We start from the raw sequence: 112673 nt of genomic DNA, 5'->3' as shown, positions 1-112673 counted from the left end.
AGGGGCGCACGCTGCGCGAGCACCTCGGCCTCTCGACACCGGCGAACCTGCACGACTCCGCCGCCGGCGGCGCTGCCGGGCGGCGGAGGGCCTGACGTCAGGGCGTCCTGTGGTTCGCGCGCTGCGCGATGCCGAACGCCAGCGTTCCGATGAACAGGATCGCCGCGATGATGCCGAGCCAGAGGAGTCCGTCGAAGGCGAACCCGACGACGCCGAGGGCCGCCCACACGACCAGGAGGATGATGATGACCGCCATGATGTACCGCCTCAGCTCTCGTCGGCCGCGCTCGGCGGCAGGATCGCCGGCACGATGGCCGGAAAGTCGGGCGAGCGGGCGCCGGTGCGGATGATCGCGCCGGGAGTGGCTCGCAGCTCGAGCAGGGGGCAGTCGAACGGGTCCTTCTCGCCGAGCCCGACCCGGTTGATGTAGTGGGTCACGATCACATACGACGCGATCAGGGTCGTCTCCGTGTAGTGCACGCCGTGCTCGTCGCAGAACGCCCGGATGGCGGGCGCCGCGCGCCGCAGGTGCGGGCGCGGCATCGACGGGAAGAGGTGGTGCTCGATCTGGTAGTTGAGGCCGCCCATCATGAAGTCGAGCATCCTGCTGCCCCGGATGTTGCGGCTCATCAGCACCTGGCGGTTGAGGAAATCGAGCTTGGCATCGTGCGGAACCAGCGGCATCCCCTTGTGGTTCGGGGCGAAGGAGATGCCCATGTAGAACCCGAACAGGCCGAGCTGGACCGCGAGGAAGACGGCCGCCTTGTCCGGTGACAGCACCAGGAACACCAGGGCCAGATAGCCGAAGATCCGCACGGCGAGAAAAGCGATCTCCACCGGCCGGCGCTGCAGCGGTTCCCTGAGGAACATGCGCCGCACGCTCGACGCGTGCAGCGAGAGTCCCTCCAGCAGCAGGATCGGGAAGAAGAACCAGCCCTGGTGGCCGATGACCCATTGGAAGAGGGGAGGGCGCCTCGAGAGTGCCTGTGCGGGGGTGAAGGCCACCACAGGCAGATCGATATCGGGGTCGACGCCCTCCCTGTTCGGATTGGCGTGGTGGCGCGTGTGCTTGTGCTGCCACCAGCCGTAGCTCATGCCGACGAAGAGGTCGCCGACCACGAGACTCGTCCAGTCGTTCCAACGGCCGGAGCGGAAGATCTGACGGTGCGCAGCGTCGTGTCCGAGGAACGCGATCTGCGTGAAGACGAAGGCGAACAGCGCCGCGGTGAACAGCTGCCACCAGCTGTCGCCGATGAGGACGAAGAGGCCGATGGCCGCGAGGGTGACCACGGGGACGAGGATGAGCTTCGTCCAGTAGTAGCCGTACCGTCGTCGCATCAGACCGGAGGTGCGGATCATGGCGGCGAGCGCGGAGTAGGAATCGGGGGACGCGCCCCCGTTGCCGATCGTGACCGATCGTGTCGTTTCCTGTGGCATCCGGACTCCCTCAGCGCGTCTGGCACCGGGGTCCGGGGTACGGACTCCAGTTTACGCTCGGTCGGCGGATGGCGCCGAAGCTCCCGGCCAACGCGCAGCCTGCCGCCCGCGACCGGCGGCGCGTATGGTGGCCGCATGGCGAATCGGCTCGCGGACGCGATCAGCCCGTATCTGCGCTCGCACGCGGACAACCCCGTCGACTGGTTCCCCTGGGGGGCCGAGGCCTTCGCCGAGGCGGAGCGACGGGATGTCCCCGTGCTGATCTCCGTCGGCTACGCGACCTGCCACTGGTGCCACGTGATGGCCCGCGAGAGCTTCAGCGACCCGGTGCTGGCCGCCGAGCTGAACGCGCGGTTCGTCGCCGTGAAGGTCGACAGGGAAGAGCATCCGGATGTCGACGCGGGCTATCTGTCGGCTGCGAGCGCGTTCACAGGAAATCTCGGCTGGCCGCTCACTGTGTTCACGACGCCGCGCGGACGTGCCTTCTACGCGGGTACCTACTTCCCTCCGCTTCCGATCGCCGGACGGGCCTCGTTCCGGCAGGTGCTCGACGCGGTCTGGGACGCCTGGGAGAACCGTCGCGCCGAGGTGGACGCCAACGCGGCCGCCGTCGTCGGCGCCCTCGCTGCGGCCTCGGAGGCCGCCACCGCCGCCGCCGATCTGCCGGCCGAGCGCGAGCTGGACGATGCCGTCGCGGTGCTCGCCGCCGCCGAGGACGCCGAGTACGGCGGGTTCGGCACCGCACCGAAGTTCCCTGTCGCCCCGGTGCTCGGCTTTCTGCTCTCCCGCCCGGCGGGCACCGGCGTCGCACTCCGCGCGCTCGAGCGGATGGCGTCGTCACCGCTGCACGACGGCCTGGACGGCGGATTCTTCCGGTACTCCACTCGCCGAGACTGGGGCGACCCGCACTACGAGCGGATGCTCTACGACAACGCCCTGCTGCTGCGCGACTACGCGACGGCCTGGCAGTTGACGGCGGACGAGTGGGCCGAGCGCACGGCGGACGGCGTGGCGGGCTTCCTCCTCGACGTGCTGCGGCGTCCGACGGGCGGCTTCGCCTCGGCGCAGGACTCCGAGAGCACGATCGACGGCGCCAGGGTCGAGGGGACGTACTACCGGTCGACGGCGCAGGAGCGCGCGAACCTCGAGGCGCCGCCGATCGACGGAAAGGTGCTGACCGGCTGGAACGGCCTGGCGATCGGAGCACTGGCGCGCGCCGGCTTCGCGCTGGACCGACCGGCCTGGATCGCGGCGGCCGTGCAGGCGGCCGAGCTGTTGCTCGAGCGTCACGTCCGCGACGACGGTACGCTCGTACGCACCTCCCTCGGCGACCGGGCCTCCGACGCCTCGGCGACCCTCGAGGACTACGGCGCTTTCGCCGGCGGCCTGCTCGAACTCGCACTCGTGACCGGTGACGTGGGCTTCGCCTCCGCCGCCCGCGATCTGATCGATCTGTGCCTCGACGCCGCCGGTGAGACGGTCTGCCCGTTCGAGGTGCCGGGCGGCGGCGATCCGGTGCTGCAGAGCAACGGGATGGCCATCCGGGTCGATCCGTCGGAGGGGGCGTACCCGTCTGGTCTGTCGTCGGCGGCCGCGGCGGCGCACACGCTCTACCTGCTGACGGGCGAGCGCCGCTACGAGCGGGCGTCCCGCGAGGCCATGCGGCTCGTGGCGGCGCCGGCCGGAGCGACGCCGAGCGCGTTCGGCGCCGCGCTCGAGCTCATGTCGGCGCTCGCCGCGGAGCCGGAGCAGCTGGTGGTCGTGCTGCCGGGCGGCGGGGGAGACGCCTCCGGAATGGTCGACGCCGTTCGCGGCCGGCCGAGCGGCCTGGTCGCCGTCGTCGACGAGTCGCAGGCCGAGGCGTTCGCTGCAGCCGGGTTCGAGCTGTTCGCGGCGCGGACGACGCGCGACGGCCTGGCGACGGCGTACCTGTGCCACGACTTCGTCTGCCGTCTGCCCGTGACGCTGCCCGCCGCCCTGGGCTGACGCCCGCCCGGTCGCCAGCTCTGCCGTTCGCTAGCTCGGCAGAGTGAGGATCTCGGCGCCGCCGGCGGTGATGGCGATCGTGTGCTCGCTGTGGGCCGTGCGGCAGCCGGTCGCGCTTCGCAGCGTCCACCCGTCCGCGTCGGTGACGAGCTCGTCGGTGTCGGCCATGACCCACGGCTCCAAGGCGAGGAGGAGGCCCGGGCGGAGCCGGTAGCCTCGGCCCGGCCGTCCGCTGTTCGAGACGTGCGGGTCCTGATGCATCGTCGATCCGATCCCGTGTCCGCCGAACTCGAGGTTGATCGGGTACCCCGCCGCGCTCAGGACGGAGCCGATGGCGGAGGAGATGTCGCCGATGCGCGCTCCGGGGGCCGCCGCGGCGATGCCGGCGCTCAGCGCCCGTTCGGTCGCGCCGATCAGCGCGACACTCTCCGGGGGCTGCGATGCGCCCACGACGAAGCTGATGGCGGAGTCCGCTGCGACTCCGTGCAGCGAGACGGCGAGGTCGAGGGTCAGCAGATCGCCGTCGGCGAGCGCGTAGTCGTGCGGGAGCCCGTGGAGCACCGCATCGTTGACGGCCGTGCAGATGTGGTGGCCGAACGGACCGCGCCCGAACGACGGCGCGTAGTCGACGTAACAGGACTGCGCTCCGGCGCCGACGATCATCGTCTCGGCCCAGTCGTCGATGTCGAGGAGGTTCGTGCCGACCGTGACGCGGCTCTTCAGCGAGCGCAGAATGCCGCCGACCAGGGCCCCGGTCTCGCGGGCTCGCGCCAGTTCGTCGGGGTTCAGGATCTCGATCATGTGGTGCCTCTCTGATGGATCTCACGCCTGCCGGATCTCACGGTACCGATAACTATACCGGTCAGACTATCCCAGCACTTCTATCCCGGTACTACAATCGGAACCATGGTCAGGTTGCCCCTCACGCCCGCGGACGTCGAACGCGGAGAACGGCTCGGCGCCCTGCTGCGGCAGGCCAGGGGCGAGCGCTCGATGCTCCACACCGCGCTCGATGCCGGCATCTCGCCCGAGACGCTCCGCAAGATCGAGACGGGCAGGGTGGCGACCCCCGCCTTCCCGACCATCGCCGCGATCGCCGCCGTCCTCGGGCTCTCCCTCGACGCGCTGTGGGCCCAGGTCGAGCAGCCGGAACGCGACGCCGTGCCGGCCGCGGCCGCCGACGCTCGCGGGCGAACGGCCTCGTAGCCCCGCCTTCTGCACTGATCCGTTCGTCACCCTCGATCTGCGATGTGCTATCGTCTCTGTAAACGTTCTTGTAAACGTTTACGAACCTTCGATGATGCAGGGAGCACCAGTGGTCGAGACCAGGAAGTCGACGCTCGTCCTCGTGGCCGAGCGCGCCGGAGTATCGATCGCATCGGTCTCCCGCGTGCTGAACGGGCTGCCGGCCTCGCCGCAGCTCACCGAGAAGGTGCGCGAAGCGGCGGAAGCCCTGGGCTACGTGCCCGACGCCACCGCACGCTCGCTCAAAGTCGGGCGGACCGACCAGATCGCCTTCGCCGTCGCCGACGTCGGAAACCCCGTCTACGTCGCCATGATGCACGAGGTGTCGCGCGTCGTCTCCAAGGCCGGGTTCCGCCTCGTGCTCTCGTCGACCGGTAACGATCCGCAGGACCAGATCGAACTGCTCTCGAGCCTCAACCGAGGCTTCGCCGACGGGCTCCTGCTCAGCCCGCTGCGCGTCACCGAGCCGCTGGTCGCTGCACTGCGGTCGAGCCGGCTCCCGATCGTGATCATCGGTTCGCTGCCGGCCGGCGTCGAACTCGACAACGTACGGGCCGACTCGGTCGCCGGCATCGGGCTCGCCGTCGAGCACCTGGTCGAGCAGGGCCGCAAGCACATCGCGTTCGTCAACGGCCCCGTCGACACCGTCCCCGGTGCGGCTCGACTCAGCGGATATCTGACCTCCATCGAGCGATTCGGCCTCACGACCACCGCCGACCTGCAGGTCACGGCCTCGGACTTCACCTACAAGGCAGGGCGCAAGGCGGCCGCGCGTCTGCTCGCGCAGTCGTCGCCGGACGCGATCGTCTGCGCGAACGACCTGCTGGCCGTCGCAACCCTCAAAGAGCTCACGAGCCGGGGGATCCGCGTCCCCGACGACGTGGCCGTCGTCGGCATGGACGACACGGATGCCGCCGAGCTCGCCAATCCCTCGATCACCAGCGTCGACCTCGGTTCGGCAAAGCGTGCGAAGGCAGCCGCGAAGCTGCTCATCCGGCGCCTCGCAGATCCCGGTGCGCCCGTGAAGCAGGTGGTGATCGAACCGACCCTGTCGGTCCGGGAGTCCTCGGTGCTGGCGGAGGTGACCGTATGACGACGGCCGCACCCGTGGTGATCGCTCCGGGCGATGCTGCCAAGACGCCCAAGCGCCGTAAGCGCAACCGGGGAGGACCCGCGGGCGGCGGTGGGAAGGACGCGTGGCTGCTCGTCCTCCCGGCGTTGATCCCGGTCGTGCTGTTCAGCGTCTACCCGCTGGTCCAGGGCATCCTGCTCGGCTTCACGGATGCCCGTGCCGGGCTCAACCTGCCGGTGAACTTCAACGGCGTCGACAACTACGTGAAGCTCAGCGGCAACCAGCTGTTCTGGAGCTCGTTCGGCATCGGCCTCGTCTGGGCCTTCAGCGTGACGATCCTGCAGTTCCTCGCCTCGCTCGGCCTCGCGCTCCTCCTCAATCTGAACCTTCGGCTGCGCTGGCTCGCCCGCACCCTCGCCCTCGTGCCGTGGGCGATGCCGCCCGTGATCATCGCCATCATGTGGCGCCTGATGCTCAACCCGAGTTACGGGCCGATCAACCAGTCGCTGCACGCCGTGGGTCTGCCGAGCGACATCAACTGGCTCGGCAACGCCTCCATCGCTCTGCCCGTCGTGATCATCGTGGGTGTCTGGGCGGGGATGCCGCAGACCACGATCACGCTGCTCGCCGGCCTGCAGAACGTGCCGGCCGAACTGCACGAGGCCGCCTCGATCGACGGCGCCGGCGCCTGGAAGCGGTTCTGGCACGTCACGCTTCCCGCCCTGCGGCCCATCATCGTCGCCATCACGACGCTCGACCTGATCTGGAACTTCAACTCGTTCGCACTGGTCTACGTGCTCACCGCTGGCGGCCCGGGAGGGACAACGATGCTGCCGATGCTCTTCGCCTACAACGAGGCGTTCCGCTACGGCAACTTCGGCTACGCCGCGGCGATGGGCAACGTCATGGTCATCGTGATCGCGATCTTCCTGTTCGTCTACCTGCGCGGCCAGATGAGGAGCCGTAACTCATGACCACCCTCGAGAACCGCCCGACATCGTCGTCCGCGCCCTCCGGTTCGCCGGAGAAGTCGCACAGCGCCTCCATCCGGCGGGGTCGCCTGATCGGCCGGCCGCTGCAGTACGTCGCGCTGTTCGCCTACATGATCTTCCTCGCGTTCCCGCTGCTGTTCCTGCTCACGACGGCGTTCAAGACGCCGCAGGAACTGCAGTCGCCGAACCCCGGGTTCCTGCCGACGAGCCTGAACTGGGACAACTTCGTGCAGGCGATCGAGAAGGCGAACCTGTTCACGGCCGCAGGCAACAGCCTGATCGTCGCCGTCTCCACCACGGTCCTGGTGACGGCCATCTCGCTTCCGGCGGCCTACGCGCTGGCCCGCTTCCGCACCAAGCTGCGGGGGATCGCCACCGGCTGGATCCTGCTGAGCCAGGTGTTCCCGTTCATCCTGATCATCATCCCGCTGTTCCTGGTGCTCAAGAACATCGGCCTGATCAACAACCTCTTCGGGCTGGTGCTCGTCTACACGGTGTGGTCGCTGCCGTTCGCCTTGTGGATGCTGCAGGGCTACGTCGCCGGCATCCCGGTCGAGCTCGAAGAGGCGGGCGCGATGGATGGCGCGAGTCGTTTCCGCACGCTGCGCACCATCGTGCTGCCCTTGCTCGCGCCCGGCCTGGTCGCCACCAGCCTGTTCACCTTCATCTCCGCGTGGAACGAGTTCTTCTTCGCCCTCGTGCTGATCCAGGACCCCAACCTGCAGACCCTGCCCCTCGCCCTCGCCCGCTTCGTCGGCGCCGAAGGACAGGTGCAGCTGGGGCAGCTCGCCGCGGCTTCGCTGCTGGCGACCATCCCGAGCCTGGTCTTCTTCCTGCTCATCCAGAAACGCCTGACCTCCGGGCTGCTCAGCGGCGCCGTCAAAGGCTAGGCGCACCGCACCACCACCGCATCACCGCACCTCTGCATCACCTCCGCACTCCATCCGAAAGAGAGAAAGCAATGCGCAACAAGATCCTCGCCCGCACGGGCATCGCGCTCGCCGGCATCGTGGCCGCGTCGCTCGCGCTCGCCGGCTGCTCGTCGTCGGGTTCCGACTCGTCGAGCGGCGGCAAAGTCACGCTGACCTTCCAGTCGCTGGCCTACCAGGACACCACCGTCGCCGCGACGAAGAGCATCGTCGACTCCTGGAACAAGGCGAACCCGAACATCCAGGTGAAGCTCCAGCAGGGCAGCTGGGACAACGTGCACGACCAGCTGGTCACGCAGTTCCAGGGCGGCACCGCTCCCGACATCATCCACGACGAGTCGGCCGACATCATGGGGTTCGCCGGCCAGGGCTACCTCGCCGACCTCAGCAAGTATCTGAGCGACGACGTCAAGAAGGAGGTCTCGAAAGACGTCTGGAGCTCGGTGACCACCGGCGACGGCAAGATCGTCGCCGCCCCGACGCTGCTGCAGTCGTACGTCGTGTTCGCGAACACCGACGCGCTGAAGAAGGCCGGCGCGACCGCTCCCACCGGGTCGTCGATGAGCTGGGATGACTTCCAGAGCCTGTCGAAGAAGCTCACCTCGGGCGGGAACTTCGGCACCGGCTGGGGCATGAAGCAGCCGACGGCGACAGTGATGAACCTCGCGCTCGGCTTCGGCGGCACGTTCTTCGACAACAAGGACGGCAAATCGACCATCCACGTCGGCGACGACGAGCTGCAGGTCCCGAACCGCATCCACGACATGGCCTACACCGACAAGTCGCTCGACCCGGTCTCCCTGACCCAGAGCGGCACGGATGTGCTCCCCGGCTTCTTCGGCGGGAAGTACGGCATGTACGTCGGCGGCAACTACGTGGCCCAGCAGATCACCGAGTCCGCTCCGTCCGGCTTCAACTGGACCGTGCTCCCGCCGCTGGCGGGGTCGGACGGCGCCGCCCAGGCGGCCAACCCGCAGACCATGTCGGTCTCGGCCCAGAGCAAGCACGTCGAACAGGCTGCGAAGTTCATCGACTACTTCATGGGCGCGGAGAACCAGGCCAAGCTCGCAGAGGGCGACTGGCTGATCCCGGCGTCGGCTGCGGCGCGCACGCAGGTCGCGAAGGACACCGCAGGCAAGAACGGCTGGGACACCATCCTGAAGTCGGGCGACGAGCTGAAGGCGGCACCGTTCCAGGCGGCCACCGGCTACCCGCAGTGGAAGGACCAGTACGCGACGCCGGCCCTGCAGAAATACCTGGCGAACGCGATCAGCCTCGACGAGCTCAAGAAGCAGCTCACCGACGGCTGGAAGGCGCTCGGCTGACCCCGTCTTCGAGTTTCGGACCTGTTGCGTCGGGATCGGCTGATCGGGCGCAACAGTTCGGACCCGACGGGAGCCGTACGGGCGTCGAGCGATAAGACAGTAGAAACACAAAGGAGAAGGTTATGGACGCGCTGGTCACGAAGGCGACGGGGGCGCTCGCGGGCGCGGCAGTGGGCGACGCGCTCGGTGGAGCGGCGGAGGGCAACACGCCCGACGCCATCCAGGAACGCTACGACGGCTTCATCACCGGCATCGTCCCGCCGTTCCTCGAAGACTGGCGCAACGCCCGCCCGATCGCGCCGTACCACAAGGGCGACGGGCACGTCACCGACGACACCCTGATGACCACGGCACTCGTCGACGTCTACGACACGGTGCGCGATCACCTCGACGCCTACGCGATCGCCGACCACCTGGTGCCGCTGCTGATCGGCGACAAGCGCTGGATCCCCGAGTTCGAGTCGGAGGGCCTGCTTCTGCACCGCATCTTCCTCGCGGAGAAGTGGCTGGTCGCGCGCCTGCACTACGGTCACATCGACCCCCGCGAGGCCGGTGTCGGCAACATCGTCAACTGCGGCGCGACCATGTACGTCGCGCCGATCGGGATCGTCAACGCCGGCGCACCGGAGGCGGCGTACGCCGAGGCGATCGACGTCGCCGGCGCCCACCAGTCCAGCTACGGCCGGGAGGCGGCCGGTGTCTACGCCGCGGCCGTCGCCGAGGCGATGCGCCCGGGCGCCAGCGTCGCCGATGTCGTGGACACGGCGCTCCGGCTGGCCAAGGACGGCACGCGTGACGCGATCGACGCTGTCGTCGAGGCGGCCTCGGGCATCTCCGACTGGCGCGGCGGGCTCGGCGTGCTCCGCGCGGCGGTGACGCCGTTCGACACCGTGGGGCCGAACTACCGCCAGCCCGCTCGGGATGCCCGCATCCCCAGCCGCACCAAGTCGATCGAGGAGCTGCCGATCGCTCTGGGCATGCTCGTCGCCGCACAGGGGGATTACCGCGAGGCGGTTCTCGGGTCCATCAACTACGGCCGCGACTCCGACTCGATCGCCGTGATGGCGGGATCGCTGGCCGGTGCGCTCGACGGCATCGACGCCGTGCCGGCCGAGTGGGTCGACGGCGTGAGCGAGGGCAGCCGCATGGACATCACCGCCACCGGCTCCGTGATCGCCTCGGTCGCGCGGGACGTCTGGGCGGCCGACGCCGACCGGGCGAGCCGCACCGCCGCGTCGCGCTCGGCGTTCGCCGCCGATCTCGAGGTCGCCTAGATGCTCCGGCTGAGCTGGACGCAGCCGGAGGACCTCCTTCCGCACGCTCTCGTCGCCGCCGAGTTCGACGGCCGTGACGTCGCCGACCTGCGCTCGCGATGGGTCGCCGCGGGCGGAACGCCCGATGCAGCGGTGAGCGGCGCGACGCCCGAACCGGCGCCCGACCCGCTGCGCGCGCTGGCTCGCGAGCTCCTCGCAGAGATCGACCAGCGGCCGGCTCCGGCTGCGCTGGTGGCCGCAGAACCCGATGACCTCGACGCGATCCTGGCGGCAGCGCCGGCGGTGTGGGCGGCGCCTGCACCGGAAATGCAGCCCGCCGACCTCGACGATCGCGTGCTCGGCGCCTGGCTGGGCCGCGCATCCGGCTGTCTGCTCGGCAAGCCGGTGGAGAAGATCTCGCTGGAGGGCATCCGGGCCATCGGACGCTCCACCGGCAACTGGCCGATCGCCTCGTACTTCACCGAGGTCGGACTCGATCCGGACATCGCGGCCCGCTATCCGTGGAACCGCAGAAGCCGCCCGACGAGCCTCGTCGAGAACATCGACGGGATGCCGGAGGACGACGACCTCAACTTCCCGCTCATCGCGCTCGGGCTGCTCGAGCGGATCGGCACCGGCTTCACGACCGACGACGTCGCTCAGGCCTGGCTGGACGACCTGCCGGGTGGCCGGGTCTTCACGGCCGAGCGCATCACCTACCGCAACCTGCTCGACGGCTACGAGCCCGACGTGGCCGGAGCCGTGCAGAACCCGTTCAGGGACTGGATCGGCGCGCAGATCCGCACCGACGTCTACGGCTGGGTGAACCCGGGCGACCCGGTCGCGGCCGCACGGCTCGCGTGGACCGACGGTCGGCTGAGTCACGGGCGCAGCGGCCTGTACGGCGCGATGTTCGCGGCGGCCGCCTGCTCCGCCGCGGTGGTCGCGACGTCGGTCTCGGAGGTCGTGGCCGCCGGATGCTCCGTGGTCCCCGCCGGAAGTCGCTACGCGGCCGCGATCGCGCGTGGTGTCGAACTGGGCGCCGGAGACCTCGACGACGAGGCCGCCGTCGACGCGCTGCACGCCGAGTTCGGAAAGCTGCACTGGGTGCACGCGCTCAGCAACTCCGCGCTGCTGGCCTTCGCCCTGACCCGCGGCGACGGCGACTTCGAACGCTCGATCACCCTCGCGGTGAGCGGAGGGTGGGACACCGACTCGGTCGGGGCGACCGTCGGCTCGATCACGGGCGCCCTGACCGGCGCGCGCGGCCTCCCCGGCAGGTGGACCCGTCCTCTGCACGACACCCTCGCCACGAGCGTGCCCGGCTTCGCGGGAGCGCGCTTCACCGACCTCGCGGCGCGCACCGTCGCGCTGGCTCCGGCACCGGCGGCCACGCGATGAGCGTCGTCGTCGTCGGAAGCGCCAATCTCGACCTGGTGTATCGGGTCGAGCGCATCCCCGCGCCCGGTGAGACCGTCCTGGCGACGGGCGCGGACTCCGCTCCCGGAGGCAAGGGCAACAATCAGGTCACCGCCGTGGCCCGCGCCGGAGGCGAGGCGACGTTCATCGCCGCCATCGGCGACGACGCAGCGGGAGACCGGCTCGAGGCCGGACTCATCGAGGCCGGCGTCGACCTGCGCGTGCGGCGCAGCGATCGGCCCACCGGAACCGCGGTGATCACCGTCGACGACGGCGCCGAGAACGCGATCGTCGTCGACTCCGGCGCCAACCGGACGCTCGTCGACCTCACCGACGTCGAGCGCGACCTCATCGCCGGCGCGGATGTGCTGCTGCTCCAGCTGGAGACGCCGCTCGAGACCGTCGAACGGGCCGCCCGCGTCGGGCACGCCGCCGGAGCGACGGTCGTGCTGAACGCCGCGCCCATCCGGCCGCTCCCGGCGGAGCTGCTCAGCACGGTCGACCTGCTCATCGTCAACGAGCACGAGGCGGCGCAGCTGGCCGCCGACACGCACGGTGCGTTCCGCGGACGCGCCGATGAGGAGGAGCTCGCCCAGGTGCTGAGCTCCCTCGGGCTCGCCGTGATCATCACCCTCGGCTCCCGCGGCGCACTCGTCTGCGTTCCCGGGGAGCCTCCGGCGCACGTCGCCGGCCACCCGGTCGACGCCGTCGACACCACCGGCGCCGGCGACACCTTCTGCGGGGCACTGGTCGCCGAGCTCGACCGCAGCGGCGGCGGGCGACCCGATCTCGGCCGGCTCGTCGACGCCGCCGCGTTCGCCACTGTCGCGGCCGCGCTCTCCGTGCAGCGGCCGGGCGCCGTCCCCTCCATTCCCACACTCGAGGAGATTCACGATTTCCGCGCGACCAGCTGACCCGGCCTTCCGGCCCGACCCGGCCCTTCGGCCGGACCCGGCCCTTCCGTTCGATCCGGACGAGGAGAACACCAACGACTTCGATCCGCTGGTGCCGCGCGCGATCGACCTGCCCACCGTGCTCCCCGTCGGAGGCGCGATCGACCCGGCGGTCGGAGACATCGCGAAGATCTTCGCGGCCCCCGACGATCCAGCCGACTGGCCGGCCTGGCGCGCCGATCTCGCGACGTGGCGCACCGAGGCCAGGGAACGCCTCGCGTACAGCGGCGACGCCTACGAGCGCGACGAGACCGGCTGGGCGCGACGGGCGTACAGCGTCGCGCAGATCTGGCTGTGGGACGAGCGGCTCTTCGACCATGAACGCCAGCGGTTCACGGTCGACGCGTTCCTCGACAGCGTCTCCGATCACGGCGGTCTCGACGGCGTCGTGCTCTGGCACGCGTACCCGCTGATCGGCATCGACGACCGCAACCAGTTCGACTTCTATCGGGACGTCCCGGGCCTGGATGCCGTGGTCGCCCGCCTGCACGCGCGCGGCGTCCGCGTGTTCGTCGACTACAACCCGTGGGACACCGGCACACGGCGCGCCGCCGGTGATGACGCGGCCGAACTCGCGGCCCTGGTCGAGGACCTGGGTGTCGACGGCGTCTTCCTCGACACCATGAAGGAGGGCGACTCGCGCCTGATCGACGCGCTGAGGAACGCACACCCGCCGCAGGTGCTCGAGGGCGAGTCCCGTGTGCCGAACGCCAGGGTCGAGGATCACCAGCTGAGCTGGGCGCAGTGGTTCGCCGACTCCGACGCGCCCGGCGTCATGCGCGCCCACTGGTACGAACGACGCCACATGATGCACTCGACCAGGCGCTGGAACCGCGACCACAGCGATGAACTGCAGTCCGCGTGGATGAACGGCACCGGGATGCTCGTCTGGGACACCGTCTTCGGGGTCTGGGTCGGCTGGAACGAACGCGACAAGTCGACCCTTCGTCGCATGCTGCGCGTTCAGCGCGCGCTCACCGACCTCTTGGTCGAGGGGCAGTGGTCACCGCTCGAGGGAGCGTCGGAGTCGGCCCTCCGAGCCGGTGTATACGTCTCGCGGTATGCGAGGGACGGCGTCACGCTCTGGACGATCGTGAACCGGGGGACCGCCCCGTGGAGAGGAGACCCTGTCGCGGTCGATCCGCTGCCGGGATCCCGCCGATTCGACGTGACCGCAGGGCTCTCCGACGTCCGCACGGTGACGGTCCCGGCCCGCGGTGTCACCGGCATCCTCGAGCTGGCACCCGGTGCGACGATTCCGTCGCAGCTGAGCGCGCTGCTCGCCGAGGGTGCGGCCGACGCTCCGTCGACGGACGCGACGTTCCCGGCGAAGACGGCTGTGCGTGTCGTCCCTCGGCGCTCGGCGACCGCGTCGGCACCGGCGGATGCGCTCATCGTCGAGCCGGGCGAGCGCGAGGTGACGGTCACGTTCCGGCGACGCGAGACGGGCTTCTACGAGGGCGCCCCGTACGTCGAGGAGTGGAAACCGCTGCCCCCGCGATTGCACGACGACCGCGCGGAGACCGTCGCCGTCGCGATCCAGGGACGGGTGGCCGTCGCGGCCCGCGAGGTGTCCGCCGGCGAGTTCGCTGCGTTCCTCAGCTCGACCGGATATCGCCCGACGGTCGAAGCGCGCTTCCTGGTCGGGGCACTCGACGGGCAGCTCGACGCTCCGGTCACAGGCATCTCGCTCGGCGACGCGCGCGCCTATGCCGGATGGGCGGGCGCGCGGCTCCCGACGGAGTTCGAATGGCAGCTCGCCGCCGAGCAGGCCGGGTTCGAACGGCGGGCGCCCGCCGTCTGGAACTGGACGGAGAGCGAGCACAGCGACGGCATCACCCGGTTCGTCATGCTCAAGGGTGGCAGCGAGCACGTCTCGAGCGGGTCGGACTGGTACACCGACGGCGATCTGCGCGAGCCGTCGTTCAGCCTGAAACTGGTGCTCGCAGGGCTCGGGGTCGAACGGTCGTCGAGCATCGGGTTCCGGCTCGCCTGGGACGGCGCGGACGACACCGCAGACGGAGACGCGGAGGAGAAGCGATGAGTGCACCCCTGGAGGGCATCCGGGTTCTCGACGTGTCGACGCTGTTCGCCGGTCCGCTGGCGGCGACGTTCCTCGGGGACTTCGGCGCCGACGTGATCAAGGTCGAGCATCCGTCGCGCCCCGACGCCGCGCGCGGCCACGGTCCGGCCAAAGACGGCGTGAACCTCTGGTGGAAGACGCTCGGCCGCAACAAGCGCACCGTGACGATCGACCTCGGCTCGCCCGACGGCGCCGATCTGCTGCTGCGTCTCGTGGCCGATGCCGACGTGCTGATCGAGAACTTCCGCCCCGGCACGCTCGAGCGCTGGGGGCTGGGACCGGATGCCCTGCACGCGGTCAACCCGCGGCTGGTGGTCGCGCGCGTCACTGCGTTCGGGCAGTTCGGGCCATACTCGGGCCGGCCCGGCTTCGGGAGCCTGGCCGAGGCGATGAGCGGCTTCGCGGCCCTGACCGGCGAGCCGGACGGCCCGCCGACGCTGCCGCCGTTCGGTCTCGCCGACGGAATCGCCGCCCTCTCGACGGCCTACGCGGTCATGGTGGCGCTGCGCGGCGCCGAACGCGACGGTCACGGCCAGGTGATCGACCTGGCGATCATCGAGCCGATCCTGATGCTGCTCGGCGGGCAGATCACGGCGTACGACCAGCTCGGAACGGTGCAGCCGCGCACCGGGAACCGCTCGGTGAACAACGCCCCGCGCAACGTCTACCGCACGGCCGACGGCGACTGGGTGGCCGTCTCGACGAGTTCGCAGTCGATCGCCGAACGGGTGCTGACGCTCGTCGGGCGCTCAGAGCTCATCGCCGAGCCGTGGTTCGCGTCCGGTCACACCCGCGCCGAACACGCCGATGAGCTCGACGCCGCCGTCTCGGCATGGATCGCCGCCCGCCCGACCGAGATCGTCGTCGACGAGTTCGAGCGTGCCCAGGCCGCGATCGCGCAGGTGTACGACGTGCGCGGCATCCTGGCCGATCCGCAATACCAGGCGATCGGCACCGTGCAGACGGTCGACGACGACGAGCTCGGGCCGGTCAGGATGCAGAACGTGCTGTTCCGCCTCTCCGAGACGCCCGGGGCGATCCGCTGGGCCGGGCGGCCGCACGGGCGCGACACCGACGAGGTGCTGGCCGAGGTGGGCGTGACCCGCGACCAACTCGACGCTCTGCGGGCGAAGGGGGTCGTGTGAGCGCCCGGGTCGTCACCGGGCTCTACGTGCCCGGCGACCGGCCGGACCGGTTCGATAAGGCGGTCGCGACCGGGGCCGACCTCGTGATCCTGGACCTCGAAGACGCCGTCGCTCCGGGCGCGAAGGGCGTCGCCCTCGACGCCGTCGTGTCCTGGCTCCGCGCGCGCGTCGCACCAGCGGGCGCGCACGATGGGCCCCGGCCCCTCGTGCAGGTGCGGGTCAACCCGGGCGCCGACGACGAGCTCGCCGCACTCCGCGCCACCGGCGCCGCCATCGAGCTGCGGGTGCCGAAGGTCGACGGCGTCGCCGAGCTCGATCGCATCGCCGCGCTGACCGGCGGGCGTCCGATCACGGCACTGATCGAATCGGCGCGCGGTGTCGAGAACGCAGCGGCGATCGCGGCGCATCCGGCTGTCACGCGTCTCGCTCTCGGCGAGTCCGATCTCGCCAGCGAGCTGGGAAGCCGTGATGACGCGGTGATCGACTACGCCCGCGTGCGGCTGCTGTTCGCGGCCCGCGCGGCCGGGCTCCCCGCACCGATGCTGTCCGCCTACCCGGACATCCGCGATCTGGACGGTCTGCGCGCGGACACCGAGCGCGGGCGACGGCTGGGGTGGGTGGGACGCACCGCCGTGCATCCGAGCCAGCTCGCCGTGATCGAGGCGGTCTTCGCACCGACAGCGGACGAGCTCGCCTGGGCCGCCGCCGTGGTCGAGGCGGTCGAGCGCGGCGGCGTCGCGACGCTGGACTCCGGCGAGATGGTGGACCCGGCGATGCTCGGCCGGGCGCGGTCCATCCTCGGGCGCCCGTGATCGCGAACCGGTCGTTCGCGAGCGACGCCCTCGGCGAGCGACTGCGGTACCGCGTGGTGCGAGGGCAAGGCGAGGGACCGCTGCCCGTCGCCTATCTGCTCCACGGCCGCGGTGACACGGCCGCCTCGTGGGAGCCCGTGCTCGACGACCTGGCCCGCCTGCCGCTGATCGCGATCATGCCGGACGCCCCCTGGAGCGCACGCGCGAGCTATTACGTCGACTCGCAGCACACCGCCGGCCGCTCCGTCGAGAGCGCCATCGCCTTCGACCTCGTGGCCGAGGTCGACCGGACCTTCCCGACGATCGCCGATCGAGCGCACCGTATCGTCGCCGGCTACTCGATGGGCGGATACGGTGCCGTGCGCCTCGGTCTCGCGCATCCGGACGTCTTCTCAGGCGTAGCGGCACTCAGTCCCGCCGTGTACGTGCCCGAGCCGCCGGCCGGATCGTCCGCACGGGAGGCCGGAGCGTTCGGGAGCGGGCAGGTGGTGTTCGACCCCGCGCGCTATCGCGAGCTCGCGTATCCCGCCCTGCTCGCCGCGTATCCCGCCGACCTCGACCTGCGGGTGGCGGTCGCGGCGGGAGGGACCGAACCACCGCATCCCGGCGCACCGGCGGCCCTCGCGATCGCGACCCAGGCGCGGGCCTTCGCCGAGGCCGCCGACCGCACGCCGGGGATCCACGCCACCTATCGGGAGTACCCCGGCGGCCACGATTTCGGGGTGTGGCGTCCGGCGCTGCTCGACGCGCTCAGGCAACTGCTGCCGCCCCGCTGACGGCGGGCTGCCGCGGCTCCCTCAGCGGCGCTCGACCTTGTCGAGCATGCCCCACACCGCCTCGCTGAGTTCCGGATGCTCGAGCGCGATGCGGCGCAGCACCTCGTACTCGAAACGCACGAACAGGGCACGACCGGCGGCGGGATGGTGGGCCCGCGCCTGCTCGTCGGCGAGGTCGAACATGTCGATCGCGACCGAGCGGAGGGCGATCACCACCTGCTCGTCGACGCTCGGGAGTTCTGGGATGAACTGCCACGGGTCCTCGCCGGCGCGGCAGCGGTGCTCGATGATGGCGGACAGCTCGTCGCGGGCCTGCTGGCGCAGGACTTCGACACTCGTGGGCACCTGATCCGCCACGGCCGTCCTCCTCCTGCACATCTCGGGTCGTCGTCCCGACCGCCGCTCCCCACGGCGTGCGAACAGCCTACGACGGCTTTCCTGAGGAGACGATTCCCCGGGCAGGTGACGGGCGAGCGTGTCGGCGCGACGGACTCAGCTCGTGCGGGCGAGCAGGAACGCGTTCAGCGCTGCGGTGCGCTCGGCGTCCACGGTGAACGGCGTTCCGTCGAGGTCGGTGACCGGAGCGGCCTGGCGCACGCTCGAGACGAGCCACAGCTCGTCGGCCGTCGCCAGCTCTGCGGCCGGGATGCGCTCGTAGACCGTGTCGAAGCCCTGCTCCTCGAAGAACGCGAACACGCTGGCCTGGGTGGTCCCCGCCAGGATGCCCTGGTCGGTCTGCGGCGTGCGAACCGTGTTCCCGTTGCGCACGATCACGTTCGAGGTCGGGCCCTCCAGAGCGAAACCGTCGGTGCTGACGAAGATCACATCGTCGGCGCCGCGGCGGGCGGCCTCGCGCAAGCCAGCGCGGTTGGCCGCGTAGGAGAGCGTCTTCGCGCCCTGCAGCAGCCACGGCGAGGTCTCGGCGACGTCGTGCCGGTAGCCGCGGTCGAGGGTGACGACCCGGATGCCCTGCCGCGCGGCCGTGAAGTCCTCGGCCGTGTCCACGAACACCCAGCCGCTCGGGCGGCCCGTGCCCTCGACGCCGCGCGTGAGGATGAGCTTGGCGTACAGCTCGCGCGCGTCGCCGCCGTTGCTGCGGTGGGTCTCGATGCCGGCCAGCACGGCGCGGCGCCAGACGTCGAGGTCGGGCTCGGCGAGGTCGAGCAGCATCGCGGAGTGGGCGAGACGCTGCAGGTGAGGGTCGAGCGCCTGCGGGTGGCCGTCGACGACGCTGATCGTCTCGAAGACGCCGTCTCCACGGGTCAGGCCGAGGTCCATCAGCCGCACCTGCGGGGCATCCGCGTCGACCGCCTCGAAACCGGATCCGGTGTCGCCCTCGGCGGCGGAGCCGGGAGCGGAGGTCGGACGGGTGATGGTCAGCAGCGTCGCACGAGTCATACCCCTATTGTGACTCCCGGATGCGGAACGCGTCGTCGCCGTCGGGTGGGAGTTCCGCGACGGTGACTCCCGTCACCTCGGAACCGGGAGGTCCCTGCCGGAGCCAGGCGAGCATCCGATCGACCGGTTCCTGTTCGCCCTCGATCTCCACCTCCACCGAGCCGTCCGCGCGGTTGCGAGCGAAACCCGTGACGCCGAGCCGGTGCGCCTCCTCCCGCGCGCTCCAGCGGAAGCCGACGCCCTGCACCATCCCCGTGACGATCGCGTGCCTTCTGATCATGGCTCCATTGTGCTCTTCACGACCGGCCGGGTTGGGCGCCGATGCGGGCGGTGCGTTTGAATGGGGCAGTGACCTCGCCCCTCGTGAACGCCCTCCGCTCCGACCTGCAGGCCGCCGGCTTCACCGTGAGCGCGCTCGACGCGCTGTGGGGGAGCGCCGGTGCCGAAGCCCTGCACCGCGCCCACCGCATCCCCGCGCTCCGTGCGCTCGCCGCCCATCGCGCGCGGAGCGGGACGTCGGCATTGGCCACGCTCGCCGAGCTCTTCGTGCTCGGGCGCGCCGTCCCCGCCGACGCGCTGGCCGAGGCGCTGCCCTCGCTGACGGCACGCGGCGCCGAGCAGCTCGAGCTGGTGCGCCTGACCGCTGGGAACGCCGAGCCCGCCGTCGACCTGCGCCCGTACAGCTTCGTCGATGAGCGCGGCGCCGCCGAATGGTGGATCGTCTCCGACCTCGGCGAGCTCGCGCTCGGCCACGCCCTGCCGGTCGACCATGTGCTCGGCGTCGGGGGCGCCTCGCTCACCCTGAGCGGGCTGATGCTGCAGCGCCCGGTCGAGCGTGCCCTCGACCTCGGCACCGGATGCGGGATCCAGGCCATGCACGCGTCGCGCCATGCCCGCCGGGTGGTCGCCACCGACATCTCGCAGCGCGCGCTCGACCTGGCGGCGCTCAACGCCGAGCTGAACGGGATCGACTCGATCGAGTTCCGGCTCGGCAGCCTGTTCGAACCCGTCGCGGGCGAGACGTTCGGCCACATCGTGTCCAACCCGCCGTTCGTGATCACGCCGCGCGGCGACGGCGTTCCGGAGTACGAGTACCGGGACGGCGGGCTGGTGGGCGACGCGTTGGTCGAGACCGTCATCCGCACGGCGGCCGAGCACCTCGAGCCGGGTGGGGTGGCGCAACTGCTGGCGAACTGGGAGTACCGGGGCGCAGGGGACGGCCTCGACCGCGTGTCCGGCTGGCTGGACGCCTCCGCGGTCGGCGTCGATGCCTGGGTGATCGAGCGTGACGTCGAGGATGCCGCGCAGTACGCGGAGACCTGGATCCGCGACGGCGGCACCCGGCCGGGAACCGGCGAGTTCGATCGTCTCTACGATGCGTGGCTCGACGATTTCAGCGCTCGTGACGTGGAGGCGGTCGGGTTCGGCTACGTGCTGCTGCGACGGCCGCTCTCCGGCGCGCCGACGCTGCGCCGTCTCGAGCGGCTGCACGGCTCGCTCGGCGCCAACGAGGCCGGGCTGGGGGTCGCGCTCGGCGCTGCCCTCGGCGCCCACGACCTGCAGGCGGCGCTCGACGACCGCGCGCTCTCGGCCGCCCGTCTCGTGGTGGCGGGCGACGTCACCGAGGAGCGGCACTCCTGGCCCGGCGACGAGGCGCCGACGGCGATGCTGCTGCGGCAGGGCGGCGGGTTCGGGCGCGCAGTACAGGGCGACACCGCTCTGATCGCACTGGTCGGCGCGAGCGATGGCGAGCTGACGGTCGGCGCGATCATCGGCGCCATCGCCCAGCTGCTGGAGGTCGACGAAGCCGCGCTCTCCGCCGAACTGCTGCCGGTCGTGCGGGCCCTGATGGTCGACGGCTTCCTCAGCCTCGCTGAGGACGAGGAGCGTCCCGCCGCACCGTGACGAGCTCGACGTCGCCGAGCGCGCCGTCGGCGATCACCGCCGTCAGGTAGGTGCACTCCAGCTGCCTCCTGCGGTCGGTGGGGGAGCGGGGGTTGAGCAGCCGGAGTCCGTTCGCGGCCGTCGTGTCCCAGGGGATGTGGCTGTGACCGAACACGAGAACGTCGGCGTCGGGGAACTTCAGCGCGCACCGCTGCTCGCGGCCGGCGGCCGGTCCGGTCTCGTGGACGACGGCCAGCCGCACCCCGCCGAGTTCGACGTCGGCGACCTCGGGCAGGCGTGCGCGCAGGTCGCTCCCGTCGTTGTTCCCGTAGACGCCGACCACGCGCTTCGCGCGGGCCTCCAGCAGGTCGAGCGTCGCCAGATCCACCCAATCGCCCGCGTGCACCACGACATCGGCCGCAGCCACCGCGCGCCAGACCTGGGCCGGGAGCTCCCTCGCGCGCTTCGGCACGTGCGTGTCGGACACGATGAGGAGGCGGATCGTTCCGGTGTCGCTCATCCCACCAGCGTACGAGTCGCGGTGACCGCAGCGATGATGGCAAACGGTTCGCAAATGCGCCGGCGAGGATTAGCGTCGAAGTATGGAACTGCGAACCCTCGGAAACAGCGGGACGATCGTCTCGGAATACGCACTCGGCACCATGACCTTCGGCGCGGAAGCCGACGAGAAGACCTCCCACACCATCATCGACACCTATCTCGACGCGGGCGGCACGTTCATCGACACCGCCGACGTGTACAGCAGCGGAGGATCCGAGACGATCATCGGCCGCTGGCTCGCCGACAACCCCGGCCGCCGCGACGACGTCGTCATCGCCACCAAGGGGCGCTTCCCGATGGGGGACGGCCCCAACGATCTCGGCCTCTCGCGCACCCATCTGCGCCGCGCCCTCGATGCGTCGCTCTCCCGGCTCGGTGTCGAGCACATCGACCTGTACCAGATGCACGCCTGGGATGCCCTCACCCCGATCGAGGAGACCCTGCGCTTCCTCGACGACGCCGTGACCAGCGGCAAGATCTCGTACTACGGCTTCTCGAACTACCTCGGCTGGCAGCTCACCAAGGCGGTGCAGGTGGCCGTGGCGCACGGCTGGGCGCCGCCGGTCACGCTCCAGCCGCAGTACAACCTCCTCGTGCGCGGGATCGAGCACGAGGTCGTGCCAGCAGCGCTCGACGCCCGCATCGGCCTGCTGCCCTGGTCTCCGCTCGCCGGCGGCTGGCTGAGCGGCAAGTACACCCGCGACCAGGCGCCGACCGGCGCAACCCGCCTCGGGGAGAATCCGAAGCGCGGCATGGAGGCCTGGGAGAAGCGCAACGCCGACCCGCGCGTCTGGGAGATCATCGACGCCGTCGGCGAGATCGCGACCGAGATCGGAGCATCGCCGTCGCAGGTGGCGCTCGCCTGGCTCGCCGACAGGCCGGCGGTGACGTCGGTCATCTTGGGCGCCCGCACCATCGACCAGCTCACCGACAACCTCGGAGCAGCGGACGTCTCCCTCAGCGATGAGCAGGTCGACCGGCTCACCGAGGCGAGCCGGCCGGACGCCGACGACTACCCCTACGGGGAGCCCGGCGTTCAGCAGCGGCACCGCAAGGCCGAGGGCGGCCGGTGAGCGAACAGCCCCTCCGGCCGGTGACGGGCGGGTGACCGGCCGCCGACAGCTGGCCCTGACGCTCCTGGTCGCCGGCACGTTCTTCATGGAGAACCTCGACGGCACCATCCTCGCGACGGCGGCGCCGACGATCGGCCGTGCCTACGGCATCGACTCCGCCGCCGTCGGCCTGGCGATCACCGCCTACCTGGTCACGCTCGCGGTGCTCATCCCGATCTCCGGATGGCTGACCCAGCGGCTCGGGGCGCGCACGGTCTTCGCGGGCGCGATCGCCGTGTTCACGATCGCCTCCGTGCTGTGCGCCGCCAGCAGCGACCTGGCCCAATTGACGGCGATGCGCATCCTGCAGGGCGCAGGCGGAGCGATGATGGTGCCGGTCGGACGGCTCGCCGTGCTGCGGGTCACCGAGAAGAAGGATCTGGTGCGCGCGATCGCGTGGCTCACCTGGCCGGCGCTCGCCGCACCCGTCGTCGCCCCGCTGGTCGGCGGTCTGCTCGTCACGTACGCGAGCTGGCAGTGGATCTTCCTGCTCAACATCCCGCTGGGCGTCGTCGCGTTCGTCGCCGCCCTCCGGCTGACCCCGGTCGAGCCGGAGACCTCGCGCGCGCCACTGGACGTGCTCGGCTTCGTGCTCACGTTCACCGGTGTCGGCGGCATCGTCGTGTTCGGCGCGCTGCTCGCCGACCCGTCGGCACCCATCGCGGCGACGATCGTCTCGGGTGCAGCGGGTGCGCTGCTCACGGCCGCGGCGCTCTGGCACCTGGGCCGGGCCGCGCATCCGCTGCTCGACCTCCGGGCGTTCCGGATCGAGACGTTCCGCGTGACCCACGCGGGCGGGTCCCTGTTCCGTCTCACGATCTCCGCCGTGCCGTTCCTGCTGCCGTTGTTCTTCCAGGACGCGCTGGGCTGGTCGCCCGTGCAGGCGGGCGCCGTCGTGCTCACCCTGTTCGTCGGCAACCTGATGATCAAGCCGGCGACGACGCCGATGCTGCGACGCTGGGGCTTCCGAACGGTACTGATCGTCTCCACCGCGGGAGCGGTCCTCAGCATGATCGCCGCGGCGTTCATCGCGCCGCTGACCCCGATCGCGGCGATCGTGGTGCTGCTCGTCCTCAGTGGAATGACCCGTTCGACCGGCTTCACCGCGTACAACACGATCGCCTTCGCCGACGTCCCCCGCGACGAGATGACCGGTGCGAACACGCTGGCGTCGACCGTTCAGCAGATCGCCGCCGGTCTCGGCGTCGCTGTCGGCGCCGTCGCCCTGCGCTTCGGCGGTCCGCTGGCGCAGCTCCTCGGGCTCGGCGGCCCGGCGGGAGCGTACCGGGTGGCCTTCGTGCTGATCGGGCTCATCACGGTCGGCTCGGTGGTCGAGGCCGTCCGCCTGTCGCCCGGTGCCGGCGAGAACATCCGCCCGGTGCCCGTCGCCCGACGCGTCTGAGGTGCTGTCCGAGCGCAAATAGGGCATCTTCCCGATGTCCCCGCCCCTCCTTAGAGAACAGGCTGAGGGTACCGAAAAGGGCAGGGCAGGGGAGAGAACGATGCTGTTGGCAGGGGAATTCATCACACACCGGATCGACACGCGCGAGACCGCGGAGCGGGAACGGGAGCGCGAGCTGCTGCGGACGATCCGCTCGGAGCGCGACGCTCGGCGGAACGCGCGGAACGCAGCTCGGCGGGCCGAACGGCGCACCCCGGCGGTCGCTCCGGCGGTCGCGGCGGCAGCGCCCGCGACCGCCCGGCCGGCGGCACCGGCGAGCTCCGCGAACGCGGTGCGGGAGCTGGAGCCGGCCGGTCGGTGAGCGCCGTTTCGCCCGTGGCGAAGCCGGTCGTCGTCGAGGGTCATGATGTCGGTGGTCCGTGGCACGATGATGCCATGCGATCACCGGCGTCGAGCGCTTCGATGATCGGACGGGAGTCCGATCTCGCTGCGCTGCGCGACGAGCTGCAGGTCGTGACCGATGGGGAGCCGCGTGCCGTCGTCATCGGCGGCGAGGCCGGCATCGGCAAAACGCGGCTGCTCGACGAGTTCCGAGCAGAAGCCGCCGATTCCGCGCTCGTCCTGACGGGCAAGAGCGTCGACCTGGGCACCGACGGGGCGCCGTACGCACCGTTCACCGGCATCCTCCGCCAGCTGGTCGACGCCATCGGGATCGACGCCGTGCTCGAGGCCGCCGGGCCCGGTTCCGGGGTGCTGTCCGTGCTCCTCCCCGAGCTGAGCGCGGTCGAGGGCGTCCCGCCGCGCACCGGCGTCGAGCGGCTCTACGAGCTGATCACGGTGCTGTTCGAGAACGTGTCGTCCGCTCGGCCGGTCGTCGTGATCGTCGAAGACATCCACTGGGCCGACACCGCGACGCTCGAACTCGTGCGCTTCGTGATCCGGATGATCGCCAGCGGGCAGCTCCTGCTGCTGCTCAGCTACCGCAGCGACGAGGTGCTCCGCGGGCATCCCCTGCGTTCGTATCTGCCGGAGCTCGATCGCACCCGGCGCGTCACCCGGTGGGAGCTGCGCCGGCTCGACCGCGCCCAGGTCGCCGAGCAGGCCGAGTTCATCCTCGGGTGCGTGCCCGACTCCGAGACCGTCGACCGGGTGTACCAGTTGAGCGAGGGCGTCCCGTTCTTCGTCGAGGAGCTCGTCGGGATCGACCACCTCGGCACGGGTGAAGACCTGCCGGAGACCCTGCGCGAGCTGCTGCTCGCGCGCTACGAACGGCTGAGCGAGCCGACCCAGCGCGTGCTGCGGCTCATCTCCGCCGGAGGCATCTGTGTCGACCACGAGCTGCTCGAGGCGGTCTTCGAGGGATCGCCCGACGATCTCGACGCCGCCGCCCGCGAAGCCGTCGTCGCCAACGTGCTGAGCACCGACACGACCGAGTACACCTTCCGGCACGCGCTGGTGCGCGAGGCGATCCACGCCGATCTGCTGCCGGGAGAGCGCACGCGCTTCCACACCCGCTACGCGCAGGCGCTCGAACACGGCAACGGGCGCGACCGCTCCGCCAGTCAGGTGAGCTACCACTGGATGGCCGCCCACGATCTGCGGCGTGCGTTCATCGCCACGCTCGAGGCCATGGAGGAGGCACGACTGTCGTACGCCTACCGCACCGCCGCGGCGATGGGCGACCGCGTGCTCGAGCTCTGGGATCAGGTCGACGACGCGGAGCAGCTCGCCGGGCGTCCGCGCGTCGAGGTGCTGTCGCGCACGGCCTCCGCGCTCCGGAACGCCGGGGACAGCGAGCGGGCGCTCGCGCTGGTGAACGCGGCCCTCGCCGACCCGGATGCGCTTGCGCCCGGCACCAGGGCGCGGCTGCTGCGCGACAAGGCCCAGTACCTCGCCAACATCAGCCGGCCGGGTTCCGTCGAGGCGCTGCGCGAGGCGCTCGACATCGCGCCGGTCGACCCGGACGACCGGCTGCGGCCGCAGCTGCTCGCGGAGACCGCCGGCCGGCTCATGATCGAGGCGCGGTTCTTCGAGGCGGCCGCGATGGCCACCTCCGCGATCGACGAGGCCGGGGACGATGCCGGCGCGCGCAAGTCGATCGCGCACACGATCCGCGGCATCGCGCTCATCGACGGCGGAGAGATCGAACAGGGCCTCGCCGATCTGGAGTCCGCCCGTCGGCTCGCCGGATCCGACACCGGGCCGCTCCTGCGGTACTCGGTGAACGCCTCCGACGCCATGTATCTGCTGGGCCGGTACGACGACGCCGTCGAGATCGCCACGGCCGGCGCACGCCTCGCGCGCGACCGCGGGGTCGAGCGGACGTCGGGTGTGATGCTCTCGTCGAACACCGTCGAGCCGTTGCTCGCCCTCGGCGAGCTCGACCGCGCCGAGTCGGTGCTCGAGCCCGCGCTCGCCCTCGACCCTCCGCCCGGATTCCGAGTGCATCTGCAGCGCATGAAGCTCTGGCTCACCCTGTGGCGCGGGGATGCGTCGCGCGCGGATGAACTCGTGCGTCGCTGGCGCCCCGGGATGCTCGTGCAGAGCGAGATCGAGATGCAGTCGCGCCTGGGCTTCGCCCGGCTGACCGCCGAGGTCGCCGTCGCGCGCGGGGACTCCCGTCGCGCGTGGGCCGACGCACGCATCATCACGACCGACGCGTGGCGCTCCGTTCCGTCGTACGATCTGCCGCTGCTCGCCGTGGGCGCCCGTGCGCTCGCCGGTATCGCCGCCGAGCAGGGGATGCGCGGCCCTGCCGACGCCGAGGAGCCGACGATCGACGTCGCCGCCGAGGCCGAGGCGCTGGAGCAGATCCTCGGCACCCTCGGTGGCTGGCCGACGGCCGTCGCCTGGGGGCCGGTCGTCCGTGCCGAGCTGGCCGAGGTTCAGGCGGCGCTCCCGACCGATCCGGCGCATCCGGTGCCGTCGACCGTCGGTGCCTGGGAGGAGGCGGTCGAGGCCGTGTCGACGTCCATCGCCCCCGTGCATCTGCTCCCGTACGCGCGACTGCGGCTCGCCGAGTCGTACGCCGCGCACGGCGATCGCGTCGCCGCCGTCGATGCGGCCTCGGCGGCGCGCGACCGGGCGGACGAGCTCGGCCTCGGACTGATCGTGCGCGCCGTCGACGACCTGCGCGAGCGCGCCGTCCTGACACGTCACAGCGGCGCGCGCACCGCGGACACGGCGCTCACCGAGCGCGAGGCGCAGGTGCTCGCGCTCATCGAACAAGGGCTGAGCAACAAGCAGATCGGCGAGCGGCTCTACATCAGCGCGAAGACCGCCAGCGTGCACGTCTCGAGCATCCTCAAGAAGGTGGGCGCCACCTCGCGCACCGAGGCGGTGTACCGGGCGGCTCGCGTCGCGCGCTGATCTGTGGGTGGATGCCCGCTCAGCCGTCGACGGTCATGGCGCAGGCGATGCACAGCTCGGCGGTGGGCCGCGCGCGCAGGCGTTCGACGCCGATCATGCGATCGCAGCGCATGCAGCGGCCGTAGGTCCCCTCCTCGATCCGCGCGAGCGCCGCATCCACCGCCACGATGTCGTCAGCGGTCTCACCGCGCAGCGCCTGCAGCCTGCTCCACTCGTACGACAGCGTCGGACCCTCCGGATCGTGCTCGTCGTCCGCCGATTCCCCTCGGGCGGACAGCACGACCCCCAGCGATTCGGCCAGGTGCTCCGCCTCGCCGAGGTCCTTCGCCCGGCGATCCTGCAGCAGCGCGGCCAGTTCGTCCAGCTCGGCCGTCGCGAGTCCCTCGTCGTCCACCATGTCTTCCCTCAGCATCATCGCCCCCTGCTGCCGGCTCCGCGGCCGGCCCCGATGCCGGCCGGTGCGCCCGACGTCACCGTGGTGACGAGGGTACGCCCCGCCGGCACGAAATCCTGCACCCACGCCTCGCGTAGGCTCGAACGGTGCCATCGTTCCGAGTGACCGTCGCCATCGGAGCGCTGCGACCCGGCGTGCGTCCGGACGCCGTGCTCCCGGCCGCCGCCGACGCCGCGGCCGACCTGACCGTCGTCGAGGCGTCCAGCGTCGACGTCGTGCGCAGGGAGGCGCGGCTCACCGTCCGCTACACCGCCGACACCGTCGACGAGGCGATCGCTGTCGCCGAGCACACAGTGGAGCGTGTCGGCTCGCTCGCTCAGACCGGCGCCTGGGCCGTCACCGAACGCGTGGGCGGCCGCTGGTTCCGGCGCGCCTGAGACTGCGGCCCGCCTGAGCATCCGGCCTGCCGTGTCAGTGGACCGGCAGGGACGCCTCGATCAGGCCGACGATCTCCGGCGCGTCCGGCTCGACCGTCGGACGGAAGCGGTGGACGACGCCATCGGGCGTGATCACGAACTTCTCGAAGTTCCACTTGACCTTGCCGGCCTTGCCCGCGGCATCCGGGGTCTTCGTGAGCTCGGTGTAGAGCGGATGGGCCGACTTGCCGTTGACCTTCACCTTGTCCATCATCGGGAACGTGACGCCCCACGTGGTGGAGCAGTATTCCTTGATCGCGTCGGTCGAGCCGAGCTCCTGCAGGAACTGGTTGCTCGGGAAGCCGATCACGGTGAAACCGCGGTCGCCGTACGTCTCCTGCAGCTTCTCGAGCTTCTCGTACTGGGGAGCGAGACCGCACCGCGAGGCGACATTGACGATCAGGATGACCTTGCCGTCGTAGGCGGCCAGTGAGGTGGGGGCGCCGTCGATCGTCGTGAGGGGGATGTCCGTGAGGTTCATAGTGCGAGCATAAGCACGCTCAGCGCGACGGTCACCAATTAATTGCATTCATGCAGGGTTGTTTCAGACAGCAGCGCGGCGTCAGGCAGGGAGGGTCGCCAGCGGTGCGTGAGGATCGGCCGCCCACTCATTCAGCGAGCCGTCGTAGACCGCCACATCGGTGCGTCCGAGCAGCGCGAGCGCGAGCGCGTCGGAGGCCGCCGCGATGCCGCCGGCACAGTACGCGACGATGCGATCGTCGGAGGCCAGAACCTCTGCGAACGTCGTGCGCAGTACCGACGGGGGAAGGAACGCGTTCGTCTCGCGGTCGACCAGCCGGATGGCGGGTGCGCTGACGCTCCCCGGGATGTGACCGAGGCGGGGGCGCTGCCCGGCTTCTCCGGTGAACTCCGCCGGCGGGACGGCGCAGAGCAGCGTCGCGCGTTCCGAGCCGTCGACGATCGCGGCCACGACGTCCTTCTCCACCCACGACTCCGGGCGCTCGGACGCGACGAACGTCGCGCCGGCCCTGGGCTCGACGTGGCCGCGCTCCGTCGGGCGCTCCTCGGCGTGCCACTTCGTGAAGCCGCCGTCGAGCACCGCGACGCGGTCGAACCCGAACGCCCGGAACAGCCACCACACGCGGGCCGCCCAGGTGCCGACCGCCGCGTCGTAGACGACCACGGTCGTGTCGTTGTCGATTCCGGCCGCCGCTGCGGCAGCCTCGAAGGCCGCCGCATCCGGGCGGGTGAAGGGATACGCTCCCGACGGATCGCTGAACACGTCCAGCAGGTCGGCGAACACCGCGCCCGGGATGTGCCCCTGCACGAGGAACCGGTCGAGGCCGCTGAGGTAGCCGGTGCGGCCGTCGGCACGCGTGGTCGGCACGACCGTCGCGTCGAGCACCACGAGACCGTCGGAGCCGAGGTGGTCGGCGAGCCACTGCGTCGAGACGAGGGGCCGGTCGATGTCCGGGCCGACGACCGGCGTCTCGGGGCCGGTGACGGTCAGGGTGTCGGATGCGCTGCTCACGCGACCACGCTAACCAGCGGTCGTGTGCGCGCCTACGAGTGCCGCAACAGGGCGTAACCGCGCGCGACACACGCCGTAATGCCGGTCAGCACTCGATGACGTTGACCGCGAGACCGCCCTCGCTCGTCTCCTTGTACTTCGTCGACATGTCGAGGCCGGTCTGGCGCATCGTCTCGATCACCGTGTCGAGCGACACGAGGTGCGAGCCGTCGCCGTGGAGCGCGAGCCTGGCAGCCGACACCGCGGTCGACGACGCGATCGCGTTGCGCTCGATGCACGGGATCTGCACGAGGCCGCCCACCGGATCGCAGGTCAGCCCGAGGTGGTGCTCCATCGCGATCTCCGCGGCGTTCTCGACCTGCTGCGGCGTTCCGCCGAGCACCGCGCAGAGCGCGCCGGCCGCCATGGCGCACGCCGAGCCGACCTCCGCCTGGCAGCCGCCCTCCGCACCCGAGATCGACGCGTTCGCCTTGAACAGCGAGCCGATCGCCGTCGCGGTCAGCAGATACTGCCGGATGCCCTCGATCGACGCCCCGGGCACGAACCGCAGGAAGTAATGGGCCACCGCCGGCACGATGCCGGCCGCCCCGTTGGTCGGCGCCGTCACGACGCGTCCGCCCGAAGCGTTCTCCTCGTTGACGGCCAGCGCGAAGGCGTGCAGCCACTCGATGGACGTATCGCGCCCCGGCTGCTGCTCGGCCGCCTCGAGGTGTTCGCGCATCGCCGCGGCACGGCGCTTCACCCCGAGCCCGCCCGGCAGCGTCCCGTCGCCGGCCAGGCCGTTCGCGACGCATTCGGCCATCGCCGACCAGATCAGGTCGAGGCGCTCACGCGTCGCCTCCGCGCCGTGGATCGCGGCCTCGTTGCGCCGGGCGACCTCGCAGATCGGGATGTCGAGCTCGGCGCACAGCCGCAGCAGTTGCTCCGACGAGTCGTAGGGGAGAGGATGCTCGGCTCGGGCCGCGAGATCCGCCTCTTCGCCGTCGCGCCGGATGAAGCCGCCGCCGATCGAATAGTAGGTCTCCTCGCGGAGGGGGAGCACCGCCGTTGAGCCGTCCGGCGCTGTGCCCCACGCGCTGAGAGTGAGTGCGTTCGGATGCCCGGGCAGGCGGGTGCGCGGCTCGAACGCGATGTCGTCCCTGGCGATCGGTACCGGATGCCGGCCGGCGAGCATCAGCGTCGCGTCGTCGCCGAGCGCCGACCATGCTCCCCGGACGTCGTCGGGGCGGCAGGTCTCCGCCGCGAGTCCCGAGAGCCCCGCGATGATCGCGTCGGGCGTTCCGTGGCCGATCCCCGTCGATCCGAGGGAGCCGTAGAGCGTGCAGGTGACGTGGGTGACGCGGTCGAGCATCCCGTCGTCTGCGAGGCGGTCGGCGAACGCCTTGGCCGCCCGCAAGGGTCCGACGGTGTGCGAACTCGACGGGCCGATGCCGATCGAAAAGAGGTCGAAGGCCGAGACGTACGCTGTCACGTCCTCCAGCTTACGTCGCCCGTCGTGCACGATTCCTGCGTCTGGCTGCGCATTCGCGCACGGATCCGGTGCAGAGACCTCTCCGCACGGCAGCGCGCGGAAACTGTGAGTTAAGCAACTTCGGTTGACAAATGGAAATAAGCAACTTAGGTTGCCTACATGGTTCCCACATCACCGCCGCCGCTCGGCGGGGCCGCAGACGGCCTCGCGTCCGTCGTCGCCCTGCGCGAGCTCGCCGACCGTCTCGAAGACGCCGAGGTCGAGCGCGCACTGCGCGACGGCTGGTCCTGGCCGCAGATCGCCGAGGCTCTCGGCGTCACGCGGCAGGCCGTCCACAAGAAGCACCTCCGGCGCGTCGCAGGCGCCGGCATCGAACTGAGGAGACGCAATGGCTGAGAACACCCGCACCGGCGGCATCGAGGGCCGCGACGACCCCCGGCTGTCCCGCGCCCTGCGCGGCGTCGTCATCGAGGCGGTCGCCGAGGCTCAGCGCCGCGGCGCACCGACCGTCGAAGCCGAGCACCTGCTGCTCGCGCTGTCCCTCGAGGTCGCCGGCCCGGCCGCTCACGCGCTGGCCGCAGCCGGCCTCGACCACACCGGCATCGAGCGCGCGCTCCGTGCCGAACGGGAGGCCGGACTCGCGGCCGCCGGCGTCGCACCGATCCCGGATGAGCGCCTGCGCGCCGCTCCCCGCCTCCAACGTCCGCGCTGGGGCGCCTCCGCACGAGAGGCCCTGGTGAGCGCCCACCGGCTGTCCGCGCGCACGCGCCGGCCGGGTCCGGGCGGCCGCGCAGGCCATGGCGCCGGTCTCGGTTCCGGCACGGCCGACGTCGATCTGCTCAAGGCATTGCTGGCGATCGAGCTCGGCACCGTGCCGCGTGCCCTCGCCCTCGCCGGCATCGACCGCCAGGCCATCCTCTCCGCCGCGGCCTGATCCCGCGCATCCTGCCCGACTGCTCGTCGGCGCGTTTGCGCCGCTCGCCGCTCGTAAGCACACGTAAGCCGGGTGTAAGCGCCGTGTAAGCGCCGTGCAAGCACCGTGCAAGCACGGTGTAAGCGGCGCCCTGCACCATGAATCCCATCATCACTTCATCAGGAAGGACCACCATGACCTCCAGCTCAGAATGGGCGGTCGAAGCCCACGGGCTCGTCAAGGTCTTCGGCGACAACCGCGCGGTCGACGGCGTCGACCTCAGCGTCCGCGCCGGAACCGTCTACGGCGTGCTCGGCCCCAACGGCGCCGGCAAGACCACCACCATCTCCATGCTCGCCACCCTGCTGCGCCCGGACGGCGGCACGGCCACCATCTTCGGCCACGACATCCGTAAAGAGCAGCAGGTCGTGCGACAGCTCATCGGCGTCACCGCGCAGTTCGCATCGGTCGACGAGCGCCTCTCGGCCACCGAGAACCTCGTGATCTTCTCCCGGCTGCTCGGCCTCGGCCGTGCGGAGGCCAAGCGCAAGTCGGCCGAGCTGCTCGAGGAGTTCGGCCTGACCGAGGCGGCGAGCCGCCCGATCGCGAAGTTCTCCGGCGGCATGCGCCGCCGTCTCGACCTCGCTGCGAGCCTCATCGCGCAGCCGCCCCTCATCTTCCTCGACGAGCCGACCACGGGCCTCGACCCGCGCACGCGCGCCCAGATGTGGGACACCATCCGTCGGCTGGTCTCCACCGGTTCGACGGTGCTGCTCACGACGCAGTATCTCGACGAGGCCGACCAGCTCGCCGACCGCATCGCCGTCATCGACAGCGGGCGCGTCGTCGCCGAGGGCACCGCCGACGAGCTCAAGGCCTCCGTCGGCGACTCCTCGCTGCAGCTGCGGCTGGCCGACCCCTCCGACATGGAGGACGCCCGCCGGGCCGTCGCCGCCGTGCTCGGGGTCGAGGCCATCGTGTCGCCCGAGGGCTCGCGGATCACCGCGCCCATGCGCAACCCGGATGCCGTCACCGACCTGTTCGTGACCTTCCGCGAGGCCGGCATCCACCTCACCGAGATGTCGGTGCAGAAGCCCACCCTCGACGAGGTCTTCCTCACTCTCACCGGCCACGGCGTCGAAGACGAGAAGTCCGGCGCCGAGACGGCCGACGACGCAGACGCCGACAACGCAGAAAGGATCGACGCATGACCGCCCTCAGCGTGATCACCCCGCCCTCCGAGCGGAAACTCAAGAACCACGTCAGCCTCACGCAGTCCATCGCGAACTCGCTGACCATGGCCTACCGCGGCCTGCTGAAGATCAAGCGCACTCCCGAGCAGCTGTTCGACGTGACCCTGCAGCCGATCATCTTCACGGTGATGTTCGCCTACCTCTTCGGCGGTGCCGTGGCCGGTGGCGTGCAGAACTATCTGCCCAGCCTCATCCCGGGCATCCTCGTGCAGACCGTGATCACGACGTCGGTCGTCACCGGTGTGCAGTTGCGCGAAGACATGGACAAGGGTGTGTTCGATCGCTTCAAGTCGCTGCCGATCGCCCGCATCGCGCCGCTCGCCGGCGCGCTGCTCGCCGACACCATCCGCTACGCGATCGCGACGACGATCACCTTCGCAGTGGGCTTCGTCATGGGCTACCACCCCGCCGCCGGACTCGGATTCGTCATCGTCGCCGGGCTTCTGGTGATCGTGTCATCGTGGGCGATCAGCTGGATCTTCGCCTTCTTCGGCGTCATCGCCCGAACGGCGAGTTCGGTGCAGGGCATCTCGTTCATGGTGCTCTTCCCGCTGACCTTCCTCTCCAACGCCTACGTTCCGGTCGACTCGCTCCCCGGATGGCTGCAGTGGTTCGTCAACATCAACCCGGTCTCGCACCTGGTCACCGCCGTGCGCGAGCTCGCCAACAACGGCGTCTGGGGCGCTGACGCGTGGTACGCCCTGCTCGGGGCGGCCGTCATCGTGGCGATCTTCGCGCCGCTCACCGTGCGCGCCTACATGCGCAAGGCGTAGCCCGCCAGCCGCATCCCACGCGCCCGCATCCCACCCACCCGGAACCGCACCTCGCACGCTGGAGCCAGGAAGGACCTCTCATGAGCATCGTCGTCGGAGACATCGCCGCCATGGTCAAGGAGCCCTCCGGTCGCCCCAGCGAACGGGCCGTGCGGTTCTGGGCGTGGGACGCGGCGGTCGGCTGGACCTTCTTCGCCGCACTCCAACTGCTCTGGATGCTGCTGGCCGACGCCTGGACGCAGCCGCTCCACCTCGCCGGGCTGGCGCTCACGGTCGTCGCCGCCGTCGTGCACGTCGCCGTGATGCCGCGCTGGCGCTACCGCGTGCATCGCTGGGAGATCACGGACGACGCGATCTTCGTGCGCTCCGGCTGGTTCACCCAGGAGACTCGCGTCGCCCCGATCGCCCGGCTGCAGACCGTGGACTCGCGGCGCGGCTTCCTCATGCGGCTGATGGGGCTCACGTCGGTGACGATCACCACCGCGTCGTCGGCGGGAGCGCTGACCATCCACGCGCTCGACGACGACGTGGCCAGGGAGGTCGTCGCCGTGCTGGCCGAGGTCGCGCAGCACAGCGAGGGGGATGCGACGTGAGCGACCTCGACCCGGCGCCCGACCCCTCGCCTGCCCCCGACACCGCGTCCGACACCGCGCCCGACGCCGAGCCCGACCCTTCGACCGAGCCGTGGCGCCGCCTCAACGGGCGCATGCTGCTCGTGCACCCGCTGCGCGAGCTCATCCGGTACCTGCCGGTGCTGCTCATCGCCCTCGTCGCGGGCGCCGCCGGTGGCGAGCCCTGGTGGGCGTACGTCCTCTCCGGCCTCGGCGTCGTGTTCGGCGTGCTCCGCTTCCTCACCACCACCTACCGCATCACTCCCACCCACGTGCAGGTGCGGCGCGGGGTGCTGAACCGCCGCGTCCTCTCGGCGCCGAGGGACCGCATCCGCAGCGTGGATGTTGACTCGACCCTGCTGCACCGCATCTTCGGCCTCGCCGTCGTGAAGGTCGGCACCGGCGCCTCGCACGGGCAGGACGAGCTCGAGCTCAACGCGGTCGCCGTGCGCGACGTCCCGGCGCTGCGCGACGAGCTGCTGCGGCTCACCGCCCGCGCGGATGCAGCCGGCCTCGAGGGTCCCGAAGCCCCCGTCGCCGAGCAGCCCGCCAACCTCAGCCGCTGGCGCCCCGGATGGGTCCGCTACGCCCCGCTCACCCTCAGCGGCGTCGCGTCGATCGTCGCCGTCGCCTTCGCCGCGCTGCAGCTCAACTTCTTCGAGGGCGGCATCCTCACCCGGCTTCCCGTCGTCGAGCAGGGCATCGGCTGGGTGACGCGCCTCCCGCTGCTGACCGTCGCCCTCTGGGCCGCAGCAGGGCTCGTCGTCATCGCCTCGGTCGTGGCCATGGTGCGCTACGCGCTCGCCTACCACCGGTTCTCCATCCACCGGTCCGGCCCGGACACCCTGCACATCGGGCACGGGCTGATCCGCGCCCGCCAGATCACCCTCGACGAGACCCGGCTGCGTGGCGTGCAGGTCTCCGAGCCGCTGTCGCTCCGGGTGGCCGGCGCCGCGTCGGCGCACGCGATCATGACCGGACTCGGCCGGCAGCGCGGCGGGGTCGCGCTGCTCGCGCCTCCCGGGCCGCGCGAGGAGGCTGTGCGGATCGCCGCCGAGGTGCTCCACACCCGCGCTCCGCTCGAGGTCCCGCTGGTTGGGCACGGCCCGCGTGCGCACCGGCGCCGCTACACGCGGGCCGCGTCGTTCGCGGGCGTGCTCGTCGCGCTGGCCCTGGTTGCGCAGCTGCTCGGCTTCGTCGGACCGTACGTGTGGTGGGCGTTCCTCGTGATCGTGCCCGCCTCGGCCCTGCTCGCCGCGGACCGGTGGCGCGGGCTCGGGCACGCGCTGCTCCCCGGCTGGCTGATCGCGCAGAGTGGCTCCCTCAACCGCCGCCGGGCCGTGCTCGCCACCGAGGGGATCATCGGCTGGACCATTCGGCGCAGCTTCTTCCAGCGCCGCGCCGGGCTGGCGACCCTGATCGCCACCACGGCCGCCGGACGCCACAAGGTGGTCATCCCGGATCTGCCCGACGGTCAGGTCTGGCCGATCATCGAGGCGATCAGTCTTCGTCACGAGGTGCTGTCGGCAGGTCAGTACCTCGCGCGGTACGCCGCGACGGTCTAGCGGTACCCGCCGCGCTCAGAAGCGCAGGTCGCGCAGCACCGCCAGCCCGCGGACCACGGCCGCGTTGCGGTCGAGCGCCTGCGCCTCGGCGATGGCCGCGTCGACCGCGGCGTCCCCGACCGCGTTCCGGATGACGGCGCCCAGCCTGGCGCGGTTGAGACTCGGCATGTCCTGCCGCGAGTTCGCGCGGTCGGCCAGGGCGAACAGCTCGACGCCGCGACGCGTCCACTCCTCGTCGCGCCCGGCGGCGGTGTGCGGGTCGAGCATCCAGAACGCCGCTCCCAGCAGCCCGGCGCCGACCACCGGCTTGTCGATGTAGACCGGCCGCAGCCGGTACGAGACGAGGATGCGCGTGCGCAGTTCGCGCGCGAGCCGGTCCGTACCGTCCCGATCGAGTTCGTGACCGTCGGCGTGCGCCCGGAGCCGGGACGCGAGCTGCGCCGCCCCCAGGATCGTCATCCACGGGTTCGTGGTGACGTTGCCCTTCCCATACACCCCGACGGCCTGGTCGTAGTAGCGGAGCCCCTCGTCGATGTCACCCTCGGCCAGGGCGATCTCTGCCAGCCCGGCATAGCCGATCCCGTAGTAGTCGACGTAGTCGAACCCGGTCGGATCGTCCTCCCGGCCGAGGTACGTCTCCAGGAGCCGCCGCCCGCGGGCGAGGTCGCCCGCCGAGATCGCGTTGATCGCGATGATCCAGTCGAGTTGGCGCAGATCGCCGTCCGCCTGCAGCTGGCTCAGGCCCGCCTGCGAGCGCTCCGCCCAGCGCAAAGCCTCTTCTGGATGGGCGAGCTGGCTGTGCAGCTGAGCGAGCGCCTGGGCGGCCGAGGCGATGGCCCACGTGTCCTGCGCGATCGTCGCCTTCTCGTCGGCCTCCGCCGCGATCGCGAGCGACTCGTCGAGGTCGCCCGAGTTCTCCCCGAGCTGGGCGAGCATCAGCCCGCCCATCGCCGCGAGCGCCGGGTCCGGCGAGCGCCGGAACTCCTCGAGCAGAGCCAGCGCCTCGTCGAGGTGCGAGGCGAGTTGCACGAGCTGGGTGATGGCGTTGAGGCGTGCATCGGCCAGCGGTGCCTCGCGCGTGATCTTCTTGAGCCGGGAGATCGCCCGCACCGCCGTGCGCAGGTCCAGGTAGAGGAAGGTGCCTCCGATGATCGCGTAGCTCGCGGCCGCATCGTCGCGTTCGACGCCGGACGGCACCCATCCGGTGAGCGCCTCGACGACCACCGAGCCGAAGGACAGCACCTCGCTGTGGGCGCTGCGCAGCGACCAGTAGTAGGCGAGCGCGGAGAAGGTCGCCGCGATGTCGGCGCCGCGCCGCTCGTCGATGGCCAGCCGCAGGATGGTCACCAGGTTGTCCTGCTCGGCGTTGATCAGGTTGAAGTTGCGCACCTGGGCCGCCCCGTGCATGGCGCCGAGTGTCCGCCGCGAGAAGGCCGTCGCCCAGCCGTACATCGCCTCGCGCACGAGGGAGAGCTCGTCGGCCTGGCGCAGTTCGAGTTCGCCGAACTCGCGCACGGTCTCCAGCATCCGGTAGCGCAGGATGCCCGTCGCGCTGGCCTCCGCGACCGCGACGAGGGACTGGTTGACGAGCGCTTCGAGGTCGTCGAGCACGGTGTCGGCGCGATCGCCAGCGACCGCCTCGGCCGCCTCCGCGCTGAACCCGTCGGGGAACAGGGCGAGCCGGCGCAGCAGGGCCCGCTCGGAGTCTCCCAGCAGATTCCAGCTCCAGTCGATCACGGCCAGCAGGGTGCGGTGCCGCTCGGGCGCGTTGCGCTCGCCGCCGGTGAGGAGCGCGAAGCGGTTCCCCAGCCGCCGCTCGATCTCGTCCACCGACATCGCGCGGGTGCGGGCCGCCGCCAGCTCGATCGCCAGCGGCAGACCGTCGAGGCGGTCGCAGAGTCGCGCGACGATGTCGGGCGGCAGCACGACGCCGGGGCGCGCGGCCCTTGCCCGTTCCATGAAGAGATCGACCGCGGGGCCGCCGGCCAGGTCGCCGTCGGTGCTGGCGAGCGAGTCGAGCGGATAGACGCGCTCGGCACCGATCGCCAGCGGTGCGCGGCTCGTGGCCAGCACCCGCACCGTGGTCGTCGACTCCAGGATGTCCGCCACCCAGGCCGCCGCCGCATCCACGATGTGCTCGCAGTTGTCGACGATGAGCAAGGTCTCGCGCTCCGCCAGGAGGCCCAGGATGCGCGAGCGCAGGTCGAGCTGCGAGCCGGGGTCGCTCGCCCGGAGCGAGCGCGCCTCGCGGATGCCCAGAGTGGAAGCGAAGGCGAGGGCGATGTCGTCGCCGGAGCGCACGCTGGCCAGTTCGACGAACACCACGGCGGGCGTGTGCACCGCGCGGTTGCCGATCTCCTGGGCGAGCCGCGTCTTGCCGAGGCCGCCCGCTCCGAGGATGGTGGTCAGGGGCGACGTCGCGACCAGGTCTTCGAGGGCGTCGACATCGTATTCGCGCCCGATCAGGGCGTTCGGAGCGGTCCGGAGCCCGAGCCTGACCCGCGCGGGTGCCGGCAGAGGGCGCTCCTCGTCGGTGAGGAGGTGCGCATTGAACGCCACCAGTTCGGCGCCCGGCCGGGTGCCCAGCTGATCGATCAGCGCCGCCTTCAACTCGGCGAACACCGCGACGGCGTCGTTCCGGCGGCCGGCAGCGTCGAGCGCGCGCAGCCGTTCGAGCTGCACCTGCTCGTCGAGCGGAGCGGCGGCGATCAACGGTTCGAGGTCGCGAAGCGCTGCGACCGGGTCTCCGAGCAGGCGGCGCGACCGGGCGCGGAGGAGGTGCAGTTCGTCGCGGAGCCCCGCGGCCGCGCGGCCGAGCTCGTCGGCGAGGGGTGTCGATCCGAGTTCGCCGCCCGGCTCGCCGCGCCAGAGGGCGAGGGCGTGGCCCGCCTCGTCGAGCGCCGTCGCCGGGTCGCCGGCCGCATCCGCCCGACGAGCGCGCTCCAGGTGGGCGCGTGCGATACCGAGGTCCGTGTGCTCCGGGGCCACGCCGAGGGCGTAACCGCTCGCGGTCGATTCCAGGAGCCCGTCGGCGCTCGCCGTACGCACCCGCGAGACGAGGGTCTGCAGGGCCGCGCGCTCCTGCCGCGGCGGCGCGTCGTTCCAGAGGTCCTCCACCAGCGATGTCACCGACAAGGAGCCGCGCGCGAGCACCAGCGCGACGATCAGGCTCTTCCCCAGCGCTCCCGCGGGCTCGACGAGCTCGCCCGAGCGGTTCTCGACCAGCACGGGGCCGAGCACGGCGACTCGAGGGGAGGGAGGGGAGGCCATTCGCCGATTTTAGCCAGCCCGGGCGACACCCGCCTGCGCGCGCGTAGGCTCGGGGCTGATCCGTTGTCGGCCGGCGGCCGGCGACCCGACTCGGCGAGGAGCGCGATGGTATTCGATTGGTCCGACTTCTACACCGCGCAGAGCGGCCGCGGCGTGCGTCCGACCTTCACCCGCGGACTCGAGGCGTGGCAGGGCGATCGCCCGGGGGATGCCATCGACCTCGGCTGCGGCGACGGGATCGAGACGCTCCGCCTGGCCGAGAACGGCTGGCACGTCGTGGCCATCGATGCGGACCCCGAGGTCGAGAAACGGGTCGGCGCCACCGTCGGAGCCGAGCTCGCGGACAGGGTCGAGGTGCGTTGCGCCCCCTTCGAGTCGCTCGGCGCCCTGCCCGAGAGCGACTTCGTCTACGCCGGATTCGCCCTGCCGTTCTGCGACGCCGGGCACTTCCCCTATCTCTGGGCCGACATCCGCGACGCCCTGCGCCCCGGCGCCGTGTTCGCGGGGCAGCTCTTCGGGCCCCACGACGAGTGGTACGGCCGACCGGGCATGAACTTCCACGACCGCGCCGGCGTCGAGGCGATGCTCACTGGCCTGGATGTCGTGGAGCTGGCAGAGGAGGACCGCCGCGGGATGTCGTTCGAGGGCCCCAAGCACTGGCACGTGTTCCACATCGTGGCCCGCGCCTGAGCGCGGCGCAGAGAGTCAGCCGGGCGGGCGTCAGCGGATCGTCTTGCGCGCCGTGATCTGACCGGTGTCGAAGCCGAGCAGGTGCAGTCCGCCATGGAAGCGCGCGTGCTCGATCTTGATGCACCGGTCCATCACGACCGTGAGGCCTTTCGACTCGCCGTACTCGGCCGCCTCCTGGTTCCAGATGCCGAGCTGCACCCAGACCGTCGGGGCGCCGGCGGCGACGACCTCGTCGATCACCGCGGGGATGTCGCTCGCCTTGCGGAAGACGTCGACGATGTCGGGGACCTCCGGCAGCGAGCCGAGGTCGGGGTAGGCCTTCTGCCCGAGGATCGTGTCGGCGTTCGGGTTCACGAAGTACACCCGGTAGTCGCTCGACTGCTGCAGGTACGTGCCGACGAAGTAGCTCGAGCGGGAGGGGTTGGCCGAAGCGCCGACGATGGCGACGGATTTGGCCGCACGCAGGATCTTCAGGCGCTCCTTCGCATCCGGGCCGACCCAGGTGCGCTGCGACTTGAGCAGCTTCGCCAGGGGGGAGTCGGCCGGCAGCGAGCAGCTCAGGCCGTTGACCAGCTGGACTTCCTCGGTTCCCGCCGTGGAGCCGGCGGGAGAATCCGTGAGCGTCATGCGTTCTCCTTCACAGCGGCGTCGAGGGCCTGGTCGAGGTCGTAGATGATGTCATCGACGTCCTCGATACCAACGCTAATCCTCACGACGCCGGGAAGCACCCCCGCGTCGAGGAGCTGCTGCTCGGTCAGCTGGGCGTGCGTCGTCGACGCCGGGTGGATGACGAGCGTCTTCGCGTCGCCGATGTTGGCCAGGTGGCTGGCGAGGTTCACCGACTCGATGAAGGCCTGGCCCACCTCGCGGCCGCCCTTCACCACGAAGCTGAAGACGCTGCCCGGCCCCTTCGGCAGGTACTTCTGCGCACGGCCGTGGTGCGGATGCGCCGGGAGCCCGGCCCAGAACACCGACTCGATCCGCGGGTCGGCGTCGAGCCATTCCGCGACGGTGCGCGCATTGTCGACGTGCGCCTGGATGCGGTACGGCAGCGTCTCGACGCCCTGCGCGAGCAGGAATGCCGAGTGCGGGGCGAGGGACGGCCCGATGTCGCGCAGCTGCTCCGCGCGCAGGCGGGTGAGGAACGCGTACTCGCCGAAGTTGCCCGACCACTGCAGGCCGCCGTACGACGGCACCGGCTGCCCGAAGAGCGGGAACTTCTCGGTGTGCCAGTCGAAGCGGCCGCTCTCCACGACCACGCCGCCGAGGGTCGTGCCGTGGCCGCCGAGGAACTTGGTGGCCGAGTGGATGACGATGTCGGCGCCCCACTCGATCGGGCGGTTGAGGTACGGCGTCGCGATCGTCGAGTCGATGATCAACGGGATGCCGGCCGCGTGCGCGACGTCGGCGAGGCCCTCGATGTCCGCGATCTCGCCGGACGGGTTCGCGATCGTCTCCGCGAAGATGAGCTTGGTCTTGTCGGTGATCGCCGCCGCATAGTCGGCGGGGTCTGCGCTCTGGATGAACGTGGTGTCCACCCCGAACCGCCGCAGGGTCACATCGAGCTGCGTGATCGAACCGCCGTAGAGGTTCGCCGACGCCACGATGTGGTCGCCGGCACCGGCGAGCGACGCGAACGTGATGTACTGCGCGCTCAGCCCGCTGGCCGTCGCCACGGCACCGAGACCGCCCTCGAGGCTGGCCACCCGCTCCTCGAACGAGGCGACCGTCGGGTTGGCCAGCCGCGAGTAGATGTTGCCGTACTTCTGGAGGGCGAACCGGGCCGCCGCATCCGCCGTGTCGTCGAACACGAACGCGCTCGTCTGGTAGATCGGGAGCGCGCGGGCCCCGGTCACCGGATCGGGGATGTTGCCCGCGTGAATCGCACGCGTGCGGAAGCCATATTCGCGATCAGCCATGTGGTCACGCTACCGGAGCAGCCGGGCCACGGGACCCGTCCGCGTAATACGCCGCAACCGGTCCGCGCCCCGCGTTCTGGGACGTCGTTCCTGGCTCTGGTACACTTGTATTAGATCATCGCGACGGTGATCCCGGACGACGGTTCAGTACCCGGAGCGCGACAAGACTGGCCATGGGAGTGAACCATGCTGTCCTGGATCGTGCTCATCGGTTCCGGTGTCCTCGAGGCCGTCTGGGCGACCGCGCTCGGCAAGTCGGAGGGCTTCACCAAGCTCTGGCCGACCGTCACCTTCGGAGTCGCCCTGCTCGCCTCCATGGCTGGGCTCGCCTTCGCCATGCGCGGGATTTCCACGGGCACCGCCTACGCCGTCTGGGTGGGCATCGGGGCGGCTCTCACCGTGCTCTACGCCATGGTGTTCGGAGGCGAAGGGTTCTCGCTCGTCAAGGTGCTGCTCATCCTGGGGCTCGTCGGCTGCGTGATCGGGCTCAAGCTCGTCGACGCGCACTAGCTCGACAGGTGCACGGCCCCGAGCGCGAGGGCCGCGATCACCACCCACGACAGCAGGCCGACCGCGAGCGAGCGCCAGCCGGTGCCCAGGAGCGTGCGCAGCCGCACCGCCGTGCCGAGCCCGAACAGCGCCATCGCGAGCAGTGCCGTCTGCGCGGCGTCCGCCCCGTCGAGCACCACGGCAGGCAGCGGCACGAAGGAGCGCACCAGCACCGCCACGATGAACCCCGCCACGAACAGGGGAACGATCGCGGGGCGCTTCGCCGCCGGGTCGGGGTCGACGTGACGGCGACGCTCGACCACCGACGCGATCGCCACCATCGGAGCCAGCATCAGCACGCGGGTCAGCTTGACCACGATGGCCACCGCGAGCGCGGCCGATCCGGCGATCTGTGCGGTCGCGACCACCTGGCCGACGTCGTGCACCCCCGCGCCGACCCAGTGGCCGAACTGCAATGACGTCAGCCCCAGCGGATGCCAGAGCACCGGCAGCACGAAGATCGCCAGCGTGCCGCAGAGCGTCACCAGCGCGACCGGCGTCGCCGTCTCCTCGTCCTTGGACTTCACCACGCCGCTCATCGCGCCGATCGCCGAGGCGCCGCAGATCGAGAAGCCCGTCGCCACCAGCAGCGGCTGATGCCCGGGCAGGCGGAACAGCCGGCCGAGTCCGATCGTGCCCACGAAGGTGACCACCACGATCGCGACCGTCGTGAGGATCGTCACCCAGCCGAGACCGGCGATGTCACCGAGACTCAGCTTGAGCCCGAGCAGCACCACTCCGAGGCGCATCAGCCGCTTCGCCGCCGTCGACAGCCCCGGCGCCAGCACGCCGGTCACCGCGGGACGCGCGAACGGCAGCTGGCCCACCACGATCCCGAGCACCACCGCCGCCGTCAGCAGCGGCACCGTCGGCACCAGCCAATGGATGCCCCACGCGACCAGGGCGGCGAGTGCGGCGACGGCGACGCCCGGCAGCCAGGGGAGCGTTCTGGTGGTCGGCGCGGCGCTGTTCATCGCCATCCATTCTGCCGGGTGACGGGCGGAGGCCGGCGCACCCCTCACAGCGCCGCGAGCAGCGCCGTTCCGTCGGGGACGCCCAGGCCCGTGCAGGCATCCCATCCGGGGCCGGCCTGGTACGCCCCGTTGTCGCCGCTCGTGATGTCCCGGAAGCCCGGCGCGACCTGGCCGCGGCCGATCGAGTCGTACAGCACCGGCTGCGCGAGCCCGAGCGGTTTGCCCGTCGATTGGACGAGGCGTGCGACCAGCGCCGCCCACAGCGGCGCGACCGCACTGGTGCCGCCGATGACCATCTCCTTGCCGTCGACGAGTACCCGGTACCCGGTCTGCGGATCGGCCACCGCCGACACGTCCGGCACGCCACGACCACTCGGACCGTTGGCCGACCCGCCCGCATCCGCGCCCGCCGCGCCCGTCGGCACCCCGACGTTCGCCTGCCACGACGGCTGCGGGAAGACCGCGCTCACGCCGCCGCCGGTCGCGCCCCGGCCGTTGCCGTTGTTCCAGACCGTCTCGGACTGCACCACGCCCGTGGAGGCGTCCGCCGTCAGCCGGGTGCCGCCGCAGGCCAGCGCGTGCGGCGACGATGCCGGGAAGTCCACGTGCACGGCACCGTCGGTCACCCGGTCGGAGCTTCCGTCGTCGCCGGCCGCCGCCGTCACCGTGACGCCGAGCGCGGCTGCATCCGTCAGAGCGGCGTCGAAGGCCGTGCGCGCCTGCGCCGTCCAGCCGTCCTCGCTCTGACCCCAGCTGATGCTGATCGCCGCCGGGGTCGGCGACGCGTGAGCCGCCGTCGTCACCGCGTCGACGAAGCCCGCGTCGGTGTTGGGCGCAAAATACACCATGATGTCGGCGCCGTTCGCGAGAGCCCCCGCCACCTCGATGTCGAGCAGCACCTCGCCGTCCGCGCCGTTGGGATCCGCGCCCGGCTGGTTGGAGGCGCCGTCCACCCCGACCGCCGTCACCGTCGGTCCCGTGATCCCGAGACCGGCGAAGTAGGTGTCGAGCTCGCTCTGCGCGAAGCCGCCGCCGAGCTCGATGATCGCGATCGTCTGCCCGCTGCCGTCCGTGCCGCTGGGGAACGCGTAGATCGCCCCCAGCTCGAGCGGGGTGTAGCTCGTGCTCACCGCGCGCGGCAGTGCCACCTGCAGCAGTGCCCTGGCCTGCGGCCGGTCGTCGAGCCCCAGCACGGCCGTGACCACTCCCTCGAGGGAGGCCGGGATGCTCAGCCCGCCGGTGCGGTGCCGGTGGGTCACCTCGTTGTCGTGCGAATCCGTGCTCGTGGCCTGTTCGAGGTCCGTGCCGAACACCCGGCCCATCAGCGCCGCCCCGCCCGACACCCGCACGCGGCGTTCGCCCGCGTTGGCCTCGACGACATTCACCCCCAGCGACGTCATCGTGTCCGTCACCAGTGCGACGTCCTCCGGCGACGCCCCGTACTGCGTCGCGAACTGCTCGCGCGACATCGGCGACGTCAGTGCGTCATCCGGGACCTCCGCACGGCGTCGCAGGATCAGCGTCGCCTCGACGGGCGCCCCGGGATCGAGTGCCGACTGCGCGTGGAGTCCGGGAGCGGTCGGGCGCTCGCTGCCGGGCAGGGGTACGAGGTCGAGGGGAGTGTCATCGGTCATACCCCACGGTCTACACCCAGCATCCGACCATCGCGAGGTCTCTGGCAGGGCCCTCAGGGGCGGCCGGGCTGTGCCGCGCCCGTCAGACCCAGCTCGGCAGCCACATGTGGAGCTGCCAGAACCAGAACGGCACCTGCTGAGCCGTCCAGATCGGCCAGAAGAACGCGCTCACCGCCACCACGAACACCAGGTAGACCCCCACGACCCAGAGTCCTCGGGTGCGCCGCCAGCTCGGATCGCTCCGCCGGCCGATGATGATCCCGATCACCCCCGCCAGCCCGAGGATCAGGTACGGCTCGAACGCGATCGCGTAGAACTCGAAGATCGTGCGGTTGATGTAGAGCAGCCACGGCAGATAGCCCGCCGCCACACCGGTCAGGATCAGCCCGAACTGCCACTCGCGGTACCGGATCACGCGGTACACCAGGTAGAAGAGCGCCAACGCGGCCGCCCACCAGATCAGCGGGTTGCCGAGCGACGTGATCGCCGCCGAGCACGCATTGGCCGCGCATCCGTTCTCTCCCGCCGTCGAGCCGACGTAGTACATGCTCGTCGGGCGGATCATGAACAGCCACGTCAGAGGGTTCGCCTGGTACGGGTGGGAGACGTGCAGATTGATGCTGTAGTTGTACATCTCCGTCTGGTAGTGCCAGAGGTTCTGGATCCAGAGGGGCACCCAGCTGAGGCCGCCCTTCCACTGCAGGTGCGTCGCCTGCGCCCAGTCGCGGTAATAGCCGCCCTTCGTCACGATCCAGCCCGTCCACGTCACGAGGTAGCTCACGAACGCGACCGGGACCATGAGGACGAACGTCGCCGGACCCTGCTTGAGAATCGCCCCCGTGATGTAGAAGGGGAGCCCCACCCGGCGCCGCGCCACGATGTCGACCACGACCGTGTACACCGCGAAGAACGCCAGGAAGTAGAAGCCGCTCCACTTCACGCCCGCGCACAGGCCCGTCAGGATGCCCGCCGCGATCAGCCACGGACGCCACCAGAGCGCCGGCCCCCACGCCGGATCCTCCCCGGCCGCACGCCGGTCGGCCACCCACGCGGCCAGCCGCGTCGCATGCCACTCCCGGTCGAGCAGGATGCAACCGAACGCCAGCAGCGCCAGGAACATCACCGAGTTGTCGAGCAGCGCGACCCGGCTCATCACGATCGCGTGCCCGTCGACCGCCATCAGGAAGCCCGCGATCGTCGCCACGATCGTCGAGCGGAAGAGCTTGCGCGCGATCAGGAACACCACCAGCACCGCCAGGATGCCCACGACCGCCGTACTGATGCGCCACGCGAACGCGTCGCCCGCGCCGAACGCCGCCATCCCGAGCGAAATGATCCACTTGCCCAGCGGCGGATGCGCCACGAACGACGGATCGGACGTGAAGATGTTCGTGTTCCCCGCGGCGAACTGCGCGTCGGCCTTGTCGGGCCAGCTGCCCTCGTAGCCGAGGTGCATCAGCGAGTACGCATCTTTCACGTAGAACGTCTCGTCGAACACCAGCGCGTGCGGGTTGCCGAGGTTCCAGAGCCGCAGGACCGCCGCCAGCAGCGTCACCGCGATCGGCGCGCCCCAGTACCAGAGCTTCATCCGCAGCGGCGTCCGCAGGGTCCTGGCCCACCAGTCGTCGAGACGCGTTCCCGTCGGTTCGGCGGCTGCGTGACTCGGGACGTGCTTCGCCGTGCTCGCCTGGTTCGCTGTGCCCGCCTGGTTCGCTGTGCCCGCCTGGTTCGCCGTGCTCGTCGCGACGTCTCCGGCGGGAGTCCAGGCGTCGGCGGTGCCGGGCGGGGGAGTCGAAGTCACCAGATCATGCTAGGGGGCCGATCCATGGGAGCGCCTCAACGTCGGGCCCCGGTCTGCTGTGCCTCGACCGTGCGCCTGAGAGACTGGGGACCATGATCATCCTGGCCGCGACCCCGATCGGCAACCTCAAAGACGCCTCCCTGCGGCTCATCGAGGTGCTCGGCGAGGCCGCCGTCGTCGCCGCCGAAGACACCCGTGTCACTCAGCGTCTGCTCGCCGGCCTCGGGATCGCCAACCGCCCGCGCCTCATCGCCCTGCACGATCACAACGAGCGGGACAAGGCCGGTGAACTCGTCGAGCTCGCGCGCGAGCAGGACGTCGTTCTGCTCTCTGACGCCGGAATGCCCACCGTCTCTGACCCGGGATTCCACCTCGTCGAGGCCGCTGCCGCCGCCGGCGTCGGCGTCACCGCCCTCCCCGGCCCCAGCGCCGTCATCACCGCGCTCGCCGTCTCCGGCCTGCCCACCGACCGGTTCACCTTCGAGGGGTTCCTTCCGCGCAAGCACGGCGACCGGATGAGTACCCTCCGCGCCCTTTCCGGCGAACGCCGCACCATGGTCTTCTTCGAATCGCCGAACCGGCTCGCCGCCTCGCTGCTCGACGTCGCCGCAGCCCTCGGCGACGATCGCCGTGTCGTCGTCTGCCGCGAGCTCACCAAGATGTTCGAAGAGGTCAAGCGCGGAACCGCCGCCGAACTGGCCGCCTGGGCCGCCGACGGAGTGCGAGGCGAGATAGCCGTCGTGATCGGTGGTGCCCCCGAGCGTGTCGTCGACCTCGACACCGGCGTCGCCCAGGTACTCGCCCTCGTCGCCGATGGCACACGCCTCAAAGACGCCGCCGGCGAAGTCGCCGAGGCGACCGGTCTCGGCAAGCGGGACCTCTACCAGGCCGCACTCGACCGCCGCTGAGCTGCGCGGGCTCGCTGGGCGGGCCGGCTGCTGCTGTGCTGTCTCGTGTGTGCTGACCTGACCTGGCTGGCCCGACTGGCTTGGCCTGGACTGACTGGCCGGCCTAACTGGCCCAGCCTGACTGCATGACTGAGCTCACCGGGCTTGGCCTGGCCCGACTGCCCTGACGTGCCCTGGTCCGACTGCCCTGACGTGCCCTGGCCCGACTGCCCTGACGTGCCCTGGCCCGACTGCCCTGACGTGCCCTGGCCCGACTGCCCTGACGTGCCCCGGCTCGACTGACCTGACCCCGTCGATATCTTCCGCCCGCGCCGCGCGGAACCGACCACGCAGCCGTTACGCAACGCGCTCGGGTAGTGCGATCCGGCCGCCGCGGCGCGGTCGACGGGACAGGTCGACGTGTTCGGGCGGGATGAAGTAGGGCACGTTCCGCCTGACCTCGATCTGCCAGCCGTCGTCGTGGACGCGATGATGGTGGCGGCTGCAGAGCAGGACCCCGTTGTCGAGGTCTGTCGGTCCGGCGTCGGCGTCCCACCAGCGGATGTGGTGCGCTTCGGTGTACGACGGCGGATGCGGGCATCCGGACCACGCGCACCCTCCGTCGCGCTCCGCGAGGGCGAGCCTCTGCGCGCGGGAGAAGAGCCGCCGCGATCGGCCGAGGTCGAGGACCTCGCCGGCTCCACCGAGCACGACAGGGATGATCTTCGCATCAGCCGCCATGCGTCGCACGGTGGCGGCGCTCACGGGAGCCTCGACGCCATCGATCTCCCCGCGTCCGCGGCCGGAGACGAGGGCGTCGAGTGCGATGCGCACGATGATGCTCACGGGCGGGTGGCCGGCCGCGGCGGGCGAGGAGCACGATGCCAGGTGCCGGAACACCTCCGTCGCCTCATCCGAGCGGATCTGCGCCAGGCTGCGAGTAACGGGGATCTCGGTGAGCTCGTCCAGCGCATCGACCGAAGATGCGGCGAACGATGCACCGGAAGCACCGGAAGCACCGGGTGCACCGCCCGCTCCCGGGTCGCCGAACTGCACACGCCTGAGCTGCGCGCCGACCAGCGTGTCGATCGCGGTGACCACGGAGGCGGCAGACTCGGGGTCGAGGTACCAGTCCACGTGGGTCATGCCGTCGGCGGTCGTGGTGATCGTGAGCGAGCGGCGGCGTCGCTGGCGGTCTTCGCGGGGCTCGATGCCGTCTTCGTCGAGGCGGTCGCGCACGTGTGCGGCGAGAACGCGGGTCTCTTCGACGGAGAGGTCGGGCGCGTGCTCCACGAGCAGCCGCTCGCCTTCCGCGATCGCGTCGACGGAGCACGACGGCGCCGCCTTGTTCAGCTCGCGCACGATGACGGACGCGTGGTGGACGCTCACGCCCCGCACTGTGCCTGCAACGGTGCCGCCAGCAGCAGCAGCAATGGCGTCAACTCCCGGTCGGCTGCCGCCGGCATGGCCAGCGGCTCGGCGATCGCGGCCGCCAGTACCGGGAACGGCGCCGGAAGGACCTCGCCGAGGATGCTCTGCCTCGGTGCGACGCCCTCGGCCACCCGGCAGAGCTGCCGTGCCGCGGGGAGGGGCAGTCGCCAGCGCTCGGCCAGCAGCGTGGCGGGGGAGGCGTGGCTGGTGTGCATCACCGGATTGTCGTCGTCGAGCACTACGGAACGCCGGACCACCTCGCCCGCGACGGCCACTTTCACCGCATCGAGCACGGCCTGCGCATCGCCGAGGTCGGTCACGGCCTTCAGCAACTCGTCGGGCGAGAGGGGAAGTGGCAGCGGATGAGGCGTAACGGAGCCGGCGGTCGCCACGAGCTCGCCGAGCAGCGTGATGCACGACGCGAGTTCGCGCAACGCGAGTTCGCGCAACGCGAGTTCGCGTGACGCGAGTTCGCGCAACGCGAGTTCGCGTAATGAAGCGGCCGGGTTCGTGGTCATGAGTCCATCGAATCAGGTGCCACCGACATTCTGAGTCGCAAATATCAATCTTGATCAGCAATTTTGCCTGTGGGCAACAGTGGATATCACCGCCCTGTGGAGGCGGGTTCACCCCACAGCATCCAGGCGCCGACCACCCCACCGGCCTCCACAACCCCGGCCACCCGACCCTGATCCACACCCGCGGTAACACGCCGAACCACGCCCCTGCGCGCCCGTAGGATAGACAGCATGTCCGACGGCTCTTCGTTCTACATCACCACGCCGATCTTCTACGTGAACGATGTCCCGCACATCGGGCACGCCTACACCGAGGTCGCCGCCGATGTGCTCGCCCGCTGGCACCGCCAGGCCGGCGACGACACCTGGCTCCTCACCGGCACCGACGAGCATGGGCAGAAGATCCTGCGGACGGCCACCGCCAACGGCACCACGCCCAAGGAGTGGGCCGACCGTCTGGTGAGCACGGAGTGGCTGCCCCTCCTGAAGACCATCGACATCGCCAACGACGACTTCATCCGCACCACCGACGTGCGTCACGAGCAGAACGTCCAGCGCTTTCTGCAGAAGCTGTACGACGACGGCTACATCTATGCCGGTGAGTACGAGGCCCTGTATTGCGTCGGCTGCGAGGAGTTCAAGCCGCAGAGCGAGATCATCGACGGCACCGGGGAGTACGAGGGCCAGAAGGTCTGCGCCATCCACTCGAAGCCGCTCGAGCTCCTGCAGGAGAAGAACTATTTCTTCCGCATGAGCCAGTTCGCCGATGCGCTGCTCGCCCTCTACGAGGAGAACCCCGAATTCGTGCAGCCCGAGTCGGCGCGCAACGAGGTCGTGAGCTTCGTGCGGCAGGGGCTCAGCGACCTGTCGATCTCGCGCTCGAGCTTCGACTGGGGCATCAAGGTCCCGTGGGACGAGTCGCACGTCGTGTACGTCTGGTTCGACGCGCTGCTGAACTACGTCACTGCGGTCGGCTACGGGCAGGACGACGAGAACTTCGCGCGCCGGTGGCCGGCGACGCACATCGTGGGCAAAGACATCCTGCGATTCCACGCCGTCATCTGGCCGGCGATGCTGCTTGCGGCCGGGCTCGACGTGCCGCACCGTGTGTTCGGTCACGGCTGGCTCCTCGTCGGCGGCGAGAAGATGTCCAAGTCGAAACTGACCGGAATCGCGCCGACGCAGATCACCGACACGTTCGGGTCGGACGCCTTCCGGTACTACTTCATGCGTGCCATCAGCTTCGGTCAGGACGGCTCGTTCAGCTGGGAGGATCTGGCCGCGCGCTACCAGGCGGAACTCGCGAACGGCTTCGGAAACCTGGCGTCGCGGGTGATCGCGATGGTCACCCGATACTTCGAGGGCGTCGTGCCGCCGGCCGGCCGTTACGAAGAGGCCGACCTCGCGGTGCAGGCCACGATCACCGACGCGACGGCGGCGGCGGACGCGGCCATCGAGAAGCTCGCCATCCACGACGCGCTGTCGGCGATCTGGACGATCGTCGACGAGCTCAACGGCTACATCACGGCCCAGGAGCCGTGGTCGCTCGCCAAGGACGAGACACAGCGTGAGCGCCTCAGCACGGTGCTGTACACGGCGTCGGAGGGCCTGCGCGCCCTGGCGGTGCTGCTTTCGCCCGTCGTGCCGGTGGCGACGCTCAAGCTGTGGCAGGCGCTCGGCGCGGAAGACGAACTGGGCGCGCTCGACGAGCAGCCGATCCGCTCGGCGGGCGACTGGGGTCAGCTCCCGGCAGGCACCACGGTGAACGGGCTCGAGGCGCTGTTCCCGCGGATCGACGCGGACGCGGTGCCCGGCGCATGACCGATCCGGCGTTCATCCGGCAGCGTCACGTCACCGATGGACGTGACCTGGAGTATCCGCCGCTGCCGGAGGCGCTCGTCGTGCCCGTGTACGACAACCACACCCACCTCGAGATCTCCGACGGCACCGACCCGCTCGACTACCGCGAGCAGCTCGACCGCGCGTCGAGTGTCGGCGTGCGCGGCGTGGTGCAGGTGGGCAACGACGTCGAGACGTCGCGCTGGTCGGCCGAGATGGCCGCGATCGAGCCCCGGATGCTCGCCGCCGTCGCGCTCCACCCCAATGACGCCCCCGACTACGCGGAGCGCGGAGAGCTCGACGACGCACTAGCGGTCATCGCGGAGCTCGCGACCCGCCCCCGTGTGCGTGCCGTCGGCGAGACGGGCCTCGACTTCTACCGCACGGAGGAGGGGCCGCGCCGCGACGCGCAGTTCCGCTCGTTCGAAGCGCACATCGAGATCGCGAAGCAGAACGACATCGCGCTGCAGATCCACGATCGGGATGCCCACGCCGACGTCGTCGCGACGCTCAAGCGGGTCGGCGCACCCGAGCGCACCGTCTTCCACTGCTTCTCGGGCGACGTCGCGCTGGCCGAGGTATGCGCCGAGAACGGCTGGTACATGTCGTTCGCCGGCAACGTCACGTTCAAGAACGCCGGAAACCTTCGCGCCGCGCTCGAGGCCGCACCGCGCGCGCTCATCCTGGTGGAGACGGATGCGCCGTTCCTGACGCCGACGCCGTTCCGCGGGCGCCCGAACGCGCCCTACCTGATCCCGCACACCCTGCGCGCGATGGCGGACACGCTGGGAACCGACGCATCGACGCTCGCGGCGCAGATCAGCTCGAACACCGAGCTCGTCTACGGCCGCTGGGACGCCGAACCCGTCGCCTCGCCCCCGGCGACCGCGATCGGACCTCTCGCGTGAGCGAGCTCCGCCTGCTCGGGCCGGCCGAGATCCGCGATCTGGCCGAGCTGCTCGACGTCACGCCAACGAAGAAGCTCGGCCAGAACTTCGTCATCGACGCCAACACGGTCAGGCGCATCGTGCGGGTCGCGGGCGTCCAGCCGGGCGACACGGTCGTCGAGGTCGGACCGGGCCTGGGCTCACTCACACTCGGTCTCCTCGAGGTCGGCGCGACCGTGATCGCCGTCGAGATCGACCGACGGCTGGCGGCGCAGCTGCCGAAGACCGTCTCCACCCTCGCTCCCGATGTCGCCGACGCGCTCACGGTGATCCACCAGGACGCCATGACGATCGAGGAGCTCCCGCAGTCCCCGACGCGACTCGTGGCGAACCTCCCGTACAACGTGTCGGTGCCCGTGCTGCTGCACTTCCTCGAGCATTTCGATAGCATCCGGTCGGGCGTGGTGATGGTGCAGGCGGAGGTCGGCTTCCGCGTGGCGGCCGACCCGGGTTCCAAGGTCTACGGCGCCCCGAGCGTGAAGGCCGCCTGGTACGGCACCTGGCGCACGGCCGGCAATGTGAGCCGCCAGGTGTTCTGGCCGGTGCCGAACGTCGACTCGGTGCTCGTGGCGTTCGAGCGGCACGACGAGCAGCCCGGCGACGAGGCGTTGCGCCGCCGAACGTTCGAGCTCGTGGATGCGGCGTTCCAGCAGCGGCGCAAGATGCTGCGGCAGGCGCTCGCACCGGTCTACGGCGACTCGGCCACGGCATCCGCAGCGCTCGAAGCGGCCGGTCTCGCGCCGACGGACCGCGGCGAACAGCTCGGGATCGCCGACTTCGTCGCGCTCGCCCGAGTGCCGTAGGCGCGTGGAGTAGACGACCGGCCGAGCGCCTGTAGGTTGGAAGCATGAACTCGTCGTCGGCTGAGATGGTGCACGTCAGAGCACCGGGCAAGATCAACGTGTTCATGCGGGTCGGCGCGGTGATGGACGACGGGTATCACGACGTCGCCACCGCCTACCAGGCCGTCTCGCTCTACGAAGACGTGCGCGCCTACCCGGCCGACGACTTCTCGGTGGAGTTCACCGGGTCGGTCGACACCTCCGACGTGCCGACAGACGGCACGAATCTCGCCATCAAGGCCGCGAGGATGCTCGCCCGCAAGACGGGCTACACCGGCGGCGTGCGGCTCGAGATCGACAAGCACGTTCCCGTCGCCGGCGGCATGGGCGGAGGCTCCGCCGACGCCGCAGCGACACTCGTGGCCTGCGACGCGCTGTGGGGCACCGAGGCGTCGAAGGACGACCTGCACGCCCTCGCGGCCCGGCTCGGAGCCGATGTGCCGTTCGCACTGCTCGGCGGCACGGCGATCGGCACCGGACGCGGCGACCGGCTGAGCCCCGCGCTCGCGATCGGGCAGTTCCAATGGGTGCTCGCCCTCCCCGACAGCCAGCTCAGCACGCCGACCGTGTACACCGAACTCGACCGTCACCGTGAACGCCACCTGCGCGACATCGCGCCGGCCCAGGTGAAGCCCAGCGTCGACACCGCGGTGCTCCAGGCGCTCCGCGCCGGCGACCCGCACATGCTCGCGGAGTCGCTCACGAACGACCTCCAGGCGCCCGCCATCCACCTCGCGCCGGAGATCGGCGAGGTGCTCGAGCTGGGCGAGATGAATGGGGCGCTGGCCGGGATCGTGTCGGGGTCGGGGCCGACCGTCGCGTTTCTGACGGCCGACCTCGACAGTGCCCTCGACCTGCAGATCGCACTCAGCGCGTCCCGGCTCACCGCCGTTCGGGCGACGGGGCCGGTTCACGGCGCTCGCATCATCGGCGACTAGAGCGATCCGCACGCGCACGGGATGCGGGTCCCGAGAGGCGTGCCATCCGGAGATGCCCGAACGCGGCGCGCATGTCGGGTGTTGAGACGATTCGTCGAGGGAAGCGTATCCATGCGGTTCGGGACGGGCATCCCGGCTGGTGTTTCCACGCTAGCGAGCGCCGCGGAGACGCTCCCAATCGTGACGGGAAAACCGTCAACAGTTGACGGGCACCGTTCGAACCGGCCCGCTCAGCCCTTGCGCGGACGGCTGGTGTGCTGCCCGCCGGGATGCGGCCGAGGGTCGCCCGACGGATGCGGGAAGTCCGGCGGCCGGGGCGACGTCGTGCGCCGCGAGCCGCGTGGTGAACTGAGCTTGCGCAGGTCGCGGCGCGAGGTCAGCTCCAGCTTCGCCAGGATGTTGCGCACGTGGAAGTTCACCGTCGTGACCGACACGTAGAGCCGCTCGGCGATCTCCTTGTTGGTCATCCCCGCCGCGAGCGCGTGCGCCACCTGCCGCTCACGCGTGGTGAGGGGCGCGAACGGATCGTGGCGCTCCGCGACCGGCCCTCCGGGGTCGGCCACTGCCGGCTCGGCGAGCAGGTGCGTGCAGCGGGCGAGGTAGGCGGGAGCACCGAGTCGGCGGAATGCGCCCGCCGCCGTCTCGAGCAGTGCGCGCGCCCGCTCCGGGTCGGTTCCGAGCGTGAGCAACAGGCGGCCGGCGTCGAGCGCGGCCACCGCGTGCGGGAACGGGAACAGGGCGGAGCCCGGTTCCTCCAGAGATCCGAGGTAGGACGCGACGGCCTCCTCGTGGCGCCCTTCGGCTTCGAGAACGCGACCCTCGAGCCAGCCCAACGAGCCGTAGAACGGCCGCCAGAGCCGGCGCGGGTCGCGGCACGCCTCGAGGGCGGCCCGTGCGTCGCCGGCACGGCCGAGGGCGGCGAGGGCGTCGACGCGGTAGGTCATCCAGCCGAGGGTGGAGGCCGGAGTCGCGACCTCCTCCGCGGCCTCCGTCGCGACGAGCTGAGCCGCCGCATCGCCGAGAGCACGCGCGAGTTCGGCGCGGGCGATGAACGGGATGTCGCCGTCGTACGAACCGGCGAAGCCGAGGCGGGCCCGCGAGGCCGAGCTCAGCCGCTCTTCGACTGCGGCCGCCTCGCCACGGCCGGCGCGCACGAGCGCCGAGGCGGTGAGCGCGATCGGCCAGCCGGACAGGTCGGTCTCGTCGAGCGCGAGGGCCACCGCGGCGTCTGCGAGCGTCACGGACTCGTCCCACTCCCCGACGAGGAAGAGCACGTGGGCGTAGATGGTGCGGGCGAAGCCGGCCGTCCAGCTCGACGGGAAGCGGCGCACGAGGCCCGCCGCCCGCGCGAGATCGTCGCGGGCGCGCTCGATGTCGCCGGACAGGATGAAGACGCGGGCGCGGGTGACCAGTGCGTCGGCGGCCGCGGGGGACTCCTCGCCGTCGAGCAGCTGATCCAGCTCGACGACCAGGGCCGCGATGAGGTCCCCGCGGCGCATGTGCCCGGCGGCGATGAGCCCCCAGCCGAGCAGGCGGAGCAGATCGTCGTACGGCTGGGCGAGCCAGCGCAGGGCCGGGTCGGAGATCTCGGACCGGTCGGTCGGCGCGGCCGCGATGTGGTGGCGGCCGGCTTCGAGGTAGTCGACCGTTCCGGCCATGTCGCGCGTGGCCATCAGGATCTTGGGGATCGCCTCGGCGACGTGCGACCGGATGGCACGCTCATCCGGCGTCGTGGCGGGGGCTGCGTCGATGGCCAGCGCGAGCGCGAGGGCGCCCGGGATGTCGCCGGTGAGGGTGCGCAGCTCGATGAGCACGGCATCGCGGGTCGGTGAGGCGGGCAGGGCCTCGATCGCCGGGGTCAGATCGAAGATGCGCTCGTGCATCCGGGTGCGCATGGCGAGCAGACCGATCTCGAGCAGCGCGCGTTCGTGCTCGTCGCCCGGAGCGGCGAGGTGCACGGCGGAGCGGGCGTAACTCATCGCCTGGTCGGCCTGGCCGCGGTCGGCGGCGAGCAGGGCGGCGGCGAGGAGCTCGGTCACCAGCGTCGGGTCGGCCGTGTCGGCGGCCTCCACCCGGTGGCGGAGCGCGCGATGGCCCGACAGCACCTGGGCGGCCACCCGGTGGATCTCCACCCGGCGCTGCAGCGGCAGGTCGGCGGCGATGGCGTCGGCCAGGATGGCGTGGGCGGGTTCGACCCAGACCACGCCGTCGTGCTCGGTGGAGCGCACCAGACCGCGTGCCACGGCGCCCTCGGCGTCGACCGGCGTCCCGAGACGCGCGGCGACGGTGCCGAACAGGGGGAGGGGCAACGGGTCGCGCAGCACCGCCACGAACTCGGCGGCATTGCGCACGGAGACGTCCGCGCCCTCGAGTGCAGCCGAAACGGCCGTGGAGAGCGGAGTGATGGCGGAGACCGGGAGGTCCCAGCCGGCCGGATGCAGCGCCTCGGCGAACGTGTCGCGCAGTTGGCCGAGGAGCACGCTGAGCAGCAGCGGCGAACCCTGCGTCGCTTCGGTGAGGCGCGTCGCGGTGCGACGGGAGACGGCGTGACCCAGCAGGTGGGCCGCGAGTTCCTGCGTGTCGGCGACCGTGAGCGGCGTCAGCTCGATGCGCGCGTGGTTGACGGTCGTGGCCGCGACATCGTCGAAGAGCGAGACGACGCTGTTCGCGACAGGACGGGAGGCCGCTGCGAACAGGAACGACTGCTCGGCGAGCCGGCGCACCACGAACCGGAGTGCTCTGGCCGAGGCCTCGTCGACCCACTGGGCATCGTCGACGACGACGCAGACGGGTGAGCGTACGGCATCGATCGCGTCGAGCAGCAGGCGTCCCACCGTGATCGGCTCGTCATCGGGCCGCGGGACGGAGACCCTGGTCCCGCTGAGCGTGTTGAGCCCGCGAACGAGCCGCTCGACGGTCGAGTAGCTGAGATCGGACTCGAACGAGTCGGCGTGCACGCGCAGCACCGTCCAGCCTTCGAGGCGTTCGGCGATGTCGGCCAGCAGTGCCGTCTTGCCCAGTCCGGCCTCGCCCGTGACCAGGAGCGCGCCGCCCTGTCCGAGGGCGCGGTGGGCCACCAGGAGCACGGTCTCGCGAGCACGGTCACGGCCGAACAGGGGCGCCGAGGGCGGATTCGCGGCGTCGTCGGTCACGGTGATTCCCCATCCTGACCGGCCGGGCGATGTCGGGTCGTACACGGACCGATCCTTGTGATCCTCGCACACCGTGCGGCGCACCGGGATCACCCGTCCGGGGGCATCGGCGGGGCGGCGGCGAGGGCGGCGGCGGGAGCGTCGCGCCCAGGCGACGCCGGTAGGCTGGAGACCCTCATGGCACACCTCCTCGGCGCTGAGTCGCTGCATCTCGAATTCCCGACCCGGGTCATCTTCGACAGCGTGACCGTCGGCATCAACGAGGGTGACCGCGTCGGCATCGTCGGCCGCAACGGCGACGGCAAGTCGACCCTGCTCTCGCTGCTCGCCGGACGCCTCGAACCGGACTCCGGGCGCGTCACCCGCCGTCGCGGCGTGAGTGTCGGGATGCTCGACCAGGGCGATGAGCTCGACTCCGCGCTCACCGTGGGGGCGACCATCGTCGGCGGTATCGACGAGCACGTCTGGGCGGGCGATGCGCGGGTTCGCGACGTGCTCGGCGGCCTGGTGGCCGACATCCGGTGGGATGCGACCGTCGGCGAGCTGTCCGGCGGCCAACGCCGTCGCGTGGCGCTCGCCGCGCTCCTCGTGCAGGACCACGACATCCTGTTCCTCGACGAGCCCACCAACCACCTCGACATCGAGGGCGTCGCCTGGCTGGCGACGCACCTGAAGAATCGCTGGCCGGCGAACGGGGGCGGCCTCGTGGTCGTCACCCACGACCGGTGGTTCCTCGACGAGGTCTCGACCGCGACCTGGGAGGTGCACGACCGGCTGATCGAGCCGTTCGAGGGCGGCTACGCGGCGTACATCCTGCAGCGGGTCGAGCGCGACCGCATGGCATCGGTGATCGAGAACAAGCGGCAGAACCTGATGCGCAAGGAGCTCGCCTGGCTGCGCCGGGGAGCCCCCGCCCGCACGTCCAAGCCGAAGTTCCGGATGGACGCGGCGGCGGACCTGATCGCGAACGAGCCGCCGCCGCGCAACGCGGTCGAGCTCAACCAGATGGCGACGGCGCGCCTGGGCAAGGATGTCGTCGACCTGCTCGACGCGACGGTCGTCTACCCGTCGGTCGACAGCGAGGGCGAACCGACCCAGAAGACCGTGCTGCGCGACATCGAATGGCGGATCGCCCCGGGTGAGCGCACCGGCATCCTCGGTGTGAACGGCGCGGGCAAGTCCACCCTGCTCGGCCTGATCTCCGGCGCCGTCGAGCCGACGGCCGGCCGCGTCAAGCGTGGCAAGACGGTGAAGATCGCGAGCCTCACCCAGCAGCTCTCCGAGCTCGACGATGTGCAGAACGACCGCGTGAGCGCGGTCATCGCCGGCAAGCGCACCACCTACCTCGCCGGCGGCAAGGAGATGACGCCCGGGCAGATGCTCGAGCGCCTCGGATTCACCACCGCGCAGCTCTCCACCCCCGTCAAAGACCTCTCCGGCGGTCAGAAGCGGCGGCTGCAGCTGCTGCTCATCCTGCTCGACGAGCCGAACGTGCTGATCCTCGACGAGCCCACCAACGACCTCGACACCGACATGCTCGCGGCGATGGAAGACCTGCTCGACTCCTGGCCGGGCACGCTCATCGTCGTCTCGCACGACCGGTACCTCATCGAGCGCGTGACGGATCAGCAGTACGCCGTGATGGACGCCGCGCTGCGCCACCTGCCGGGCGGCGTCGACCAGTACCTGCAGCTGCGTCGCGGCCAGGCGTCGTCGGCCGACGGCGGTGCGCCGGCGCTCGCCGCGACCGGCTCCGCCGCATCCGGATCGACGGGTTCCGCTGCGGTTCCCGGCCTGAGCGGCGCGGAACTGCGCGCGGCCCAGAAGGAGGTCTCCTCCATCGATAGGAGGCTCGGCAAGCTCGCCGATCAGGTCGCCGCCGTGCACGAGCGCCTCGCCGAGCACGACCAGGGCGACTATGTGGGCATCGGCGCCATCACCGACCAGCTGCGTGCCCTCGACGACGAGATCGCGACGCTGGAGACCCGCTGGCTCGAACTCTCGGAGCGGCTGGAGGCCTAGGCGTCGCGGGCCGCTCGTCGCAGGGCGCACATCGCAGGCCGCTCATCGCGCGACGGCGCGCATCCGGTACCGCGCTACGGCGGCGGAACGTTGGATGATGAGGGGCATGAGCACCCACGACGTGATCAATCAGCCGCCCGCACGCGTCGACGTCGACGAGTTCGCCGCGAACATCCCGCTCGTCGAGGGGATCGAGCGCTACGACGCCGGCTGGGCCGTGCCCGGACTTGGCGGCGTGGGGAGACTGGTCGGCAGCGCTGCCTTCCAGCGGGACGCCGAACGGGCATCCGTGCACGAACCCGAGCTGCGGGCGTTCGACCGCTGGGGCAACCGGATCGACGAGGTCGAGTACGACCCGTCGTATCACCGCATCCTCGGTGAGGCCGTGGCGGCGGGGGCGCACACGAGCGCCTGGGAGCGGCCCGGGCCGGGAGCGAACGTCGCGCGCGCCGCGACATTCATGCTGTTCGCGCAGGTCGAGCCGGGGCACGCCTGCCCGATCTCGATGAGCCACGCGGCGGTGGCCGCGCTCGCTGCGACGCCCGAGCTGGAGGCGGCCTGGCTGCCGCGCCTCCTCAGCCGTGAGTACGACGGGCGGCTGCGGCCGGAGAAGACCTCGGCGCTGTTCGGCATGGCGATGACCGAGAAGCAGGGCGGCTCGGATGTGCGCGCGAACACGACGCGGGCGATCGCGGCGTCGGAGGGCCGGTACCTGCTGACGGGGCACAAATGGTTCTGCTCGGCGCCGATGTCCGACGCATTTCTGGTGCTCGCCCAGACCGCGGCGGGGCTGGGCTGCTTCGTCGTGCCGCGGGTGCTCGACGACGGCACGCGCAACGTGTTCGCCATCCAGCGGCTCAAGGACAAGCTGGGGAACCGGTCGAACGCGTCGAGCGAGATCGAGTTCGACGGAACAGTCGGCTACCTGCTCGGTGAGGAGGGCCGCGGGGTGCGCACGATCGTCGAGATGGTCAATCGCACGCGACTCGACTGCATCTACGGCAGTGCCGCCGGGATGCGCCAGTCGGTCGCGGAGGCGGCCTGGCACGTGCGTCACCGTCGCGCGTTCGGCGCCCGGCTGATCGACCAGCCGGCGATGACGGCCGTGCTCGCCGACCTGGCCCTCGAGTCCGAGGCGGCGACCGCGGTGTCGCTCCGCCTCGCCCGCGCTCACGACGACGACGCCTCGGATGCCGAACGCGCGTTCCGCCGGCTGGCGACGGCCGTCACGAAGTACTGGGTCTGCAAACGCGGACCGGGGCACGCCTACGAGGCGCTGGAGTGCCTGGGCGGCAACGGCTACACGGAGGCGTTCCCGCTGGCCCGGCGCTACCGGGAGCAGCCGGTGATGGCGATCTGGGAGGGCTCGGGCAACGTCATCGCGCTCGACGTCCTGCGCGCGATCACCAGGGAGCCGCAGAGCGTCGAGGCCCTCGACGCTGAGCTGTCGGCGGCGCGCGGCCGCCATCCCGTGTTCGACGAGCATCACGACCGGATGCGGGCGCGCCTCGCCGAGGTCGCCGGCGTCGATGAGGCGGAAGCGGCCGGCCGGGTGCGCTCCCTGGTCGCCGGACTGGCCGTGGCGCTGCAGGCCTCGCTGCTGCTGCGGACGGCCCCGGAGGCGCTGGGGAGGGGCTTCGTCGAGGCACGTCTCGGACCGGCACGCGGATCCCTCTACGGTGAGCTGCCGCGCGACCTCGACCTGACGGCGATCGTAGACCGCGCCTAGCGCGTACGGTGTGGGGCGCCAGGCGCGTAGCACGCTGCGCGTAGCGCGCGATCGGCGACGGAGGGAATCGCATGATGGACCGCACAGCCAAGGACCGCACAGCCATCGAACGTCTGCTCGAGACGAACCACTATCTCGTGCTCGGCACGTCGGACACGACGGGAAGGCCCTGGGTGTCCCCGGTCTTCTTCGCAGCGTTCGGCACGGAGCGGGTCTGCTGGGTGTCGTCACCGGACAGCCGGCATTCACGCAACATCGCCGAGCGAGCGGCGATCGCGATCACGGTCTTCGACTCGACGGTCGCCGTGGGCCGGGCCGAGGCGGCGTACTTCGACGCCGAGGCCGGGCGAGCCGCGCCGCCCGAGGTGGAGGCGGCGCTGCGGGCCCTCAATGCGCGGCTCCCCGGTGACAAGCAGCTGGTCGTCGACGACCTGCAGCCGGCCGGTCCGCTGGTGGTCTACCTGGCCGAGTTGCGGCACCGCTACGTGCTCGTCCGCGGCGGCGACCCCGACCACGGCAACGACCTCGACATGACCCTCGAGGTCTGAGGCCGACGAGCCCGTACTGAGGAGCCCGCGCCCGACGAGCCCACACTGACGAGCCCGCACCCGACGAGCAGGCCGTCAGGCCGCCTCGGTGCCCGCCGTCTCGGCCGCCGCGGCGCCGATCGCCCGATAGAACTGCTCGACCGCCTTGCGGTTGTAGGCCTGGAAGTCGAACGTGCTCGCCGGCACATCGCCGCGCAGGAACGCTTCGAGCCCCTCGGCCACGCCCTCGTCCGACTGCGCGACCACGAGCCCTGAACCGGCGGGCAGCGCGTTCTTGGCCGACGCGAACTCGACGGTGACGATGGGCAGGCCCAGCACGAGCGCCTCCAGGATCACCATCGGCTGGCCCTCGTAGTCGCTCGACAGCACGAAGCAGTCGGCGTGGGCCATGATCGCGTGCGGGTTGCGCTGCATGCCGGTGAGGAACACCGAGCCGCGCAGTCCGAGCTCGTCAACCAGGGCTTCGAGTTCGTCGGCCAGCGGACCGGAGCCCACGATCACGAGACGCGTAGCCGGGTGCGTCGCGTGCACGCGGGCGAACGCCCGGATGAGCCGCGCCTGGTTCTTCTCGGGCGAGAGCCGCCCGACCGACACGAAGGTGGTCACGTCGTCGTCGGCCAGCAGCGCCTGCGCCCACTCGGGCACCTCGCCGGTCTCCTCGTCGAAGGCCAGCTCGTGCAGGTCGGCCTGCGCGTTTTCCAGGATGTGCTCGGCGTCGACCGTGTTGAGCGCCGAGACGAACGCGGAGGGGTCGGCGTACTCCGCCAGGCCCTCGCGGTTGATCTCGGACAGGGTGGGCGACACCGAGACGAGGTGGTCGTACTGCCGGTAGAGCGTGAAGATCTGGGTGAGGCTGTGCAGCATCTTCTTCTGTCCGCCGACCTCGCGATGGGCATCCGAGGCCAGATCGTTGTGCAGCCAGATCGAGCGCACGGCGTCGGGGGAGTGCAGGAGCAGAGCAGCCCAGAACGGTCCGTAGCCGGAGAAGTCGACGACGTAGTCGAACCGGCTGTCTCCGAAGCAGCGCGTCCACTCGTCGTCCCATAGCTCGTTCTGCGTCGCGTTCGTGCCGTGATCGGCGATGCGGCCGCGGCGGAATTCGAGGTGCCGTGCGAGCTGGCGCAGCTTGGCGCCGTTCATGCCGCCGACGCGCGGGAACTGGCGCACGTTCGGGTTGATCTGCTGCTGTTTGGCGATCGTCACGCGCGACGCGCTCTGCGAGAAGAACGCCGACACGTCGAAACGATCGTGGTCGACGTTGTTGAGCAGGTTCAGCGCCGAGGTGGTGATGCCGTTGGGGCGCATGCCGCCGAGGTACAGCAGGATCGAGGTGCGGCCGTCGTGGGCGAGGTCGGTGCGGAGCCGGTAGCCGTCGCGGGCGCCGCGGAACACGATGTCGACGATGCGCTCGGCTGCCCGGCCGTCTTCGTACGGGGTGAACCGCTGCTGCATCGCGCGGTAGCGGTCGGCCGCCTCCTCGGGCACGGCGTCCGCGTTCTCGGCGATCGCAGCGAGGTCTTCGCCGATCTCGCGGGCGGACATCCGCACCGGGCCGGGCCACTCGTCCGGCTCGAAATAGAGACCGCGGGTGCCGGCGTAGTCGGCGAGGTCCGGCGTGAAGAACAGGATGGGCCGGCCGGTCTGAAGGAAGTCGAAGAAAATGCTCGAGTAGTCGGTGATCAGAGCGTCCGTGATGCCGAGCACGACGTTCGTCGGGATCTCGTTGGGCACGAGCATCCGCTTGAGTTCGGGGCGCCGCGAGGCGAGGGCGTGGACCGTCTGGTGCGTCTTGAGGAGCACGACGTACCGGCTGGTGTCGATGCGCTCCTCGATGGCGGCGATGTGCTCGAGCGTCTCGTCGATGTCGTCGGTCGGCCGGCCGAACGACGCCCCCTTCCAGGTGGGCGCGTACAAGATGATCTTGCGGTCGCCCAGCGGGATGCCGGCCTCGGTCAGCCGGCGTCGCGCCTCGGCGCGCCCCGCGTCGTCGAGGAACTGGCGGTCGATGCGGGGGTAGCCCTCCTCGACGAGCGTTCCGCGGTAGACGCCGCTCAGCTTGTAGCCGGTCTCGTACATCTGGTCGGCCATGAAGGCGTTCGCGGCCAGCAGGTAGTCGGCGGCGACGAAGTTGCGAATGATGTTGGCCGTGGCCAGGGCGCCGTCTTCGATGTCGTAGCCCATCCGCTTGAGCGGGGTGCCGTGCCAGGTGTTCAGATAGACCTGGCCCTCGCGCTTGCTGAAGTCGGAGGGGAAGGTGGCGTTGTTCACCAGGTACTGGCTGGTGGCGAGCGCCCGGTAGTAGGCGGAGGAGCCGTAGCGCACGAAGGTGACGCGAGGATCGTCGGCGAACTCGTCGACGGCCGCCCGGTACTGGTTGAGGTCGGACAGCGCCCAGATGTGCGTGAGGTGGGCCTGATCGGGCGCGGCCAGCAGCGCACGGAACACGGCCTCGGGATTGTCGAGCATGCCATTGCCCGAGAACGACTCGTAGAAGACCGAGCCGGGGACGACGGGCTGCCGGCGCCAGTACGCGTGGATCTCGTAGCGGGCAGCGCGCTTGACCCGGGACGGTAGGCGTTTCAGGCGGGAGAGTCTCATCACGGCCGATTTTATGTGAGCGGGATAACGGTCACCTGTGAGCCCCCTTTGGGGTCGTCGGATGCCGTCGGCCGTTCGCGTTCGCGGCTACGACTCCTCGTCGAAGCCGAGCGAGAGCTTGCGCAGCAGCGCGGCGAGACGCTCCTGGTCGGTGGGGGAGAGGGAGGCGAGCAGCTCGTCCTCCGCGTCGACCAGTCGGGTGATGGCGGCGTCGACGCGCGTGAGCCCCTGCGGCGTCATCTGCACCAGGATGCCCCGCCCGTCGTTCGGGTCGGTGCGCCGCTCGACCAGCTCGCGCGAGACGAGACGGTCGATGCGGTTGGTCATGGTGCCGCTGGAGACCAGCGTCTGCTGCAGCAGCGCCTTCGGGCTCAGCTGATAGGGCGCGCCCGCACGCCGCAGCGCCGCGAGCACGTCGAACTCCCACGACTCCAGGTCGGAGCGGTCGAAGGCGGTGCGGCGGGCGCGGTCGAGGTGGCGGGCGAGCCGCGCGACGCGCGAGAGCACCTGCAACGGCGAGAAGTCGAGGTCGGGGCGCTCGCGCAACCACGAATCCACGATGCGGTCGACCTCGTCGCGTGCGTCAGGCATCCCCCCATGCTATTTCGTCGCGGGCGCCGAATCGTCGGGACCTCGGAGCGCGGTCTGGCAAACTGTCATGTGCGCCGGATGCACGTCTGTGCGCGGTCCGCCTTGGTGTAATGGCAGCACGACAGCCTTTGGAGCTGTTAGGTCCAGGTTCGAGTCCTGGAGGCGGAGCGGACCATTGTTTCGATCCCGGGAGAACCATGACCGACCAGAACCTCGCCATCATCGTGCTCGCCGCCGGACAGGGCACCCGGATGAAGTCCACCACCCCCAAGCTGCTGCACCCCCTGGGCGGGATGCCGATCGTCGGCCACGTGCTGGCGACGGCGAAGTCGCTCGGCGCCGCTCACGTGGTCTCGGTGGTGCGTCACGAGCGCGAGCGCCTGGCGGAGGTCATCACGGCCGACCTGCCGGAGAGCGTCATCGTCGACCAGGACGAGGTGCCCGGCACCGGCCGCGCCGTCGAACTGGCCGTCGCCGCGCTGCCGGCCGACTTCTCCGGCGACGTGCTGGTGGTCAACGGCGACGTGCCCCTCCTCGACGCCGGCACGCTCCGCGAGCTGATCGAGCGGCACCGCGCCGGCGATGCGGCCGCGACCATCCTGTCGTCGTTCCCGGCCGACGCGACCGGCTACGGGCGCATCGTGCGCACCGCAGACGGGCATCTCGACCGGATCGTCGAGCACAAGGACGCGACGGAGGACGAGCGCGCGATCGGCGAGATCAACGCCGGCATCTACCTCTTCGGGCTCGCACAGCTGCGCGACCAGCTCGCCGCGCTGACCACGGACAACGCCCAGGGCGAGAAGTACCTCACCGACGTGATCGGCCTGCTGCGGCAGGCGGGCTTCGACGTGGACGCGCTCCCGGTGGGGGAGTCCTGGCTCGTCGAGGGCATCAACGACCGCGCGCAGCTGAGCGACGCGGCGGCCAAGCTCAACGCCCTCCTGGTGCGCACCTGGCAGCTCGCCGGGGTCACCATCCAGGACCCGGCGACCACCTGGATCGACGTCAAAGCGAAGCTCGCCCCCGACGTGACCATCCTCCCCGGCACGCAGATCCGCGGCGCGACCGCGATCGAGTCCGGCGCCGTCGTCGGCCCGGACACCACGCTGCTCGACTGCGAGGTCGGCGCGAACGCCACGGTGAAGCGAACGGATGCGACGCTGTCCGTCATCGGCGCCGGTGCCACCGTCGGGCCGTTCGCCTACCTGCGGCCGGGAACGGTTCTCGGCTCCGACGGCAAGATCGGCACGTTCGTCGAGACCAAGAACGCCACCATCGGATCCGGTACCAAGCTCGCGCACTTCAACTACGTCGGCGATGCCGAGGTCGGCGAGAAGTCGAACCTCGGCGCGGGCGTGATCACCGCCAATTACGACGGCGTGAACAAGCACCGCACCCAGATCGGCTCGCACGTGCGTGCGAGCACGAACACCGTGTTCGTCGCGCCGGTTAGGATGGGTGACGGAGCGTACACCGGCGCCGGAACCATCGTCCGCAAGGACGTCCCGGCGGGAGCGCTCGCGCTCACGGTGGCTCCGCAACGCAACATCGAAGGTTGGGTCGCCGAGAAGCGTCCGGGCACCGACGCCGCCAAAGCTGCGGAAGAGAGCGGAGAGTAAGTGTCAGGGATCACCACCACCGGGCAGAAGCGTCTAGTTCTGATTTCGGGGCGTGCGCATCCCGAACTCGCCGAGCACATCGCCTCCGAACTGGGCAGCGAGCTCGTCCCCACCGATTCCCGCACCTTCGCGAACGGGGAGATCTACGCCCGCTTCGACGAGAGCGTGCGCGGCTCGGATGCCTTCGTCATCCAGTCGCACACGTCGCCGATCAACGAGTGGCTCATGGAGCAGCTGATCATGGTCGACGCCCTCAAGCGCGCGTCCGCCAAGCGCATCACGGTGGTGGCCCCGTTCTATCCGTACGCCAGGCAGGACAAGAAGGGCCGCGGTCGCGAGCCGATCTCCGCCCGGCTCGTCGCCGACCTCTTCAAGGCGGCCGGAGCCGACCGCATCATGTCGGTCGACCTGCACGCCGCGCAGATCCAGGGCTTCTTCGACGGTCCCGTCGACCACCTGTTCGCCATGCCGGTGCTGCTCGAGCACATGCGCAAGGAGCTCGACGCGAGCACCCTCACGGTGGTCTCGCCCGACATGGGCCGGGTCCGCGTCGCCGACAACTGGAGCGACAAGCTCGGTGTGCCGCTCGCGATCATCCACAAGCGCCGCGACCCGCTGGTCCCGAACCAGGTCTCGGTGCACGAGATCGTCGGCGACGTGAGCGGACGCGTCTGCCTGCTGGTCGACGACCTCATCGACACCGGCCGCACCATTGTGAAGGCCGCCGAGGCGCTCAAGGCCAACGGGGCGATCGGCGTCGTCGTCGCCGCCACCCACGCCGTGTTCAGCGACCCGGCCGTCGAGTTGCTGCAGAGCGACGTCATCGACTCCGTCGTCGTGACGGACACGTTGCCGCTGCCGGAGCACAAGCGCTTCGAGAAGCTGACGATCCTCCCGATCGCTCCGCTGCTCGCCAACGCCATCCAGCAGGTCTTCACCGACGGCTCCGTCACCTCGATGTTCGACGGGGCGGCCTAGCCCCGCCGACCAGGGCCGTCAGACCGTGCAGGACCGACGTGCTCCGCGTGCCCCCGGCTACGCCGACATCGTTCTCGACAACCTCTCGAGGCCGTACCCGTACGCTGCGCATCACGCTGCCCTCGACGACGCGGACGCTCGCACGACCCCGCGTGAGCTGCATCCGTCCTTCTCCACGTCGTTCGACTGGCACTCCTGCGTCCATATGCACTGGCTGGGCGTCTCGCTGCTCGGGTCCGGGCTGGACGATGAGCGCGACGCCGCTCTGCGGAGCGCGCTCGACCGCTCGCTGACGCCGGAGAACCTGTCGGTCGAGATCGCCTATCTGCGGGCGAACCCGGGCTGGGAGCGGCCGTACGGCTGGGCGTGGCTCGCCCGGCTCGCGGCCACCTGCGCGACCTCGGACGATCCCGATGCGCGGCGCTGGGCCTCCGCGCTCGACCCGGCGCTGGACGCGCTGGGCGACCTCGTGTCGCGGTGGGTGGCGGTGACGGACTGGCCGGTGCGCCACGGGGTGCACACGAACACCGCGTTCGGGCTCGGGATGCTGCGGGACGCGTTCCGCGCGACCGGCCGCCAACGCGCGGCCGCCGTCTGCGAGGAGGCGGCGCGACGCTGGTTCGCCGCCGATGCGGCATGGCCGCACGAGTGGGAGCGCAGCGGGCAGGACTTCCTCTCGGCCGGCCTGAGCGAGGCCGACCTGATGCGCCGGATGCTGGCGCCGGACGCGTTCGCCCGCTGGTTCGCGGCGTTCCTGCCGGGGCTCACGCCGGAGTCGACCGTACTGCAGCCGGCGCGGGTCGTGGACGAGACCGACGGGTACCAGGTGCACCTGCACGGCCTGAACCTCTCGCGTGCGGCTCAACTCGCGCGGATCGCGGACGCGCTGGCGGAGAGCGGCGGCGCCGGCTCGGCCGACCTCGTGCCGATGCTGCGCGAAGCGAGCGCGCGGCTTCTCGACGCCGGTCTCGGCGCCGTGGTGACGACCGAGTTCATGTCGTCGCACTGGCTCGCGTCGTTCGCGTGGGACGCGCTGTCCGCCTGACCCTGCCCGCGCGTCAGGATGTGGCGCTGTTCTCGGCGGGGAACGGCCGCGGGGTGGACGGGATGAGGCCGAGCGGGGCCACGAAGGTGGCGTCACCCTCGGTGTTGAGTGCGTAGCACTGCCAGCCGGGACCGGCGGGCGCGAACAGTTCGAAGCGCGCCGACGAGTCCAGCGCATCCGGTGCGTAGTGGTGCACGTACACGGCGCAGGTGTTGGAGGCGGTGGCGCTCGCGAAGCTGATCGTGATCAGCACCCCGGGCGCCACGAGCGCGATGAGGCCGAGCACCACGACGACGCGCGTGGCGATGATCATCCGGCGGCCGCGGAGGGGCCGCTCGACCGGCTCGTAGCCGGCGAGCTCCGGGTGATCGTCGAAGGTCATGCTCCGAGTCTCAGCGCGTTCCGCCGTGGGCGCAAGTTCCCGCGCACGAGAACCGCGAGCTCAGTGCGCGACGAGCTCAGTGGGCGACGAGCTCAGTGGGCAACGAGCACGGAGGCGATGCCGGCGGCGCAGGCCAGGAGCGTGGTCGCGGCGGCCAGCGCGAGTGCGAGCGCAGGCGCGGCGGTCGGCAGGTGCCGCGTGTGGCCGGAGAGCGCACGGCCACGATGGTTGCCGTAGATCACCGCCGCGATGGCGGCGCCGATCAGGATGACGCCGACGACGATGAGCGCCGGCTGGTCGGAGACGAATCCGCTGCGCAGCGACAGGAGCGCGTTCACCACGATCACCAGCGCCGTCCTGCTCCACGACAGCGCCGTGCGCTCGCCCTGCAGGCCGGGGTCGCGAGCGGGGAACGCGTCCGCCGCGTCGGCCGGCGGAGTCGTCATGGCAGCGCCAGCAGCACCGCGATCACGGCCGCGACGGCCAGCACGATCGCCGACAGCAACGGGATGGCGACCGTCGACGGCAGACGCCGCCCGTGCCGCATGGCGATCTCGTTGGCCCGCCAGCGCACGTACGCGATCACGCTGAGCACGGCCGAGAGCACGCCGAGCGCGACGGCGAGGATCACCACGACGACGTGCGGCCCGATGTGCGCCGAGAACTGCTCGAGCACCACGCCGCCGGCGAGCAGCGCGAGGGCGGTGCGCACCCAGGCCAGGAAGGTGCGCTCGTTCGCGAGCGAGAACCGGTAGTCCGGCTCGTCACCTTCCTGGCGCCAGGCGGGCTCGCGCACGCTAGTGGCTCGAGCCTTCGGTCTCGATCTCGGTGCGGTCGCCGGACCACAGGGTGTGGAAGGTGCCTTCCTTGTCCACGCGCTTGTAGGTGTGGGCGCCGAAGAAGTCGCGCTGTCCCTGCACGAGGGCGGCAGGCAGGCGGGGGACGGCGAGCGAGTCGTAGTACGACAGGGCGGCACCGAAGCCGGGGATCGGAACGCCGGAGAGCGCAGCCGTGGAGACGACACGCCGCCAGGCCGCCTCTCCCTCTGCGACCGCGTCGGCGAAGTACGGGGCCTCGAGCAGCGTGGCGATGTCGGGGTTCTCGTCGTACGCGTCGGCGATCCGGTTGAGGAACTGGGCGCGGATGATGCAGCCGCCGCGCCAGATCTTGGCGATCTTGTCTTTGTTGATGTTCCAGCCGTACTTCTCGGCGCCGGCGATGATCGCGTCGAAGCCCTGGGCGTACGCGACGACCTTGGACGCATAGAGAGCCTTGGAGACGTCGTCTGCGAACGACGAGTCGACCTTCTGCACGTCGGGACGGGACGTGACGACCTTCTGCACGGCCTCGCGCTGCGCGGGCTTGGACGAGACGGCTCGGGCGAACACGGCCTCGGCGATGCCGCCGACGGGAACGCCCAGGTCGAGCGCGTTCTGCACGGTCCAGACGCCGGTGCCCTTGGACCCGGCCTGGTCGAGCACGATGTCGACGAACGGCTTGCCCGTCTCGGCGTCGACCTGACGCAGCACCTCGGCGGTGATCTCGATCAGGTACGACTCGAGGTAGCCCTTGTTCCATTCGGTGAAGACGTCGGCGATCGCGGCCGGCTCGAGCCCGCCGACGGTGCGCAGCAGGTCGTACGCCTCGGCGATGAGCTGCATGTCGGCGTATTCGATGCCGTTGTGGATCATCTTCACGAAGTGGCCTGCGCCGTCGGTGCCGACGTGCGTGACGCACGGCTCGCCCTCCGCGACGGCGGCGATCGACTCGAGGATGGGGCCGAGGGTCTCGTACGACTCCTCCGAGCCGCCCGGCATGATCGAGGGGCCCTTCAGCGCGCCCTCCTCGCCGCCGGAGATGCCGGTGCCGACGAAGTGGATGCCGGTCGGCGCGATGCGCTTCTCGCGTTCGATGGTGTCGTGGAAGTTCGCGTTGCCGCCGTCGACGATGATGTCGCCCGGCTCGAACCGCTCGACGAGCTGCTCGATGACGGCATCCGTGCCCTTGCCGGCCTGCACCATGATGATCGCCGTGCGGGGCTTCGTCAGCGAGGCGACGAAGTCGTCGATCGATTCGGAGGCGACGAACCCGGCCTCGGGATGCTCGGTGATGAGCTCCTCGGTGCGCGCGTAGGTGCGGTTGTAGACGGCGACGGTGTTGCCCTCGCGTGACGCGAGGTTGCGGGCCAGGTTCGACCCCATCACCGCCAGACCCACGACACCGATATTGGCTGTTGCACTGGCGTTCTCAGGCACGTTCTCTCCTTAACGACGAGCTTTGTTCCAGCGTAGTGCGGCGGCGGAACCGGCCGCCCGAATGTTGCGCAGGCTACGGGGCGGACGGCCATCCGCACCGGTCGCGGTCAGCCCAGCCGGAACGTCGAGCGCGGGATGTCGGACACCAGGCGCCCGGCGATCGTGAAGGCATCCTCTTCGGTGAGCTGGTGGGAGACGACGAGCGACGACAGGTACGAGGCATCGACCCGGCGGGACATGTCGTGCCTGGCCGGGATCGAGCAGAACGCCCGGGTGTCGTCGATGAACCCGCTGGTCTTGGTGAAGCCGGCGCTGTCGGTGATCGCCTGCCGGTAGCGCAGGATCGCGGCGGGGGTGTCGAGGAACCACCACGGAGCGCCGGCGTAGACCGACGGATAGAAGCCGGCGAGCGGTGCGATCTCGCGTGAGAAGGTCGTCTCGTCGACCGTGAACAGCACCAGCCGGAACGTCGGGTCGGTGCCGAAGTCCCGGAGGATCGGAGTCAGGGGTGCGGTGAACGCGCCGACCGCGGGCAGATCGTGCCCGGTGTCCGGCCCGAAGGCGTCGAAGGTGGGCCGGTGGTGATTGCGGATGACGCCGGGGTGCAGCTGCATGACGAGGCCGTCTTCGCTCGCCATCTCGGCCAGCCGGTAGAGCATGTTCCGTCGGTAGGCGACCGCTTCGGCGGCGGTGAGGGAGCCGTCGAGGGCCGCCCGGTGGATACGCGAGGCCTCGGCGGTCGTGAGCGGTTCGCTGCCGGCGTCGATGACGCCCGTGTCGGTCGCCGTGCCGCCCGCGGCGATGAAGGCCTGCCGCCGGGCGCGCAGGGCGGCGAGCAGCCCCTCGTACGACGACGTGTCGACCCCGGCGCTCTCGCCGAGTGCGGAGAGTCTGCCGCGCCAGGTCGGCTCATCCGGGTGCATGTACCGGTCGGCGCGGAAGGTCGGCAGTACACGTCCGGTGAACGTGGGGTCGTCGCGGAGCGCCAGGTGGGCCGCGAGGTCGTCGGCCGGATCGTCGGTGGTCGCGAGCACGGCGATGCGGAAGCGATCGAACAGGGCCCTCGGGCGGAACTCCGGCCGCGCCAGGGTCTCCGCCAACTGGTCGTAGAGGGCGTCGGCGTTCGCCGCAGACGGCTGCTCGGTCAGCCCGAACACCTCGCTGAACTCGGACTCGAACCAGAACCGCACGGGTGTGCCGAGGAATGCGTCCCAGTTCTCGCAGAGCCGGCGCCAGATCGAGCGACCGGATGCCGTGGGGGCCGCTCCCGGCCGGGAGAGCCCGAGTTCGTCCAGGGGGACGCCGACCGCGTGCAGCATCCTGGTCACATAGTGGTCGGGGGTGATCAGCAGGGCGGCCGGGTCGGGGAACGGCTCGTCGTCGAGCAGCATCCGGGCGTCCACATGTCCGTGCGGGGAGTAGATCGGGGCGTCGGCGACAGAGGAGTGCAGCCGCCTGGCGAGGGCGCGTTCCCCCGGATCGGCCGGGAACAGGCGGTCGGGATGCGGTGCGAGCGCGGTCATGCGCGTCCTTTCTGGGGAGGGGACGACGGGGCGGGGCCGGTGGAGTCGCGCACCGTCAGATGCGTCGGCAGGGTCGCCGTCTGGCGGACGCCGACCCGTGCACCGTCGAGGTGCGTGAGGAGCATCGAGACCGCGGTGCGGCCCGCCTGCTCGATGGGGGCGGTCAGGGTGGTGAGCGGCGGGTTGCAGAAGTCGGCGCCGAAGATGTCGTCGCAGCCGACGATGCTCACGTCGCCCGGCACATCGACGCCCCGCTCGCGGAACCGGGCGAGCATCCCGATGGCCAGGAGGTCGTTGAACGCGACGCACGCGGTGACGCCGGCGTGCAGGATCGCGTCGGCGGCGGCCGCCCCCGCGTACTGGCGCGGAGCGAACGGACCGAGTCGCCGCACCTCGATGTCGTAGCGTTGGGCGGCCTTGACCATCGCGCGCCAGCGGCCCTCGTTCGGCCACGACGTCTCGGGTCCGCTGACGTAGGCGATGTCGGTGTGCCCGAGGGAGACGAGGTGGCCCATCGCCTGCTCGATCCCGTTGGGGGTGTCGATGAAGACGCTCGGCACGCCGCGGGTCTGGCGGTTGATCGCGACGAGCGGCACCTCGGCCGCGAGGGCGGTGAGCCGCCGGTCGGTGAGACGGGAGGCGGCCAGGATCGCGCCGTCGAACGAACGCCGCAGCTTGTGCAGCATCCCGTCTTCGAGTTCGTCCGACTCCTCGGTGTCGACCAGGATCTGCGTGTAGCCGGCGGCCTTGAGCTGCTGCTGGGTGCCCCGGATGATGCCGAAGTAGAAGGGGTTCGTCACGTCGCTGACGAGTACGGCGATCGCCCGGGTCCTGCCACTGGTGAGGGCGCGTGCCTGCGCGTTCGGGATGTAGTTCAGCTCGCGCGCGGCGAGCTCGATCCGTTCGCGCGTCAGGGCGTTGACCCGGCCGGGGTTCGAGAGGGCGCGCGACACCGTCGAGGTGGCGAGACCGGTCGCGGCGGCGACGTCCGCGAGGGTCGCGGGGCGCTCGGACCCCGCTCCGGCGAGAGGTTGCATGAAGTCATCACAGCACACGTTGGCAATTTTTGGCAATCGGTTGCCTTGACCTTGCCACTCTGCATAGAGTCCTGCACTGTCGTCTCCGGTCGCACCACAACGGGGGTGACGGACACTCACGTCCCTGTCTCAAAGGAGAGTCACGAATGAGATCACGTATCGCGCTCGGCGCGGTCGCCGGCCTCGCCGTCATCGGCCTGGCCCTGAGCGGCTGCTCCTCCAGCAACAACTCCGACTCCGGTTCCGGAGGTCTCGACGGCAAAGGCAAGACGCTCGACGTCATGATCGCCGCCAACACGCTCTACCCCACCGAACAGCAGCAGTGGTTCAAGGATGTCTCCGCTCAGTTCCAGAAGGAGACCGGCGCCACGGTGAAGTTCGAGACGTTCGCCTCGGCCAACGACGAGCTCACCAAGATCCAGACCTCGGTGCTCAGCGGCCAGGGCCCGGACATCTACGACCTCGGCACCACGTTCACCCCCACCGCGTACTCCACCGGCGCGTTCGTGAAGCTCACGGACGACGACTGGAAGAAGATCGGCGGCCGCGACCGGTTCGTCCCGGCGACGCTCGGCATCTCCGGGCCCGACGAGAAGAACGAGGTGGGCATCCCGTTCCTCAGCCGTCCGTTCGTCATGGCGTACAACAAGGACCTGCTCAAGGCCGCCGGCATCGACAAGCCGGCCGACACCTGGGACGGCCTCGCCGAGCAGGCGAAGAAGCTCACCAGCGGCGGCGTGCACGGCATGGCCATCGCCTACGCCGACAGCTTCGACCCGTGGAAGTTCATCTGGGCCATGGCGATGCAGCAGGGCAACACGATCCTCGACCTGAAGGACAAGAAGGCCACGATCGACGACGACGCCGTCAAGAAGGCCTACGAGACGTACTTCGGCTGGATGAGCGACGACAAGGTCGTCGACCCGGCCGCCATCGGCTGGAAGAACGCGCAGGCCGTCGCAGCCTTCGCCGCGGGCAAGGCCGCCTACCTGCCGATGGTCTCGTCGTCGTCGCAGGTCACGCTCGACAAGTCCAGCGTCGCGGGCAAGTACGCCTACGCCGTGATGCCGACCATCCCGCCGGGGGAGACCTCGCTGCCGAGCGACGGCAAGGCCGCCGCGACGATCATCTCGGGCGACAACATGGTCGTGGCCAAGTACTCCAAGAACCAGGACCTCGCGTTCGCGCTGGTGAAGATGCTCACGAGCACCGAGAACCAGGTGAAGTACACCAAGACGTTCGGCGACCTGCCGACCAACGCCGACGCGGCGAAGCAGATCGAGCAGGGCAACGAACTGCTCGGCCCGATCGTCGATGCCGGCACCAAGGCGTTCGGGACCCCGTTCTCGGGAGCCTGGGGCGACACGCAGCTGGCGCTCGTGAACGTGGTGGTGCAGTCCATCCCGTCGCTCTCCGGCGGCTCGGTCTCGTCGTCCGACCTGGACGCGAAGCTGAAGGCGGCGCAGGCCACGGCCCAAGGCTCGCTGGACAAGGCGAAGTAGCCGGTCGCACCCATGTCGCAGACAACAGTGGCCGCGCTCACGGGCGAGGCCGGCGACCAGAGCGGTTCGCCCGCGGGGAACACCCCCGCGGGCGGCCGCCGGGCCCGCAGACGCGGTCACGAGAGGGGCCGTCCGCTCTGGATGCTGCTGCCCGGCGGCATCCTGATGCTCCTGATCATCGTGGTGCCGCTGCTCGTGGCGGTGCTCATGTCGACGCTCGACCTCGACCAGTACACCCTGCAGAGCTGGCTCCAGGCACCGTTCATCGGGCTTCAGAACTACGTCGAGGCGGTCACGTCGTCGTCGCTGCTGCGCTCCGTCGGCATCAGCGTCTCCTTCGCCCTCATCGCCGCCGTCGTCACGATGCCGATCGGCCTGGCCGCCGCCCTCGCCACCCAGAACCGGTTCCGTGGACGCGCACTGGTGCGGTCGCTCTTCCTGATCCCGTACGTGCTCCCGGCCTTCGTGGTCGGCACACTCTGGCGCACCATGCTGCAGCCGGGCGGCGTCGTCGACTCGACACTCGGTGCGCTGGGCGCGCATCCCGGTCTGTGGCTCAACGGCCCGCTCAGCTACTGGTCGCTGATCATCGTGCAGATCTGGACGTCGTGGCCGTTCTTCTACCTGCTGGTGCTCGCCGGCCTCCAGGGCGTCGACCACGAGGTGCACGAAGCGGCGGCGATCGACGGCGCTACGTGGTGGATCAAGCTGCGCTACGTGATCCTGCCCTACCTGCGCGGACCCATCCTGCTGGCGCTGATCATCGCGTTCCTGCACAACATCAACGCCTTCACGCTGCCGTTCGTGCTGTTCGGCGTGCCGGCTCCCGCTGATGTGGACGTGCTGCCGGTGCTCACCTACGTCACCAGCTTCCAGAGCTTCCGCTTCGGCCTCAGCGCCGCGATGGCGATCTGCTCGCTGATCCTCATCGCGATCCCGCTGTTCGTCTACCTGCGGGCCGTGAAACTCGACTCAGGAGAGGAGGAGAAGCGATGACCACCGTCAAGCCGTCCTCCTCCGACATCACCCGGCTGCTGCCGCGCCCGCTGCTGGTCACGATCATCGTCGTGCTGCTCGTCATCGTGCTCGGCCCGGTCGTCTACATGCTGTTCTCATCCGTGAACTCGGATGCCGCGGTCGCCTCGGGCGCGTTCTTCCCGACGGAGCTGAACCTCGACAACTACCTGAAGGTGTGGACGACCGTCGACCTCGGCACCGGGCTGATGAACTCGGTGATCGTCTGCGGCGGCGTCGCGATCGTCTGTGCGTTCCTCGCGGTCGCCACCGCCTATGTGCTGGTGCGCTACGAGTTCCGCGGCAGGCTGACCTTCCTCCGCGGGCTGCTCGGTCTGCAGTCCATCCCCGGCACCCTCATGCTGCTGCCCGTCTTCGTGCTGTTCTCGTCGACGGCCAGCCTGCTCGGTGTGCAGATCATCGGCACGCGCTGGGCGGTGTTCATCACCTACCTGACGTTCGCCCTGCCGTTCTCGACCTGGGTGATGGTCACCTACCTCCGGGGGCTGCCGAAAGCCCTCGAGGAGGCCGCGCGCATCGACGGCGCGTCGTCCTGGCGCATCCTGACCCAGATCGTGATGCCGCTGAGCTGGCCCGGCATCGTGGTGTCCGGCATCTTCGCGTTCCTGCTCGGCTGGAACGACGTGCTGTTCGCCTCCGTCCTGACCAACCCGGAGACCCGCACCGCCGCCGTGGCGCTGCAGGTGTTCGGGGCGACCCAAGAGGGTGGCGCGATCCCGCTCTACGGGCAGATGATGGCTGCGTCCCTCATCTGCGCCGTACCGGTCGTCGCGCTGTACCTCGTATTCCAGCGCTACCTCGTCGGTGGCCTGACTTCTGGAGGAGTGAAGTGAGTGACATGACCGCATGGACCCTGTCGGGATTCGGCGACGAGATCGACGCCGACCCGATCGTGCAGGCGGCGGTGCTGCAGGCGCTCGGCGCCCGGCACATCGAGGTGCGCAGCGCCTGGGGGGTCAACGTCGTCGACCTCGACCAGGCGCAGCTCGAGCGGCTCCGGCAGGTGCTCACCGAGCGCTCGATGGGGGTGTCGGCGATCGCGTCGCCGATCGGCAAGGTCGATGTCTCGCTGCCGGTCGAGCACGAGGTCGAGCGGCTCGGACGGGCGATCGCCGCTGCCCGCGCGCTCGGCTCGCGGTACATCCGGCTCTTCTCGTTCTACCGGGGCGAGAGCGTGCCGGTGGAGAGCATCCGCGACGACGTGATGGTGCGGATGCGCGCCCTCGCCGACGCTGCAGAAGCGGCGGACGTCGTGCTGCTGCACGAGAACGAGAAGGACATCTACGGCGACACCCCCGAGCGCTGCCTCGACATCGTCGAGACGGTCGGCTCGGACCACCTGCGGCTCGCCTGGGACAGCGCGAACTTCGTGCAGGTCGGGGTCGAGCGCCCGTTCGATGACGGCTACGGGCTGCTGCGACCGCACCTGGAGTACCTGCAGGTGAAGGACGCGCTGCGCGCGACCGGCGAGGTGACGCCCGCCGGCGAGGGGGACGGGCAGCTGCTCGAGACCCTCACCGCCTTGCGCGACGACGGCTACACCGGCTTCGCCTCGCTCGAGCCGCACCTCACCGACGTCAACGCCCTCGGCGGCTTCTCGGGACCGGAGGCGTTCGGCCGTGCGGGCCGTGCGCTCCGCCGTCTCACCGACCAGATTGGAGTGAAGCTCGGATGAGCGACACCGCAACACCAGCAACATCGGCAACACCGGATCCGTCCGCACCGCTCGCCGTCGCCATCGTCGGCTGCGGCATCATCGGCCTCAACCACGCGCGGGCGATCGCCAGGAACCCGTCGCTCACCATCACGGCACTGGTGGACGCCGTGCCCGCCGCCGCGAGCGCGCTCGCCGACCAGGTCGTCTCGGAGCTCGGCATCGAGTGCCCGGCGGAGTACCAGACGCTGCCGGCCGCGATCGCCGCGAGCCCGGTGGACGTCGTCGTCATCTGCACGCCGAGCGGGCTCCACGTCCAGCTGGCCGAGGAGGCCCTGGCCGCGGGGAAGCACGTGGTCATCGAGAAGCCGCTCGACGTCAGCATGGCGCGGGCCCGGCGCATCCTGGAGCTCTCCCGTGAGGCGGAGGCGAACGGGCTCGTGGTCTCCGTGATCAGCCAGCACCGTTTCGACCCGTCGTCGGTCGTCGTCGCGCAGGCCGCTCACGACGGCACCTTCGGGCGCCTCACCAGCGGCATCGCGTCGGTGGCCTGGTGGCGCAGCCAGGACTACTACGACTCCGGCCAGTGGCGGGGGACGTGGGAGCTCGACGGCGGCGGCGCGGTGATGAACCAGGGCGTGCACACGGTCGACCTGCTGGTCTGGTTCCTCGGCCGCCCGGTCGAGATCTCCGCGCAGACGGCTCTGCTCGCCCATGGGCGCGTCGAGGTGGAGGACATCGCCGTGGCCACCGTGCGGTTCGAATCCGGCGCGCTCGCCGTGATCCACGCCACGACGGCCGCGTATCCGGGGCTCTCGGTGCGATTGCACGTGCACGGCGACCGCGGCTCGGCGATCATCGACGACGACCAGCTCGAGTACTTCGGCGCCGCCGACCCCGCCGCGTTCGATCCGAGCGGTGCGAGCGTCGTGAACCGCGCCGCCGAGCTGGTGCCGGCCGGTGAGCTGCGCGGCGGCGACCGCGGGCCCGACCAGTTCATCGTCGGCCATCTGCGTCAGTACGACGACATCGTGTCCGCGATCCTCGACGGCCGCGCGCCCGGCGTGCGGGTCGAAGACGCCTTCGTGTCCCTGGCCGTCGTACGCGCCGTGTACCTGTCGGCGACACTCGGCCGCCCGGTCGCCTTCGACGACGTGCTCTCGGGCGCGCTCGACGATGTCGAGGTCAGGACGGGCGCTGCGCCGGATGCGGTCGCACCGGACGCCGTCGGAACGGACGCAGTCGAACCGGATGCATCGATCGCGAGAGGAGCAGCATCATGAAGTTCTCGGTCTTCACCGCGTCGACCCCCGATTGGACGCCGGAGGAGGCGGCACGCATCCTCGCGTCCCAGGGCTGGGAGGGCATCGAGTGGCGCGTCACCGACCAGGCGGATGCGCCGGAACCCGGCTTCTGGGCGGGGAACCGCGCGACCTGGCCTCTCGACGGCCTCGAGGGCGACGTTCCCGAGATCGCAAGGATCACTCGGGAATCGGGCCTGGAGTTCTCCGGCATCGGCGGCTACGCCCGCGCCGATGACCACGCGAACGTCGACCGGATGCTCGCCGCCACGGCCGAGCTCGGCGCCCGTCAGGTGCGGGTCGCCATGCCGCGCAGCGACTCCGGCGACTACCGCGAGCTGTTCGACGCCACGCGCCGCGACATCGCCCGTGCGGCCGCCCGCGCGGCCGAGCTCGGCGTGAAGGCGCTGATCGAGCTGCACCACGAGACGATCACGCCATCCGCCTCGGCGGCGTACCGGCTGGTCGACGGTCTCGACCCCGAGCACGTCGGCGTGATCCACGACCTGGGCAACCTGGTGATCGAGGGGCAGGAGGCGCCGCTGGCCGCCTTCCAGCTGCTCGGCCCCTATCTGGCGCACGTGCACGTCAAGAACGTCCGCTGGGTCGCGGGTGAGACGGAGGCCGACGGCACGGTGCGCTGGTCGCACGAGTGGGCGACGATGCGGGCCGGTCAGGCCGACGTCGACACGTACTTCGCGGCACTGCACGCCTTCGGCTACGACGGCTGGGTCACCTCGGAGGACTTCTCGACGGAGCTTCCGCTCGAGGAGCGCACCCGCGACAACCTCGCGTACCTGCGGGAGTCGGAGGCGCGCTCGCGCAGCCTCGCCGGCGTGACCGCGACATGACGTCGCCACAGCGCACGGAACGCCATCCGGTGCGGGTGGTGCACCTCGGCCTCGGTGCGTTCCACCGGGCGCACCAGGCCTGGTACACCCAGCGCGCGAACGACGCGTCCGATGGCGAGGGGTGGGGGATCGCCGCCTTCACCGGCCGCAGTCCGCGCGCCGCCGAGGTGCTCTCCGCGCAGGATGCGGTGTACACGCTGGTCGAGCGCGGCCCGGGCGGCGACCTGGCCGGCGTGATCCAGACTGTGACGTCGGTGGCAGATGGCGGCGACGTCGACCGCTGGCGGGGCGCCATGGCCGATCCGGCGGTCGCCGTGCTCACGCTGACCGTGACGGAGGCCGGCTACCGGCCGCCGTCCGGCGACCTCGACGCCGATCTCGAACGACTTCGCTCCGGCGCCGGCGCGTTCACCGCACCCGGGAGGATCGTCGACGGGCTGCGCGCCCGGCGCAATGCCGGGGCCGGCCCGCTCGCGGTCGTCAGCTGCGACAACCTGCCCCACAACGGCGCCGTGACCTCCGACGCCGTGAGCGGGCTCGCCCGCCGGCTCGACCCCGCGCTCGCCGCCTGGATCGACGCCGAGATCTCGTTCGTCTCCACCATGGTCGACCGCATCACCCCGGCGACCACGGACGCCGACCGCGAGACGGTGCTCCGCCTCACCGGCGTCGACGACGCGGCGCCGGTGGTGACCGAGCCGTTCAGCGAGTGGGTGCTGAGCGGCGCGTTCCCCGCCGGCCGACCCGGCTGGGAGGCGGGCGGGGCGCAGTTCGTCGACGACGTCGAGCCGTTCGAGCGCCGCAAGCTGTGGCTGCTCAACGCCGGGCACTCGCTCTTGGCCTACCTCGGGCTGCTGCGCGGCCACGCGACGGTCGCCGAGGCGATGGCCGACGAGCAGTGCTCGACCGCGCTCGAAGCCCTGTGGCAGGAGGCTCGGACGGAGCTGCCGTTCGACGACGCGGCGGTCGATGCCGCGCTCGCCGCCCTGCGTGACCGCTTCACGAACGCGCGCATCGAACACCGGCTGGCGCAGATCGCCACGGACGGTTCGCAGAAGCTCGGGCCGCGCATCCTCGACCCTGCCCGTTCCCGGCTGCACGCCGGGCGGGAGCCGGGAGCCGCCCAGGCCGGCGTGATCGCCGCGTGGATCCTGCACCTGCTCGGCGACCGGTCCGCCGATCCCGGGGCCGAGGCGCTGACGGCGCGGCTCCGGCAGCATCCGGACGACGACGCCGCGCTGGCGGCGGAGACCGTTGCCGAGCTCGCTCCGAGCGGCGACCTCGGCAGCCTGCCCGATCTCGTGCGCGAGCAACTCGGCGCCCTCCGCGCCACCACGACCTTTCTGACGACCGAATCACTACGAGGAGCACACTGACATGCGAATCACATCCGCCGACGTCCTGGTCTCGAGCCCCGGCCGCAACTTCGTGACGCTGCGCATCACCACCGACGACGGCTACGTCGGACTGGGGGACGCGACGCTGAACGGCCGCGAGCTGGCGGTGGCCGCCTACCTGAGCGAGCACGTCGTCCCGCTCCTGATCGGCCGGGACGCCCACCGGATCGAGGACACCTGGCAGTACCTGTACCGCGGTGCGTACTGGCGGCGCGGTCCCGTGACGATGGCCTCGATCGCGGCCGTCGACACGGCGCTGTGGGACATCAAGGCCAAGTCGGCCGGGCTGCCCCTGTACCAGCTGCTCGGCGGCAAGAGCCGGCGCGGCTGCCTGGTGTACGGCCACGCGAGCGGCGCAGAGCTCCCCGAGCTGTTCGACTCGATCCGCGACCACCAGGAGCAGGGCTACCGTGCCATCCGCGTGCAGACGGGCATCCCGGGGCTCGGCTCGGTCTACGGCGTCGCCTCGTCGGCCAACGCCGCTGCCGGCGCTGGGGGCACCACCTCGCGGTACGACCACGAGCCGGCCCGGCGCAGCGCCGTGCCCGTCGAGGAGGAGTGGGACACCCGCGCCTACCTGCGGCACGCGCCGCGCGTGTTCGAGGCGGTGCGCAACGAGTTCGGCCCCGAGCTGCCGCTGCTGCACGACGCGCACCACCGGCTCACGCCCATCCAGGCCGCCAAGCTCGGCAAGTCGCTGGAACCGTACGACCTGTTCTGGCTCGAAGACGTCACGCCGGCCGAGAACCAGGCCGTGCTGCGCCGGGTGCGCGAGCACACCACCACACCGCTGGCGATCGGCGAGGTGTTCAACACGATCTGGGACTACCGCGAGCTGTTCGAGGAGCAGCTGATCGACTACGTTCGCAGCCCAGTCACGCACGCCGGTGGCATCACCGGACTCCGGCGCATCTTCGACTACGCGGCCGTCTACCAGATCAAGTCGGGGGTGCACGGGCCGACGGATGTGTCGCCGGTCGGGCTCGCCGCCGCGATCCACCTCGGCATCGCCATCCCGAACTTCGGGATCCAGGAGTACATGAAGCACTCGGCCGACACGCACGAGGTCTTCCGCACCACCTACAGCTTCGAAGACGGGATGCTCATCCCGGGCGACGAGCCGGGGCTGGGCGTCGACTACGACGAGGTCGTGGCGAACTCGTTCCCGTATCAGGCGGCATACTTGCCGGTGAACCGTCTTCTCGACGGCTCCATGCACGACTGGTGACGAATGCACCACGGATGACGGACGGAGGGCGATCGGTGGAGCGTCCGCTCGTGGTGGTGATGGGGGTGTCCGGCTCGGGGAAGAGCACGATCGGACACCGGCTGGCGGAGTCCCTCGGGGCCGAGTTCATCGACGGCGACGCCCTGCATCCGCCGGCCAACGTCGCGAAGATGGCGGCGGGCATCCCGCTCACCGACGAGGACCGCTGGCCCTGGCTGGCCGCCGTCGGACGCACACTCGCCGATTCCGGGCCCGCGGGAATGGTCATCGCCTGCTCGGCGCTGCGCCGGGTGTACCGGGCGGCCATCCTGGACCAGGCGCCGACGGCGCGGTTCGTCGAACTCGACGGTTCGCCCGAGCTGCTGCGCGGCAGGATGGGTGCGCGCGAGGGCCACTTCATGCCGCCGAGCCTGCTGGACTCGCAGCTCGCGACGCTGGAGCCGCTCGCGCCGGATGAGCCCGGCATCCGGGTCGGCATCGACCGCTCGGAAGAGGAGATCACGGCCGCGGCGGCGAGCGCCCTGCGCATCCGGTAGACTTGCACACTGAACTTCGGCGAGGGATGCGCGCGGGACTCCGGGCGACATCCGTTATCGACGCGGTGGAGCAGGCTACGCAGTCTTTCCTCACACGTCTTTCATCTGAACGATGCGTTCGAGTCGACACACAACCAGACACTGCGAGCACTGCTCGCCCGACAGCCGGCCCCGCCGGCAAGGAGTTACTCATGGCTGACGAGTCCAACAAGGTCGTCGCGGAGGTCCGCGACAGCTTCGGCAAGGGTGCGGCGCGCAAGATCCGCGCTGCCGGCAAGATCCCCGCCGTCATCTACGGCCACGGCACCGAGCCCGTGCACATCACCGTCCCCGCCCACCAGGTCGGCCTGCTGCTGCGCAAGGCGAACGCCGTGCTCAACATCGACATCGCGGGCAAGGGCCAGCTGACCCTGGTCAAGGACGTGCAGAAGGACCCCGTGCTCCAGATCATCGAGCACCTCGACCTCATCGTCATCAAGAGCGGCGAGAAGGTCGCCGTCGAGGTCCCCGTGCACGTGCAGGGCGAGCCCTTCCCCGGCACCATCGCGGTTCTGGATGTCCCGACCCTCCGTCTCGAGGTCGAGGCGACCCACATCCCCGAGAACATCGTTCTCGACGTGACCGACGCCGCCGAGGGCACGCAGTTCCACGCCAAGGACTTCACCCTTCCGAAGGGCGCCACCCTGGCAGAAGACCCCGACCTGCTCATCCTCAACGTCCTCGTTCCCGCCGCCGCGCGTGGCGACGAGGAAGAGGCTGCGACCGAGGCCGCCGAGGCTGAGGCAGCCGAGGGCGAAGCAGCGGCCGCCGAGTAGGCTCCCCGAGCTTCACCTCGATGGATTCACCCTGGCTCGTAGTCGGGCTCGGCAACCCCGGGCCCGGCTACGCCGCCACGCGTCACAACGTGGGCCAGATGGTGCTCGACGAGCTCGCCGAGCGCGGCCGTCTCACCTTCAAGACCCACAAGACCAACGCGACCGTCGCGGAGGGTCGCCTGACCCCCGGCGGACCGCGTTTCATCCTGGCCAAGCCCAACACGTTCATGAACGTGTCCGGGGGCCCGGTCGCGCAGCTGCTGCGCTTCTATTCTCTTGAGCCGTCGCACCTGATCGTGGTGCACGATGAGCTCGACATCCCGTACGACACCATCAAGCTCAAGTCGGGCGGTGGGCACGGCGGCCACAACGGTGTGCGCGACGTGATCGCCGCCATCGGCACAGGCGACTTCACCCGCGTGCGGGTCGGCGTCGGGCGCCCGCCCGGATCGCAGGGCGCGGCCGACCACGTGCTCAAGGGCTTCAGCACCGACGAGCGCAAGACGCTGCCCAATCTGCTCGCGGATGCCGCCGACGCGGTCGAGCAGATCGCCTCGGACGGGCTCACCGCCGCGCAGCTGCGCTTCCACACGGCGCGCTGACGCGCGCGTCGCCCCGCTCGCCACCCCTCAACTCCCGCCGCCGGGGGCGCGCTCGACGACGGGGGCGCTGGACCAGCCGGTGCGCTTGCCGGTCATCGCCGTGTCGAGGGTCTGCTGTGCTCGCTCCATGGAGCGCGCGTAGCGGGGCTCGGAGAACCGGCGGTTCATCTCCTCGGGTGAGACGTCTTCGACGTGCTGGATCACCCACCAGATGTTGCCGAGCGGGTCGCGGAGGCGGCCTCCCCGGTCGCCCCAGGCGGCGTCGTCGAGCTCGGTGATGACCTCGGCGCCCGCCGCGACGCCGCGCGCGAACGTCGCCGTGGCGTCGTCGACGAAGACGCGCAGCATCGCGGGGGTGGCCGGCCAGTCGGGCTGCGCGTCGAAGGCCAGCAGCCAGGTGTCGCCGATCACGAACTCGGCATGACCGATGCCGCCGTCCTCGGTCGGAACGCGCGCGATCTCCGTGGCGCCGAAGGTCTCGGTCACGAAGTCGAGCAGCGCAGAGGTGTCGCGCGTGACGACCCAGGTTTGCGCTGAGCGGTTGCTGCCAGGCAGAGAGTTTGCTTCCATGGCTTCACCGTATGACCGATAGCGGTCAAGTTTTGGCCGCTATATCGCTTGGGTTGGCTGAGCACCTCGTGTTGCCGGTTCCTTGAGGTGGATCTCCATGCCGCGCGCCGCTTCGAGCCCCGTGATGAAGACGATCACAGCGATCACGATGACCGCGATCGCCAGGGCACCGTACATACGGCCGCGCCTGCTCGCGACAGCGACGATCCCCTGGACCAGAGCCCAGATCGCGAGCAGGAATCCCATCACGGTCGACACCGTCCATGGCAGGACGATCGCGCTGTACAGGCCTGCGACATCCGGATGCCCGACTCCGCTGATCTCCCCGAAGGTGTACACCGACGCGCCGAACGGGTTGCCGCTCACCCGTGCGACGATGACGGCGACGGTCGCGCCGACCAGTACGACGAGGGCGACGATCAGGGCGACCCGGCCCAGCCGGCGCGAGCGCGTCGACGTCGACGCGACGACCGACTGCGGTCCGTCGCCGTGCGGTGGAGGAGTCGGCATCATCTGCTCTCAGTGGACGGGCGCTGCTGCGGGCACCGGTCGGGGCCGAGCGCGAGCGTACCGGATGCTCATCCCGGCTGCCCAGCCCCCTGTCCGGGTTTGCGCGGCCGGCGCACAGGTGCGCGGCGGTACAGTTCCGATCATGAAGTTGTACACGCGCGAGTGGGGCAGCGGCGCCCGCTACGCAGTGCTCGTGCACGGGGTGATGTCGGATTCCCGCAACTGGCGCACGGTCGGGCCGGCCCTGGCCGAGCGCGGCTACCACGTGATCGCCGTCGACCTGCGCGGCCACGGTCACAGCCCGCGCGCGGCGGAGTACACCGCGGAGCTCTTCGCTCAGGATGTGGTGGATACCGTGCAGGTGCGTCCCGAGCTGGTGATGGGCCACTCGCTCGGCGGTCTGACCGTGAGTCTCGCGATCGAGCGCCTCCAGCCGGAGCGTGCGATCTACGTGGACCCCGCCTTCTCCGGCCCCGCGCTGACCTGGTGGCAGCGGATGCTCGCGCCGGCGTTCCTGCGCAGCCTCACCCGGGCGTCGGCCGTGCGGATCGCGAAGAAGAACCCGCGCTGGGACCCGGCGGACGTCGCGATCGAGGTCGAGACGTTCAAGGCGTTCGATCCCGCGGTCATCCCGGTGCTGATCACGCCGGGCTCGCTGCGCGCGCCGGAGGCGATGCACGTGCCGTCCCTCGTGGTGCTCGCCGACAACTCGCAGCTCGTGAAGCCGGAGCTCGCCGAGCGCCTCCGCGCCGCCGGGTTCGAGGTGCGGGTCGTCGCCGGGAGCGGTCACACGATCGCCCGCGACGACTTCGACGGGTTCATGCGCGCACTCGACGGTTGGATCTGACCGCCAGCCCTCGCGGTGTCGGCGGGTAACCGTAGACTTGGGCGAGTGATACTGCAGGGCTTGATCGCAGCGCTTTCGCGCGCCTCCACGTTCCACGACGCCCTCGCGTCGGCCGCTCGCGATGCCGACTTCTCGCTCACCGACGGGCTCCGCGCGCCGCTGATCGCCGGCTTGCTGCAGAGACGCGCCGCGGCCGGGGCGTCGCAGGCGCTCCTTGTGATCACGGCGACGGGGCGCGAGTCGGAGTCCATCCGCGGCGCGCTGGGCTGTGTGCTCCCCGGCGCCGAGATCATCGAGTTCCCGGCCTGGGAGACGCTGCCGCACGAGCGTCTCAGCCCGAGCGCCGAGATCGTCGGCAAGCGGCTGCTGGCCCTGCGCCGGCTCGCCGACTGGGCTCAAGGCGACCAGAGCACCCCCATCGTCGTCGTCGCCTCGGTGCGCGCGGCGTTGCAGCCCCTGGCCGACAACCTCATCGACTACTCCCCGGTGGAGCTCACCGCCGGCGGCCGCGGCTTCGACCTCGGCGGCCTGGCGCATCAGCTCGTCGACCTCGCCTACGCCCGCGTCGACATGGTGACCCGCCGCGGCGAGTTCGCCGTGCGCGGCGGAATCCTCGACGTGTTCCCGCCCACGGCCGAGCACCCTTACCGTGTCGACTTCTTCGGCGACGAGGTCGAGCAGATCCGGGCGTTCTCGGTGGCGGACCAGCGGTCGCTGCCCGAGCCCATACCGTCGGTGACCATGCCGCCCAGCCGCGAGCTGCTGCTCAGCGAGTCGGTGCGGCAGCGCGCGCGTGAGATGGAGCACGAGTTCCCGAGCCTGTCCGGGATGCTCGCCAAGATCGGCGAGGGCATCCCCGTCGAGGGCATGGAGTCGCTCGCGCCGGCGCTCGTCGACCGGCTGGTTCCGGTGACCCACTACCTCCCCGACGGCGCAGCGATCGCCGTGCTGTCGCCGGAACGCGTCGCGAGCCGAGCGGTGAGCCTCGCCGAGACGAACCGCGAGTTCCTGTCGGCGGCCTGGAGCGCGGCCACGGTCGGCGCAGCAGCGCCGATCGACCTCGCGGCAGGCGACTTCATCACGCTTCAGAAGCTGCGCGACTCCGCGAAGTTCAGCGCTCCCGGACAGCCGGCGCCCGACCACCCCTGGTGGACGATGAGCGGCTTCCAGATCGACGACACCCTGCCGGAGGAGCGGGAGATCGAGGAGCACCTGCAGATCCGGATCGCCGCCGAGGCGGTGCCGAGCTTCCAGGGCAACGTGAACGGCGCGATCGAGCACGTGGCCGCACGACTGCGCGACGGCTGGAAGGTCGCGATCGTCGCCGAGGGCGCCGGTCTCGTCGAACGCGCGGCGCAGGTGCTGGCCGAGGCGGAGCTGCCCGCACGTCAGGTCGACGAGTTCCCCGCCGATCCGGAGCCCGGTGTCGCATACCTGCTGCGCGCCACCGTCGAGCACGGATTCGAAGTGGAGCAGGACAAGCTCGCGCTGCTGAGCGAGGCGGAGTTCTACGGCCGCACGATCGGTTACGACTCCCGCCAGGTCAAGAAGCTCGCGACGCGCCGCAAGAACGTCGTCGACCCGCTCGCGCTGAAAGCGGGCGACTTCGTGGTGCACCAGACGCACGGCATCGGCAAGTTCGTCGAGATGACGCAGCGCGAGGTCTCCAGCGGCGGCCGCAACGCGGTGAAGTCGAAGCGCGAGTACCTCGTGCTCGAGTATGCCCCCTCGAAGCGCGGCTACCCGGGCGACAAACTGTTCGTGCCGACGGATCAGCTCGACCTGCTCAGCCGCTACGTCGGCGGCGAGGCGCCGCCGCTCAGCAAGATGGGCGGCAGCGACTGGGCCGCGGCGAAGGGCCGCGCCCGCCGCGCGGTGCGCGACATCGCCGTCGAGCTGGTCAAGCTCTACTCGGCACGCATGGCGAGCAAGGGCCACGCATTCGGTCCGGACACCCCCTGGCAGCGCGAGCTGGAGGAGGCGTTCCCGTTCGCGGAGACGCACGACCAGCTGCAGACCATCGACGAGGTCAAAGCCGACATGGAACGGCCGATCCCGATGGACAGGCTCATCTCGGGCGACGTCGGCTTCGGCAAGACCGAGATCGCGGTGCGCGCGGCCTTCAAGGCCGTGCAGGACGGCAAGCAGGTCGTGATGCTCGTGCCGACGACGCTGCTCGTCAAGCAGCACTTCGAGACGTTCCAGGAGCGCTTCGCCGGCTTCCCGGTGCACCTGCGCGCCCTCAGCCGCTTCCAGTCCGACAAGGAGGCGCGCGAGACGTTGCGCGGCATGGCCGACGGCACGGTGGATGTCGTGATCGGCACGCACCGGCTGCTGGCCGACGGCATCACCCTGAAAGACCTGGGACTCGTCATCATCGACGAGGAGCAGCGCTTCGGCGTCGAGCACAAGGACGCCCTCAAGAAGCTCAAGACCAACGTGGACATCCTCGCGATGAGCGCCACGCCCATCCCACGCACGCTCGAGATGGCCGTCACGGGCATCCGGGAGATGTCGACGCTGGCGACGCCGCCGGAGGAGCGCCACCCGATCCTCACCTTCGTCGGGCCGTACTCCGACAAGCAGGTCGCCGCCGCCATCCGGCGCGAACTGCTGCGCGAGGGCCAGGTGTTCTTCGTGCACAACCGGGTCGGGAGCATCACGAGCGCCGCGGCGAAGCTGGCCGAGCTGGTGCCGGAGGCGCGCATCGGCGTCGCGCACGGCCGGATGAACGAGCACGCCCTCGAGCAGGTCGTCGTCGACTTCTGGGAGCGCCGGTTCGACGTGCTGGTCTCGACGACCATCATCGAGACCGGGCTCGACATCGCGAACGCGAACACCATCATCATCGACCGCGCGGACAAGTACGGTCTCAGTCAGCTGCACCAGCTGCGCGGCCGGGTGGGCCGTGGCCGCGAACGCGCGTACGCCTACTTCCTCTGGGACGAGAACAAGCCGCTGAGCGAGACGGCGCACGACCGGCTCTCGACCATCGCCGCCAACAACGACCTGGGCAGCGGCATGCAGGTGGCGCTCAAAGACCTCGAGATCCGCGGGGCGGGCAACCTGCTCGGCGGCGAGCAGTCCGGCCACATCGCCGGCGTCGGATTCGACCTCTACCTGCGGATGATCGGCGAAGCGGTCAGCACGTTCCGCGGCGAGGTGGCGGAGGGGCAGACCGAGCTGCGACTGGAGCTTCCGGTCGACGCGCACATCCCGGAGGAGTACGTGGACAGCGAACGCCTACGGCTCGAGGCCTACCAGAAGCTCTCCACCGCCAGTTCGCCCGCCGCGAAGACCGGCCAGATCGGCTCCGTGCTCGAGGAGCTCACCGACCGCTACGGCGAGCCGCCGGAGCCGGTGCTGAACCTGATCGCCGTGTCGCGCCTCCGCTTGGCCGCACAGCGGGCGGGGCTGGGCGAGGTGGTCGCGATGGGCTCGAACCTGCGGGTGTCTCCGGCGATCCTTCCGGATTCCCTGCAGGTGCGCCTGCAGCGGATGTACCCGGGCGCCAAGTACCACGCGGCTCCCAAGGTGGTCACTGTTCCGATGCCGCGCGTGAACGGCGAGGCGCTCGACGACTCCGCGCTGATCGGCTGGGTGTCGTCGCTGCTGGGTTCGATCTTCCCCGCGCCGGAGCCCGCCGAGGCGGAGCCGGCCGCCGAAGCGACCGCCTGACGCGACCGTTCGTAACTCCGGAATCGCGGGCCGGAATCGCTGAGAATTCCGGAGTTACGCGCATCCGCTCGGCGTGTCGGCCGGTTCTTCCGGAGTTGCGACAAGCCCACGAAGGCTCAGCGCTGCGGCTCAGTGCCCCTCCGCCGAATGCACCCGCGTCGCGACCGGATGCGCGCGCCGGTACCGCCGCGCCAGCGCCGACACCATCACCCCCGACAGCACGATCGAGACACCCGATCCGAGCAGCACGGCCAGCGTGCCCTCGCTGCGCACCAGGTCGCTGCCCGCGAACGCCAGCTCGTTCATCAGCAGCGACACCGTGAACCCGATGCCGCCGAGCGCCGCGATCGTGATCAGCCCGAACAATGGGATGCGCCCCCGCTCGGCCTTCGGTCGGGTGAACGACCCCAGCCAGCCGCCGAGGGTGATGCCGATCAGCTTGCCGACGGGCAGCGCGACGAGGATGCCCCAGAATGCCGGACTCAGCTGCGACGGCGACACCTGAGGGATCACCACGAGCGCCGCGGAGAACGCGAACAGCGGCAGGATCAGCCCGTTCGACCACGGCTCGAGCACGTGTGTCACGTGTCCGGCCGGACGCCTGGCCATGACGAGGCCGAGCGCGACGCCCGCGATCGTGGCGTGCACGCCCGAATCCCAGACCAGCCACCAGCTGAGCAGGGCGAGCAGCACCATGAGCACACCGATCGGCACGCGCATCCGGCCACGCAGGAACCGGCTGAGCAGGCCGAAGGCGGCGACCGTCACGGCGGCGAGAGCGAGCTCGAGCAGGTTCGGGTCGGTGGTGAAGAACACCGCGATGATCAGGATGGCGATCAGGTCGTCGAGCACCGCGAGGGCAAGCAGGAACACCCGCAGGCGGTTCGGCAGGCCGCGGCCGAACACCGCCAGCACCCCGAGCGCGAAGGCGATGTCGGTCGCGGTCGGGATGGGCCAGCCGTCGCCGAGACCACTGCCGGCGGCGAAGACGAGATAGACCAGGGCGGGCACGATGACGCCGCCGACGGCCGCGATCGCCGGATGGATCGCCTTCTTCACGCTGTTGAGCTCGCCGGCCACGAGCTCGTGCTTGAGCTCGACGGCGACGATGAAGAAGAAGATCGCCAGCAGACCGTCGCTGATCCAGTGGCCGACGCTCAGCTTCGTGTCGCCGAAGCCGAGGTACGTGTGCTGCACGTCGAGCAGGTCGTGCCCGATCGGGGTGTTGGCCAGCAGTAGGCCGAGCGCCGCGGCTCCCAGCAGGAGGCCGGCGGCGGTGCGCTCGGAACGGATGATGCTCATGACGGTCTCGCCCATCTCACGCCGCTGGCAGGACGCCGGGCATGGGTCGTTCGGAGGAGCGACGCGGACGCGTCACCCGCCGACCAGACTTCCCGGCACACCAGGACGCGAGTCTATCGAATCGGGCTCACCAGGCACAGGATGTGGCCGTCGGCGTCGCGCAGCACCGACTGCCGTTCGCCCCACTCCTGGTCGGCGGGCTCGTCGACGACCGTCGCACCCGTCTCGACCGCGGCGCCCGTCGCCGCGTCGACGTCGTCGACGACGAAGCTCGGTGCGACGGCGAAGTCGCCGGTGCTCGGCGTGCGATGGTGCAGCAGCACCTCGGTCGCGGTCCCCGCCGGCGCTGCGGCGTCGGTGGTCAGCATCGCGAGGCCCTCGACCTCGTAGACGGGATCCAGCCCGATCACGTCCCGGTACAGGGCGAGGGCGCGGGCCAGGTCTTCGACGGAGATGGTGATGCGAGCGATCCGGGTTGCCATGCAGCCAGGCTAGTCCGGGCAGGCCCCGGCCGGTGAGAGGATGGACGTGTTGACGAGGAGGGCTGATGACCGACCTGAGTTTCTCATCCGCAGAGGCGGGTTCGCAGCCGACAAAGCTCGACGAGCTGGTGGCGGTCATGGAGCGGCTGCGCGGTCCGGGCGGCTGTCCGTGGGACGCCGACCAGACGCACGAATCGCTGGTGCAGTACCTCCTCGAAGAGACCTACGAACTGATCGAGGCCATCGAGACCGGCAACCGCGACGACATGATCGAGGAGCTCGGCGACGTGCTCTACCAGGTGCTCTTCCACTCGGACATCGCCGCGCACACTCCGGGTGAGGACTTCGACATCCAGGATGTCGCCGAGCACATGACGCAGAAGATGGTGGGCCGGCATCCGCACGTCTTCGGCGACCGCAAGGCCGAGACCGCCGACGACGTCGTCGAGTTCTGGGACGACCTGAAGCGGCGGGAGAAGCCGTCGCGCACGAGCGTTCTCGACGGCATCCCCCAGGCGATGCCGTCCCTGGCGCTGGCCGACAAGCTCCTCGGCCGCGCGCAGAAGGTGGGTCTGCTCGAGCTCGGGGCGGCCGGGGGAGTGCAGGTCGAATCGGAGGACGAGCTCGGCTCGTTGCTGCTCGCGATCGTCGCTTCCGCGAAGGCCCAGGGGCTGGACGCGGAGCGCGCGCTGCGCTCGACATTGCGCGAGCTGCAGGGCGAGATCCGCGAGTACGAGGCGGGTGCGGCCGACGCCGGGATCATCGGGATCGCGGCGGTCGAGGACTGAGCGCGGCCCGAGTCGACAGCGACCAGGGGTTAGGTTAGGCTTGCCTAACGTGCCGATTCCGGCCACACCCCCTGTTCGTCCTCCCGAAGGAGAGTCATGCTCGAGCCCGTCGCCCGCGGTCGCCACCGCCGGTCGCGCATCGCCCTGATCGCATCCGCCATCGTCGCCTCGGCGGCCCTGGCGCTCACCGGCTGCAGCGCGGGATCCGGTTCTGCGGCCGGCACTGCGAGCAGCGATTCCGGGGCGTTCCCGGTCACCGTCTCCAGCGCGCTGGGCGACGCAACGATCGAGAAGGCGCCCGAGCGGGTCGCCACCTGGGGCTGGGGTGCGCAGGACGTGGCGCTCGCGCTGGGCGTCGTCCCGGTCGCGATGCCCAAGTTCACCTACGGCGGCGACGGCAACGGTGTGCTGCCGTGGGATGCGGAGAAGCTGAAGAAGCTCGGCGCGAAGACACCGCAGCTGCTCAGCGGCGCCGACACCGACCAGGTGCCCTTCGAGGAGCTCGTCAAGGCGAAGCCGGACGTGATCCTCGCGCCGCTCTCGGGCCTCAGCCAGACCGACTTCGACACCCTCAGCAAGATCGCCCCGGTCGTCGCCTACCCCAAGCAGGCCTGGGGCACGAGCTGGCAGGACCAGACCGACATCGTGGGCAAGGCGCTCGGGATGACGAAGGAGGCCGCCGCGCTCAAGAAGGCGACCCAGGACAAGGTCGCCTCCCTCGCAGCGAAGTACCCGGTGCTGAAGGACAAGACCTTCCTGTACGGCGCGGCGAACCAGCCCGGCGTGCTCAACGTCTACCGGTCCACCGACACCCGCGTGCAGCTGCTCAACGACCTCGGCCTGACCAACTCGCCGAGCCTGAAGACCCTCGACACCAAGGCGGGCGACGGCAGCTTCTTCTTCCAGCTCAGCTACGAGAACCTCTCGAAGATCGACGCCGACCTGCTGGTGATGTACTTCGACAAGCAATCCTCCGTCGACGCGTTCACCGCCGACCCGCTCGTCGCGGCCCTGCCGAACATCAAGGAGGGGCGCTTCGCTCCCATCGTGGGCGAGTCGTTCGTGATGGCGTCGAGCGCGCCCAGCGTGCTCAGCATCCCGTGGATGCTCGACCGCTACGTGCCGCAGCTGGCCGCCGCCGCAGAGAAGGTCAAGTAGTCCGTCGATGACCGCGGGCATCACGACGACGAGCGCCGGCGCGGGAAGGGGTCCGTCCCCTCTCCGCCGGCGCCGTCGGCGTCTGCTCATCGGCTTCGCCGTCGCCGCCGTCGCGCTGCTGGTCGTGTGCGTGCTGAGCCTGATGGTGGGCTCGCGCGCGATCGACCCTGCGGCCGTGCTGAACGCGCTGCTGCACTACGACAAGAGCGACGAGCTCTCGCTGATCGTGGTCGACAGCCGACTCTCGCGCACGCTCCTCGGGCTGTTCGCCGGGCTGGCGCTCGGCCTCGCCGGCACCGTCATGCAGGGGCTGTCGCGCAACCCGCTGGCCGACCCCGGCATCCTGGGCGTCAACTTCGGCGCGTCGCTGGCAGTCGTGGTCGCGATCTCGGTGTTCGGGATCACGACCACGTCGGGCTACGTGTGGTTCGCCTTCGCCGGCGCCGGGTTGGCGGCTGTGGTGGTGTACGCGGTCGCATCGGTCGGGCGCGAGGGCGCGACGCCGATCAAGCTCGCGCTCGCGGGAGCCGCGGTGTCGGCGGCCCTCGGATCGCTGATCACGGCGGTGCTCCTGACCAGTCAGGTCTCCCTGGACGCCCTGCGCTTCTGGCAGGTCGGCTCGCTCGCCGGCCGTGGTTTCGACGTGCTCTGGCAGGTGCTGCCGACGATCGCGCTCGGCACGGTGGTCGCGCTCGCACTCGGGCGGTCGCTCAACGGGCTGGCGCTCGGCGACGATGTCGCCCGCGGTCTCGGGCAGCGCGTCGGCCTGTCGAGGGCGGCGTGCGCGGTGGCGATCGTGCTGCTCTGCGGCTCGGCCACGGCGGCGGTCGGCCCGATCGCCTTCGTCGGCCTCGTGGTGCCGCACGTCGCGCGCTACGTGGTGGGCGGCGACTACCGCTGGGTGCTCGCCTTCTCCGCCGTCTTCGCACCCACCCTGCTGATCGCCTGCGACGTGATCGGGCGGGTGGTCGCGTACCCGGGTGAGCTGCAGGTGGGCGTGGTGACAGCGCTGGTGGGGGCGCCCGTCTTCATCGCGCTGGTGCGACGGCGCAAGCTGGTGAGCCTGTGAGCGCCGCCCCACCGGTGGCGTCGTCCGCCACTGTGGATTCCTCGGCCGTGGCCTCCGACCGCCGTGCCCGCACGTCGCGGAGCGTCCGGGTGGCCGTGGTGCTCTCGGCGATCATCCTGGTGGTCGCCGCCGTCTCGCTCAGCCTGGGCGCCGCCGCGGTCGCACCCGCTGACATCCTGGCGGCACTGGTCGGCCGCGCCGACCGCCTCACGCAATTCGTCATCCTCGACCTGCGCCTGCCGCGGCTCATCGCCGCCGTGCTGGTCGGGGGATGCCTCGGGCTGTCGGGCGCCCTGTTCCAGTCGCTGCTGCGCAACCCGCTGGCGAGTCCCGACATCATCGGGATCACATCGAGCGCGAGTGCCACCGGCGCGCTCGCCCTGGTGTGGTTCGGCCTCACCGGATTGGCGCTCTCCGGCATCGTGGTGGCCGGCACGCTGATCGCCGCGCTGCTCATCTACCTGCTGGCCTGGCGCGGTGGCATCGGAGGCGCCCGCTTCGTGCTGATCGGGATCGGGTTCGCGGCCGTGTGCGGCGGCCTCGTCTCGTACGTGCTCACCACGTCGGACCTGCGAGACGTGCAGCAGGCGCTCGTCTGGATCACGGGCAGCCTCAACAACGTGGACCCGACCGCGCTGGCCGTGCTCGCCGGCAGTGCGGTTGTGCTCGTGCCGTGCGCCCTGCTGCTCGGCCGCCCGCTCGCCGCGCTCGGTCTCGGCGATGACACGGCCGCAGCGATCGGCGTGCGCACCGAGCGCAGCCGCGTCCTGATCGTGATCGTGGCGGTCGCGCTCGCCGCCGTCGCTGTGTCGGTCGCCGGGCCGATCGCGTTCGTGGCCTTCGTCGCCGCGCCGATCGCGCGCCGCCTGGTCGGGCGCGGATCGCTCGCGCTCGTCTCGTCGGCGCTCGTGGGGGCGCTCGTGCTGATCGTCTCCGACATCGTCGCGCAGTTCGCCATCCCGGGCGTCGTGTTCCCGGTCGGCGTGGTGACCGGCATCGTGGGCGCGCCGTACCTGCTGTGGCTCCTGACCAGGACCAACCGAATCGGCCGGGGAGGCTGACCGTGACAACGACCCATCGACTGGCTGCGCGCGACCTGACGCTCGCCTATGAGGGGCGGGTGGTGGTCGACGGGCTCGACCTCGACATCCCGCCAGGGCGGGTGACCGCGATCGTGGGGCCGAACGCCTGTGGCAAGTCCACCCTGCTGCGCGGGCTGTCGCGACTGCTGACCCCCGCCTCCGGAACTGTGCTGCTCGACGGCGCCGACATCCACTCGCTGCCCACCAAGACGGTCGCCACCCGGCTCGGCCTGCTGCCTCAGACGCCGACGGCTCCCGACGGGATCACCGTGGCCGACCTGGTCGGTCGCGGACGCTACCCGCACCAGGGCTGGTTCCGGCGCTGGACGGCGGAGGACGATCGGGCGGTCGCGGAGGCCATGCTGTCGACGGGTGTCACCGAGCTGGCGGACCGGGCCATCGACGAGCTCTCGGGCGGCCAGCGCCAGCGGGTCTGGATCGCGATGGCGCTGGCGCAGCAGACGGGCATCCTGCTGCTCGACGAGCCGACGACTTTCCTCGACATCAGCCACCAGATCGATGTGCTCGACCTGCTGCTCGACCTCAACGCCGCCCGCGGCGCCACGGTGGTGATGGTGCTGCACGATCTAAACCTGGCGGCGCGCTACGCCGACCACCTGATCGCCATGCGCTCCGGAGCGATCGTCGCCTCCGGCGAGCCGGGCGACGTGGTGACGGCGGAGCTCGTACGCGACGTGTTCGGCGTCGAGTCGGTGATCGTGCCGGATCCGGTGACCGCCACACCGCTCGTCGTCCCGCTGGGGCGCCACCACACGCTCGGCTGACCCGGCGGCCGCTCAGTACAGGGGATGGCCGGCAACGCGACCACTCGGTGGGTACCTCTCCACCATTCGGGTGAGAGCAGAAACCGCACTCCTGGCGTGATGCGACCGCGCCGTCGGCCTGTGTCTGGCAGCGATTCCGCGCCGCGGTCGGGCGGATGCGACTCATGCCAGGTCCAGCGGGACACCACCGAGGCCCAGGCGAACCCGGCCTTCAGGGTGGCAACACGCCTAGTTTACGACCGTGCCGGACCAACCGATACGGTCGATCCCGCTCATCTGAGCAGGCGGCCGAAGAACCCCCGGATGGCGTCCGCGGTGGGCTCGGGATGCTCCGCGCCGGCGAAATGGCCGCCGGCCTCCGCCACCACGAATTCGCGCAGGTCGTCGGCCGCGCGTTCGGCGAGCGAGCGCGGGAAGCCGCGGAATCCGGGCTCCCGGCTCAGGTAGACGCCGACCGGCGCGACGATCGGCGGCCTCGGCCGGTTGTGCTCATAGTCGAAGTACTGCTGGAAGGACGTGCCGATGGACTCCGTCGCCCAGTAGAGCGTGGCGAGCACGAGCAGCTGCTCGCGGGCGATCACGTGTTCGAGATCGCCGTCGACCCAGTCGTGCCACTTGTCGACGATCCAGGCGAGGAGCCCGGCGGGGGAGTCGTTGAGGGCGGCCGCGATCGTGTCCGGACGGCTGAGCATGATCTCGCTGTAGCCCCCGTCGGCGCGGTCGTACTCCTCGAGGGCGGCGAGGTAGGCGCGTTCGTCATCGGAGTGCGGGGTCTCGTCGGCGGGGAACGGGGCGTTCAGCAACTGGATGCCCAGCAGATGCTCCGCCCGGTCGACGCCCAGCCAGGTCGCCGCGCCGCCGCCGATGTCGCCGCCGAACGCGCCGTAGCGGTCGTAGCCGAGCACGCCCGACATCAGCTCGTGCAGGTCGTCCGCGATCGCCTGCCGGGTGAGCGGCCGGTCGGGCAGCTCGGAGTACAGGAAGCCGGGGAGCGACGGGATGACGACGTCGAAGGCGATCCGTGCATCCGAACCGTACGAGGCGGGGTTGGCGAGGCGGTCGCCGAGCGCGAGGTACTCAGTGAAGGCGCTCGGCCAGCCGTGCAGGAGCAGCAGCGGAACACGCTGCCCGGCCGACCCTGCCGCGGGGATGCGCACGAAGTGCATGCGGTGGCCGTTCACGTCGGCGAGGAACTGGTCGTACTGGTTGAGGCGCTCCTCGTGCGCACGCCAGTCGAGGTGCGCCCAGTCGTCGACGAGCGAGCGGAGAACGGCCGGATCGATGCCGCCCGACCATGGCGCCGCGCCGATCGAGGGGAGGAACCGGGTGCGCTGCAGGCGACCCCGCAGGTCGTCGAGCACCTCATCGGGCACGTGGACGCGGAAGGGTTCGATAGCCATCCGTCCCACTGTAGTTGTGCATGGAAGAATCGATCCATGGCTTCCCCGATCACACCGCCCCGCGGTATGCGCGACTTCCTCCCCGCCGACAAAGCGCGACGCGAGCACGCCCTCGGCGTGATCCGGCGCACCTTCTCGGCGCACGGCTTCGACGAGATCGAGACGCCGGTCGTCGAAGACGTCGCACGCCTGCACTCCGGGCTCGGCGGGGACAACGAGAAGCTCGCGTTCAGTGTGCTCAAGCGCGGCCTGGATGCCGACGACCTCACCGCCGCGATCGACTCGGGCGACCTCCTGAGCCTCACCGACCTGGGGCTGCGCTTCGACCTCACGGTGCCGCTCGCGCGGTTCTACGCGACGCACCGCGCGGAGCTCCCTCCCGTGTTCCGGGCCATCCAGATCGCCCCGGTGTGGCGGGCGGAGCGGCCGCAGAAGGGCCGGTACCGCCAGTTCGTGCAGTGCGACATCGACATCATCGGCGAAGCGTCGCAGCTGGCCGAGGTCGAGCTGATCACGGCGACCGCCGCCGCCCTGGATGCGCTGGGCCTGAAGGACTGCACGATCCGCATCAACGACCGCCGCATCCTGAACGGACTGCTCGAGTACTGCGGGTTCGCAGCGTCGCGCTGGCCGCAGGTGCTCATCTCGATCGACAAGCTCGACAAGATCGGCGCGGCCGGGGTCGTCGGCGAACTGAGCGCGGACGGCGCCGACTCGGCGGCCGTGCTGGGCGGCATCCTGGAGCAGCTCGAGCCGCACCTCGCCGACGGCGGCGTCGCGCTCACCGTCGAGGCGATCACCTCGATCCTGCCCGACGGCATCGACACCGACGCGATCGCCGCCCTCGAGGGTCTTGCGCACGCGCTCGACACGCTTCCCTCCGGTGTGACACTGCGATTCGACCCGACGCTGGTGCGCGGCATGGGCTACTACACGGGCACGATCTTCGAGATCGCCCACCCCGGCTCCGGCAGCTCGGTGGGCGGCGGCGGGCGCTACGACGGGATGATCGGACGCTTCCTCGGCAGCGAGGTCCCCGCGGCGGGCTTCTCGATCGGCTTCGAGCGCGTCGTCGACCTCGTCGAGCTGCCGACCGGCGGCGCGGAGGATGCGATCGTGCTCGTCTACGACGCGGCTGTGCCGCTCGACCGGCTGCTGGCCGTGAAGAGCGAGCTCATCGCATCCGGGCGCCGGGTGCGCCTCGAGAAGCGCACGAAGAACCTCAAGGCGCTGCTCGATCGGGCCGGTGCATCCGGCTTCGGTTCCTTCGCCTTCGTCACGGCGGAGACCGGCGACGCCGCCTCGCTCGACGTGAAGGCCATCGGATGACGCGCATCGACTGGTCGGACGGCCACTGGACGAACGAGCCCGAGAACGTCGAGAGCGACGGCGACGCCCTGCTCGTGACCGCGCGGGAGAGCAGCGACGCGTGGCGCACGACCGCCTACGGGTTCGTGCACGACACCGAGCACGCGCTCCTCGCGCCGTTGCCGGCCGGCACCGCCATGGAGGTCACCTTCACGGGCGCGTTCACCGGGGAGTTCGATCAGGCCGGGATCTTCGTGCGCGTCGATGACGAGACGTGGACGAAGGCCGGCGTCGAGTACGCCGACGGGGCGCTCCAGCTCGGTGCGGTCGTCACCGACAGGATGTCGGACTGGTCGGTCGCGCCCGTCGCCGAGTGGGCCGGTCATCGGATCACGGTGCGGGCCAGCCGAGCAGGCGACGCCGTGACCATCCGCGCGCGGGTCGACGACGAGCCCTTCCGCCTCGTGCGGCTCGCCCCGCTCGACCCCCACGTAGAGGTCGAGGCGGGCCCGCTCATCTGCGGCCCGACCCGCCCTGGTCTCACGGTGCGGTTCGAGTCGTGGACGACCGGGCCGTCCGACGCGGCTCTCCACTGATCAGTAGACTGACCAGCGGATCACCGCAGATTTCCACCCCACCCCACATGTGAAACACAAGGAGTTAGTTGTGGCTCAAATCGAAGCTGTAGGCGCACGCGAGATTCTCGACTCGCGCGGAAACCCGACCGTCGAGGTCGAGGTACTTCTCGACGACGGCACGGTCAGCCGTGCCGCTGTTCCGTCCGGTGCGTCCACCGGCGCGTTCGAGGCCTACGAGCTTCGCGACGGCGACAAGGACCGCTACCAGGGCAAGGGCGTACAGAAGGCCGTCGACGCCGTGCTCGACGAGATCGGCCCGGCCATCGAGGGCTTCGAGGCCGCCGACCAGCGTCTGGTCGACGCCGCCATGATCGAGCTCGACGGCACCGACAACAAGAAGCGCCTCGGCGCCAACGCCATCCTCGGCGTGAGCCTCGCCGTCGCCAAGGCCGCGGCCGACTCGGCCGACCTGCCCCTCTTCCGCTACCTCGGCGGCCCGAACGCGCACACGCTCCCGGTTCCGATGATGAACATCATCAACGGTGGAGCGCACGCCGACACCGGCGTCGACATCCAGGAGTTCATGGTGCTGCCGGTCGGCGCCGAGACGTTCTCCGAGGCCCTCCGCTGGGGCGTGGAGACCTACCACTCGCTCAAGTCGCTGCTCAAGCAGCGCGGTCTGAGCACCGGCCTCGGCGACGAGGGCGGCTTCGCTCCCGAGCTCGAGAACAACCGTGCTGCCCTCGACTTCATCTCGGAGGCCATCCAGAACGCCGGCTTCACCGTGGGAACCGACATCGCCCTCGGCCTCGACGTGGCATCGACCGAGTTCTTCGAGAACGGCGTGTACCGCTTCGAGGGCCAGGACCGCACCGCGGCCGAGATGTCGGCCTACTACGCCGACCTCGCCGCCAACTACCCGCTGGTCTCGATCGAGGACCCGCTGGCGGAGGACGACTGGGAGGGCTGGGCCCACCTCAACGCCGAGCTCGGCTCCAAGCTGCAGCTCGTTGGAGACGACCTGTTCGTCACGAACCCCAAGCGCCTCGCTCAGGGCATCGCCGCAAAGGCCGCGAACAGCATCCTGGTCAAGGTCAACCAGATCGGCACCCTGACCGAGACGCTCGACGCCGTGTCGCTGGCGCAGCGCAACGGCATGACCGCCGTGCTCTCGCACCGCTCCGGCGAGACCGAGGACACCACCATCGCCGACCTGGCCGTCGCCACCGACGCCGGCCAGATCAAGACCGGTGCCCCGGCCCGCTCCGAGCGCGTCGCCAAGTACAACCAGCTGCTCCGCATCGAGGAGGAGCTGGGCGAGGCCGCCGTCTACGCCGGCCGCAGCGCGTTCCCGCGCTTCACGGCGTAACGCCACCGCACCACCCCGTAAGGCCCCCGGATGCTCGTCCGGGGGCCTTCGTCGTGCGCCGGCCCTTGACCACCGGGCGCCGGCCGTCATTTGCCACTCGTGGTGGTCATCCGGGCGTGTTGACCACCACAAGTGGCAAACGACGGCGGGCGGTCGAGCACGGGAACGGACAGTGTGCGCGTACGCGGGCGCGGGGCATCCCGGAGGTTCCCGGGTGCGTGACGTAGCATGAATCGTGGCCTCCACCCGGCCGCACCGCTCCCGTCCGCGACACACCCAGGAGGCTCCGTGGCCACGCCCCGCTCCCGTCGCGTACCGGTGAAGATGGAGAGCACCACGGAGACCGGAAGATGGCTCCGGGGCATCCACTTCTCGGGTTTCTCGCTGGTGATGATGGGGCTGCTCATCCTGGCCGTCGTGATTCTCGCGCCGACGCTGCAGGGCTACGTGCAGCAGCGCCAGCAGATCGCGGACCAGCAGCAGGCCGTCGACCAGCTGACGGCGCAGGTGAACACGCTCAAGAGCGAGCGGGCGCGCTGGAACGACCCCAGCTACATCCGTGCGCAGGCCCGCGACCGGCTCTACTACGTGATGCCCGGTGAGGTCAGCTACCTCGTGATCGACGACCGCAAGCCGGCGGCGAAAAAGCCGGACGCTCCAGTCAGCTCGAAGCTGCAGAAGACCGAGAGCGACTGGCTCGACTCCCTGTTCGGCTCGTTCATGGGCGCAGGGCTCAGCACGGCCAGCCCCGCTCAGCTCTCCGGAACACCGGCCCCCACTCCGACACCCACCCCGACCCCTGGCGGCAAGCAATGACCACCCCACCGTTCGATCCTGTGACCGATGAGGACATCGCCATCGTCTCCGCGCAGCTGGGCCGCCCGGCGCGCAACGTCGTCGGCATCGCCGCGCGCTGCGTCTGCGGCAACCCGACGGTCGTCTCGACCGCCCCGCGGCTCGACGACGGCACGCCGTTCCCGACGTTCTACTACCTGACGCACCCGGCCGCCACGGCCGCGCTCTCGCAGCTCGAGGCGACCCAGGTGATGAACGAGTACAACGAGCTCCTCGAGACCGACGACGCGGTGCGTTCGCAGTACGCGGCCGCTCACGAGGCGTACCTCGCCGACCGCGAGAGCATCGCGCTGGTCGAGGAGATCCACGGCATCTCGGCCGGCGGCATGCCCGTGCGGGTGAAGTGCCTGCACGCGCTCGGCGCTCACGCTCTCGCGGCGGGTCCCGGCGTCAACCCGATCGGCGACCTGGCGCTGGAACGCGCCGACTGGTCGCCCGAGGTCTGCGAATGCGTGGACGTCACCGCCGGATGAACCGTCTCGGCCGTGGTGGAGCCGCTTTCGTCGCAGGGATCGTCCTCGCCCTGCTGGCGCCGTCCGTCGCGCACGCCGACCAGGTGCGCGACCTCGAGTACTGGCTGAACGACTACGGATTCTCTCAGGCGTGGAAGACCACGCAGGGTGCCGGTGTGAAGGTCGCGGTGATCGACACGGGCGTCGACGGCACCGTGCCCGACCTCAAGGGCGCGATCGTCGGCGGCACGGATGTGTCGGGTGTGGGCGCCGCGAACGGTCAGAAGCCGCTCGGCGACGGCGACGCGGCCAACCACGGCACGTGGGTGGGTTCGCTGCTCGCCGGACGCGGCACAGGACCGGGCAGCGGCGTGCTCGGTGCCGCACCCCGGGCGTCGATCCTCACCGCCTCGGTGGCGCTCGGCGAGGCATCCGGATCGATCAGCAGCGACGACCAGATCGCCAACGCCGTGCGATGGGCCGTCGACAACGGCGCCGAGGTGATCAACATGTCGCTCACGCGCAACACCCTCGATTGGCCGACCTCGTGGGACGACGCGTTCGAGTACGCGTTCCAGCACGACGTGGTGATCGTCGCGGCGGCGGGCAACCGTGGCAGCGGCACGACCGAGGTCGGCGCGCCGGCGACGATCCCCGGCGTGCTCACGGTGGCCGGCGTCGACCGTCAGGGCAAGGCCAGTTTCGACGCGTCGTCCCAGGGCATCACCATCGGAGTCTCGGCGCCCAGCGAACAGCTGGTGGGGGCGAACCCCGGCGGCGGGTACGTGCAGTGGGCGGGCACGAGCGGCGCTGCGCCCCTCGTGTCCGGCGCCGTCGCACTCGTGCGGGCCGCGCATCCGGAGCTCAAGGCGGCCGACGTGATCGAGCGGATCATCAAGACAGCCAAGCCCGTTCCCGGCCCGGTGCCGAGCCCGATCTACGGCTTCGGGCTGCTGGATGCCCAGGCCGCGGTCACCGCCACGGTGCCGCACGTCTCGGCGAACCCGATGGGCGACCTCTCGGAATGGATCAAGATCCACCGTCGCGCAGAGACGCCGACGACCCCGGCCCCCGGCAGTGCGCCGGTCACCACCAGCACCCCGCAATCGCTCGCACCGGAGCGTTCGGTGCGGATGGATCAGCTTCTCTGGCCGCAATGGAGCGCCCTCACCACCTTCTGGCTGCCGTTCAGCCTGATCGCCGGATTCACCGCTCTCGCCGCCCTCGGCGGGGTCGGCGCATGGCGGCATTTCAGGCGGACGCCCAGCAAGGAGTAGATTAACCGCATACTTTCGTGTTGAGGAGACCGTTCACTGTGCCCAAAATCCTGATCGTCGGCGGCGGATACGCCGGTTTTTACACCGCGTGGAAGCTCGAGAAGCAGCTGCGCAAGGGTGAAGCAGAGGTCACCATGGTTGACCCGCTGCCGTACATGACCTACCAGCCGTTCCTTCCTGAGGTCGCAGCCGGGTCGATCGAGCCGCGTCACGCGGTCGTCGCCCACCGTCGCCACCTCACCAAGACGAACATCATCTCGGCCAAGGTCACCTACATCGACCACGCCAAGAAGACCGCCACCATCGAGCCTCTCGTCGGTGAGTCGTACGAGTTCGAGTACGACATCGTCGTGGTCACCGCCGGCGCCGTGTCGCGCACGTTCCCGATCCCGGGCGTCGCCGACCAGGCCCTCGGCCTCAAGACCATCGAAGAGGCGGTGGCGATCCGCGACAAGGTCCTCACCAACTTCGACAAGGCGGCCAAGCTGCCGGCCGGCCCCGAGCGCGACCGTCTGCTGACCTTCGTGGTCGTCGGCGGCGGCTTCGCCGGAATCGAGATCTTCGCCGAGCTCCGCTCGTTCGCGAGCGCGCTGCTCAAGAACTACCCGGAGATCTCTTTCGAGGACACGCACTTCCACCTCATCGAGGCGATGGGCCGCATCATGCCCGAGGTCTCGCTGCCGACGAGCCACTGGGTGATCAAGAACCTCGCCCAGCGCGGCGCGGAGATCCACCTCGACACCCAGCTGTCGAGCGCGGTCGACGGCGTCATCGAGCTCTCGACCGGCGAGTCGTTCGAGACCGACCTCATCGTCTGGACCGCCGGTGTCATGGCGAACCCGACGATCGTCCGTCACACCGACCTCCCCATCGAGGAGCGCGGCCGTCTGCGCGTCCGCGCCGACCTCCGCGTCGGTACCGACGAGGAGATCGTCAAGGACGCCTGGGGCGCCGGCGATGTCTCGGCCGTCCCCGACCTGACCGGCGGCGGCGTCGGCGGCTACTGCGTACCGAACGCCCAGCACGCCGTTCGCCAGGGCAAGCTGCTCGCGAAGAACATCATCGCGGACCTCCGCGGCGAGCTGCCCCGTCAGTACTTCCACAAGAACCTGGGTGCGGTCGCCGGTCTCGGCGTCGGCGTCGGCGTCTTCCAGTCGGGCAAGCTGGCCATCAAGGGCCTCCCGGCCTGGTGGGCGCACCGCGGCTACCACGGTCTCGCGATGCCGAGTTGGGAGCGCAAGTGGCGCGTCGTCGGCGACTGGATCGGTGGCTTCTTCCTCGGCCGCGACATCGTCTCGCTGAGCGCCGTGCAGGCCCCGCGCGCGGTCTTCGAGGAGTTCGCGTCGCGTCCGAAGCCGCCTGCGGTCGAGTCGGCCCCGGCCGTCGAGGCGCCCAAGAAGGCTCCGGCCCGCAAGACTGCGGCCAAGAAGGAGACCGTCGAGGTCCCCGCCAAGTAAGGCAGAGCGCTCTGCGGAGGCCCGGTACGACACACGTCGTGCCGGGCCTTCGTCGTTGACGGGTGCTGGCCGCCGCCGCTCAGTCGAACTTGGGCAGCACGTGCACGGGGATCGCGATCGAGAGCGCGACGCACACGATGCCCGCGAAGAAGACCGCAGCCTGCCAGGCCGGAAGAGTGGTCGCGATGCCGAACAGCAGCAGCCCGCCGAGGAACAGAGCGAAACAGACGATGACGCCGATCACGGTACTCATGCGGTACCTCCTTGGTGTGATCTCCGGCGCGAACGCCGTGGTGACCACGGTTGCGATCGCGGGTGGCGATCACCCTCAACGCTAGAACGCTTGGCGCGCACGTCAAGAGGCGTACCGTGTGCCGCTGAGGCGTTTCCGTGTGGAGGCGCCGGAGGAGATGCAGGATGGCTGTCAGCGGGATGCCCGGCGAGTACGCGCCTGGCGACGTGGTCGCAGTGGTGGGCGCGACAGGGAAGCAGGGCTCGGCGACGGCTCGGGAGTTGCTTGCGAGCGGTGCTCGGGTGCGAGCGCTCACGCGTGACGTCTCCTCCGACGCTGCGCTCGCCCTCGCCGCAGGCGGCGCCGAGCTCACCGCAATGGACCTGGATGACGCCGGCAGCATCGCCGCCGCCTTCTCGGGCGCCTCCCGCGTCTTCGCGATGGCCACGATGGCGGACGGCGGCCCCGAGAAGGAGACGCGACACGGGGTCGCCATCGCGGAGGCCGCGGCGGAGGCGGGGGTCGGCTACCTCGTCTACAGCTCGGTCGGCGGAGCGGAGCGTCACACCCACATCCCGCACTTCGAGAGCAAGCGGCGCGTCGAGGAGAGGATCGAGAGCCTCGGCATCCCGGCCACCGTGGTGCGCCCCGTGTTCTTCATGGACAATCTGCTCGGCACGCAGCCGGAGGACGGTGAGATCGTGGTGCGGCTGCCGGTGCCGGACGGCATCCCGATCCAGATGGTCGCCGTGCGCGACGTCGGACGGGTGTCCGCGAATCTCCTGCTCGCACCTCGGCTCGTCGGCGGGGCCGTCGAGATCGCCGGTGACGAGAAGACCGGATCGGAGATCGCCGGGGCCTTCGCCCGCCGGTCGGGCCTGCCTGCTCGGTACGTCGCCCTCCCGACGGACGGATTACCCGACGATCCGAAGCGCATGTTCGAGTGGTTCGCCCGGCTCCCCGCGTACCAGGCGGATTTCGAGATGACGCGCTCGCTCGATCCCGAGGTGCTCGATCTCGACGCGTGGCTGGCCGGGAGCTGGCCGGTCGACCGCTGAGACACCTGTTCCCAGCGCGCGTGCGCGACACCCGGCCGGCGCCCCGGTTCGAGCAGGGGCGCGATGGATGACATGCTGGGACAAGAACAACCGACCGCGACGGACGATGGGGGAGACGTGGGACTGTTCTCGAGGGGGAAGAAGACTGTCCAGCCACCGGCGCCGCCGGCGGAGCAGAAGCTCGTGCGCAACGAGCCGCTGCAGGCCGCGTTGCAGGCGTGGAGCACGGCGAAGGATGCGCGACGTTTCGCGGGCGTGCTGCGGCAGTGCGCCACCGGTGAGCTGCTGCTCGACGGCACAGGCTCGACGCTCGCCGATCCCGCACGTGGCTTCCAGCAGGGCGACACGCTCGCCATCGGCTACCGCACCGACGAGCACGGCCGGCGGCTGCTGCTCGCGTTCACTTCCAACGAGCGGCTCGCCGACTACCACGAGGGCGCCGCAGTCCTCTCGTTCGCCCAGCCGGCGGCGTCGACGCTCGCTCAGGCAGCGGAGGAGCCGTACGACGGCATCGCCATCGATCCCGGGTCGGACGGACTGTGCATCGCGTACGCCGACGAGATCCGTCGCCACCTCACCGACGAGCCGGCGCTCAACGAGGAGCTGAAGGCCGCACTCGTCACCCGCACGTTGCCGTGGGACGACCTCCTCGACGTCATCGGCCGCACGCGCACGGTGTTCATCGCGACGCAGGAGGCGCGGGACGAGTCCGGAGCGATCACCGGGATCTCAGTGCCGACGGTCGACGGCAAAAACGGCGAGACCTATGCGATCGCTTTCACGTCGCCGGCCGAGGTGTGGGCGTGGGCGCCTCCGTTCGACGCGCATCCGACGGGATTCTCGAACATCGCCAGAGCCGCTCTCGAGGACGGGACCGACGGTGTCGTGCTGAATCCGGCCGGGCAGTCGGTGCTGATCGCGCCCGATGAGCTGGCGCGGTTTGCTCGCTGAGCACGTCCACAGCCCGTACCCAGCCGACTGTCGCCATTCGTTAACCTGCGGGGGATGGCGTCGCTGAGCGACGAGAGGCAGAGTGGGAAGCGGCGCCGACCGGCGACGAGCTATGACATGGAGGAGAAGCATGGGTACTGTGACGACTGCTGACGGCACGGAGATCTTCTACAAGGATTGGGGCACCGGTCAGCCGATCGTGTTCAGCCACGGCTGGCCCCTCTCGGCCGACGACTGGGACACGCAGATGCTGTTCTTCCTCAGCCACGGCTACCGCGTTGTGGCCGCCGACCGGCGTGGACACGGCCGCTCGACGCAGACCAGCGACGGCCACGACATGGACCACTACGCCGCGGACCTGCGCGCCGTGGTCGAGCACCTCGACCTGACGGACGCCATCCACGTCGGCCACTCGACCGGTGGCGGCGAGGTCGCCCACTACATCGCCACCTACGGCGAAGACCGGGTGGCCCGCGCCGTTCTGATCAGCTCGGTCCCGCCGATCATGGTGCAGACCGAGAACAACCCGGGCGGACTGCCCAAGAGCGTGTTCGACGACCTGCAGGCGCAGCTGGCGCACAACCGGTCCGAGTTCTACCGGGCGCTGCCGTCCGGCCCGTTCTACGGATTCAACCGTCCCGGCGCCGAATCGTCGGAGGCCATCATCGAGAACTGGTGGCGCCAGGGGATGATGGGCGGCGCGAAGGCGCACTACGACGGGATCGTCGCGTTCTCCCAGACCGACTTCACGGAGGACCTGAAGAAGATCTCGGTGCCGGTGCTGGTGATGCACGGCGACGACGACCAGATCGTGCCGTACGCCGACTCCGGGGCGCTCTCGGTGAAGCTGGTGCAGAACGGCACGCTCAAGACCTACGCCGGGTTCCCGCACGGCATGCCGACCACGCAGGCCGACACGATCAACGCCGACCTGCTCGAGTGGCTGCAGTCCTGAGCGGGCGCACGCCCTGACATCCGGATGGTCACCCGAGCCCGCGCGACGGCGAGCGCACGGCCTGCAGGTCGTACGCCCAGGCGTTGACGCGGATCGGGTGGCCCTTCGGATACTCGAAGTCCTCTTCGCCGTGGTGCACGAAGCCCGCGGAGCGGCAGAGCGCGTTCGAGGCGGCGTTGTCGACGCGCGGAAACGCGAGGATGAGCGCGCGGTCGCCGTGCTCCGCCGCGTGACGCAGTACCGCGGCGAGCGCGCGTGAGGCGACGCCGCGACCCTGGAACGGCTCCGTCACACCCCAGCCCGTCTCGTAAACGTCGCCGTCGTGCCAGGTCGCCGGCCAGTAGCCGATCGTGCCCACCGCATCCGGTTCGCCTGCGAGGCGGATGGTGAACATCGCGGAGTCGCCGGTCTCCCAGCCGTGCCGGTAGCGCTCGTTGCGTTCGACCAGCTTCTCGGCCGTCTCCGGGCCGCCGAGGAACGCTGTCATCCGCGGGGTGTTCGTGCGCTGCAGCACGGGGAGATCGTCGGCGGTCCACGGCTGGAGGGAGACTTCGTCGCTCATGCGCCGCAGACTACGCCGGGCCCCCGACGCCGCAGTCTCGCGGATCGGCCAGACTGGAGCGGTGACGAACACTCTTCGATCGATGTCCGAGGTGGCGGCCGGGGTGCATTTCGTCGAGGGCCCCGCCTCGAACTGGGTCGTGCTCATCGGTGTGGACGACGTCGCGCTGATCGACTCCGGCTATCCGAAGGACCTGCCGCTCGTCGTCGAGTCCATCCAGCGTGCCGGCGGCCGCGTCGACGACCTGACGACCATCGCCGTGACGCACGGCCACAGCGACCACATCGGGTCGGCGGCAGCCCTCGTCGACCGCACGGGAGCCCGCGTGCTGGGCTCGACGGACGAACTGCCGAACATCCGGCGCACGGAGCTGCACCAGATCGGGGTCGGCGACATCCTGCCCGTGTTGTGGAAGCCGCTGATCGCGCGCTGGACCGTGCATGCCGTGCGCGCAGGCGGCCTCGGCGACGTCGGCGTCGCGTCGGCCGCCGGGTTGCCGGCGTCGGAGGCCGGGCCGGACGCGCTGCGGCTCGCCGGGCACCGGGTGCTCCCGGTGCTCGTTCCCGGGCACACCCCGGGCCACACCGCGTACCTGCTGCCGGATGCACGTGCCCTGGTCACGGGAGACGCCGTGATCTCCGGGCATCCGACCACGCGTGAGCTCGGGCCGCAACTGCTCGCGCCGATGTGGCATAGCGACCCGGCGCTGGCCGAGCGGTCGTTGGCGGCGCTGGCGGAGCTGTCCGCCGATACCGTGCTCCCCGGTCACGGCCCCCTGCTGCGGATCACGCCGCCAGTGCTCGTCGAGAGCGCGCTGCGTCGCGACGGAGACTGACCCCGGCCATCCGGTCGGAGGGATGGCTTATCGTCGGATTGTGAACAGGACGGATCGCCTCTACGCGCTCGTGGAGGAGCTGCGCGCGGTGGCGCCCCGCCCGCTGAGCGCCCGGCGCCTCGCCGAGCGGTTCGAGGTCAGCGTGCGAACGGTCGAGCGCGACATCAGCGCGCTGCAGCAGTCGGGCACCCCGATCTGGGCGGAGCCCGGGCGCACCGGCGGATACTGCCTCGACAGAGAGCGCACGCTACCTCCGGTGAACTTCACGCCGACCGAGGCGGTGGCGATGGCGGTCGCCCTCGACCGGATGGCGGGCACGCCGTTCCAGGCGGCGGCGCAGACAGCGCTCCGCAAGCTGGTCGCGGCGATGCAGAGTGGCGACGCTTCGGCCGCCCGTGAGCTCGCAGCACGCGTGCACCTGCTCGGCGACGGTGCGACGGCCGCTTCGGTGCCGCCGCTGATCGCCGACGCCCTGTCGGCCGGCCGGGTGCTGCGCATCCGCTACCGGGATGCCGGCGGCGCGGTCACCATGCGGGACATCGAGCCGCTCGGGTACATCGGCAAGACGCACGACTGGTACCTCGTGGCCTGGTGCCGGCTGCGAGAGGGCGTTCGTGCGTTCCGCACCGACCGGATCGTCTCCAGCGTCGTGACGGCGGAGGTGCCGGAGCCGCGCGAACTGAGCGCCGACGAGCTGGACATCCCGTACGGCGACCTCCGGCAACTGTCGTTGACCTGACCGGCGCCAGGATCGCGTGTAAACACCGACAGGGGGCTGTCGCGGAGACGCGGGAGGCTGAACTGCCGGGATGGTCCCGGCGGAACGGAATCCCCTCATGAACCTCGTATCGCTCCGCATCATCACCGACGACGTCACCCGGCTCGCCGACTTCTACGCCCGCCTCATCGGCGCGACGGTCGCGCGCCTCACCGAGCACTTCGCCGAGGTCCGCACGCCGTCGGCGACGCTCGCCATCGGCAGCACGGCGACGGTCGGGCTGTTCGGCGTCGGATCGGCGCGACCGGCGGACAACCATTCGGCGATCATCGAGTTCCTGGTCGACGATGTCGATGCTGAGTACGCGCGGCTCGCGGCGTGGGTCGACGAGTTCGTTGCCGCACCGACCACGATGCCGTGGGGGAACCGCTCACTGCTGCTGCGCGATCCGGACGGCAACCTCGTCAACCTGTTCGCGCCGGTGACCCCGGATGCGATCGAGAAGTTCGCGCGATTCGAGCGGTGACCCTGGCCGGCGCCGTCAGGCGATCAGTGCGCCGATGACGCCGAGCGCGACCATGACGAACACCAGCAGGTCGGTCCAGGTCGCCACGGTCTCTTCGGTGTTCTTGCCCTGCTTCGCGATGTGCCGGAATCCGGCCATGCCGAGGTAGATCGCCCCGGGTACCGCGCCCAGGATGCCCCAGCCGGGCACGAACGGAGCCACCAGCCCCACCAACCCCATGCTGAGGTTCGCGAAGGCGAGCTCGTGGACGACCAGCTCGGCGGCGTGATCCTCGATCCCGAGAATGCCTTTCGTGGTGCGCGCGGGGTTGGTGAGCTGGCTGATGCCGACGACGGTGAGGCGCGTCCCGACACCCCAGAACGCCCACCACAGGCCGAGCACGACGAGAGGGCTCCCTCCCGCCACCGCGAGGTGGATGATGCCCGAGACCAGGGGCAGCACGAGCGTCTGCAGCAGCACCAAAAGGATGTACACGCGCGACCTCCTCTTCGCTCTCGCCGCGACCGTACTCAGGCCGTGTGACGCTTCGCGGACGCGACGACGACGCCGGCGAGCAGAGCGATGACGCCGAGGAGGGCGACGGTCGCGCCGATCCAGAGACCCGCGTAGTCAGGCGCCACAGCGAGCTCGATGCCGCCGCCGGCGGCCTGGGTGTACTGCCGGTAGACACCGACCGGAAGCGTCGGGATGGCCGAGTTGAACAGGGTTACGCGGTCGGCGGGTGCCTTCGCGACGGACTCCACGAGGCCGCCCACGATCATGGCGATCGCGCCGCCGACGATCAGCAGCAGGGCCAACGGTCGCCAACGGCGCACGGAGGCGGTCGTTGTCGCGATCGGCGCTTCGCCCCGGTGAGCATCGGTCATGCTGAGACATTAGCGCCAGCAGCCGCTCTGACGCTCGTTTTCGACGTCGAAGAGGGAGCGGGACGGTGAGCGGCGAGGTATCCGCGTACGTGCCCCCAGTGGGATTCGAACCCACACTCGGGCGATTTTAAGTCGCCTGCCTCTGCCAGTTGGGCTATGGGGGCCCGGGCTCAATGCTATCGAGCGACACGCGAAGGCCCGCGACACGCGAAGGCCCGCGACACGCGAAGGCCCGCGACACGCGAAGGCCCGCGACACGC

Annotated in this window: 106 protein-coding genes, 2 tRNA genes and 1 riboswitch (1 of these 109 cut by a window edge); of the genes, 70 read left to right on the top strand and 38 right to left on the bottom strand. The window is 70.6% G+C overall.

What is annotated here, in order from left to right:
- Positions 1-95, top strand: partial view of an NtaA/DmoA family FMN-dependent monooxygenase gene (locus PKE84_RS01090; protein ID WP_271175350.1) — the 3' end only. Its footprint begins 1309 nt before the window's first position; only the last 95 of its 1404 coding nucleotides appear in the window; the start codon falls outside the window, past its left edge; it ends in the stop codon at positions 93-95.
- A gap of 2 nt (positions 96-97) precedes the next feature.
- Here PKE84_RS01090 and PKE84_RS01085 read toward each other — a convergent pair whose 3' ends face one another.
- The gene (locus PKE84_RS01085) at positions 98-256 is read right to left on the bottom strand and encodes a hypothetical protein (protein WP_271175349.1); all 159 of its coding nucleotides are present in this window, start codon (positions 254-256) and stop codon (positions 98-100) included.
- An 11-nt stretch (positions 257-267) separates the two neighbouring features.
- Positions 268-1437, bottom strand: a complete 1170-nt coding sequence (locus PKE84_RS01080; RefSeq protein WP_271175348.1) for a fatty acid desaturase family protein — start codon at positions 1435-1437, stop codon at positions 268-270.
- 135 nt (positions 1438-1572) lie between these two features.
- Between PKE84_RS01080 and PKE84_RS01075 the strand changes: the two genes are divergently transcribed.
- Positions 1573-3423, top strand: a complete 1851-nt coding sequence (locus PKE84_RS01075; protein ID WP_271175347.1) for a thioredoxin domain-containing protein — start codon at positions 1573-1575, stop codon at positions 3421-3423.
- Positions 3424-3453: 30 nt separating this feature from the next.
- Here the strand turns inward: PKE84_RS01075 and map are convergent, their stop codons facing one another.
- Positions 3454-4224, bottom strand: coding sequence for a type I methionyl aminopeptidase (map, locus tag PKE84_RS01070; RefSeq protein ID WP_271175346.1), 771 nt, complete (start codon positions 4222-4224; stop codon positions 3454-3456).
- A 105-nt stretch (positions 4225-4329) separates the two neighbouring features.
- On the opposite strand from map, the gene PKE84_RS01065 reads away from it, so the two are divergent.
- From PKE84_RS01065 to PKE84_RS01010, 12 genes are all read left to right on the top strand, one after another.
- On the top strand, positions 4330-4629 hold the full coding sequence (locus tag PKE84_RS01065) for a helix-turn-helix domain-containing protein (RefSeq protein ID WP_271175345.1): 300 nt from the start codon (positions 4330-4332) through the stop codon (positions 4627-4629).
- Positions 4630-4720: 91 nt separating this feature from the next.
- Positions 4721-5761 (top strand): LacI family DNA-binding transcriptional regulator, encoded by a 1041-nt coding sequence (locus PKE84_RS01060; protein WP_271175344.1) that lies wholly within the window; start codon positions 4721-4723, stop codon positions 5759-5761.
- Positions 5758-6714, top strand: a complete 957-nt coding sequence (locus tag PKE84_RS01055) for a carbohydrate ABC transporter permease (protein WP_271175343.1) — start codon at positions 5758-5760, stop codon at positions 6712-6714. Before PKE84_RS01060 ends, PKE84_RS01055 begins: the two co-directional genes overlap by 4 nt.
- Positions 6711-7622 (top strand): carbohydrate ABC transporter permease, encoded by a 912-nt coding sequence (locus PKE84_RS01050; RefSeq protein ID WP_271175342.1) that lies wholly within the window; start codon positions 6711-6713, stop codon positions 7620-7622. The genes PKE84_RS01055 and PKE84_RS01050 overlap by 4 nt, the downstream gene beginning before the upstream one ends.
- A gap of 71 nt (positions 7623-7693) precedes the next feature.
- Positions 7694-8986: an ABC transporter substrate-binding protein gene (locus PKE84_RS01045; RefSeq protein ID WP_271175341.1), complete on the top strand. Its 1293-nt coding sequence runs from the start codon at positions 7694-7696 to the stop codon at positions 8984-8986.
- Positions 8987-9108: 122 nt separating this feature from the next.
- Entirely contained in the window at positions 9109-10260 is a 1152-nt protein-coding gene (locus PKE84_RS01040; protein WP_271175340.1) for an ADP-ribosylglycohydrolase family protein, read from the top strand.
- Positions 10261-11640: an ADP-ribosylglycohydrolase family protein gene (locus PKE84_RS01035; protein ID WP_271175339.1), complete on the top strand. Its 1380-nt coding sequence runs from the start codon at positions 10261-10263 to the stop codon at positions 11638-11640. It abuts the gene before it with no gap.
- On the top strand, positions 11637-12572 hold the full coding sequence (locus PKE84_RS01030; RefSeq protein ID WP_271175338.1) for a ribokinase: 936 nt from the start codon (positions 11637-11639) through the stop codon (positions 12570-12572). Before PKE84_RS01035 ends, PKE84_RS01030 begins: the two co-directional genes overlap by 4 nt.
- 91 nt (positions 12573-12663) lie before the next feature.
- Positions 12664-14655, top strand: coding sequence for an SUMF1/EgtB/PvdO family nonheme iron enzyme (locus PKE84_RS01025; protein WP_271175337.1), 1992 nt, complete (start codon positions 12664-12666; stop codon positions 14653-14655).
- Positions 14652-15839 (top strand): CaiB/BaiF CoA transferase family protein, encoded by a 1188-nt coding sequence (locus PKE84_RS01020; protein WP_271175336.1) that lies wholly within the window; start codon positions 14652-14654, stop codon positions 15837-15839. The genes PKE84_RS01025 and PKE84_RS01020 overlap by 4 nt, the downstream gene beginning before the upstream one ends.
- Positions 15836-16651: an HpcH/HpaI aldolase/citrate lyase family protein gene (locus PKE84_RS01015; RefSeq protein WP_271175335.1), complete on the top strand. Its 816-nt coding sequence runs from the start codon at positions 15836-15838 to the stop codon at positions 16649-16651. Before PKE84_RS01020 ends, PKE84_RS01015 begins: the two co-directional genes overlap by 4 nt.
- Positions 16648-17427, top strand: a complete 780-nt coding sequence (locus PKE84_RS01010) for an alpha/beta hydrolase (RefSeq protein ID WP_271175334.1) — start codon at positions 16648-16650, stop codon at positions 17425-17427. The genes PKE84_RS01015 and PKE84_RS01010 overlap by 4 nt, the downstream gene beginning before the upstream one ends.
- 21 nt (positions 17428-17448) lie before the next feature.
- Here the strand turns inward: PKE84_RS01010 and PKE84_RS01005 are convergent, their stop codons facing one another.
- The 3 genes from PKE84_RS01005 to PKE84_RS00995 form a co-directional block, all read right to left on the bottom strand.
- Positions 17449-17784 carry a hypothetical protein gene (locus PKE84_RS01005; RefSeq protein WP_271175333.1) on the bottom strand — a complete coding sequence of 112 codons (336 nt, stop codon included), beginning with the start codon at positions 17782-17784 and terminating at the stop codon, positions 17449-17451.
- Positions 17785-17919: 135 nt separating this feature from the next.
- A complete protein-coding gene (locus tag PKE84_RS01000) occupies positions 17920-18825 on the bottom strand; it encodes an aminodeoxychorismate lyase (RefSeq protein ID WP_271175332.1) in 906 nt (301 codons plus the stop codon).
- A 4-nt stretch (positions 18826-18829) separates the two neighbouring features.
- Complete coding sequence (locus PKE84_RS00995) at positions 18830-19105, bottom strand: acylphosphatase (RefSeq protein WP_271175331.1); 276 nt, start codon at positions 19103-19105, stop codon at positions 18830-18832.
- A 41-nt stretch (positions 19106-19146) separates the two neighbouring features.
- Between PKE84_RS00995 and PKE84_RS00990 the strand changes: the two genes are divergently transcribed.
- The gene (locus tag PKE84_RS00990) at positions 19147-20730 is read left to right on the top strand and encodes a DUF7059 domain-containing protein (protein WP_271175330.1); all 1584 of its coding nucleotides are present in this window, start codon (positions 19147-19149) and stop codon (positions 20728-20730) included.
- Here the strand turns inward: PKE84_RS00990 and PKE84_RS00985 are convergent.
- Entirely contained in the window at positions 20690-21229 is a 540-nt protein-coding gene (locus PKE84_RS00985; RefSeq protein WP_271175329.1) for a metallophosphoesterase family protein, read from the bottom strand. The two genes, PKE84_RS00990 and PKE84_RS00985, sit on opposite strands and share 41 nt — an antisense overlap.
- 82 nt (positions 21230-21311) lie before the next feature.
- On the opposite strand from PKE84_RS00985, the gene PKE84_RS00980 reads away from it, so the two are divergent.
- The 3 genes from PKE84_RS00980 to PKE84_RS00970 all read left to right on the top strand — a co-directional run bounded on the left by PKE84_RS00980 (position 21312) and on the right by PKE84_RS00970 (position 27153).
- Positions 21312-22343: an aldo/keto reductase gene (locus tag PKE84_RS00980; RefSeq protein ID WP_271175328.1), complete on the top strand. Its 1032-nt coding sequence runs from the start codon at positions 21312-21314 to the stop codon at positions 22341-22343.
- A gap of 31 nt (positions 22344-22374) precedes the next feature.
- Positions 22375-23784 (top strand): MFS transporter, encoded by a 1410-nt coding sequence (locus PKE84_RS00975; RefSeq protein WP_271175327.1) that lies wholly within the window; start codon positions 22375-22377, stop codon positions 23782-23784.
- A gap of 435 nt (positions 23785-24219) precedes the next feature.
- Positions 24220-27153: a helix-turn-helix transcriptional regulator gene (locus PKE84_RS00970; RefSeq protein ID WP_271175326.1), complete on the top strand. Its 2934-nt coding sequence runs from the start codon at positions 24220-24222 to the stop codon at positions 27151-27153.
- 19 nt (positions 27154-27172) lie between these two features.
- On the opposite strand, the gene PKE84_RS00965 is transcribed toward PKE84_RS00970, so the two are convergent.
- On the bottom strand, positions 27173-27568 hold the full coding sequence (locus tag PKE84_RS00965; protein WP_271175325.1) for a TraR/DksA family transcriptional regulator: 396 nt from the start codon (positions 27566-27568) through the stop codon (positions 27173-27175).
- Positions 27569-27693: 125 nt separating this feature from the next.
- On the opposite strand from PKE84_RS00965, the gene PKE84_RS00960 reads away from it, so the two are divergent.
- Positions 27694-27984 carry a hypothetical protein gene (locus tag PKE84_RS00960; protein ID WP_271175324.1) on the top strand — a complete coding sequence of 97 codons (291 nt, stop codon included), beginning with the start codon at positions 27694-27696 and terminating at the stop codon, positions 27982-27984.
- A 34-nt stretch (positions 27985-28018) separates the two neighbouring features.
- Here PKE84_RS00960 and PKE84_RS00955 read toward each other — a convergent pair whose 3' ends face one another.
- The 3 genes from PKE84_RS00955 to PKE84_RS00945 all read right to left on the bottom strand — a co-directional run bounded on the left by PKE84_RS00955 (position 28019) and on the right by PKE84_RS00945 (position 30986).
- Entirely contained in the window at positions 28019-28504 is a 486-nt protein-coding gene (locus tag PKE84_RS00955; RefSeq protein ID WP_271175323.1) for a glutathione peroxidase, read from the bottom strand.
- 81 nt (positions 28505-28585) lie between these two features.
- Positions 28586-29515 (bottom strand): sulfurtransferase, encoded by a 930-nt coding sequence (locus PKE84_RS00950; RefSeq protein ID WP_271175322.1) that lies wholly within the window; start codon positions 29513-29515, stop codon positions 28586-28588.
- A gap of 85 nt (positions 29516-29600) precedes the next feature.
- Positions 29601-30986: an L-serine ammonia-lyase gene (locus PKE84_RS00945; RefSeq protein ID WP_271175321.1), complete on the bottom strand. Its 1386-nt coding sequence runs from the start codon at positions 30984-30986 to the stop codon at positions 29601-29603.
- Positions 30987-31145: 159 nt separating this feature from the next.
- Between PKE84_RS00945 and PKE84_RS00940 the strand changes: the two genes are divergently transcribed.
- The 6 genes from PKE84_RS00940 (at position 31146) to PKE84_RS00915 (ending at position 36101) form a co-directional block, all read left to right on the top strand.
- Positions 31146-31382: a helix-turn-helix domain-containing protein gene (locus PKE84_RS00940; RefSeq protein ID WP_271175320.1), complete on the top strand. Its 237-nt coding sequence runs from the start codon at positions 31146-31148 to the stop codon at positions 31380-31382.
- The gene (locus PKE84_RS00935; protein ID WP_271175319.1) at positions 31375-31920 is read left to right on the top strand and encodes a Clp protease N-terminal domain-containing protein; all 546 of its coding nucleotides are present in this window, start codon (positions 31375-31377) and stop codon (positions 31918-31920) included. The genes PKE84_RS00940 and PKE84_RS00935 overlap by 8 nt, the downstream gene beginning before the upstream one ends.
- A 173-nt stretch (positions 31921-32093) precedes the next feature.
- Positions 32094-33110, top strand: coding sequence for an ATP-binding cassette domain-containing protein (locus PKE84_RS00930; RefSeq protein WP_271175318.1), 1017 nt, complete (start codon positions 32094-32096; stop codon positions 33108-33110).
- Complete coding sequence (locus tag PKE84_RS00925) at positions 33107-33925, top strand: ABC transporter permease (RefSeq protein WP_271175317.1); 819 nt, start codon at positions 33107-33109, stop codon at positions 33923-33925. Before PKE84_RS00930 ends, PKE84_RS00925 begins: the two co-directional genes overlap by 4 nt.
- Positions 33926-34005: 80 nt before the next feature.
- The gene (locus tag PKE84_RS00920) at positions 34006-34518 is read left to right on the top strand and encodes a PH domain-containing protein (protein WP_271175316.1); all 513 of its coding nucleotides are present in this window, start codon (positions 34006-34008) and stop codon (positions 34516-34518) included.
- The gene (locus PKE84_RS00915; protein ID WP_271175315.1) at positions 34515-36101 is read left to right on the top strand and encodes a PH domain-containing protein; all 1587 of its coding nucleotides are present in this window, start codon (positions 34515-34517) and stop codon (positions 36099-36101) included. Before PKE84_RS00920 ends, PKE84_RS00915 begins: the two co-directional genes overlap by 4 nt.
- A 15-nt stretch (positions 36102-36116) precedes the next feature.
- On the opposite strand, the gene PKE84_RS00910 is transcribed toward PKE84_RS00915, so the two are convergent.
- Entirely contained in the window at positions 36117-39371 is a 3255-nt protein-coding gene (locus PKE84_RS00910; protein WP_271175314.1) for an ATP-binding protein, read from the bottom strand.
- A gap of 105 nt (positions 39372-39476) precedes the next feature.
- Between PKE84_RS00910 and PKE84_RS00905 the strand changes: the two genes are divergently transcribed.
- Positions 39477-40061, top strand: coding sequence for a class I SAM-dependent methyltransferase (locus PKE84_RS00905; RefSeq protein ID WP_271175313.1), 585 nt, complete (start codon positions 39477-39479; stop codon positions 40059-40061).
- A gap of 30 nt (positions 40062-40091) precedes the next feature.
- On the opposite strand, the gene PKE84_RS00900 is transcribed toward PKE84_RS00905, so the two are convergent.
- Positions 40092-40688 carry a CoA-binding protein gene (locus PKE84_RS00900; RefSeq protein ID WP_271175312.1) on the bottom strand — a complete coding sequence of 199 codons (597 nt, stop codon included), beginning with the start codon at positions 40686-40688 and terminating at the stop codon, positions 40092-40094.
- Entirely contained in the window at positions 40685-41980 is a 1296-nt protein-coding gene (locus tag PKE84_RS00895; RefSeq protein WP_271175311.1) for an O-acetylhomoserine aminocarboxypropyltransferase/cysteine synthase family protein, read from the bottom strand. The genes PKE84_RS00900 and PKE84_RS00895 overlap by 4 nt, the downstream gene beginning before the upstream one ends.
- A 110-nt stretch (positions 41981-42090) precedes the next feature.
- Positions 42091-42156: riboswitch (guanidine-III (ykkC-III) riboswitch) on the top strand.
- 13 nt (positions 42157-42169) lie between these two features.
- Here PKE84_RS00895 and PKE84_RS00890 point away from each other — a divergent pair.
- Positions 42170-42490, top strand: coding sequence for a DMT family transporter (locus PKE84_RS00890; RefSeq protein WP_271175747.1), 321 nt, complete (start codon positions 42170-42172; stop codon positions 42488-42490).
- On the opposite strand, the gene PKE84_RS00885 is transcribed toward PKE84_RS00890, so the two are convergent.
- The 3 genes from PKE84_RS00885 to PKE84_RS00875 all read right to left on the bottom strand — a co-directional run bounded on the left by PKE84_RS00885 (position 42487) and on the right by PKE84_RS00875 (position 46938).
- Positions 42487-43509, bottom strand: a complete 1023-nt coding sequence (locus tag PKE84_RS00885) for a YeiH family protein (RefSeq protein ID WP_373877094.1) — start codon at positions 43507-43509, stop codon at positions 42487-42489. The two genes, PKE84_RS00890 and PKE84_RS00885, sit on opposite strands and share 4 nt — an antisense overlap.
- Positions 43510-43547: 38 nt before the next feature.
- A complete protein-coding gene (locus tag PKE84_RS00880; RefSeq protein WP_271175309.1) occupies positions 43548-45137 on the bottom strand; it encodes a S53 family peptidase in 1590 nt (529 codons plus the stop codon).
- Between the two features lie 82 nt (positions 45138-45219).
- Positions 45220-46938, bottom strand: a complete 1719-nt coding sequence (locus tag PKE84_RS00875) for a dolichyl-phosphate-mannose--protein mannosyltransferase (RefSeq protein WP_271175308.1) — start codon at positions 46936-46938, stop codon at positions 45220-45222.
- 92 nt (positions 46939-47030) lie between these two features.
- Here PKE84_RS00875 and rsmI point away from each other — a divergent pair, with 92 nt between their 5' ends.
- Positions 47031-47846, top strand: a complete 816-nt coding sequence (gene rsmI, locus PKE84_RS00870; RefSeq protein ID WP_271175307.1) for a 16S rRNA (cytidine(1402)-2'-O)-methyltransferase — start codon at positions 47031-47033, stop codon at positions 47844-47846.
- Positions 47847-48182: 336 nt separating this feature from the next.
- Here the strand turns inward: rsmI and PKE84_RS00865 are convergent, their stop codons facing one another.
- Together PKE84_RS00865 and PKE84_RS00860 are read right to left on the bottom strand one after the other, a co-directional pair.
- On the bottom strand, positions 48183-49214 hold the full coding sequence (locus PKE84_RS00865) for an HNH endonuclease signature motif containing protein (RefSeq protein WP_271175306.1): 1032 nt from the start codon (positions 49212-49214) through the stop codon (positions 48183-48185).
- The gene (locus PKE84_RS00860) at positions 49211-49774 is read right to left on the bottom strand and encodes a hypothetical protein (protein ID WP_271175305.1); all 564 of its coding nucleotides are present in this window, start codon (positions 49772-49774) and stop codon (positions 49211-49213) included. The genes PKE84_RS00865 and PKE84_RS00860 overlap by 4 nt, the downstream gene beginning before the upstream one ends.
- A gap of 231 nt (positions 49775-50005) precedes the next feature.
- On the opposite strand from PKE84_RS00860, the gene metG reads away from it, so the two are divergent.
- Genes metG through PKE84_RS00840 form a run of 4 tightly spaced genes read left to right on the top strand, consistent with a single transcriptional unit; the run spans position 50006 to position 54340 of the window.
- Entirely contained in the window at positions 50006-51595 is a 1590-nt protein-coding gene (metG, locus tag PKE84_RS00855) for a methionine--tRNA ligase (RefSeq protein ID WP_271175304.1), read from the top strand.
- Positions 51592-52521, top strand: a complete 930-nt coding sequence (locus PKE84_RS00850; RefSeq protein ID WP_271175303.1) for a TatD family hydrolase — start codon at positions 51592-51594, stop codon at positions 52519-52521. The genes metG and PKE84_RS00850 overlap by 4 nt, the downstream gene beginning before the upstream one ends.
- Entirely contained in the window at positions 52518-53363 is an 846-nt protein-coding gene (rsmA, locus tag PKE84_RS00845; RefSeq protein WP_271175302.1) for a 16S rRNA (adenine(1518)-N(6)/adenine(1519)-N(6))-dimethyltransferase RsmA, read from the top strand. The genes PKE84_RS00850 and rsmA overlap by 4 nt, the downstream gene beginning before the upstream one ends.
- Before the next feature lie 44 nt (positions 53364-53407).
- A complete protein-coding gene (locus PKE84_RS00840; protein WP_271175301.1) occupies positions 53408-54340 on the top strand; it encodes a 4-(cytidine 5'-diphospho)-2-C-methyl-D-erythritol kinase in 933 nt (310 codons plus the stop codon).
- Positions 54341-54570: 230 nt separating this feature from the next.
- Here PKE84_RS00840 and PKE84_RS00835 read toward each other — a convergent pair whose 3' ends face one another.
- A complete protein-coding gene (locus PKE84_RS00835; RefSeq protein WP_271175300.1) occupies positions 54571-57537 on the bottom strand; it encodes a helix-turn-helix transcriptional regulator in 2967 nt (988 codons plus the stop codon).
- A 132-nt stretch (positions 57538-57669) separates the two neighbouring features.
- Between PKE84_RS00835 and PKE84_RS00830 the strand changes: the two genes are divergently transcribed.
- The 3 genes from PKE84_RS00830 to PKE84_RS00820 all read left to right on the top strand — a co-directional run bounded on the left by PKE84_RS00830 (position 57670) and on the right by PKE84_RS00820 (position 61791).
- Positions 57670-59514 (top strand): ABC-F family ATP-binding cassette domain-containing protein, encoded by a 1845-nt coding sequence (locus tag PKE84_RS00830; RefSeq protein WP_271175299.1) that lies wholly within the window; start codon positions 57670-57672, stop codon positions 59512-59514.
- A 106-nt stretch (positions 59515-59620) separates the two neighbouring features.
- Positions 59621-61243 (top strand): acyl-CoA dehydrogenase family protein, encoded by a 1623-nt coding sequence (locus PKE84_RS00825; RefSeq protein WP_271175298.1) that lies wholly within the window; start codon positions 59621-59623, stop codon positions 61241-61243.
- A gap of 71 nt (positions 61244-61314) precedes the next feature.
- Positions 61315-61791: a pyridoxamine 5'-phosphate oxidase family protein gene (locus PKE84_RS00820; RefSeq protein WP_271175297.1), complete on the top strand. Its 477-nt coding sequence runs from the start codon at positions 61315-61317 to the stop codon at positions 61789-61791.
- Positions 61792-61866: 75 nt separating this feature from the next.
- On the opposite strand, the gene PKE84_RS00815 is transcribed toward PKE84_RS00820, so the two are convergent.
- Positions 61867-64389 carry a glycosyltransferase gene (locus PKE84_RS00815; RefSeq protein ID WP_271175296.1) on the bottom strand — a complete coding sequence of 841 codons (2523 nt, stop codon included), beginning with the start codon at positions 64387-64389 and terminating at the stop codon, positions 61867-61869.
- An 87-nt stretch (positions 64390-64476) separates the two neighbouring features.
- Positions 64477-64980, bottom strand: a complete 504-nt coding sequence (locus PKE84_RS00810) for a MarR family winged helix-turn-helix transcriptional regulator (RefSeq protein ID WP_271175295.1) — start codon at positions 64978-64980, stop codon at positions 64477-64479.
- A gap of 96 nt (positions 64981-65076) precedes the next feature.
- On the opposite strand from PKE84_RS00810, the gene PKE84_RS00805 reads away from it, so the two are divergent.
- The 4 genes from PKE84_RS00805 to PKE84_RS00790 all read left to right on the top strand — a co-directional run bounded on the left by PKE84_RS00805 (position 65077) and on the right by PKE84_RS00790 (position 68625).
- Positions 65077-65148 (top strand) — tRNA-Gln (locus tag PKE84_RS00805).
- 29 nt (positions 65149-65177) lie between these two features.
- Positions 65178-66602, top strand: a complete 1425-nt coding sequence (gene glmU, locus PKE84_RS00800; protein ID WP_271175294.1) for a bifunctional UDP-N-acetylglucosamine diphosphorylase/glucosamine-1-phosphate N-acetyltransferase GlmU — start codon at positions 65178-65180, stop codon at positions 66600-66602.
- Positions 66603-67580 (top strand): ribose-phosphate diphosphokinase, encoded by a 978-nt coding sequence (locus tag PKE84_RS00795; protein WP_271175293.1) that lies wholly within the window; start codon positions 66603-66605, stop codon positions 67578-67580.
- A gap of 25 nt (positions 67581-67605) precedes the next feature.
- Positions 67606-68625 carry a DUF2891 family protein gene (locus tag PKE84_RS00790; RefSeq protein ID WP_271175292.1) on the top strand — a complete coding sequence of 340 codons (1020 nt, stop codon included), beginning with the start codon at positions 67606-67608 and terminating at the stop codon, positions 68623-68625.
- Between the two features lie 13 nt (positions 68626-68638).
- Here PKE84_RS00790 and PKE84_RS00785 read toward each other — a convergent pair whose 3' ends face one another.
- The 6 genes from PKE84_RS00785 to PKE84_RS00760 all read right to left on the bottom strand — a co-directional run bounded on the left by PKE84_RS00785 (position 68639) and on the right by PKE84_RS00760 (position 73822).
- Positions 68639-69007, bottom strand: a complete 369-nt coding sequence (locus tag PKE84_RS00785; RefSeq protein ID WP_271175291.1) for a hypothetical protein — start codon at positions 69005-69007, stop codon at positions 68639-68641.
- Between the two features lie 92 nt (positions 69008-69099).
- Complete coding sequence (locus tag PKE84_RS00780) at positions 69100-69453, bottom strand: DUF202 domain-containing protein (RefSeq protein WP_271175290.1); 354 nt, start codon at positions 69451-69453, stop codon at positions 69100-69102.
- Positions 69450-69803, bottom strand: a complete 354-nt coding sequence (locus tag PKE84_RS00775) for a YidH family protein (RefSeq protein ID WP_271175289.1) — start codon at positions 69801-69803, stop codon at positions 69450-69452. The genes PKE84_RS00780 and PKE84_RS00775 overlap by 4 nt, the downstream gene beginning before the upstream one ends.
- A gap of 1 nt (position 69804) precedes the next feature.
- Positions 69805-71262: an NADP-dependent phosphogluconate dehydrogenase gene (gnd, locus tag PKE84_RS00770; protein WP_271175288.1), complete on the bottom strand. Its 1458-nt coding sequence runs from the start codon at positions 71260-71262 to the stop codon at positions 69805-69807.
- Between the two features lie 107 nt (positions 71263-71369).
- A complete protein-coding gene (gene uxaC / locus PKE84_RS00765) occupies positions 71370-72785 on the bottom strand; it encodes a glucuronate isomerase (protein WP_271175287.1) in 1416 nt (471 codons plus the stop codon).
- Positions 72782-73822 (bottom strand): LacI family DNA-binding transcriptional regulator, encoded by a 1041-nt coding sequence (locus PKE84_RS00760; protein WP_271175286.1) that lies wholly within the window; start codon positions 73820-73822, stop codon positions 72782-72784. The genes uxaC and PKE84_RS00760 overlap by 4 nt, the downstream gene beginning before the upstream one ends.
- A 146-nt stretch (positions 73823-73968) precedes the next feature.
- On the opposite strand from PKE84_RS00760, the gene PKE84_RS00755 reads away from it, so the two are divergent.
- The 11 genes from PKE84_RS00755 (at position 73969) to pth (ending at position 84743) form a co-directional block, all read left to right on the top strand.
- Positions 73969-75324, top strand: a complete 1356-nt coding sequence (locus PKE84_RS00755) for an ABC transporter substrate-binding protein (RefSeq protein ID WP_271175285.1) — start codon at positions 73969-73971, stop codon at positions 75322-75324.
- A 12-nt stretch (positions 75325-75336) separates the two neighbouring features.
- Positions 75337-76320, top strand: a complete 984-nt coding sequence (locus PKE84_RS00750) for a carbohydrate ABC transporter permease (RefSeq protein ID WP_271175284.1) — start codon at positions 75337-75339, stop codon at positions 76318-76320.
- Positions 76317-77192 carry a carbohydrate ABC transporter permease gene (locus PKE84_RS00745; protein WP_271175283.1) on the top strand — a complete coding sequence of 292 codons (876 nt, stop codon included), beginning with the start codon at positions 76317-76319 and terminating at the stop codon, positions 77190-77192. The genes PKE84_RS00750 and PKE84_RS00745 overlap by 4 nt, the downstream gene beginning before the upstream one ends.
- A 5-nt stretch (positions 77193-77197) precedes the next feature.
- The gene (locus PKE84_RS00740; RefSeq protein ID WP_271175746.1) at positions 77198-78034 is read left to right on the top strand and encodes a sugar phosphate isomerase/epimerase family protein; all 837 of its coding nucleotides are present in this window, start codon (positions 77198-77200) and stop codon (positions 78032-78034) included.
- Complete coding sequence (locus tag PKE84_RS00735) at positions 78031-79296, top strand: Gfo/Idh/MocA family protein (RefSeq protein WP_271175282.1); 1266 nt, start codon at positions 78031-78033, stop codon at positions 79294-79296. Before PKE84_RS00740 ends, PKE84_RS00735 begins: the two co-directional genes overlap by 4 nt.
- Positions 79293-80165 (top strand): sugar phosphate isomerase/epimerase family protein, encoded by an 873-nt coding sequence (locus PKE84_RS00730; protein WP_271175281.1) that lies wholly within the window; start codon positions 79293-79295, stop codon positions 80163-80165. Before PKE84_RS00735 ends, PKE84_RS00730 begins: the two co-directional genes overlap by 4 nt.
- The gene (locus PKE84_RS00725; RefSeq protein ID WP_271175280.1) at positions 80162-81541 is read left to right on the top strand and encodes a mannitol dehydrogenase family protein; all 1380 of its coding nucleotides are present in this window, start codon (positions 80162-80164) and stop codon (positions 81539-81541) included. The genes PKE84_RS00730 and PKE84_RS00725 overlap by 4 nt, the downstream gene beginning before the upstream one ends.
- A gap of 1 nt (position 81542) precedes the next feature.
- Positions 81543-82790, top strand: coding sequence for a D-mannonate dehydratase ManD (gene manD, locus PKE84_RS00720; protein WP_271175279.1), 1248 nt, complete (start codon positions 81543-81545; stop codon positions 82788-82790).
- Positions 82787-83326, top strand: coding sequence for a gluconokinase (locus tag PKE84_RS00715; RefSeq protein ID WP_309297477.1), 540 nt, complete (start codon positions 82787-82789; stop codon positions 83324-83326). The genes manD and PKE84_RS00715 overlap by 4 nt, the downstream gene beginning before the upstream one ends.
- 191 nt (positions 83327-83517) lie before the next feature.
- Positions 83518-84141, top strand: coding sequence for a 50S ribosomal protein L25/general stress protein Ctc (locus tag PKE84_RS00710; protein ID WP_271175278.1), 624 nt, complete (start codon positions 83518-83520; stop codon positions 84139-84141).
- Positions 84142-84161: 20 nt separating this feature from the next.
- Positions 84162-84743 carry an aminoacyl-tRNA hydrolase gene (gene pth, locus PKE84_RS00705; RefSeq protein ID WP_271175277.1) on the top strand — a complete coding sequence of 194 codons (582 nt, stop codon included), beginning with the start codon at positions 84162-84164 and terminating at the stop codon, positions 84741-84743.
- A 27-nt stretch (positions 84744-84770) separates the two neighbouring features.
- On the opposite strand, the gene PKE84_RS00700 is transcribed toward pth, so the two are convergent.
- Positions 84771-85313 carry a VOC family protein gene (locus tag PKE84_RS00700; protein WP_271175276.1) on the bottom strand — a complete coding sequence of 181 codons (543 nt, stop codon included), beginning with the start codon at positions 85311-85313 and terminating at the stop codon, positions 84771-84773.
- A 39-nt stretch (positions 85314-85352) separates the two neighbouring features.
- Entirely contained in the window at positions 85353-85823 is a 471-nt protein-coding gene (locus PKE84_RS00695) for a hypothetical protein (protein WP_271175275.1), read from the bottom strand.
- Positions 85824-85965: 142 nt separating this feature from the next.
- On the opposite strand from PKE84_RS00695, the gene PKE84_RS00690 reads away from it, so the two are divergent.
- Both PKE84_RS00690 and mfd read left to right on the top strand, forming a co-directional pair.
- Positions 85966-86670 carry an alpha/beta fold hydrolase gene (locus tag PKE84_RS00690; RefSeq protein ID WP_271175274.1) on the top strand — a complete coding sequence of 235 codons (705 nt, stop codon included), beginning with the start codon at positions 85966-85968 and terminating at the stop codon, positions 86668-86670.
- Between the two features lie 45 nt (positions 86671-86715).
- Positions 86716-90348, top strand: a complete 3633-nt coding sequence (mfd, locus tag PKE84_RS00685) for a transcription-repair coupling factor (RefSeq protein WP_271175273.1) — start codon at positions 86716-86718, stop codon at positions 90346-90348.
- Positions 90349-90477: 129 nt separating this feature from the next.
- Here the strand turns inward: mfd and nhaA are convergent, their stop codons facing one another.
- Positions 90478-91650, bottom strand: coding sequence for a Na+/H+ antiporter NhaA (gene nhaA, locus PKE84_RS00680; RefSeq protein ID WP_271175272.1), 1173 nt, complete (start codon positions 91648-91650; stop codon positions 90478-90480).
- A gap of 113 nt (positions 91651-91763) precedes the next feature.
- Positions 91764-92132, bottom strand: a complete 369-nt coding sequence (locus PKE84_RS00675; protein WP_271175271.1) for a VOC family protein — start codon at positions 92130-92132, stop codon at positions 91764-91766.
- A gap of 65 nt (positions 92133-92197) precedes the next feature.
- Here PKE84_RS00675 and PKE84_RS00670 point away from each other — a divergent pair, with 65 nt between their 5' ends.
- From PKE84_RS00670 to PKE84_RS00650, 5 genes are all read left to right on the top strand, one after another.
- Positions 92198-92920, top strand: a complete 723-nt coding sequence (locus PKE84_RS00670) for a nucleoside triphosphate pyrophosphohydrolase (protein WP_271175270.1) — start codon at positions 92198-92200, stop codon at positions 92918-92920.
- Positions 92921-93016: 96 nt separating this feature from the next.
- Positions 93017-94078: an iron-siderophore ABC transporter substrate-binding protein gene (locus PKE84_RS00665; RefSeq protein ID WP_271175269.1), complete on the top strand. Its 1062-nt coding sequence runs from the start codon at positions 93017-93019 to the stop codon at positions 94076-94078.
- Positions 94079-94085: 7 nt separating this feature from the next.
- Entirely contained in the window at positions 94086-95147 is a 1062-nt protein-coding gene (locus PKE84_RS00660) for a FecCD family ABC transporter permease (RefSeq protein WP_271175268.1), read from the top strand.
- Positions 95144-96208, top strand: a complete 1065-nt coding sequence (locus tag PKE84_RS00655; RefSeq protein ID WP_271175267.1) for a FecCD family ABC transporter permease — start codon at positions 95144-95146, stop codon at positions 96206-96208. The genes PKE84_RS00660 and PKE84_RS00655 overlap by 4 nt, the downstream gene beginning before the upstream one ends.
- 2 nt (positions 96209-96210) lie before the next feature.
- On the top strand, positions 96211-97014 hold the full coding sequence (locus PKE84_RS00650) for an ABC transporter ATP-binding protein (RefSeq protein WP_271175266.1): 804 nt from the start codon (positions 96211-96213) through the stop codon (positions 97012-97014).
- Between the two features lie 272 nt (positions 97015-97286).
- Here the strand turns inward: PKE84_RS00650 and PKE84_RS00645 are convergent, their stop codons facing one another.
- Positions 97287-98414: an epoxide hydrolase family protein gene (locus tag PKE84_RS00645; RefSeq protein ID WP_271175265.1), complete on the bottom strand. Its 1128-nt coding sequence runs from the start codon at positions 98412-98414 to the stop codon at positions 97287-97289.
- Between the two features lie 36 nt (positions 98415-98450).
- Here PKE84_RS00645 and hisS point away from each other — a divergent pair, with 36 nt between their 5' ends.
- The 7 genes from hisS to PKE84_RS00610 all read left to right on the top strand — a co-directional run bounded on the left by hisS (position 98451) and on the right by PKE84_RS00610 (position 105710).
- Positions 98451-99743 (top strand): histidine--tRNA ligase, encoded by a 1293-nt coding sequence (gene hisS / locus PKE84_RS00640; protein WP_271175264.1) that lies wholly within the window; start codon positions 98451-98453, stop codon positions 99741-99743.
- Positions 99740-100318, top strand: coding sequence for a DUF1349 domain-containing protein (locus PKE84_RS00635; RefSeq protein WP_271175263.1), 579 nt, complete (start codon positions 99740-99742; stop codon positions 100316-100318). Before hisS ends, PKE84_RS00635 begins: the two co-directional genes overlap by 4 nt.
- A gap of 70 nt (positions 100319-100388) precedes the next feature.
- Positions 100389-101669 carry a phosphopyruvate hydratase gene (eno, locus tag PKE84_RS00630; protein ID WP_271175262.1) on the top strand — a complete coding sequence of 427 codons (1281 nt, stop codon included), beginning with the start codon at positions 100389-100391 and terminating at the stop codon, positions 101667-101669.
- A gap of 288 nt (positions 101670-101957) precedes the next feature.
- Positions 101958-102485, top strand: a complete 528-nt coding sequence (locus tag PKE84_RS00625; RefSeq protein ID WP_271175261.1) for an FtsB family cell division protein — start codon at positions 101958-101960, stop codon at positions 102483-102485.
- The gene (locus tag PKE84_RS00620; protein ID WP_271175260.1) at positions 102482-102997 is read left to right on the top strand and encodes a DUF501 domain-containing protein; all 516 of its coding nucleotides are present in this window, start codon (positions 102482-102484) and stop codon (positions 102995-102997) included. The genes PKE84_RS00625 and PKE84_RS00620 overlap by 4 nt, the downstream gene beginning before the upstream one ends.
- Positions 102973-104253, top strand: coding sequence for a S8 family serine peptidase (locus tag PKE84_RS00615; RefSeq protein ID WP_271175259.1), 1281 nt, complete (start codon positions 102973-102975; stop codon positions 104251-104253). Before PKE84_RS00620 ends, PKE84_RS00615 begins: the two co-directional genes overlap by 25 nt.
- 38 nt (positions 104254-104291) lie before the next feature.
- Complete coding sequence (locus PKE84_RS00610; RefSeq protein ID WP_271175258.1) at positions 104292-105710, top strand: NAD(P)/FAD-dependent oxidoreductase; 1419 nt, start codon at positions 104292-104294, stop codon at positions 105708-105710.
- 79 nt (positions 105711-105789) lie between these two features.
- On the opposite strand, the gene PKE84_RS00605 is transcribed toward PKE84_RS00610, so the two are convergent.
- Positions 105790-105963, bottom strand: coding sequence for a hypothetical protein (locus PKE84_RS00605; protein WP_271175257.1), 174 nt, complete (start codon positions 105961-105963; stop codon positions 105790-105792).
- 164 nt (positions 105964-106127) lie between these two features.
- On the opposite strand from PKE84_RS00605, the gene PKE84_RS00600 reads away from it, so the two are divergent.
- The 3 genes from PKE84_RS00600 (at position 106128) to PKE84_RS00590 (ending at position 108906) form a co-directional block, all read left to right on the top strand.
- Positions 106128-107000, top strand: coding sequence for an NmrA/HSCARG family protein (locus PKE84_RS00600; protein ID WP_271175256.1), 873 nt, complete (start codon positions 106128-106130; stop codon positions 106998-107000).
- Positions 107001-107063: 63 nt separating this feature from the next.
- On the top strand, positions 107064-107951 hold the full coding sequence (locus tag PKE84_RS00595; RefSeq protein WP_271175255.1) for an SseB family protein: 888 nt from the start codon (positions 107064-107066) through the stop codon (positions 107949-107951).
- A 130-nt stretch (positions 107952-108081) separates the two neighbouring features.
- Entirely contained in the window at positions 108082-108906 is an 825-nt protein-coding gene (locus tag PKE84_RS00590; protein WP_271175254.1) for an alpha/beta fold hydrolase, read from the top strand.
- A 28-nt stretch (positions 108907-108934) separates the two neighbouring features.
- Here the strand turns inward: PKE84_RS00590 and PKE84_RS00585 are convergent, their stop codons facing one another.
- Positions 108935-109468: a GNAT family N-acetyltransferase gene (locus PKE84_RS00585; protein WP_271175253.1), complete on the bottom strand. Its 534-nt coding sequence runs from the start codon at positions 109466-109468 to the stop codon at positions 108935-108937.
- Positions 109469-109529: 61 nt separating this feature from the next.
- On the opposite strand from PKE84_RS00585, the gene PKE84_RS00580 reads away from it, so the two are divergent.
- The 3 genes from PKE84_RS00580 to PKE84_RS00570 all read left to right on the top strand — a co-directional run bounded on the left by PKE84_RS00580 (position 109530) and on the right by PKE84_RS00570 (position 111547).
- Entirely contained in the window at positions 109530-110303 is a 774-nt protein-coding gene (locus PKE84_RS00580; protein ID WP_271175252.1) for an MBL fold metallo-hydrolase, read from the top strand.
- Between the two features lie 40 nt (positions 110304-110343).
- The gene (locus tag PKE84_RS00575) at positions 110344-111042 is read left to right on the top strand and encodes a helix-turn-helix transcriptional regulator (RefSeq protein ID WP_271175251.1); all 699 of its coding nucleotides are present in this window, start codon (positions 110344-110346) and stop codon (positions 111040-111042) included.
- Positions 111043-111139: 97 nt separating this feature from the next.
- Positions 111140-111547 (top strand): VOC family protein, encoded by a 408-nt coding sequence (locus tag PKE84_RS00570; protein ID WP_271175250.1) that lies wholly within the window; start codon positions 111140-111142, stop codon positions 111545-111547.
- Positions 111548-111562: 15 nt separating this feature from the next.
- Here the strand turns inward: PKE84_RS00570 and PKE84_RS00565 are convergent, their stop codons facing one another.
- The 3 genes from PKE84_RS00565 to PKE84_RS00555 all read right to left on the bottom strand — a co-directional run bounded on the left by PKE84_RS00565 (position 111563) and on the right by PKE84_RS00555 (position 112577).
- Positions 111563-112021, bottom strand: a complete 459-nt coding sequence (locus tag PKE84_RS00565; protein ID WP_271175249.1) for a hypothetical protein — start codon at positions 112019-112021, stop codon at positions 111563-111565.
- A 35-nt stretch (positions 112022-112056) separates the two neighbouring features.
- Entirely contained in the window at positions 112057-112413 is a 357-nt protein-coding gene (locus PKE84_RS00560) for a hypothetical protein (protein WP_271175248.1), read from the bottom strand.
- 90 nt (positions 112414-112503) lie between these two features.
- Positions 112504-112577: transfer RNA gene (locus PKE84_RS00555), tRNA-Leu, on the bottom strand.
- Positions 112578-112673: the final 96 nt, after the last annotated feature.

Source organism: Leifsonia poae, assembly GCF_027921845.1.
Taxonomy (GTDB): Bacteria; Actinomycetota; Actinomycetes; order Actinomycetales; family Microbacteriaceae; genus Leifsonia; species Leifsonia poae.
The sequence above is the reverse complement of the archived record's forward strand: the minus strand, read 5'-3'. Positions and strand labels throughout refer to the sequence as shown.

Excerpts from the sequence above, each read along its gene's own strand:
- PKE84_RS00690 (WP_271175274.1), top strand. The coding sequence starts at position 85,966 with ATGAAGTTGTACACGCGCGAGTGGGGCAGCGGCGCCCGCTACGCAGTG.
- PKE84_RS00985 (WP_271175329.1), bottom strand. The coding sequence starts at position 21,229 with ATGAGCGACACCGGAACGATCCGCCTCCTCATCGTGTCCGACACGCAC.
- PKE84_RS00815 (WP_271175296.1), bottom strand. The coding sequence starts at position 64,389 with ATGAGACTCTCCCGCCTGAAACGCCTACCGTCCCGGGTCAAGCGCGCT.
- PKE84_RS00700 (WP_271175276.1), bottom strand. The coding sequence starts at position 85,313 with ATGGAAGCAAACTCTCTGCCTGGCAGCAACCGCTCAGCGCAAACCTGG.
- PKE84_RS00760 (WP_271175286.1), bottom strand. The coding sequence starts at position 73,822 with ATGCAACCTCTCGCCGGAGCGGGGTCCGAGCGCCCCGCGACCCTCGCG.
- PKE84_RS00880 (WP_271175309.1), bottom strand. The coding sequence starts at position 45,137 with ATGACCGATGACACTCCCCTCGACCTCGTACCCCTGCCCGGCAGCGAG.
- hisS (WP_271175264.1), top strand. The coding sequence starts at position 98,451 with ATGGCTTCCCCGATCACACCGCCCCGCGGTATGCGCGACTTCCTCCCC.
- PKE84_RS00735 (WP_271175282.1), top strand. The coding sequence starts at position 78,031 with ATGAGCGACACCGCAACACCAGCAACATCGGCAACACCGGATCCGTCC.
- PKE84_RS00730 (WP_271175281.1), top strand. The coding sequence starts at position 79,293 with ATGAAGTTCTCGGTCTTCACCGCGTCGACCCCCGATTGGACGCCGGAG.
- PKE84_RS00635 (WP_271175263.1), top strand. The coding sequence starts at position 99,740 with ATGACGCGCATCGACTGGTCGGACGGCCACTGGACGAACGAGCCCGAG.
- PKE84_RS01075 (WP_271175347.1), top strand. The coding sequence starts at position 1,573 with ATGGCGAATCGGCTCGCGGACGCGATCAGCCCGTATCTGCGCTCGCAC.
- PKE84_RS00695 (WP_271175275.1), bottom strand. The coding sequence starts at position 85,823 with ATGCCGACTCCTCCACCGCACGGCGACGGACCGCAGTCGGTCGTCGCG.
- PKE84_RS00725 (WP_271175280.1), top strand. The coding sequence starts at position 80,162 with ATGACGTCGCCACAGCGCACGGAACGCCATCCGGTGCGGGTGGTGCAC.
- PKE84_RS00885 (WP_373877094.1), bottom strand. The coding sequence starts at position 43,509 with ATGGCGATGAACAGCGCCGCGCCGACCACCAGAACGCTCCCCTGGCTG.
- nhaA (WP_271175272.1), bottom strand. The coding sequence starts at position 91,650 with ATGAGCATCATCCGTTCCGAGCGCACCGCCGCCGGCCTCCTGCTGGGA.
- PKE84_RS00785 (WP_271175291.1), bottom strand. The coding sequence starts at position 69,007 with ATGACCTTCGACGATCACCCGGAGCTCGCCGGCTACGAGCCGGTCGAG.
- PKE84_RS00900 (WP_271175312.1), bottom strand. The coding sequence starts at position 40,688 with ATGACGCTCACGGATTCTCCCGCCGGCTCCACGGCGGGAACCGAGGAA.
- manD (WP_271175279.1), top strand. The coding sequence starts at position 81,543 with ATGCGAATCACATCCGCCGACGTCCTGGTCTCGAGCCCCGGCCGCAAC.
- PKE84_RS00910 (WP_271175314.1), bottom strand. The coding sequence starts at position 39,371 with ATGGCCTCCCCTCCCTCCCCTCGAGTCGCCGTGCTCGGCCCCGTGCTG.
- PKE84_RS00780 (WP_271175290.1), bottom strand. The coding sequence starts at position 69,453 with ATGACGACTCCGCCGGCCGACGCGGCGGACGCGTTCCCCGCTCGCGAC.
- PKE84_RS01050 (WP_271175342.1), top strand. The coding sequence starts at position 6,711 with ATGACCACCCTCGAGAACCGCCCGACATCGTCGTCCGCGCCCTCCGGT.
- PKE84_RS01020 (WP_271175336.1), top strand. The coding sequence starts at position 14,652 with ATGAGTGCACCCCTGGAGGGCATCCGGGTTCTCGACGTGTCGACGCTG.
- PKE84_RS00810 (WP_271175295.1), bottom strand. The coding sequence starts at position 64,980 with ATGCCTGACGCACGCGACGAGGTCGACCGCATCGTGGATTCGTGGTTG.
- PKE84_RS00745 (WP_271175283.1), top strand. The coding sequence starts at position 76,317 with ATGACCACCGTCAAGCCGTCCTCCTCCGACATCACCCGGCTGCTGCCG.
- PKE84_RS00620 (WP_271175260.1), top strand. The coding sequence starts at position 102,482 with ATGACCACCCCACCGTTCGATCCTGTGACCGATGAGGACATCGCCATC.
- PKE84_RS00675 (WP_271175271.1), bottom strand. The coding sequence starts at position 92,132 with ATGGCAACCCGGATCGCTCGCATCACCATCTCCGTCGAAGACCTGGCC.
- PKE84_RS00665 (WP_271175269.1), top strand. The coding sequence starts at position 93,017 with ATGCTCGAGCCCGTCGCCCGCGGTCGCCACCGCCGGTCGCGCATCGCC.
- PKE84_RS01000 (WP_271175332.1), bottom strand. The coding sequence starts at position 18,825 with ATGACTCGTGCGACGCTGCTGACCATCACCCGTCCGACCTCCGCTCCC.
- PKE84_RS00925 (WP_271175317.1), top strand. The coding sequence starts at position 33,107 with ATGACCGCCCTCAGCGTGATCACCCCGCCCTCCGAGCGGAAACTCAAG.
- metG (WP_271175304.1), top strand. The coding sequence starts at position 50,006 with ATGTCCGACGGCTCTTCGTTCTACATCACCACGCCGATCTTCTACGTG.
- PKE84_RS01030 (WP_271175338.1), top strand. The coding sequence starts at position 11,637 with ATGAGCGTCGTCGTCGTCGGAAGCGCCAATCTCGACCTGGTGTATCGG.
- PKE84_RS00595 (WP_271175255.1), top strand. The coding sequence starts at position 107,064 with ATGGATGACATGCTGGGACAAGAACAACCGACCGCGACGGACGATGGG.
- PKE84_RS00980 (WP_271175328.1), top strand. The coding sequence starts at position 21,312 with ATGGAACTGCGAACCCTCGGAAACAGCGGGACGATCGTCTCGGAATAC.
- PKE84_RS00740 (WP_271175746.1), top strand. The coding sequence starts at position 77,198 with ATGACCGCATGGACCCTGTCGGGATTCGGCGACGAGATCGACGCCGAC.
- PKE84_RS00905 (WP_271175313.1), top strand. The coding sequence starts at position 39,477 with ATGGTATTCGATTGGTCCGACTTCTACACCGCGCAGAGCGGCCGCGGC.
- PKE84_RS00590 (WP_271175254.1), top strand. The coding sequence starts at position 108,082 with ATGGGTACTGTGACGACTGCTGACGGCACGGAGATCTTCTACAAGGAT.
- PKE84_RS00755 (WP_271175285.1), top strand. The coding sequence starts at position 73,969 with ATGAGATCACGTATCGCGCTCGGCGCGGTCGCCGGCCTCGCCGTCATC.
- PKE84_RS00965 (WP_271175325.1), bottom strand. The coding sequence starts at position 27,568 with ATGATGCTGAGGGAAGACATGGTGGACGACGAGGGACTCGCGACGGCC.
- PKE84_RS00660 (WP_271175268.1), top strand. The coding sequence starts at position 94,086 with ATGACCGCGGGCATCACGACGACGAGCGCCGGCGCGGGAAGGGGTCCG.
- PKE84_RS00970 (WP_271175326.1), top strand. The coding sequence starts at position 24,220 with ATGCGATCACCGGCGTCGAGCGCTTCGATGATCGGACGGGAGTCCGAT.
- PKE84_RS00930 (WP_271175318.1), top strand. The coding sequence starts at position 32,094 with ATGACCTCCAGCTCAGAATGGGCGGTCGAAGCCCACGGGCTCGTCAAG.
- PKE84_RS01045 (WP_271175341.1), top strand. The coding sequence starts at position 7,694 with ATGCGCAACAAGATCCTCGCCCGCACGGGCATCGCGCTCGCCGGCATC.
- PKE84_RS00670 (WP_271175270.1), top strand. The coding sequence starts at position 92,198 with ATGACCGACCTGAGTTTCTCATCCGCAGAGGCGGGTTCGCAGCCGACA.
- rsmI (WP_271175307.1), top strand. The coding sequence starts at position 47,031 with ATGATCATCCTGGCCGCGACCCCGATCGGCAACCTCAAAGACGCCTCC.
- PKE84_RS01040 (WP_271175340.1), top strand. The coding sequence starts at position 9,109 with ATGGACGCGCTGGTCACGAAGGCGACGGGGGCGCTCGCGGGCGCGGCA.
- PKE84_RS00860 (WP_271175305.1), bottom strand. The coding sequence starts at position 49,774 with ATGACCACGAACCCGGCCGCTTCATTACGCGAACTCGCGTTGCGCGAA.
- PKE84_RS00710 (WP_271175278.1), top strand. The coding sequence starts at position 83,518 with ATGGCTGACGAGTCCAACAAGGTCGTCGCGGAGGTCCGCGACAGCTTC.
- PKE84_RS00820 (WP_271175297.1), top strand. The coding sequence starts at position 61,315 with ATGATGGACCGCACAGCCAAGGACCGCACAGCCATCGAACGTCTGCTC.
- PKE84_RS00955 (WP_271175323.1), bottom strand. The coding sequence starts at position 28,504 with ATGAACCTCACGGACATCCCCCTCACGACGATCGACGGCGCCCCCACC.
- glmU (WP_271175294.1), top strand. The coding sequence starts at position 65,178 with ATGACCGACCAGAACCTCGCCATCATCGTGCTCGCCGCCGGACAGGGC.
- PKE84_RS00940 (WP_271175320.1), top strand. The coding sequence starts at position 31,146 with ATGGTTCCCACATCACCGCCGCCGCTCGGCGGGGCCGCAGACGGCCTC.
- PKE84_RS01055 (WP_271175343.1), top strand. The coding sequence starts at position 5,758 with ATGACGACGGCCGCACCCGTGGTGATCGCTCCGGGCGATGCTGCCAAG.
- pth (WP_271175277.1), top strand. The coding sequence starts at position 84,162 with ATGGATTCACCCTGGCTCGTAGTCGGGCTCGGCAACCCCGGGCCCGGC.
- PKE84_RS00920 (WP_271175316.1), top strand. The coding sequence starts at position 34,006 with ATGAGCATCGTCGTCGGAGACATCGCCGCCATGGTCAAGGAGCCCTCC.
- PKE84_RS01080 (WP_271175348.1), bottom strand. The coding sequence starts at position 1,437 with ATGCCACAGGAAACGACACGATCGGTCACGATCGGCAACGGGGGCGCG.
- uxaC (WP_271175287.1), bottom strand. The coding sequence starts at position 72,785 with ATGACCGCGCTCGCACCGCATCCCGACCGCCTGTTCCCGGCCGATCCG.
- PKE84_RS01060 (WP_271175344.1), top strand. The coding sequence starts at position 4,721 with ATGATGCAGGGAGCACCAGTGGTCGAGACCAGGAAGTCGACGCTCGTC.
- PKE84_RS00995 (WP_271175331.1), bottom strand. The coding sequence starts at position 19,105 with ATGATCAGAAGGCACGCGATCGTCACGGGGATGGTGCAGGGCGTCGGC.
- PKE84_RS00935 (WP_271175319.1), top strand. The coding sequence starts at position 31,375 with ATGGCTGAGAACACCCGCACCGGCGGCATCGAGGGCCGCGACGACCCC.
- PKE84_RS00850 (WP_271175303.1), top strand. The coding sequence starts at position 51,592 with ATGACCGATCCGGCGTTCATCCGGCAGCGTCACGTCACCGATGGACGT.
- PKE84_RS00990 (WP_271175330.1), top strand. The coding sequence starts at position 19,147 with ATGCGGGCGGTGCGTTTGAATGGGGCAGTGACCTCGCCCCTCGTGAAC.
- PKE84_RS00585 (WP_271175253.1), bottom strand. The coding sequence starts at position 109,468 with ATGAGCGACGAAGTCTCCCTCCAGCCGTGGACCGCCGACGATCTCCCC.
- PKE84_RS00570 (WP_271175250.1), top strand. The coding sequence starts at position 111,140 with ATGAACCTCGTATCGCTCCGCATCATCACCGACGACGTCACCCGGCTC.
- PKE84_RS00605 (WP_271175257.1), bottom strand. The coding sequence starts at position 105,963 with ATGAGTACCGTGATCGGCGTCATCGTCTGTTTCGCTCTGTTCCTCGGC.
- PKE84_RS00615 (WP_271175259.1), top strand. The coding sequence starts at position 102,973 with ATGCGTGGACGTCACCGCCGGATGAACCGTCTCGGCCGTGGTGGAGCC.
- PKE84_RS01065 (WP_271175345.1), top strand. The coding sequence starts at position 4,330 with ATGGTCAGGTTGCCCCTCACGCCCGCGGACGTCGAACGCGGAGAACGG.
- PKE84_RS01035 (WP_271175339.1), top strand. The coding sequence starts at position 10,261 with ATGCTCCGGCTGAGCTGGACGCAGCCGGAGGACCTCCTTCCGCACGCT.
- PKE84_RS00645 (WP_271175265.1), bottom strand. The coding sequence starts at position 98,414 with ATGGCTATCGAACCCTTCCGCGTCCACGTGCCCGATGAGGTGCTCGAC.
- PKE84_RS00750 (WP_271175284.1), top strand. The coding sequence starts at position 75,337 with ATGTCGCAGACAACAGTGGCCGCGCTCACGGGCGAGGCCGGCGACCAG.
- map (WP_271175346.1), bottom strand. The coding sequence starts at position 4,224 with ATGATCGAGATCCTGAACCCCGACGAACTGGCGCGAGCCCGCGAGACC.
- PKE84_RS00825 (WP_271175298.1), top strand. The coding sequence starts at position 59,621 with ATGAGCACCCACGACGTGATCAATCAGCCGCCCGCACGCGTCGACGTC.
- PKE84_RS00840 (WP_271175301.1), top strand. The coding sequence starts at position 53,408 with ATGAACTCGTCGTCGGCTGAGATGGTGCACGTCAGAGCACCGGGCAAG.
- PKE84_RS01085 (WP_271175349.1), bottom strand. The coding sequence starts at position 256 with ATGGCGGTCATCATCATCCTCCTGGTCGTGTGGGCGGCCCTCGGCGTC.
- PKE84_RS00560 (WP_271175248.1), bottom strand. The coding sequence starts at position 112,413 with ATGACCGATGCTCACCGGGGCGAAGCGCCGATCGCGACAACGACCGCC.
- PKE84_RS00895 (WP_271175311.1), bottom strand. The coding sequence starts at position 41,980 with ATGGCTGATCGCGAATATGGCTTCCGCACGCGTGCGATTCACGCGGGC.
- PKE84_RS00830 (WP_271175299.1), top strand. The coding sequence starts at position 57,670 with ATGGCACACCTCCTCGGCGCTGAGTCGCTGCATCTCGAATTCCCGACC.
- PKE84_RS00600 (WP_271175256.1), top strand. The coding sequence starts at position 106,128 with ATGGCTGTCAGCGGGATGCCCGGCGAGTACGCGCCTGGCGACGTGGTC.